A 115,343-nucleotide genomic window follows, 5' to 3' on the forward strand; every position below is an offset into this window, starting at 1 on the left:
ATCAACAGCTTTCCAAATCCTTTCCACAACGAGGTAAACTTGTTGGTATCGTCCCCTAAGTCAGGAAACATGGCGATACGCGTATATGACCTCAGCGGGCGTTTGGTGCACTCGCGCGAAACTTCGGTGGGCGAGGGCAGAACCCTGATTCAGCTATCCGATGGCTGGCGGGGTTTAAGCGCCGGCATGTACGTGCTGCAAGCAAGTATGCACAACGAGCAGCAAAGCGTGCGGATTCAGAAAATGAACTGAAAATACTATTTCGCAGCGCTCGGGGCAGGAAACCCTCCGGGACCGAGTTTCATAAAGGCAAACTTCTCGTAAATGCCTACGTTTTGAGTGCTGAAACCGGCCATAACCATTTCCCCATTGCTGGTGAGCAGTCCGTCATTGAAGCCGAAGGCCATGGTGGATTGGTGTTCTTGCGAACGCCCCTCTCCGTTGATGCGAATGTATCCTCCACTGGTAAATACATACGCTTCATTCACATCCTTCACTACAATACTATGAGCGCTTCCGATGTGGGGTTCTTCGTACACGCCTTCCCAGATTGCGTTTCCTTCGGCATCAATCTTTTGAACCACAGGCACTGCAAATCCCACGGAGCCGGCTGCCCAGATGTTTCCTTCTGCATCGGTGTCAATGTCATTGATAATGCCCGGACCGTACGTTTTGGCCCAAATGGCTTTTCCGTTGGCGTCGGATTTTACCAGTACTGAGGTAGCCTTGCCCATATCCTTTGCTGTGAAGAACCCTCCAAAGAGAAGGTCTCCGTTGGGTAGCTCATGCACCGATCGGTATGAAGACTTGTGCTGGGTGGGCTTGTTGCGGGTCCAAAGCTCATTGCCGTCTGCGTCGAGTTTGGTTACAACCATTCCATCGCCCACAGCTACAAAACCGCCATCCTGTGTTTCAATCACAGATACGTAGGAGTCCTTGCCTTCATTGCCAAAGTGGCTGGTCCAAACGTCCTGGCCTTCGGCATCAATTTTTGAAATCATACGGTGCCTGGCGGAGTTTCCGCAAAATACGTATCCACCATCGCGGGTAGGGATAATATCGAGCGCCAAATCCAATGAAGGCTCTGCTCCGTTGAGCTGTCTGGCCCACTGCGCGGCACCTTCGCCGTTGGTTTTCACTAGAAAGATGTCAGGGTCCACTTCTCCGTTGTTGTTGCCTATACACACAAATCCACCATCATAAGTAGTAGTAATCGCGTAGGCGTTAGAGGTGTTATCGGTGAGTTCGTCGTAAATCCTTACGAAGTCTGACTGGCTTTGGCCGGTGAGGCCTGCAATCACGAACGCAATGGTCAAAGTGTTTTTCACGGAATTCGATTTAGATACGCGTCTTGATACGCATCTTTCCTCCCGAAGGTTACACCCGTGTCAAAAAAAGTTTCGAAAAAGGCTTACTTGGTTTGCTATAGTTTGAAAACCAAGCTTATTCTGGCACCAAGAGCAGAGGCGTTAAAGCGTTCTGCAAGCTCTTCACGCGGCTGATTGCGGTTTACATTGTCATTGTAAGCCTCGTTGTTCGACGTAGCGTTAAGCTCATTCACGTAGTTTACCTGTGTGTCATACGGGTCCTGAAACCCCGGGAGGTTGAAGCCGCCGAGCTGGAAATCACTCACTTCAGATGAAGCAGCAACAAATGTATAGCCCCGGTAGTCCAGTGATAGGTTGAGGTCTATCAGGTCGCTCACTTTCATCCCAAAGCCCACCTGAAACTGAACACCTACACCAAAACGGCCGCGCCAGTCTTCCGTGAATTCGCCACTCAGGTCAATGCCCGGGAGCGGAAAGGGTATGTCGCCCGGTAATTCAAAGTCAAGCGTACCTTTTGTAGTCCTTCTTATGTTGGATATAGGGGTGAAGTCGGCTCCGGCACGTGCAATGAGGTGAAATTTGTCACTCACAGGCATCTGAAAGGAGAGGCGTGGAGCTATGCGCAACCACTGCGAGCGAGATTCGCTCGTGAGGCTCCCAAGGCCGGCCAGACTTCCGCCACCGCTGTTTATCAGGCAGCCAAAGTGATAGTCTGCAGAAAATCCAATGGCCACATGCTCAGTTAGGTAGTAGTCCATAAAAATGCCAGGGCTCATGCCGCGCCCGAAACTGCCCGTTATGGCCGTTTCAGTAATATTGATGCCTGCCCCTGCGCCGCTGATGTCAGATCCCAGATTTTGGGGGTGTACACCCAATAGATATCCGTATTCAACGCCGATTTGAATTTTACTGTCTTGCGCTGAAGCGACAATAGTGGCCAGCAAACATGTAAGTGCGAGGAAGTGTGATTTCATAAAACCGGATTTACCGCCAAATGTAGCAAACAGCCTCCAATCCGTTTCTACTTTGGAAAGCGCTCTTCCAGAACTTTTACGCGATAATCAAAAATCTGCTTCAACTGGCGTTTCACAAACAAGGCATGAGCGATTCGGCCCAGTATGCCCAGCGGAATTTTGTAGTGTACAATGTCTTCCATTTCAATTCCGCCCTCCACGGGCTTAAAGAAATGCTGGTGATGCCACAGAGAATAGGGGCCGAAAACTTGATTGTCGATAAAAAAATGCGGTTCGTTTACCTGCGTAATTTCAGTTACCCATGTAAGCGGTACACCAGGAAATGGTTTCACGGTGTAGGTAATCAGTTGACCGGCGTACATAGTCTTGTCAGCACCCGAGCGAATGACAAAGCCCATGTGAGGAGGCGTGATTTTGGCCAGATTGGACGGATTGGAGAAAAAGGCCCAGGCTTCCTCCATCGAAATGGGCAGAAACTGCTTTCGGTACAAGCGGTAAATTTTCATTTGTGCGGCGTTACTGGTTTTTCAGGGCATCGATCTCTTTCAGCACGGCCTCGGCATCGGCCATCTTGGCATCGCCTTTTTTGCGGTCAATGCGCGAGAGCTCGTATGACTCTTCCAACAGTTTACGATAGCGCTCCTCGAGTTTTTCTACCGGTGATTTCTTTTTAAATAGTCCGAACATAGGTTTATTTTTTAGGGTTGAATAACAGATAATCCGCCATCTACATGAAGTACCTGCCCGGTAATCCAGGATGACTCATCGCTTAGTAAAAAACGGACGGAGTTCGCGAGGTCTTCCGCCCGACCTATTCTTTTCAAGGGATGGCGCTCCGCGGCATTTTCGCGCTGCCTGTCACTGCGCAGCAGGCGCTCGGCCAGTGGCGTTTCAGTGAGGGATGGGGCAATGCAGTTTACGCGAATTCCCGGCGATAATTCTGCAGCAAGGGTGCGGGTCATGGCTTCCACTCCGGCTTTTACGGTGGCTACAGATACGTGAAATGGCATGCCTTTTCCCACGGCAACCGTGCTGAATAGTACCACGCTGGCCTGCTGTGATTTCTTCAGTGCGGGCAGGTAGTGCTTCAGCACCCGGAATGCCCCGGAGGTATTGATACGAAAATCGTGTTCAAGGTCTTCGTGGCTAAAGGAGGCTACGGGTTTGAGGTTGATACTACCCGGGCAGTACACAAGCCCGTCGAGCATTTCAATTTCCGGAAGGTCATCCGTGAGCACGTCCACCGTGTGGTGGTCCACATCGAGATGCGCAGCGGGCTCCCTCCGGCTCATGTTGATGCAGCGGTGGTCTTTGCAGTGCTGCTCCAATACAGCAGCTCCGATGCCACTGCTTCCGCCAACAACGAGTATGGTTTTCATTGCAGAATTAGTTTGAGCAATAAACCCGCAGACCTCACGAATGTTCGTAGCAAACAAAAAGCCGGTACGCAGGGTACCGGCTTTTAGGAAAGGATATTGTTTCACCGCTTACTGCATGGCAGGCCGGCCGATGGGCTTGCGCGGCGATGATTTGGCTTCGTATCCAAAAAGTTCTTCGAGTGAAAGTTCTCTGTATTTTCCGAGCTCTTTCAGGACGTCGTGGTCCACCAATTTACGGTTACCAATTACGCAGTAGTTGTAGGCATTGCCTTTGATATTAGCGTCAAAAAACGTCTGAAGGTCATCGAAGCTGATGGTTTGCAATGCATCGTAAAGTGGCTTTCTGCGGTCGTAGTCTAAACCGAGTTTACGCGCAGATTCATAACTCCAGAAAATGTTGCTGCGCGAAATGCGGTTGGTTTCGATTTGCTTCAAAGCTGCATCTCTTGCCGACTCAAACTGCACATCCGAGCGCGGAAGGTCATTCATCAAATCGAGCATGGCATTGCAGGCTTCAGGAAGCTTGTCAACCTGAGCCCCCACGTAGGCGCGAACAAAGTGATGCTCATCGGCGCGTTGCGGCGTAGAGAAAAAGGCGTAGGCAGAGTATGCCAGGGCCTTCGATTCGCGAATTTCCTGAAAAACAATGGAGCTTAGCCCGCTACCAAAGTATTGATTGAACAGGCTGGCTGCCGGAAGAAGCTCCTTGTTGAATACCGATCCGCGGGTTACCAGGCTCATCTCGCTTTGTACCATGTCGAAATCGGTAAAGAAAACCTTGTCGTTTTCAACCGCAAGCGCTGTAAATTCTACCGGCTCCGGGTAAGGAAGCAACTGGTCAGCTATGGGGTGCATTTCGGCAATTAGAGCCTTGGCTTTGTTGGTTTCCATCGGCCCGTAGTAGAATACACGGTGCTCGTAGGACGTGAGTTGCTTGATCTTTTCAGTGAGTGACCCGGCGTCCAGCGAACGCAGTGCCTCTTCGGAGAGGAAATTACGCATCGGGGAGTTCTCGCCGTAGCTTGCGTACTCCACCAGTGCCGACATGACCCTGCCCTTTCTTCGCAGGTTGTCCTGACGGGATTTCAGCACATCCGAAATCATGTTTTCGAGCGCCTCTTCGTCGGGCTGCACATCTGCGAGGATTTCCTCAAAAAGTTCCATTCCTTCGCGCAAGGACTCATTCAATCCGCTGAGGGTCACATACACACGGTCTCTGCTGCTGAACACGTCAAAGTTTAATCCGAGTTTAAAAAACTCTTTTTGAAGGTCTTCTGAGCTGTGCTGCGAGGTGCCCAAATAGGGCAGATAGCTGATGGCCAACGCCATTTCCAAATCGTGGTCGCTACCCATGTCCAGAATGTAATACAGGCTGAAAAGCTCGTTGTTCTTGTTTTGCACGTGGTACATCTCCAGGCCATTGTCGAGCGTTGCACGGTTGATATCGCGCTGGTAATCTACAAACACCGGCTTGATTCTGCGCGATTCAATAGAATCCCACTGCACATAGAAATTCGACTTCGATTCGCGGTCAATCTCAATGGGGGTGATCTGCGGCTTCTCAACTTTCACAGCTGTATTTTCGCCCATTACCTTGTTAATCTGAACATAGTTCTCACCAAACCATTGGTTGGCAAAGGCTACAATATCGTCTTTGGTAATCTGCTCCATGCGGTTGAACTCGTTCACTACATCCTGCCATTCCTGGTGGTACACAAAACTGTTGGTCATTTTGCTTGCGCGTGCCCAGTTCGACTCGCTTGCGCGCAATTCGTTGAGTTTCATGTCGCGAATAACCGCTTCAACCATCCAGTCATCAAAGTCGCCGCTTTTAATCAGTTCCATTTGCTCCAGAAGCAGTTCGGCCACTTCGTCGAGTGTTTGCCCGTCGCGGGGATTTCCACTCAACGTGAAGATGGAGTAATCAGTAAAAGAGGTGGGTGACGAAGAAGCGCGAAGTACCTTCTGGCGCTTTTCGAGGTTGAGGTCAATGAGTCCGGCTTTTCCGTTAGACAGGATGGCATCCATCACGCGCAGCTTCAGTGCTTCTTCGCTGTGAATACCGGGCAAGCGGTAGGCAATGGTCACAAACTCGGGCTCAACGCCACTTACTTCACGCACGATGGGCTCGGTGATAGGAGCTTCTTCTTCAAACGCAAATTCCGGAATTTCACCGGGTTCGTAGTCGCCAAAGTAGCGCTTGATTACATCTACCGCCTCATCGGGGTCAATATCACCGCTCAAAATAATGGCCATGTTGTTGGGCAGGTAGCGCGCAGCGAAATACTCGTGAATCTTCTCCATGGATGGATTCTTGAGGTGCTCGCTGGTACCAATGGTGGTTTGTGTTCCGTATGGGTGATTCTTAAAAAGCTCCTCCATCATGGCGTAGTAGGATAGACGGAAGTCACTGTCGAGTGCACGATTAAACTCTTCGTACACTGCTTCAAGCTCAGTGTGAAACAGGCGCAGAACGAGTTCGCGAAAGCGCTCGCCTTCAACCATGGCCCATTTTTCAAGTTCGTTGCTGGGGATGTCATTGATATAAACCGTTTGCTCATACCAGGTATAAGCATTGGTTCCCTGTGCACCCAAAGATCCAATCATCTTGTCGTACTCGTTGGCAATGGCCAGTTGTGCTGCTGCGCCCGAAATGCTGTCAATTTTGGCGTAAATTGCCTTGCGCTGAGCCGGGTCTGTCGTGTTTCGGTGTTCTTCGTAGAGATCTGAAATCTGGTCGAGCAACACACTTTCGGCCTCCCAGTCTTTGGTGCCGTAGTTCGACGTCCCCTTAAAGAGCATGTGCTCCAGATAGTGGGCCAGCCCCGTTGCGTCGGCGGGATCTTGCTTGCTTCCGGTGCGAACCGCAATCTGCGTAACCACGCGCGGCTCATCGCGATTTACCGACATGTAGATTTTCAGGCCGTTGTCGAGCGTGTAGATTTTGGTGCCAAGGGGGTCACCCTCAACGGTTTTATACTTGTACTTGTAGCGTGTAGTGGTTTCTTTCTCTGTCGGTTCGCAAGACCAAAAGAGCGTCGTAACCAGCAGCATAGCTGCCAGGTGAAAAATGTACTTCATGGTTTTTGTGTTGTGATGATTAAAATATATCCAGGTTCAGGTTTTGAGCCAGTTTGCCAAGGTTGGGATTTTTCTGCACCATGGCTTCAAATTTCTTATCAGTGGTCATTAACTTGGTTGGCTGGTTGTTTTGTGAGAGTTCAAAGTCCAGATCAATGGCGAAATTTCGCAACTCCTTGCGCAGGTATTCCAACATCTCTCCTTTCTCCCGATTCATTTCAATTTCCTGCGCGGCATTGGCGATTTTTAGGGTAATGTGTTTGTTTTCATCCATTACCGGAGCGTGCAGCGTAAGGCTGGCAAAGAGACTTTCGCGTCCGCGGGCTTTCATCATTTCTGCCAGGTTTCTCCATACGCGCTTCAGGTCGTCCTCACTAAACTCTTCGCGCAGTTGAGGTTCCTGACTGGCTTCGTCCTCAGCTTCATCTGCTTCATTCGCATCGGGTTCCTGAAAAAGCGAGCCTCCCAGTCCGGCGGTGATGGACACCGAGGTTGACTGGTAGTTGCGCAGGATCTTCTTGCGACGGCTTACGTTTTCGGGACTTACTTCGGGGGATTGAGCTGCTTCCGGGAGTACGGGTCGTGGTTCTTCCGTTTTTTCGGCAACGGGTACTTCCTCGGTTTTGGAAGGGGCTGACGGTTCTTGTACTGTTTCTTCCGCCGGTGGTTTCGGTGTAGATGCCTGTGGTTCCGGCTGAGGGGCAGGGGGTGCAGGTGAAGCTGGTGATGCGGAAACGGGGGTTGAGGGAGGTGGGGGCTCCGGGGTGGGTGGGTGGGAGGAGACCCCACCGGATAAATGGCCTGGAGCCGCTTTGGACTCAGATCCTATCTCAAGGTTGTTTTTTTTTTCAACCCCGATGGCGCACATTCGGATGAGGGCAAGTTCTACAAGAAGTCGTTGGTTTTTGCTTCCGCGATATTGTACGTCTACCTCGTTCAGAATTTCGAGGCACTTAAGCAGCATTCTCACGCTGAGGCTTTCGCCCTGAGCGCGGTAGCGTTCGCGAATGCGATCGCTGGTTTCAATCAAAATCAGCGTTTTGGGGTTTTTACTCACCATCAGGTTGCGCACGTGCTGCGCCAAACCCTGCACAAAGTTGTGCCCGTCAAAACCTTTACTTAAAATCTGGTTGTACACCAGCAGCGTTTCGGGAATGTTGCGCTCCACGATAAGGTCTGTCAGCGAAAAGTAGTAATCGTAATCCAGCACATTGAGGTGCTCAATCACCGCCTCATAGGTGAGGTTGTTTCCGCTAAAACTTACCAGTTGATCGAACATTGACAGCGCATCGCGCATCGCTCCATCTGCTTTTTCGGCAATCACGCTCAATCCCTCGGGTTCAGCTTTTACCCCTTCTTTTTCGGCAATTTCACCGAGGTGATCGGCGATGTCCAGCACGGTGATTCGCTGAAAATCATAGATCTGACAGCGCGAAAGAATGGTGGGCAGAATTTTGTGCTTCTCTGTAGTGGCCAGAATAAAAATGGCGTGTGCCGGGGGCTCTTCCAGCGTTTTCAGAAAGGCGTTAAAGGCTTGCTGCGACAACATGTGCACCTCGTCGATGATGTAAACCTTGTGGGTACCAACCTGGGGTGGAAAGCGAACCTGGTCGGTAAGCTGGCGAATGTCTTCAACTGAGTTGTTCGAAGCCGCATCGAGCTCTAAGATATTCAGACTGAAATCTTCGTCTTTATTGATGCCTTTTTGACCAGCTGTGTGCTTGTTGATTTCTCTGGCAAGTATTCGCGCGCATGAGGTCTTTCCCACACCTCGCGGACCACAAAATAAAAAAGCCTGCGCCAAATGGTTTTGCTCAATAGCATTGCGGAGGGTATCGGTAATTGCCCGTTGACCAACCACAGTATCAAAAGTTTGGGGCCTGTATTTTCGCGCCGATACTACAAAATTCTCCATGTGAACCTGTTGATTTTTGAGGGGAAACAAATATAGCGTTCCCGATGGCTAAATCGGGAGGTGTTTATCCCAAATTATGCAATTGGCTCCTGCCATTGCATATTTTCGGTTTAAAACTTACGGCAGCATTGTTTGACTCAACCAAAGAGGTAAGCCCCTGCATGCCGATTTATCCCAATCTCCGGATACTTCCAGTGAATTTCCCGATTGTCATCCGCAAACAGCGATTTGAATTTTTCCATGTCCGAAGGGGTCCATTCAACGGGCGTTTCTCCTCCTGAACCAGCCAGAATCCTGCGCTTCATCCGATGATAAATTCCCCTTCCCACGCGACTTTTTTCAGCCAGTGGATACCATCGGTTCAGCGCTCGAAGTTTCTTTGCCTGCCATTCATCCACACCCTGATTCAGGGGCTGCGTGGTCAAAATTTGTTCAAGAACCTTCTCATCCAGCTGATGCTCAAAAATAGCTTCCAATCGCCTCAATACTTCCTGCGGATTGCTTTTAAAGTCCTCGTAGAGAAAAACCTCCACGCTTGGAAAAAGCGATTTGTACAATTTCACCATAGGTAGATAGCGATACCCCGGGGCAAATTCGCAGGCGTGATAGGTGTCGAACTTCGCCCAGTCAAACAAATCAACCGCCGGCTGACTGCTGTAGCTTTCAGGTTGATAAACAGGTGATTCAAATCGAACAAAATCGTGGAGCGAGCACGTCTCCTTGTCTTGAAGCGCAATGAGATACATGGATTTCAGCAACTCCGGCTGGTTGCGCAAGAAGAGCAACACGGTGGAGTCTGGCATTGCCTGCTGAAGTCGAGTGGCAATTCTCGTCCGGTTGCCGTAATGCCAGTAGAGCGCCTGGCCTGCGAAGTTTTCGTTGCTCAAAAGCAAGGGTTGATTGCCATGGCTTTGCACCCAGCTTCGAAGCGCCGAAGGTTGGTAAGTGCTGTCATCCTCATACATCAGGTTTTGAAACAAGGGGTTAATCTGCGTAAAAGGCAATCCGACATAATTCAGCGCCCTGAACTCCGGAAAAACCACCCTCTGAAAAAAGGTAGTGGCCGTGCGCGGCATGCCGATATGAATGAAGTTTTTCGTCACCCCGTGGGATTAGCCGTGTTTCACTTTGCGCACATCATAGGCGCTTTTTTTACTGTTTTCCTCATGAATTTCAAACGATACACGGTCGTTCTTTTTAATGAGGTCAATCAAATCTCCTGCGTGAACATAAAGTTCCTCGCCTTCCCATTCAATAAATCCGAAGCATTTGGCGGTGTCGAAAAACTTTACTTTTCCGGTTGGCATAAGCCTTTTTATTTGGTGTGAAGTGACTACTTTGGTCTGCCAAAAGTAACGAAAATGAAAAGCTGCTTTTACGGGGTGAAAACGGTACTGCTACTTCCTTTGGTACTGCTGTTTGCTTGCACGGCGCCCGAAGAGAAAAAAGCTGATGAACCGGCTGCAACGGCTGTGCATCAGTTTAAAAAACTGGTGGGTGAGTGGGTAGATACCTCCTCACAGAACGCTTTTCATGAGGTTTGGAAACACACCGGTAAGGGCTGGCAAGGTACCGGTGTTGTGCTCGAAGGCCGGGATACCGTGTGGATAGAGCACCTTGAAATCGCCCCGCGGGCCAATCGCTGGTACTACGGAGTGACCCTCGGAGGTGCCAGTTTTAGCCGGCCGGTGTATTTTGAGCTTACTACTTTCTCAAACAATCACTTCCGTTTTGAGAATCCGCAGCATGATTTTCCGCAGCTTATTCATTACGAATTCAGAGGAGACGACTCACTGTACGTGCGCATTGAAGGAGTAGAGGCCGATACAGCCCGCTTCGAAGAGTTCTTTATGCGCCGCGCGGATAGCTGAACGGCCGGGAAGATTGCCTTTGCGCCTTTCATTCACCAAAAGCCGCCCAATCTGCTTCTTTGTACCGGGCCTTGAGCGTGCGGTACAGGGTGTTGTGCTTCCTCTTATTGGCCTCATGATCCGGGCTGTCGGGCCAGTTGGGTCGGTGGTTTACGAACGACAGCAATGGCTGAAAATCCTTGATCCATTCACGGCTTTTTTTACTGAGTACCGACGCTGCAAAAGCCTCCCAAATGTATTGAACAGCGAGTTCGTTGGGGTGGAGCAAGTCGTCTGCGTAAAATCTGTAATCACGCAGGTCGTCCATCATAATCTCGTACGATGGAAAGTAGTGGGCTTGCTCTACTTCCTCCACCACGCGGTGCACTGCGGCAATCAGGTGTGATTTACTTCTGAGATTTCCCATGGCTCCGTCTCTCCAGTGCCTTACCGGACTTACCGATAACAGCACATGCAGGTGTGGGTGGGTTTTTTGAAGCAGCAACAGGCTTTTGGTTAGCTCTTTGGTGATTTCTTGCACCGATAAAAGGATGCGTTCAAACTCGTTTCCGGGAAGCCGGTGGCAATTGTTTACCAACTTTCCGGTTTTCTTGTGTTTCCAGGCATGGGCTGTTCCCAGGGTAATCATCAGCAACTTTCCGGAAATCAGCATCCTGCCCGCTCTTGAGAGACTCCGGTTGATTCCTGCCAGGCATTGGTCCTTGTCGGGATGTGAAAAAACGCTGTAGTGGTCAAAACTGAAAAACAGTCCGCGGTGAAAAGTTAGCTCATGGGGTTTGTAAGGCGTAGGCGATTGCAGCTTTTCAACTTGTTGTGCAATGGAAACGGGGTTGAAGCTGGTTCCAAATGGATTCTCAGCTACCCTGAAAAGATGTTTTCTTAGTTGAGAAGCCATGTGCTGGCTGAAACACGAACCCAGATGCACAATTCCCTCACCGGGCTCAAGGGCAAAAGGATACTTAGGGGCGTCAACAACTGTTCGGAAAATCATAGGTGCACGTTCGGAATGCAATGGGAAATTTGTCTTTTTCGCGTGTTCGCACTTCAGCCGTGTGCGAGGCTGCAAAGGTAGTATCATTTCAGAGCTCTTCCGAAATATCACCTGATCAATGGTGAGGCTTTTGGCTATTTTCGCGGTATGAACTCATCGTCGCTGCCTCAATTGCGAAAAATATGGAAAGACCTCAGTGCTGAGGAATTGCATCAACTGCTCGATAGATTGGGGAGGTTTAGCCGCGACAACAAAGAGCTGCTTCATTACCTGCTGGTTTTTGGTAACAATGAGGATGCCTACATCAGCGCCATTTGCCACCAACTTGACGAGGGGTTCGAAGGTCTGAACAGACAGAACATAACATGGACGCGAAAAGGACTTCGGCGGCTGGTGCGCATGCTCAACCGATATGTTCGTTACTCCGGAAAAACCGATACGGAGATTGTTCTCCGTACGGAATTTTGTAACAGAATGCTTGTTCACGGTATTCCGCTGGAAAAATCTGCGGTGGTAGGAAACATGTTCAATCGCGAATTGGATCGCATAAGCAGAGCGCTGTCAAAGCTGCATCCTGATCAGCAACTCGACTACGATGGATGGGTGCAAACGCTCCACAAACTGGAGCCGGTTGAAATCAATCGTTAGATTTCGTCCGGGTACCTACAATTCCCAGCTTTCCTCTTCGGCCTGCAGGCCACGGTTCAAAAAATCAATCAGGGGCTTCAGCACTTTGAACATGGCAACCGTGTTTTGCACCATGTCGGCCTTGGAGAAGAAATCGTCGCTAAGCGGCGCAACGGCTGTAAAACTCTTGAGTTTGAGTAGCTCTATGTGCGGGTGCGATGCCTCATAGCCTTTAGGAGGGCGAACAAGCACAAAATCCTTGTCGAGTTCACCGTACATCTTCTTGAATGCCGGCTTGTTGACGATGGCAACAAGGTCTTCTCCAAAAGCATCAATCTCGGCACGAATTTTCTGAAGCGCTGCCGGCTCAGGCAGGTAATAGCCACCGCCAATAAACGCTGCGCCCTCTTCCATGTGAAGGTAGTAGTGACCCATGCCCGCCTTTTTTCCCAGGCACGGAAGCACCACCGAAAGATGAGTTTTGTAAGGCGTTTTGTCTTTGCTGAAGCGGGTGTCGCGCGCAATGCGAAACATACATTCTTTCACTTCCACAGAGGCAAGGGTGGGGTCCACAGGCTTCATCGCCTCCAGTATTTCTCCGGCAACTTTGCGGTAGTCTTTTTTAACCTCGTTGTAGCGCTTTGCCTGCGAATGAAACCAGTCGCGGTTGTTGTTTTCTCTGAGATCGCGTAAAAACTGAATGGTAGCGGCTTGAAACATAGTAGTGCAAAGATGGGGATATGGAAGAACAACCGCACCGTCTCAAAGAGGTTTTTCCTCCATTTAGCTATCTTGCCGGGCACTAATCAAAGTGATGTATGGAAGAAAGTATCTTAACCGCTGTTTTTTTGCCACTTGCGCTTGCCTTTATCATGGTTGGCATGGGGCTTTCGCTTACGCCCGGTGATTTCAGGCGCGTGGTGGCTTATCCCAAAGCGGTAACGATTGGCATCATTTGCCAATTGATTTTACTGCCGCTGGTGGGCTTCCTGCTGGTTTCGCTTTTTAAACTGGAGGGTGCTTTGGCCGTTGGGCTGATGATTATTGCGGCATGTCCGGGAGGCGCAACATCCAACCTGATTGCGCACCTCAGCCGGGGAGACACTGCCTTGTCCATATCTCTCACCGCGGTATCTTCCACGCTGGCCGTGGTAACCATCCCGTTGATTGTGAATTTCTCCATAGGCTATTTTGGTGAAGAGGGAAGCGTAATGCTACCGGTGGTAAAAACCATTGCTCAGATTTTTGTCATCACCCTGATTCCTGTTGCCATTGGAATGTATATCCGGAAAAAGCGCCCGGGTTGGGCCGATGCCGCCGATAAACCCGTGCGGTGGATGTCGGCCGTATTTCTTGCCCTCATCATCATCGCTGCCATGGTAAAAGAGCGCGAGAACCTGGTGGCATTCTTCCGGTTAATGGGGCCGGCAACACTTGCGCTGAATCTTGGGATGTTGCTTGTTGGGTATGTGCTGGCTACTGTTTTTATGCTGAGTAAAAAGCAGCGTATTACCATCAGTGTTGAATCGGGCATACAAAACGGTACACTCGGTATTTTTGTGGCTGCTACATTGCTTAAAAATTCAACCATGACCATTCCGAGCGCCATTTACAGCCTGATTATGTTTATGACTGCCGTGCTGGTTATTGTGATCAGTACGCGAAACAAGCCTCAAGAGGGATTGTGAGTTTGCTGCGAAACCTGTGGCGGTTCTTGTTGTTGCTTGAAAGTGCTGTTATTTTTAGACCCAAAATGCAAACTATGTTCGCTAAATACCTTTCCGCTGTTTTGATGTTGCTTTTCATCACGCCTGCTTTTGCCCAGGTAGAGGATGACGACGATGATGATTTTGATTTTTCGGAGTTTGAATTGGCGGCACCTCCGTCAAAGAGTTTTTGCAACAACAAGGTGTTGGGGCAGATTCCAACAACGCTCGTTGGATTTAATTACGACTATCAGTTTCCGCACGATTTATCCGTGATGCCTCCCATCGGAGGAGAAGGTTTTTTTCCCGAGCAAACAGCCGGGATTTCACCCTCGCAGGCTTTCAATTTCCAGGGAAATTTTCCCATCGTTTCCCGAAACAACATCCTTATCAACCTCAACACCATTTTTCATCATCAGTCGTATGCTTTTTCCGGCAACGACAGCCACCCGTTGATGCAAAGCCTTGGCCGCCACGGACTGACCCGATCAGCAGTGATGGGTACGGTGTTTAAGCCGCTGAACGACCGTCATTTTATTCTGGCTCAGGTAGGTGCTGAAGTAAACGGCGATTATGTTTTTAATGATGCCGGCGATGTCTTCGGTTCGGTTCGCATGCCTGCCGCTGTGCTATTCGGATGGAAGCCGCACGACCGTTTGATGTATGCTTTTGGACTGTCTCGCACCTACATCGGTGGATCGCTCAACTACGTACCGGTTGTTTATTACTACCACACTTTCAAGAACCAGAAATGGGGAATAGAGGCGCTTTTGCCCGCGCGGGGTGCCTTGCGCTACAGGTTCAATAGCCTGTCTGTGCTTTTGCTTGGCTTTAACGCAACGGGTGCCAGCTACAGCCTGAACAGTTTTGATGCCTATGCCCAGTCCTTTGGGATACCCCAGCAAGGTGAATTGCCGGGCTTTAACGATTTACTGAGTAGCGCCCGAAATGTAGAACTGCGCCGCTCGGAATTGCGACTCGGCTTAACATTTCAGCGCTCAATCGTGGGCTTTTTCTGGCTGACGCTTGATGCAGGTTACCGCGTAAACTGGAGTTATGGAGTTGACCAGGGAGGAGATTTTCTCCGCTTCTTTGGTGACAATACACCGTACTTTCTGGAAACGGAGCTGCGCAATACGCCATACATCAGCGTAGGCATCAGCTACATGAGCCCGTAACTGCTTACTCGCCTTTTTTCTTGAGACGGGTCCACACGTCGGTGCGGCCAAAAACTGCGGTACCCACATATCCGCGCACCTCAATTTTGTTCTCGTCCACCAGTTCAATCTTGCAGTTGTAGGTGGTGCCGTTTTTGGGGTCGTAAATGGTACCGTCTTTCCAGATTTGGTCTTTCTCATCAAACACAAAATCTTTCAGTACCCGGTATCCTTTAAGTGGAGTTGAACGCAGCGACTTGTCGGGGTTGTTTTCATCCACGCGCGGGTTGCCTTTTTCGTCGAGCGGTTCTTTGAGCCAAACCACTTTTCCGTAGAATTTATTCCCGATTTTCTCAATTTTGATGTAACTGCGCCCGTCGCTGGGCTGCCATACTCCGGTGAGTTGATCTGCCTCAGCCTGAGCCACTGCGGTTCCGGCGAAAAGCGAAAACAAAAAAGTGATTAATGTGATGGGAAGTACAGATTTCATGGGTTTGGGTATTTGTTGTTATTCGTTGTGATGGATACTGAAACGCAATTTTCCTGCCACAGTCATGTCGTCCATGAGGTCTTCACTGATGTTTAAATCCAGCACCCAGGTGGTTCCTTCATCGTTCAGGTAGGGCACCAGGTTCATTTTTTCGGCGAGGCTGAGTTTGAATCGGGTTCCCTCAGGCAAAGGGCTGAGCGTTCCAATGGTCAAAAGACTGTGATTGTTGCTCACCACCTGCAGCAAGAGACTTTCGGTAATGGCCGCATCTTCTGTACCCATCTCCAGCGTAGCTTCCGCAATACCCACTGTTTTGATTTTGCTTTTCTCGATTCCGGTGGCCTTTGCCAACTGGTCGAGGTTCAGATTGGCGGGCATCTGAAGGGTGTTGGAGCCTTCAAACAGCATTTCGCCGGTGAGCTCGAGCAGTTCTTCGTGTTGATCGTACACCGCAGTGGTGGCGCATCCGTATAGTGTTGCCAGCGCAACGGCCAGCAAAGCTGTTTTTCTCATGGTTGATGGCTTGTTAATGGGTCGTAAAAATAACGAATCACGAGGGAGTTGGTTCTTAGTCCTCGAGGAGCATAATGGCCTCCTGCAATTCGCCTAGTGTTTTTGCATCCTGTTTTTTTTGCGCGATGGTCAATCCGCGGTGGTACACCTTCATGGCCTCGTCTGCATCGCCTGACTCTTCGAGCAGTTTGCCGAGTTGGTAATAGCTCCCCAGGTAGTCAGGGTCGTGGGCAACGAGATTTTGGAGGGTCTGGAGCGCCCGTTTCATTTCGCCGGCTTTGCGGTATTCGAGCGCAGCGGCGTAGCGCAGAAAGGAATCATCAGGGTTGGTCTCCAGCATTTCTTCAATCATGCGGAGTCTGTTCCTTGGAATGTCAGAATCGGAGTAAGTGTTTGTCATCGTAAAACAGGTTAACCTCGCTCCCGGGTTGCAGAACTTCCTGCTCCCTGAAGATAAACTCAAAGTTACCTGATTTCAGCAAATAGGCATAACTGGTTCCTTCAAACCGACGATCGAGCACCTGCGCCCTCATTTTTGATTCGCTTCCCCTTACGCTTAGTTTCTCAGGGCGAATCATGATTTTCTTTCCGGCTACCGTGCTTCCGAGTTCAACTACAGGGCCTGTTAATTTGGCAACGTACTCATTCACCGGCTCGTTGTAAATCTTTTCGAAGGGTGCTTTTTGCAGAATCTGTCCGTCTTTCATCACAGCCAGTTCATCACAAAGAGCAACTGCGTCCTGAATGTCGTGGGTAACAAGTACCGCTGCAGTTCTCGTAGTGCGAAGCAAATCGTGCACCTGTTGCCTGAGCTGGCTGCGCAGGGTAACGTCCAGGTTGCTGAAAGGCTCGTCGAGCAACAACAAACGCGGTGAAGTAGCCATGCAGCGCGCAAGTGCCAAACGTTGCTGCTGACCGCCGGACAGTGCACCGGGTTTTCGCGATTCCAACCCCTCCAGATTGGTGAGTGAAATCATCTGGCGGGCAATTTCCCGCCTGCGGGTTTTGTCTTTTTCGCGAACCCCGAACAGAATGTTGTCCATGACCGTGAGGTGAGGAAACAGCGCAAAATCCTGAAATATCATTCCGATATTCCGTTCACCGGGAGGTACCATCACCTCCTCCGAAACTACAGTGGTTCCATCTACCCGAACCACACCTTTTTCGGGTACTTCAAAGCCGGCAATAATCCGCAGCAGCGTGGTTTTGCCGCAGCCGCTTTCTCCAAGCAGACCCAGCACCTTACCCTTGTCCAGGGTGATGTTTGCTCCATGCACTGCCGGCAGCTCCTTGCCTGCAAATGACTTACTAACTCCTGTTACTTCCAGTGCAGGTATCATTTGGACTTGATAAGGTGATGGATGAGCAAGATGGGAACAATTCCCGAAACCACAATCAGCAAAGAGGCAGGTGCCGACTCGCGCAACATCTCGTCGTTGGCATACTCAAAAGCTGTGGTGGCGAGCGTATCGTAGTTAAAGGGTCTTAAAATTAATGTGAGCGGAAGTTCCTTCATCACATCCACAAAAACCAAGAGAAAAGCTGCGAGAATAGCGGGTTTCAATACGGGAATATTCACGCGAAAAAGTGTGTACAAATGTCCTTTTCCGAGCGACCGCGACGCCTCGTCAAGATTGCTGCACTGCTGCTCAAAGTTGCCCTCCAGCGGATTAACTGATACGGCCATAAACCGAATGAGATAAGCATACACCAGCGCGGCAATGGTGCCCGTAAACAGGATTTGTGTGTGCACCGAACCGAGTGCATGGGCAAGAGATTCCAGAAAGTGCTCTGCTCCGGCGGCTGCTACCATTACGCCAACGGCAATCACAGCCCCGGGAATAGCATAGCCCAATGAAACCACTCTTTTCACCAATGTGCCTGCAAGCGTCCGGTTAATCCGGCTGCTGTAGATAAATACCAGCGAAAGCACCACAATCAGCGTAGCAGCCAGTAAGGCGAGGCTCACCGAATGCCACACAATTTCACCGAAGCGGGTGCCCTCCATCCGTGGCCATGTTATCCATGAATCGGAAACAATCTTCAAGAATGGAATAAGAAAACCAAAGGCAAAAGGAACCAAACACGCTAAAGTGAAGAGCCATTTGCGGGGTCCGATTACTTTGAGCGATGCACTTTTTTTGAGTCCGGTATTGCTCGCAAAGCGCGAGCGTTGAATTCGCTTTTCAACCAGAAAAAGCAGACCCACAACCAGCATGAGCACAGCCGACAGTTTGATGGCTGCTTCCAAATCGCCCAATGAAAACCAGGCCTTGAATATGCCGGTGGTAAACGTATTGATTCCAAAATACTTTACGGCTCCGTAATCGTTCAATACTTCCATCATTACCAGAAACAAGCCCCCGGCTATGGCCGGCCTTGCCAATGGCAGGGCAATTTGGTAGAAAATGCGAAAAGGCTTGTTGCACAAGGACGAGGCAGCCTCAAATATGGATGCCGACTGCAACTCGAATGCAGCCTTTGCGGGTAGGTACACGTATGGAAATAACACCAGTCCTAGGGTGATGGAAAGCGTGCCGATGTTCATCGTGTCGAAGTAAAGTGACTGAGCTAGTTCAGGTCCACCCCATAGGTGCAGTGTTCCGTAAATAGGCCCGGTAAACGATAGGATGCCGGCATAGCTGTACGCTACAATATAGGATGGGAGCGAAAGAGGCAGAATGAGGGCCCATGAAAGCCATCCTTTTGCAGGAAAATCATATCTGCTGATAAACCATGCACTTCCTACTCCCAACACCAGCGCAATGGCACCGGTAAACGCACAAAGCAATATGGAATTGGCCGTGTACTGAAAAAGCAGGTTGTTTACAATATGCTGCCAGGCTGGTGTGCCGGGCAGAAACATGCGCAGCAACACAAGCAGAAGAGGAATGGAAAAAATGATCCCCAGCAGCACTGATGTGAGCAGCCAGCCCGGTGCCACAAACAAGCGCGTTATGCGGCGGTAAGAGGAGAGGATGGCGTTACTTCCAGCCGACACGATCAAAAATTTCTACTGCCCGGGAGTTGTGTATGCCCAATAGGCTCAAGTTCATCGTGTCTTGTTTAAACTCACCCCATGATTGAAGCAATTCTGATACAGGAACACCGGGCTTTACAGGGTACTCTGAGTTGGCCTCAGCAAAGAGCTCCTGAATATCGTCTCTGGAGAGGAATTCAAGCAACTTAACGGCATTCTCGCGGTTGGGTGCATGGGCGGTAACACCTGCGCCGCTGATGTTGATGTGCGTGCCGCGGTCGTTCTGATTGGGAAAGAAAATGCCGATATTCTCTACAGCAGCACGCTCTCCGGGTTCATCGCTCTGAATGAGTTTACCGAGGTAATAGCTGTTCACAATGGCAACATCCCCCAGTCCGGACGCAATGGCAATCACCTGATCGCGATCATTTCCTTTGGGTTTACGTGCCAGATTGTTCACAATGCCGCGGGCCCAATTTTCGGCAGCTTCGTCTCCTCCGTGCGCCACCATTGACGAAAGCAGCGATTGATTGTAGATATTATCCGAGCTTCTCACCAGGATGCGGCCTTTCCATTTTTCTGAAGTGAGGGCTTCATAGGTAGAAAGGTCATCGGGTTTCACCCTGTCTTTGGCATATACCAACATTCTGGCGCGCACAGTTTGCCCAAACCAGTAGTTTTCGGAGTCGCGCAGATATGACGGAATGTTTTGTTCCAGTTTGGGCGAGGAAACAGCCTGAAGCAGGTTTTTTGTTTTTGCCAACACCAGGCGGCCGGCATCTACAGTCACCAACAAATCAGCCGGAGATTTTGCACCTTCGTTCTCAAGGCGGGTAATAAGTTCGTCAGCTCCGGCTTTTACTACATTTACCCTGATACCGGTTTCGGACTCGAAACGGTTAAAAATGACCTGATCTACCTCGTAATGGCGATGCGAATACACATTAACCACTTGTTCGGTAGCACTTTGTTCTTGGCTTTCAGATTGGGTTTCGTTGCACGCAGCTATGGAAAATGCCAATAAGGCGATTAGGAATAAACGCATTGTATTGTTTTTTGAGCTGCAAAGATAGGGGTATGTGCAGGTTCTGAAATACCGTAATTGTGGTATGATGTAGTCTGCTATAATCGTCTTGAAATAGGCTTTGATTAGCTTGACCTGATATTTTTGGTGGAACAGTTGTTTTGGATGGCCGATTTTGAATTAAACGCCAATAGATTTCAATACGTGTTTTGCTATATTTGGCCAAAGCAAGAAGCATAAAGCCAACCAAACTCATTTAACCCCTACATGAATACGGAAGCGTTCAAGCAAATTCTGGATTGCGCAAATGAGGTTGTTCACGTTTTCGACGAGTCAGGTAAGTTGCTTTATGTTAATAAGATGGCGGAATTTCGTACTGGTGTTTCTGCACAAAGTGTTGAAAATCATTCGTATTTTGATGTCGAAACCACACTTGAAAAAAGTGAGCAATGGGCCTCGTGGCTGAAAGTCAGTAGAGAAAGAATTAATGAGACTTTCAGTGGTGAATACAGGAACCTGAAGAGTGACGAAACCTTTCCTGTTGAAATAAACATTTGTCTGGTTACCTTTGAAAACAGCTTATGGTATGTTGCTTCCGCACGCGACATTCAGGGGCGCGTTGAAACAGAACGGGCACTTGCCGAAAGCAAAGAAGCCCTGGAGCAGACAAGTAAACTGGCACGGGTAGGTGGATGGGATTTAGACCTTGTGAGAAGCCGGCTTTATTGGACTGACATGACCAAGGAGATTCATGAGGTTCCTCCTGACTACGTTCCGGATTTTCAAACAGCGGTGAATTTTTACAAAGAAGGAGAAAGCCGTGATGCTATTGTGAATGGATTGAAGGGTGCCCTGGAGGAGGGCGGACCCATGGGGGTGAAGGAAGTACAGATTGTTACGGCCAAAGGTAATGATTTGTGGGTGAGGGCGGTAGGGGATATAGAGCGCGACGAAAATGGAATCCCCATGCGAATTTATGGTTCGTTTCAGGACATTGATGACCAAAAAAGGACAGAACTTAAACTCGAAGAAAGCCTCAGGCTGCTATCCGACCTTACCAGCAATATGCCGGGTGCGGTATATCAGTTTGAAATTGAACCTGAAGGTACTGTGAAGTACAATTTCGTAAGCTCAGGAATCTCGCGCTTGTACCCAAATCTGGAGTTGCCCAACCAAGGCCGGCTTGAAGAGTTACTCGGGAAAATTGTTTCTCCGCTTGATTTTAGACGGGTGCAGTTGGCTATTTTGCATTCGGCCAAGAGTTTGGATTCGTTTCACGTAGAGTTCAGACATCCTAACCTCAAAATGCTTCGTTGGTTTGAAAGCTCTGCCCAACCTAAACGAAACGAGAAAGGTACATTGATTTGGCACGGCTACCTGCAGGACATAACAGACAGAAAAAGGCGCAGGGCAGAGTTACAGGAATTTGTGGATGTTACCGCCGAGCAAAACAAGCGGCTGCTCAACTTTACCTACATTATCTCGCACAATATTCGTTCGCATGTTGCCAACCTTCTTGGGATAATCGCCATTCTGGATGATGACAGTGCAGATGTCAAAAACCATTTTCTACCTCTCATGCGCCAGTCAGTTGCCAACCTCGATGAGTCTATCAAAAACCTGAACGAGGTAGTGAGCATTCAAACAAGGGTGGGCTTAAACATGGCTGTGGTCTCACTGCGAGAATGGGTAAACAAAACAATCATGAACCTGAGGGTTGCCATTGAAGATTCGGGCGCAATGGTTCAGAATGAAGTTGCAGAAGAATTCACAATCTACACAAACCCCGCATACATTGAGAGTGTTCTGCTTAATATTATCAGCAATTCCATTAAGTACCGGCATCCGGATCGCACCGCAGAGATCTCTGTTTATGCTTCTAAATCGGATGACCAGGTTATGATTGAGGTCGTTGACAACGGTTTGGGCATAGACATGGAAAAGTACCGTGATGTGGTGTTTGGAATGTACAAAACATTTCACGCTCACCGCGACTCCAAAGGCCTGGGCTTGTACATAACCAAAACCCAGGTGGAGGCATTGGGGGGAAGAATTCAAATGGAGAGCGAAGTGGGCAAGGGAACCCGCGTAACAGTAACATTTAAGAATCGCCATGAACCGAGTTTGGATCATCGATGATGACACAATTGCTTCAGCCATCGCAAAGCACCTTTTGGGCCGTCATCAGGCATTTGAACTGATGGCTGAGTTTACCTGTGGAGCCGACGCGGTGGATGTACTGCAAAATGGAGAAAAACAACATCCCGATGTTATTTTGCTTGACCTCAACATGCCTGTGATGAGCGGTTGGGAATTTCTTGATTTTCTCAGTGAAAACTCAGGCTTGCAATCTATTCCGGTAGTAATTTTTACGAGTTCCATAGATCCCAGAGATCGGCTGAGGGCACGGGATTATCCAGTGGTTATTGGCCACTTTGTGAAGCCTATTGATATGGGTACCCTCAATGAAATCAACAGTTTGCTTAACCGACGCTAAGCATTAGGCCTAGGGTGATTTCATGCAAAGTTCAACGTGTTTCAGGATGTCTGACCAATCGGAGGGATAAAACCACCGTACATCCAGGTTTTTTTTAAACCAGGTCATTTGCCGTTTGGCAAATCGTCGGGTGTTGACTTTTATCTTCTCAATCGCTTCCGTTTCGCTGCAATTTCCTTCAAATGCTTCGAACAACTCCTTGTATCCCACCGTTTGGAGTGCGTTGTAATGACGTAATGGGTAGAGAGCCCGGGCTTCGGCCAAAAGTCCTTGCTCAATCATGTGGTCAACCCGCTGGTCAATTCTTTGAATCAATGCTGCTCGTGGCAGGTTAAGGCCTATGGCAATGGTTTGAAAAGGTCTGGGTTTGGCTTGCCTGGTGAGAAACGAAGAGTAGGGCCTTCCGGAAACCACACAAACCTCCAGGGCGCGTATCATGCGTTGATGATTATAAAGGTCAATGCGCTGATGGGTTTCAGGGTCGAGTCGTTGAAGCTCGTTCTGAAGGTATTCGATTCCGCGGTCGTGAAAATTGGCAATGAGCTGGTTGCGAATATCAATATCCGATGGGTGCTCGTCCAGACCGTGCGTCACAGCCTTCACGTACAGTCCCGACCCTCCGGTAAGCACCGCAACCGGGTTTTGTTGGTGGATTTTATCGATGCAGCGCAAAGCATCAACCTCGTAATCGCCGGCGCTGTAGTCGTCTTTTATGCTCAGCTGAGCCACAAAATGGTGTTTGGCCAATTGCAGCTCCCCGGCAGAGGGAGCAGCCGTTCCAATAGGCATTTCCCTGAAAAACTGGCGTGAATCAGCCGATACAATTTCAGTATGAAAATGTTTGGCAAGATCAATACTCACGCGTGTTTTGCCCACGGCTGTGGGTCCCACCACAACCAATAAATACCGCTTATTTGGTTGGGAGCTCAGAATGAATCGCGGTCGCTTAACGAGTCCAGATCGTCTGAGTCGATATCATCATCGAAATCGTCAAAGTAATCGTCTTCATCTCCTTCATCACCGTCGTAATCGGTTTCAATTTCAAAGTCCATATCCTTGGAGCCCTCCTCAGGGGCGTCACCCAGAGCCATGGCTACGCGAGGGTAGGTCATTTCGTTGAGCTCCGGGCTGATTTCAACCATCTCCACAAAAAAGCCCCACATCCTCAAAAAGTCGTAGATGTAGATTAATTTTTGCCCGGTTTTGCGAATCAGTTCACCAATTTTTACCTGCCCCATGGAGTAGAGCTGGTCATCGTCGCCGTAGTTCATGTCCATGAGCGGCAGCTCTTTGCCTTTTTCCCAGTCGTCGTTGCTGAGGTAAAAAGAAGCCATCTCCTTGGCACTGAAACCAAAGGCTTCCTGAATGGCCAGATGCAGTTGCTCAAAGGTGTTTTCGGGCTTGATTTCAATGTCGCGAAAAACCTCCAGCTCAGTGTCGAGTAGCACGCGAAACTTGTAGATATTGGGCATAATGTCTTGGTAGATGGACGTGTAAAATTAACAAATGGCTTTTATCCTTGATTTTTTTTGGACGGGATTTGCAAATTTAGCTTTTCGGCATAGGCAACCATAAACCGGTATGCAGCATCGTAATCATTGGGAATATCGCCGTCGAGAATGGCATCCTTAATGGCGTTCTTAATCTGGCCGATTTCAGGCCCGGGTTTGAGCTGAAAGGTCTCAATGATCTCTTTGCCATCAATGGGGGGCTGCCAGTTTCGGATGCGGTCTTTTTCTTCAACCTCCACAAGTCGCTTTTTTACACGCTCGTAGTTTTCCAAGTAGCGCTTAACCTTGGCTTCATTTTTTGAGGTGATATCTGCTTTGCATAAAGTCATTAAATCGTCCAGGTCGTCACCGGCTTCAAAGAGCAAACGCCTCAATGCAGAGTCGGTTGCTTCTTCTTTGGTGAGGGCAATGGGCCGGAGATGAAGCAGCACGAGCTTTTGCACATACTTCATTTTGTGGTCGAGAGGTAGTTTGAGCCGTTTAAAAATCTTAGGCACCATCAAAGCTCCACGGTCTTCGTGTCCGTGAAAAGTCCAGCCGGCACCTTCAAAAAATCGTTTTGTTTCAGGCTTGGCAATATCATGGAGTAAGGCAGCCCATCTTAGCCAAAGATTGTTGCTCTCATCCGATACATTGTCAACTACCTGAAGAGTGTGGTAGAAATTGTCTTTGTGCGCTATTCCGTTTTTAACTTCCACACCATGAAGTTTGACAAGCTCCGGTAAGAACTGATCCAGCAAGCGTGTTTCAAAGAGAAGGTTTAAGCCAAGAGAGGGTTTTGGAGATAACAATATCCTGTTAAACTCAGTAGAGATGCGCTCGCCCGAAACGATTTCCAACCTTGGGCTGTTCCTTCGAATGGCTTTCAGCGCTTTGCTGTCAATTCTGAAGCCGAGTTCACTGGCAAAACGCACGCCCCGCATCATGCGCAAGGGGTCGTCTGAGAATGTGATGTCGGGGTTGAGGGGCGTTTTGAGTAGTTTCTTTTCCAGATCCTGGAGTCCGCCAAATGGATCCACCACTTCCCCAAAATCACCAGGATTGAGCGAAATGGCCAAAGCATTAATGGTAAAATCACGTCTTTGTTGATCTTCTTCGAGCGTTCCGTCTTCAACAATGGGTTTGCGGGAATGTGCGCGGTAGGATTCTTTCCGGGCTCCAACAAATTCAATTTCATATCCTTGGTAGCGGAACATGGCGGTTTTAAAATTCTTGAAAACCGTCACCTTTTCAACGCCCAGTGCTGTTGCAACCGCTTCGGCCAGGCTACTGCCGCTTCCTTCGCACACAATGTCAATGTCTTTGTCGCCACGCTCCAATAGAAGGTCGCGCACAAAACCGCCAATAACGTAAGCCTTTTCGTTGAGCTTTACAGCTTGTTCAGAAATGGTTTGGAAAACGGGGTGCCTAAGCTGGTGTGAGAGGTTCATGAATCATCTTATCACTTGAATCTCCCCGTTAAGAGCCACTTTTATGATATCGGAAGGTTGGGGAAGCATGGTTTCCTGACGTCGCAAATTTACGGCATAATCAACGCCGTCCAAAATGACCTGACCGATGTCGGAAAAACTTTTGGGTGCAGGTTGGCCGCTGATATTGGCCGAAGTTGAAACAATGGGCACATTGGCCTGCTGAATGAGCTTTTCGCAAAACACATCTTTGGCCATACGAATGGCTACTGAGCCGTCATCGCCCATCACTTTTGAAGATACTCCTTTACCGCCGGGGTAAACGATGGTGAGAGGTCGTTTGGCAACGTCCATCAAATCCCACGCAATGGCGGGAACTTCATGTACGTGACGATTAATACGGGCGTCGCGCTCAACCAAAAGAATGAGACCCATTTTATTTCCACGGTTCTTGATGTCCAGAATTTTCTGTACAGCCTCGTCATTGGAAGCGTCGCAGCCAAGACCCCAGATGGTGTCGGTAGGGTAAAGGAGTACCCCCCCCGAGCGCATGCACTCAACGGCTTTTTCTATTTCTTCTTTCATGGTGTTGGGAACTGCTTAGCGTTAATCGTTGTGGCACACTTAAAATGACCTTCCGGACATTGTCCGTGGCCGTGAAGCCCACAGGGTCGGCAATCGAGCTTCTCAGTAGTTTCAATAACATGTGATTGATCGGATACCGGCCCGAAACCAAAATTGGGCACAGTAGAGCAGAAAACTGCCGCAACCGGGGCGTTCATGGCAGAGGCCAGGTGCATGGGGGCAGAATCGTTTACGTAGTTCATAGCAGCATATTTCATCAGGGCCGCCGACTGAAGCAACGATAATTTACCCGCAAGATTCACCACATTGTTCCGTTCGCAGTCTTCCGCAATGCGGTTGCACAAATCGCTGTCCGCCGGGCTGCCCAGCAGATAGATCTTAACCTCTCGGTCAATGGTCTGACACAATTTTACCCACCCCTCTGCGGGGAACTGCTTCGTAAACCAAACCGACGCCGGAGCTACACATACAAAGGGCTGGCTTCTATATTGCCAAATTACTTGCTCGTCCTCAGCCGATACCTGTATTTCGGGTCGCGTAAGAGCTAAGTCGTTAGATACCAGTTCGAGGTTTCGTTCAATTTCGTGTTTGCCGTTACCCACTTCGTGGTTCACTTTTCGCGTGTAGCAAAACGAGAATGGATTCTTGTTGAATCCGACCTTATATCCTGCACCCGAAAACCAGGTGATAAACCCCGAAGTGCCAAACCGATGCAGGTTGAACACGGCGTCGAACTTTAATTTGCGAACCTTGGTGGCGACTTTCAACAGGTTGAGGTACTTGCCCTCTGTTTTGTCCCACACCAGTACCTCTTTCACATGGGGGTGGTGGCGCAAAAGCGACTCATTGCCTTTACGCACCAAAAATGAAATGGCAGCATCAGGATAGCGGCTTTTGAGAGCTGAAAGGATGGGCGTGGCCAATATTACATCGCCAATAAAAGCGGTTTGTATGATGAGTATGTTTTTCAATCAGACGGCAACATTGAAATCACGCAGGGCGTCGTTCAACGATGTTTTTTTGTCGGTACTTTCTTTACGCGTTCCGATAATCAATGCGCATGGAACCTGATAAGTGCCGGCAGGAAATTGTTTGGGCAGACTTCCGGGAATGACTACCGAGCGGGGAGGAACTTCGCCGCGAAATTCTTTGGGTTCACTGCTGCTCACGTCAATAATGCGGGTAGAACCTGTGAGCACCACATTGGCACCCAGCACAGCTTCCTTTCCAACTCTTACTCCTTCTACCACAATACAACGCGAGCCGATAAACGCATTGTCTTCAATAATGACCGGCGAAGCCTGCAGGGGCTCCAGTACACCGCCAATACCCACTCCGCCGCTCAGGTGTACATTCTTGCCGATTTGCGCACAAGAACCTACGGTGGCCCAGGTGTCAACCATGGTTCCACCATCCACGTAGGCCCCGATATTGACGTATGAGGGCATCATGACCACGCCCTTCGCAATGAATGCGCCGTAGCGGGCAACTGCGTGCGGAACAACGCGCACACCTGCGTCACTGTAATTGCGTTTAAGCTTCATTTTATCGTGAAACTCAAAAGGCCCCACTTCAATCACCTCCATTTGGCGAATGGGAAAATAGAGCACCACGGCTTTTTTTACCCATTCATTTACCTGCCAGCCTTCTTCAGTGGGTTGTGCACAACGTAACTCCCCGCAGTCTATGCGGGCAATGACCTCCTCAATGGCTTGTTGATATTTGGATTCTTTGAGAAGTTCGCGATTCTCCCAGGCTTCTTCTATGAGTTGACGCATGCGGATGGGTTTTGTGGCAAAGATATCTGAATGACGCTAAAGCCTGACCAGCTTATTTTGGTTACTTTGCGGCATGGGCAGAATTGTGGCCATTGACTACGGAAGAAAACGAACGGGTATTGCCGCTACCGATGATCTTCAGCTTATTGCTAGTGGGGTTACCACTGTCAGCAGTCACGATTTACTTGTGTGGTTGGGAAAATACTTTGAACAACATAAAGTAGATACCCTGGTGGTGGGCGACCCGGTTGATTTGCGTGGTAACCCTGCAGAAGTTTCGCCTCAGGTGAATGCTTTTGTAAGGTCTTTTGAGCGCAGGTTTCCCCATGTGAAGGTGGTGCGTGTTGACGAGCGTTTCACCTCCAAAATGGCATCACAGAGTATGCTGCAAAGCGGATTAAAGAAAAAAGACAGGCAAAACAAGGCGTTGATAGATGAAATCAGCGCCACGCTCATTCTTCAATCCTACCTCGAATCAGTTGGAAGGGTAGGTTAACCCTAGTTACCTGCACACCTCCTTTGTTTTTCAGTGTGGGGGCATAGTTGTAACTTTGCGTCAAATCAACAGAATGATACTTCCCATTGTACCTTACGGAGACCCCGTACTCAAGCGGCGCGCTGTAGATATTGACGAAGGTTATGACGGTTTGAATGAGCTGATTGAGAACATGTACGAAACCATGTATCAGGCTCATGGCGTTGGATTGGCGGCACCTCAGGTGGGTCTGTCTATTCGGCTTTTTGTGGTGGATGGTGCCCCTTTTGCGGAGGATGAGGAAGATGCTGAGGACTTGAAAGACTTTAAAAAGGTATTCATCAACCCCGAAATTATTGAAGAAAGCGGAGATGCCTGGGGCTTTGTAGAGGGGTGTTTGAGTATCCCGAACATCCGCGAAGAAGTGGTGCGAGAAGAGGACATTTTGATTCGGTATCTGGACGAGAACTTTAAACCGCACGAGGAGAAGTTTTCAGGATACCGGGCGCGGATTATTCAGCACGAGTATGATCATCTGGAAGGTGTATTATTTACAGATCGAATTTCGCCTTTGCGCCGCAGAATGTTGCGGGGCAAGCTCAACGACATAACCCGGGGTAAAACAGATGTGAGCTATCGCATGCGTTACCCGGTGAAAGCTTAACCAAACTTAAAATAATAAGAATGAAAACCAACATTGTAGCGTTTCTGCTTGGTGCGATTTTGATTACTGCCTGCGGAGGCTCAGCGAGTGAGCAGGAGCAAGCCAAAAATGAAATGGAGTCGCTGGCCCACAGAATTGATTCCTTGGAACAGGTTCTTTTCAGCCATGAGTCGAGGGTTGATCGGGAGGCAGCAGCTCAGCTTCTTCAGTCGTACATCAAATTTGTGGATACCTATCCGACAGATGAACGCGCACCACATTTCCTCTACAAAGGAGCTGGAATTGCGCGCGGTGTTGGGGTGCACAACCGGGCCATTGAAATGTACTTCCGCATTCTGGATGATTATCCGGATTTTGGTAAAGATCCTGAGATATACTTTTTGATAGCTTTCACGCTCGACAATGACGTAAAGGACATTGAAGGAGCCAAGGGTATGTACAACGAGGTAATTGCGCGTTTCCCGGATCATGAGTTTGCAGTTCAGGCTGAAGAGCGCCTTAAAACCATTGACCTCACCGATGAAGAACTTATTGAGCTCTTTATGCAGCGCAATGCGGAAGCCGAAGCGGGAGCTGCAGGAAGCTAGATGAAATTTAAGGCTCAGACACAGACTGTAGGATAAAATAAACGCCCTCTCAATTTTGAAAGGGCGTTTTTCATTGCTATAAGCAGTTAGTTAGCGGACTATCAGCTTAAAATTGCGCTCAAACTTTTCAGAAGAAAGATTGACCATGTACAACCCGCTGTTGAGTCCATTCAAAGCCAGTGTGTGCAATTCGTTTCCAACAAGAGTCTCGTTTCGAAGTAATTTACCGCTCAGGTCATACATCTGCATGTGCACTTCGTTTTCCAGGCCATTCAGGTTGACTTGAAAATGGGTTGTGGCGGGATTCGGGAAAATCGAAACGTTGTGAAGCAGGTGCCCGGCAGTAGAAGTAGGGTCTTCCGTTTCGAATTCTGCAACCACATCATCAATGTAGTAACGGTTGTTGTTGTTGATGGAGTAAAAGTTAACACCACCCAAGGTGTTGAAGTACATCGCTGTGGTATAAACAGGAAGGTCGTTAATGTAAACGTCCATCAGAGCAGCATCCAAATCAATATCATGAAGGACTGAAAACCACTCTCCTTCGGGATAGCTGAAAGTGCCCAAAACGGTGTTTCCGAGTTTTATGGCAGCAATTCCCGGACTGTTTCCATTTTCATTGAAGTACACATTAAAATTCCAACCAACGCCCGGCGTTTCGCTTGATTGATGGTTGTAGTAAGCAGTTTTACCGGCAGGAATCAACATGTTCCATCCAATGTTTATTGCACCAGATGAATAGTCATCTCCAAGAAGCAAAATCACATCTTCAACACCGCCCTCCGCAACGCGAAGGGAGTGAGGCGCACTCGCAAATTCCTCTTCCACAACAAAGCATTCCATACCACCTCCCGGGTTCATGTCCCAGGTTATCCATTGGTCGGTTTGTGTGGTGAGAGGACCAGGTTCATAATTGTCAAAATCATCATAGATGTTTTGACCTTGTACATTCATTGAAAAGCACGCAGCCAATGCCACGCTCAAAACAGATAATTGATTTTTCATGGGTGATAGATTTTAGGTTAATGTTCACCCAATATTAAGAAAATCAAATGATTGCGAGGGGTGTTTTGCTAGTACCGTTTGACGAACGGCATTTTTTCAGTATGATTCGATAGCAAAACCGTAGGTAACGGAATTTATAAAAGTGCTAATAACAATAGAATTACAGCCACTTCAAAGCAATCATCTTCACAGCGGCAACAGCGCATTCTACGCCTTTGTTTCCGTGCTTACCACCTGATCTTGCCCGGGCCTGGTCTATGTTGTTGTCGGTGAGTACGCCAAATATAACTGGCGCGCTGTGCTTGATTCCCACTTGCATAATGCCCTGAGCAGTGGCGTTGCACACAAACTCAAAATGGCGGGTTTCTCCCTGAATCACGCTACCCAGCGCAACCACGCCGTCTGCTCCGGCACCTTCAATAAGCCACTCGGCAACAAGGGGCAACTCAAAGCTGCCAGGTGCATAGCGAACAATGATGTTCTCTTCAAGCACACCCATTTTGAGCAAAGCCTCTTGTGCTCCTTGCAAGAGGTTGCTGGTGATTTCGATGTTCCACTCCGATACGGCAATCCCCACACGCATGCGCTCTGTGCCTTCAACGGGACTCAGGTCGTAATCCGACAGGTTTTGGTTGGAAGTAGCCACGTGGTTTATTTCATAAAAAAGGCCCGTTAAACAGGGCCTTTTGGGTATCTCGATTATCCGGCAAATGCCTCAGCACGCGCAATGTATTTGTCTATGCTGCGGGCTTCGGTAGAGTCGGGGTATTTCTTTTTGATATCCTTGTAAAGCGACAGCGCCTTGCTGAAGTTGCCAAGTTCCTCGTAAACCAGGGCAGCCTTCATCATGTAAATAGGTGCGGTAAACTGATTGGCCGAGTGGCTGGCAGCTTTCTTAAACTGGCTCAGGGCTTTTTCATAATCGCCCAACTCAACGTAGCAATCGCCGATGGCACCAATAGCAACTGCTCCGGCCACTGCATCGTCTAATTGACCTTTTCTTAAATGATCGATGGCAAGCTCGTACTCACCTTGCTGCAAATAAATCAAACCTATGTAGTAGTTGGCTACTGTTGCATAGTTGGTCAGTCGGTAATTGTCAGCGATTTCCAAAAAGCCGAAGTGGTTACCATCTCCATATAAAGCCAAATCCAGAGAATCTTGCTCAAAGTAGAACTCAGCTTTCCATATCAGCTCGGAAGCTTCCTGTTCCAATGGAAAAAGGTAGAGACGCGTAAACCCGAAATAACCGGCAAACAATACAAAAATTGCACTGGCAATGATGGTCAGTGTTTTGCGGTTCTTCTCAATATAGGCCTCTGTTTTGTCGTATGCTTCCTGCACATCCAGAATGGGTTCGTCAGAGGGCTTGTTTTTCTTGGCCATGGTTGCAAATTTGAGCGGCGAAGATAGTTAATTTTTGAAAGCGGAAAATATCATGGCCTCAAATGGAAAAAGTCATACCGGTCAATCAAGGGAGGTCATGTTTCTAGCGCAGCACGGTTACGGTACCAACAAACTCACGCACCTCTTGCGTTGAAGCTGATTGCGCGATAACCTTCACCACATAGACTTCATCGTGAACAAAGTGTGAACTTGTTCCAAGATGACTCCCATTCCATTTTTCAAAAAGATTGTCCGTAGAAAAAACCAATTGCCCCCAACGATTGAAAATTCTCATGCTGAAGTGGTCGGGATCTATGTCCTCTCCCTGAACAAAAAACAGGTCATTGATGCCGTCTCCGTTGGGTGAGAATGCATTGGGGATATACACCACAAATTCCTCTCTTACCTCGAACTCGGCACAGCCTATATCGCTGCAGCCCCATTCATTCCAGGTGTACAGACAAACAGGATAAAAGCCGGGCTTGTCGGCAAATTCAATGACCGGATCGTTTTCTGTACTTGTTCCAAATTCGTGGAAATCCCACACAAAGGATGTATGCCCGATACTCTCATTGAAAAACTGCACAGGTCCATCATAAATACTGGCAACGCGTGGGCTTGCAGTAAATCTTGATTTGGGTGAAGGCAGTACAGTAATTTCAAAGTAGTAGATGCTGTCGCAGCCACTGGGGGTTTGAAAAACATCAGCGTAGGTGCCTGATTGGGTGATAATCTGCCCTTTGAAGGTAACGTATTGCTCGCCGGAGCAAATACTATCAATAACTGTAGCAGAAAAAGTTGGTGCGATGGAAATGGTGAGATTGATAATCGAGTCACATCCATGCACGCTGGTAAATTCAAGCACGTAAAACCCATCTTGCGATATGGCGCTTCCATCCGGGCCTATGTATGTCTGATTGTCGCAAACGATGATGGTCTGATCAATGTTGTACTCCGGAAAAATGGCGAGGTTATACAAAACAGTGCTATCGCAGCCAAAAATGTTGCTGTACATCTGCGGGTAGCTACCCGCTTCCGAAATTTCTGTGCCGTCGGGCAACGTGTAGGACTCTCCCGGGCAAATTCCTACCGGAATGTTCACCTCAGAAGTGGGGTGCACGGTGAGGGTCACCTGTACGGTGCTGTCGCAACCATGAACTGATGTGAAGTTAAAGGTGTAGTTTCCGCTTTGACTCACCAGACTGCCGTCGGGCATGGTATACTGCTCTCCGGCGCAAATTACCGGATTGAGGTTGGTTACGAACGTGGGAAATACGATAAGTTCAATCGTATAAAGGGTGTCGCAAAGTCCGCTTCCGGCGGCCGCTGTATAAGTTCCAGTTTGATTCACCACCTCACCATCAGGAAGTGTATAGTTCTGATTATCGCAAATGCTGGCTTCGATGCTTACAGCAATGGTTTCGATTACATCGAGGTTCACCGTTACCGTGCTGTCGCAACCAAACTGCGTAAAGAGGTCAAATACGAATTGGCCGGAAACCTCCGTCGCACTGCCATCGGGCAGGGTGTAGGTCTCACCTTCACAAATTACAGCTTCAATGAGCGTAGATTCCAGAGGATGTACAGTTACAGTTGTGGTAATAACACTGTCGCACTCCAGCACAGTCTGTAATTCTGAAATATAATTACCGGCTTGACTCACAGTGTTTCCATTGGGCAGTGTGTAGCTTTCTCCCTCACAGATGGAAACCGCTTCATTCAAGTCGTAAACCAGTCCTACTGTGAGGTTGGTTATCACGAGCGAGTCACAACCCAAAACGGATGTGAACATGGTTTCATAGGCACCTTCCTGGCTCGTGGTGGTGCCATCGGGCAGGGTATACGATTCACCTTCGCAGATCACGGCCTCGGTAATGGTTTCAAAGTTTTGATCAATCACAGAGATGGTCACCTCATCCGAAGCCGTACACCCGTTTTCATCGGTTACTGTCAGGGTGTAAGTAGTGGTCTGCCCAGGACTGGCTATAGGTGTTGGAGAAGTCGGGTCATCAAGACTGTCTTCGGGTGTCCAGCTAAAAAGTTCTGCCGTTTGGCTGCTTCCATTGAGTGCGATGCCTGTGTTGGGGCAAATTTCAAGGTCTGTGCCGGCATCTACGTCAGGATCGGGAAGCACCGTTGCCGTTAACTCTGCGGTTTCGCTGCAGCCATTTTCGTCGGTCACAGTAACTGAGTAGGTGGTACTTTGAGCGGGTGATGCAATCACCGTGGCCTCGTTGTTCACGTTAAGCCCTGTTGCCGGCGACCACTCATAAGCCACTCCTCCAGAGGCAGTGATTTCCACAGAACCATCGATACACAGCTTGGGGTCTTCCGGCTCAAAAGTAACGACGGGTACGTCATTCAAGCTAACTGTTACTTCCGTCTCGTTTTCGCATGTACCTATCGCCCCAACCACCGAATAGGTCTGGGTGGCGGCCGGTGAGGCCTCTACGCTGGCACCCTCAGTGGCAGAAAGACCTGTTGCCGGCGACCATGTGTAGGTTTCTGCACCGCTTGCCGTGAGGGTGATACTTTCGCCGGGGCATATACCGGGTTCGGTCGGGATCACGCTAATTTCCGGTAAGCTGATGACAGTAACTGTAACAGAAACGGTGTCGCTGCATTCCTCATTTTCACCTGTAAGAAGATAGGTTTGGGTTTCTTCGGGAGAGGCAACCACAACAGGCCCGGTGGTAGTATCAAGTCCAATGGCCGGCTCCCATGTGTACTCGTCGGCACCGCTTGCTGTGATGGTGATGGACTCACCTTCACAAATGATGGCAGATGCGGGTTCAACCACCAGTTCGAGCCCAAGGCCCACAGGTGTAATCGTAACGTATCCGTGTCCGGAATTGGTTCCTTGCGAACAACCTCCTCCGGCGGGAATCAGGCTCGAACCTCCTCCACCTGCACCACCGCCAAGTGTTCCGGATGCAAAGCAGTCGCTACCGCCGCCGCCGCCGCCATATAAGCCGCCACCACCGCCACCACCGGGTCCAACATTGTGGCAAGGGTCGGTGCCGCCTGCACCGCCATTGCCCAGCGATCCTGCCTGCCCGGCGTTACCACTGGCAATCCAGGGAGGACCCCCGTTTCCGCCGGCATTTACGCTTGCGCCAAAACCACCCTGACCAAACGGGCTGTTTCCATTTGTTCCGTTGGGACACCCACCTACACCGGCCACAGCGTTGGTGTTACCTCCACCCATGCCGCCTCCGCCGCCAGCAACAATTACCCGGTTGCCCAGCGCATAAGGTTCAATTCTCACGTCCGATGCTCCGCCACCACCACAGGCAATATTGCCCGCACCATTGGCATTCGCCCCAAAACCGCCACCATTCCAGCCTGAGGCCGGACAGGCTCCCTGACCTCCCACATACACCTGAAGCACTTGCCCGGGAGTTACGGCGATGGTGGCTGTTACCACTGCACCATTACCGCCATTACCGCCACCACCCTGCGCGCCGGCTGCCACCACCTCAATCTCATTCACACACGGAGGCACAGTGTAGGTCTGCACGCTGCCGGTAAAGTTGAAGGTTGTGGTATTTTGAGCCAACAGCAGGTTCACTGCCAAAATCAATGGCAGTAAAAACAGGAAACGAAGATGCTGATTCATTTGGTTATGTGCAGGTTAGCCGCTTTTGGCTTGAGGTTCCAAGAGGCGCATGCGTTTCATCTCGTCAAACAAGGCAGTTTTACCCCCGCTTCACAAGGATGATGTTCGCACCTCTAAGACTCTTTAACCATATAAGCGTTGCCTCTGCAAGGATACTAAAATAATTTGTAGCGGTATGACGGCTTGTTAACGTGAACGCTACATTTTGGAATTAAATTTTTGAGAGCAAGGTGCCGTTTGGTGGGTGAACCTTGGTCATTTTTTCCGAGCTTTGTGGGGTGTATCTCCAAAGCCTGCAACTTGTAAACTTTAAGAACTGTCCGTCTGGAACTTTCAGCTTTGAGCCGGGTGTGAACTGCTTTGTGGGCGAGAATGGTGCCGGAAAGACCAACCTGCTGGATGCCATCTATTACCTGTCACACTGTAAGAGCTACTTCAATCCTGTTGATTCTCAAAACATTTACCACGATGCGCCTTTCTTTGTGGTGGAGGGTAGTTTTGTACTGAATAACGTAGAAGACACGGTGTATTGCGGTGTAAAGCGAGGGCAGAAAAAAGTTTTCAAGCGGGGAGGTAAGGAATATTCGCGACTGAGTGAGCACATTGGCAGGTATCCTGTGGTTATCGTATCCCCTTATGACAAGGATCTGGTATATGAAGGAAGCGATGTGCGAAGAAAGTTTATGGACGGAATTCTGGCTCAGTTTAACAGCCTTTACCTCGATTCATTGATTCAGTACAACAAAGCCTTACAGCAGCGAAATGCCCTGCTTAAGTATTTCTGGGAGAACCGTCGCTTTGACTTGGAAAGTCTGGAGGTTTGGGATCAACAGTTGATTGAAACCGGGACTGTTCTTTACGAAGCTCGTCGTGCTTTTATGGAAGCCTTTACGCCTGTTTTCAACCAAATTCATGAAAGAATCAGTGGTGGAAAAGAAGATGTTACGCTGGAGTATGATTCACAACTTCATGATGATTCATTTGAAGACTTGCTCGAATTACACAGGGATCAGGACAAGCAGCGGCAGCATTCTACTGCCGGGTTGCACAAAGACGATTTGCGCCTGAATATTGACGGTCATCCGCTCAAGAAATTTGGTTCTCAAGGACAGCAGAAAACCTTTTTAATTGCGTTAAAGCTGGCCCAATTTGCGTTTATCGCTGAAAAGAAAGATTGTAAGCCCATTTTGTTGCTGGATGATGTGTTCGATAAGATTGACGATCACCGCGTGCGCCACCTGATGGAGCTTGTGTCTGAAAACAATTTCGGGCAGATTTTCGTGACAGATACGGATTTGAAGAGGGTCCCGGGCATTTTTGAGGCCATTGGCGCACCTGGAAAAGTGTTTGAACTTCAAAAAGAATCGAAGCATGTCGAAGTTCAGTAGTAACGAGCACACTCTGAAGGATGCCATTCAACGGCTGCTGAAAACCTATGAACTGGAGCAGGGGCTTGATGAAGCGGGTATCGTAGCCTCCTGGGAAGAAGTGGTTGGAGCCCCCATCGCACGCAAAACAAACGAGCTGTTTTTCAGAGGGAGAACCCTCGTAATACGTTTGGATTCCTCCGCGCTACGACATGAACTGAGTATGCAGAAAGAGCAACTACGCACCCTGCTCAATGAGCACGCAGGCAAAGAAGTGGTGAAAGCCATTGATATTCGATAGTTGCTGCCGCTTACGTACCTATTTTTCCGGTGATGTAGCCTTCATCAAATTATAAACGCCATTTTGTACCTTGCGGCGAACCAAAACCTCAGGATTAGTTATGAGAATACCATTACTCATGGGGCTTGCAGTGATGACTCTTTCGGTCACTACATCCGCCCAGCAAGACCAAAACTACACACCGTGTGCGCACGATCACTGGCTGCATCACATACGCCAGCACAAACCCGAAAAGGCCGCTGCCATTGATGAGTTTTACCGCTATGCAGTTCAAAAAAGTCAAACATCTCAGAGGGATGATGAGGTATATACCGTGCCGGTGGTGTTTCACGTGGTGTACAACAATGCCGAACAGAATTTACACGATTCGGTGATTCATTCTCAAATAGAGGTGCTCAATGAAGACTACCGCCGCATGAATGCAGACGCAGATCTTACCCGCGATATTTTTCTGCCTGTTGCCGGAGATGTGGGCATTGAATTTCAACTCGCGGAAGTCGATCCCAGCGGAAATCCAACCGATGGAATTGTTAGGGTAGAGACCAATCGGGCTGGTTTTTCGCTCGACCTGTTTGGAGCTGAAAACACCCTCGATGAGGTGAAGTTTGCCGCAACGGGTGGTAGCGATGCATGGGATACCGAGCATTACCTTAATATATGGGTGTGCAACATTGAAGGTGGTTTGTTTGGGCAGATATTCGGTCTTGCCTATCCGCCCGATGGCGTTCCCAATTGGCCGGATGGAGCAGCGGAGCCCTCGCCCGACGTATCGGGTGTTATAGTGCACTTCACCACAGTGGGTCGAAACAATCCCAGTGCAGATCTGGATGGAGTTCCCTACAACAACCTGGGGCGTACTTGCACCCATGAGGTGGGCCATTACTTTGGTTTGCGTCATACGTGGGGCGATGCACTTCCTCTGTTTGGAGATGGCTGTGCTGAAGATGACGGACTTGACGATACGCCAAATTGTTTTGGACCCGATAATCAGGCATGTAACTACAGCGCGAACACATGTCCAGAAGATCCGCTGCCAGACATGATTGAGAATTACATGGATTACAGCCGGGATAATTGCATGAACATATTTACCCAGCAGCAAGTAGAAATCATGCGTTTGGCACTCACCGAATTTCGACCAGGATTGATTGCTTCACCTGCTTTGAGTGTGCGGGAGAACCCACTTGACCATACTTTGAAAATGTATCCCAATCCGGCCAAAGAGTGGTTGGTAATAGAACAAATTGGCGATATCCCCGTGCAAAGGGTTGAGGTGTACGATGCGCTCGGGAGGTTGATCAACGACCACGACCGAATCAATCTCACACGTGTAGAGTTGCCACTGGGGGCTCTGGCGCCCGGCAATTATTTAGTGCGCATCCATGCAGGTGAGCACTTTACAACGCGAAGTCTGATGAAATACTAGGGGCTGAGTTTAACCTGCAAGTGCCCCGGGCGACCTCTTGGTCGCCTTTTTTTTGCGTGGAAGCTCTGCGGATATCAAATTGCTCAGGTTTCTTTACCTTGTTGCACCAAACTTCAAAGCATGCACCAATCAATTGCTCCTCACTGGGAGAAGCTTACCCTTCTTAAAAACGAATGGATTGCTCAATTGGAAACCCTGCCTCAGGAGACTTGCTCGGCCCGGCTGGCTCAGGGGTGGAATATTCTGCAGGTTGTTGAGCACGTTATCACTTCCGAAACAGGTACATTGGGCTACATGAAAAAGAAAACAGCCGCCCCGTGGAGTGAAATACCATTGGCAAACGAAAATCATGTATCGAAAGGCAGGCAACTGAATGAAGCACTTAAATCTGAAAAACGCTGGAAGGCCCCGGATGTGCTTCCGGATCCTACCGGGTCACAATCATTTGATAATATGGCGAAGTATTGGGATGGATTGCGTGGAGAGTATCAAGGATTCCTAAGCGACCTCGATCCTGCCTATTTCGAAAGAACCATCTTCAGACACCCCTATTCAGGCCCACTCGATTTGTACCATACACTGGATTTTCTGTGTAACCACATTCTTCACCATCAGTATCAGGTAGAGAGGATTAAGGTGATGCTTTGAGCGGGTGCGCCGAACCTCACCACACTTATGAACTATTGTTGACAACATATGTTCAAACAATGTGAAAAACATCCATACGAAAAGTTTGCCTGGCCGAGGTTTTATACTGTCCTTTGACACGCAAGTCAACGGATTTGTTGTCGGTTTTTCAAACCAGTTGAGTGTTTTGACATCGTGCCTTCTCAAGGGAAGGAACACCACGGAGGCAACTCCTGAAGTGAAGATGCTGCCCGGTGTAAGTCGGGTGAGTTGCAAGTTCGGTTCGCCGAAAAAGCAAAGTAACATTTGCGATTGCAGCGAAAGGAGCAGGGTTCGCAAGAACCTGTTCGCATACATGTCTTCGGACATTGGCGAAAGGCTTCAAAACACAACGCCAGATACGTAGAACTTCGGTTGGACGTTGAAGACAGTAGAAAAGATGATTTGTTCACTTTGCAAACTACGGTTTGCATGAGTGATGCGGGAGTCCGTTTCTTACGATTCGGACTCCCGTTTTTTTTTGTCCGTTTTCGTCCATTACAAGAGTATAGTTGCTTGTTTTTAGCAGGCGGGAACAGGACCATTGAGTTGTTGACAATTGTTCATAACTCATGTGAAAACGAAGTGCAAAAACTCCAAAAGAAAAGTTTGGTAACTGGGCAGTAATTTCCCCACCTTTGACATGTCAAACGAGAGATAGAAGCCGGTCGAACGAGATCGGAAACTCTGAAAAGGCAGGTGCAAACGGAAAGTCCTCCTCGCGGTTGCGGTTTTCTGTGCAAGGTTGAGTTCGGCAACGACTCAATGTCCTGTGGGAATGAGTAGCGAAACACAAGACTCACTTACTTCGGTGGCTGAGTTGAAAGGGAGTTAAATCCCCGTTGCGTTGCGAAGTTTCGTTCGTGAAAGCGACGAAGCATGTTCCCGGCGAAGCACACCAAGTTGAATATCCTCAGGGATGCTCATTGTGTGGTGTGTGTACCACGATGCAAATCGTCGCCGGTTTCAGAGTAGAATGGAAAGAGGCTTCCGGGCCGAATTCCGGGCTTCGAACGGTAGTTTGAAATCAGGTTGCGCTACGGTGCAGCCACGATTAACGGGAGCTATTTCGCAAGAAGTGGCTCCCGTTACTGTTTTATGGAGTTAGCGAATAGGAAGAAAATTCAATCTGGTGGATGGCTGTGGGGCTATCGCAACACTGTAATGCTGCCCCTGAACTCATAGGTTTCAAGCGTAGCTGTGGAACCCACTTGCAGGTGATACACGTACACTTCGTCCTGAGCATAGTATTTCCCAGATGTATCGCTCCCGTTCCATTTCAGTTCAGGATCGCTCGATTCAAAAACCAATTGCCCCCAGCGGTTGAAAATGCGCAACCTGAAGTTACCAGGGTCAATACCCAATCCTTCAATGGAAAACAGGTCGTTGATCCCGTCTTCATTGGGTGTAAATGCGTTGGGGATATAGACGCTAAAATCATCGCGAACCACATAGTTGATGCATCGCTGATCGCTGCATCCCTCTTCCGACCACACCGTCAGGCAAACAGGATACACTCCGGGTTGCTGATCAAAGGTGAGTACAGGATTGTTGATGCCAAAAGTACCCCACTCGCCAAAGTCCCACTCAAGTGAGTCGGCATTTAGACTTTGATTAAAAAACTGCACCTGTTCGTTGTAAATGGTAGATTCTTGAGGAGATGCTCTGAAATCGGCAATTACAGGCGGAAGTACTTCAAGGTGATGATTCACAATGCTGTCGCAGCCATTGCTGGCAGGAAATATCTGAATGTAGGTGCCGGAGCTGGTGTAGTTGTTCAATCCAATGGTGTAAACGTCACCGTCGCAAATCTCGGCAAAAACATCCGTCAATACATTGGGCGTGATAGTGAGCGTAAGTGTAGCACTCACCTCACAACCCCAAACGTTGAAACCTTCGTGCTGATACACCCCACTTTCCGTGTAGGCAGTTCCAAACCATGTATAGCTGCCGCACGCGCTTATCTCCGAAGTGATGTCTTCTGAGAAGTTAATGGTCAGGTCGAGAATAATGGTGCTGTCGCAGCCTGCTTCATTGCTCAATACAACCGAATGCACGCCACTTTGCACATAGGTTTCTCCGTTCAGCGGCCAGGTATAACCATCGCACTCTGAAATTTCCAGCACTGTTTCGCTGGCCTGTAAAACTTCCAAAGTGAGTGTTGCAGGCTCACTACAACCTTCGCCCGAAGGTGTGAACGTGTAAGTTGTTGTTTGCAGATTATTGATGGCCGGAGACCAGGAGCCAGCTACACCATTTATTGAAGTCACAGGCAGGGCAGGAATATCATCACCTGCACAAAAAGGCCCTTGCACATCGAAAAGAGGTATTACGGTTTCTTCTATTTCTATGGTCAATGTTGTGGCAGTAGCACATTCACTCCCGGTAGGGGTAAAAGTGTAGGTGGTTGTTTCTGCATTGTTTAGGGCAGGAGACCAACTGCCGGAAAATCCGTTCAGGGATGTGGTTGGCAGAGCCGGTATATTCGCACCCTGACAGAAGGGACCCACATCAGCAAATTCAGGTTCTGTTGGTGCAGCAATCTCGATGGTAAGCGAAGTTTGAGATGCACATTGCCCCGCGCCGGGGGTAAAGGTGTAGCTGGTAGTTGCTGTGTTGTTCACTGCCGGCGACCAGGTTCCTGTAATTCCATTGTTGGAAGTGGTAGGCAAAGCAGGAATGTCAGCACCCTCGCACCAGGTGTCGGGTTCGTCAAAAAGTGGAGTGGTTTCGGGGCTAATTATTATATCAACCGTAGTTGACTCTGCGCATTGCCCCGGGTCGGGAGTGAAGGTGTAGGTAGTGGTTGCGGTATTGTTAACGGCAGGAGCCCATGAGCCGGTAATGCCATCGTTGCTAATAGCGGGCAGAGGGGGAATATCAGAACCCACACAATACGCCGGCGGTGGTGTAAAGGAAGGAGTAGTTTCGGGCTCAATTTCAATGACAAGCGTTGTATTCACAGCGCACTGATCCGGGTCAGGCGTAAAAGTATAGGTGGTGGTTGCCGTGTTGTTGATGACTGGTGCCCAGTTGCCGGTAATGCCATTGTTGGAGCTTGTGGGCAAGTCCGGAATATCCGAACCCGTGCAAAAAGGGCCTGCCTCATCGAATACGGGTTCTATTTCGGTGTCGATTACAACCTCCAAAGTAGTGGTGGTTGCACATTGACCCGCGTTGGGGGTGAAGGTATAGGTAGTGGTTGTTGTGTTGTTCATCGCGGGCGCCCAGGTTCCGGTAACACCGTTATTAGAGGTGGTTGGCAGCGCAGGGATGTCCGAGCCAAGACAATAAGGCCCTGCAGCACTGAATGCAGGCTCCTGTGCCTCTACAATGGTTACAGTGGTCTGGGCAGTCACTTCTTCGCAACTACCAAAAGCCGGTATGGTATAGGTGATGGTGTATGTGCCTCCTGAGCTTTGGTCGGGAGTAATTTGACCGTTGCCGGGGTTGATGGCAAGGCCGCCCGGTTCGGCTGTGAAGGTGCCGCCTGTAAAGTTTTCAGTGCCTTCCAGAACTACGTCCTGAGGAGGTGCTTCTGACGCACAGAGTTCGGTGTCGGGATAACTAATAGTGGCGGTAGGGCAGGGATCTACGGTTGCCCCCACAAAATAGGGGCAGTGCAGGCTGTGCGTGCAGCCAAATGGAACGTTAAAGGTGTAGCAGAAAACATATGAGTTTCCCGGTACTACCGGCGAAAAGGTCAGGCTCGTCAGTGAACCGGTTTGAATCGGTGCCCCGCACGTGATGTCGTATAGCGCCCAGGAAAAGTTCGTAACATTTCCCGCGCCGCAATCTGAGGTGATGATGACGTTGAAGCTCACGCTGGTTACTGTGGCTGTAAAAGAGTTGCAGAAAGTGTTGAGTGAGCCTGAGGCCAATGGAGGAAAAAACTCAGGAGTTTCACAGTCTTCTACCACTTGTGGAATGGTGGGCTCAGTTGCATAGCCCAATGCATCGCCGCAAGGATCTTCACAAGTTGGGCAGAGCTGATTGTCGCCACCGCCACCTCCACCCGACAGACAGTTAACGCAAGCAGGGTTAGTGGCTGCAATGCCAGCGCAAATAGCATCCCACGTTGTGACGCAACAGAATATGTCAACAGCGCAAACAGCAGTTTGACAAAGTATGTCGGACGGAAAGCCTGCCCCGGTCTGAGCTTGGTCGCAAAAAGGTTGCGCCTGCACATGATTCACGCTAACCGTTGCAATGCTTAATAGCATAGCCGCCAGCACGTTGCGGAGAGAAGCAAAGCTAAGTATTGAAAATTCAAACAGTTGCACGTATTGGTTTTGCGGTGGTTTCTGTCAGGTTCAGGCTGAAAGAGATGCGGGCATCTTTCTCTGCCTTGCAAGATGCAACTTTTTTCTTATGTACCCAATGACGGCGAAAAAAACTCTAAGGTTGCATGGGGTATCAATCATTACATCGTGTCGTCCTCTATGTTATTGGAGTGTAATCAGGGGGTGGTTAAAAGGTGACGCATCGTGCTGAATACATGATAAACACAAAATCCTAAGCCTTTACTTTCAACCTGTCTTTGTGGAAAATTATGGAGCGGCGGTTCAGTAACCCATCCTAAATGAAATACCTTTCACCCAAATCAAGAACGTTCTCTTCATGGTAAGGAAGTCATCCGCGCGGAAGAAAAAAGCTGGCAACGAAGAGCCCGGGAAAATCTTTGTGATAGATACCTCGGTTATTCTGTACGACAGCAATGCAATCAATAATTTTGATGAACACTCCATCGTAATACCTATTCAGGTGTTGGAGGAGGTAGATAACTTCAAAAAAGGCAACGAAACCAAAAACTTTGAGGCACGCGAGTTCATCCGTTTTGTAGATCAGGTTGCTCAAAATCAACTTATCAACGATTGGGTGCCACTAAACGGTGCCGGAAAAGGCAAGTTTAAAGTTGCACTCACCCACGATGTAAAAGGTGTTGATGCTGTGAGAGTCTTGGGCGACAAGAAGTACGACAATCAAATTTTAAATTGCGCGCTTAGTACCCAGGAGGCCAACCCCGATAAAAAGGTGATTTTGGTATCCAAGGATATTTGCCTTCGGCTTAAGGCCAAGGCCCTGAACATTCAGGCTGAAGATTACGAAACGGGCAAGGTGAAGGATGTATCCAAGCTTTATAAAGGCCACCAAAGCATTGATCGCATCTCTGAAACACTCCTCGATAGCCTCTTTAACAAAGGTTTTGGCGACCCTGAACTTTTGCCCAAAAAGGTTAAGCCGGTTGCCAATGAATACTTTGTGCTGCGAAATGCCAAAAAATCTGTTCTGGCGCGATACGATGCCCTGGAGCAAATGCTGGTGCGTGTAAAACCTGAGCCGGCTTTTGGTATCAAGGCCCTCAACGCTGAGCAAAGTTTTGCGCTGGATGCCCTTGCAAACCCCTCTATTAAGCTGATAACCATCCAAGGTAAAGCAGGAACCGGAAAAACCCTCCTCGCACTTGCAAGCGCCATTGAGCAACGCAGAGACTACAGGCAGATTTTTGTGAGCCGTCCCGTAATACCTCTTAGCAACAAGGATATCGGATACCTTCCCGGAGATATCAAAAGCAAACTCGACCCCTACATGCAGTCTATCTGGGATAACCTGAACTACATCAAAAGTCAGTTCAGAAATACCGATAAGAACGTGCAGCGAATCAAAGAAATGGTGGACAACGAAAAGATAGCCATTTCGCCTTTGGCGTACATTCGCGGACGAAGTCTAGTAAAGATTTTCTTCATCGTTGATGAAGCCCAAAACCTCACTCCTCACGAAGTGAAGACCATCATCAGCAGGGCCGGTGACGATACCAAAATTGTGTTTGCCGGAGATATTCACCAAATCGATACACCCTATCTTGATTCTGAGTCAAACGGCCTGTCGTATCTGATTGATAAGGTAAAAGGCAGTCCGCTGTTTGCCCATATTGCCCTTGAGAAAGGTGAGCGGAGCGATTTGGCCAATCTCGCCAATGAGCACCTCTAGAAAATGCTATTTTTGCGAACCTTCAACCCAAAAAACCAAAAAATGAAATCTCTGTTCTTACCCGTAATGCTGGCCGTTTTTCTGATGGCAGCATGCACAGAAACTCCTGAAACCAAAACTGAAGAAAACACTGAAAAACCTGCAACCATGACTGAAAAAGACGCAAAGCCTGAAGGCGAGCAATCCATATCTGTTCCTGCTCAAGAGGGTATGTATGCACAAATCACCACCAACCGAGGGGTGATTCTTATTCGCCTTGAGTACCAACGTACCCCCATGACCGTAGCCAACTTTGTAGCTTTGGCCGAGGGAAAAATGCCCAACAAAGCGAAGCCCGAAGGAGAGCCTTTTTACGACGGGCTTCTTTTCCATCGAGTTATCAGCCGGGCCAATGGTCAGGATCAGGATTTTATGATTCAGGGTGGTGACCCCGAAGGACGCGGAACCGGAGGCCCCGGATACCGTTTTCCCGATGAATTTCATCCGGAGTTGCGCCACGATAAGCCGGGTATTTTATCCATGGCCAATTCAGGACCGGCTACCAATGGGAGCCAGTTCTTCATTACCCACCTGCCTACACCATGGCTCGATAACCGTCACTCCGTGTTTGGGAGTGTAATTGGCGGAATGGATATAGTGATGAACACTTTGCAGGGCGATGTGATGCAAAAAGTTGAAATCATCCGAATCGGTGATGAGGCAAAAGCTTTTGATGCCCTGGCTGTGTTCAATGAAAAGATGGGCGCATAGGCCAAATAACATAAACCCGCTTGAAGCGTTCTGTTTAAAACCTGGTGTCATGAAAATCCTGCTATCCACTTTTTTTACAGGCTTTTTTGCTGTGACTGCCTGGGCCCAAACCGGCAATATGTTTCCTGAATTATCGGGAGAAACCCTCTCGGAGGAGGTACTTACCATTCCGGATGATACCCGCGGCAAGTACACACTTGTTGGATTGGCTTCGAGCGAAAAAGCCGAGGAATTCCTAAGAGGATGGTACGAACCGGTGTACAACAAGTTCATCGCAAAAACCGGAATGTTTGATGACATGTTCGACGTGAATGTGTTTTTTGTGCCCATGTTTTCCGGAAGCAAGAAGATAGGTAAGGGAAAGGTGATGAAGAGCATGAAAGAAAGCAAGAATACAGAGCTTTTTGATCACGTGCTCTTTTACGAAGGACAACTCAAAACCTACCAGGAAGCCTTGAGAATGAGCAAAACGGATTTACCTTATATTTTTCTGCTCGATCCCGATGGGAACATTGCTTATTCAACGTCGGGTTATTACAATGAGCGTAAAATGGATGCCATTGACGATATCCTCATTCAGTAACCGTGTGTACCCTCACTTTTGCTCCCTTAGGTACTAAACAGGTTATCACTATCAATCGTGATGAAGCCCCTGAGCGCCGCGCTGACGATCCCGTTATACGTGAGCGTTCCGGAAAGCAGTTGTGGTTGGCTCCCGAACCCGTTTCCGGCTCAAGTAACGTGGTATTCGATATCATCAACCATCGTCTGGTCGTCCTGCTGAACGGTGCTTTTGAATCACACGAACATAAACCTCCGTATAGGTTGAGCAGGGGATTGGTGATTCTCGACAGCTTCGATTACGATTCTCTGGGTGCCATGAAACGCTTATACGACTTTACAGGTATTGAGCCTTTTACCTTACTTGCTTTTCAAAAAGGAGCAACGGAGGAAATGAGATGGGACGGAGAGAAGGTTCATTACACCGACCCTGCAGCACACCAATTTACCATTTGGTCTTCGGCCAAATTGTACCCGGCCGAAGTCATTCAAAGCCGTGAGGAGGCTTTTGCAGATTGGCTGAAGAAAAATCAACGCATTTACGCACAGCAACTGTTTGATATGCACCAGCGCGAAGGCGACGATAGCCGCGGGCCCGGTTTCAGAATGAACTACGAGGATTTGGTAAAAACAGTGAGTATTACTCAGTTTACTTTAAGTGGAAACAGGGTGGCTTTGCGATACCTTGATTTGATGCGGAGGCCGGCTCAACTCATGGAGCGCGTTTTTTAATCTGATCCATTGAAAAGAGGTTCGGTCGGTTTTTCAACTAACTTTGCGTGAAACCAAAAGTGCAGATCTATGCGTGATGCTTACCTCATTTCGAACTTTGGCGGACTTTTGATGGCCATGCTGTTCATGTTTCCGGCAAATTCGCAGGCACAGTTATTCGATGACATGAAACCCCGGGAAACCATTCTCGACTCGAGATGGATGTATGGGTTCAACATAGCGGCGGTTGCTGCCAGCTACAGTTTCGGTACGAGCACCACTGATGCGGATATCCCTATAGGTGAGCGCTTTGACGAAACTACTATGCCTTTTGGTTACCGCGTGGAGGGCTATCTGTTGTACAACGCCAACTTTTTGTATGTGGGGCCAGTTGTGAGTTACGAACACCTATATGGTCGCAATCGCTCATTGATGGGTAATGATTTTTCCTATAGCATTGGAAGTGCTCGCTTTGGTATTCATGCCGAGTTTCCCTTGCTGACATCCTCGAGCGGTGCGATATACATGTCGGTAGAGGTGGGTGGATTGGCGTTGATTGATGACGGCACCCTGATGGGCACAGGCCAGGCACCCGTGTTGATGTACGGTGGTTACGGCATCGGCTATCAAATCAACCTAGGTGAACACAGCAGCCTTAATATTGGTTTTACACTCGATTACACCAGGTTTAGAAATGATTGGAACGGCCTCCGACTCACACATAGTCTGTTTCCCTTCGGACTTAAAACTGGTCTGAGATTTGGTTAAAGCAGAATTTGAACAACGAAAACTTTAAACATGAAAGCAATTTTGTCTCTTTTCTTTTTGCTCGCTATGGGCGCTATGAATCTGGCTCAGGCGCAAGACACCCAAAAAGTGGATGCCGAACAGATTGTGGTGAGGTTCTATGAAACCGGTGCACTCGCTCCGTCAGAGGCTGTTATTTCCTATAGTGACGGCACCCATGAAGTGGTTGATATGAAAAGCCTCACCGGTCGCACCAAAAACTGGGAGGAAAACGCAAAAATCATCAATGAGGTGCTAAACCGCTTGCGAAAGCAAGGTTACACGCTTATTAGTTCGGTAGGAGGTGGTCCTGATATGATGCTATCCACCTATGTTTTCCTGAGAGATGATCTGGTGAAATAGGACTACACAGCCACCACACTTTGGAGCGTCATTCGCATGGCATCCATTCCGCGTTTTTCAAGAGAATCCTCCACGTAATTAAAAGTTGAAAGAATATCGGGTTGGCCGTTTACCACGGCTACATCGTGCTCAAAATGGGCTGATGGCATGCGATCTAACGTAACAATGGTCCAGCCGTCTTCCAATTGGAGAACATCTTTCGTGCCCAGGTTCACCATGGGTTCAATGGCAATCACAAGGCCTTCCTGAATTTTCTTACCCCGTCCTCTTTTTCCGTAGTTGGGAACCTGAGGGTCTTCGTGCATTGAGGTTCCAAGGCCGTGCCCAACCAGTTCTCTTACAACGCCATAACCTTCTCGTTCTGCATGCTCCTGGATGGCTGCTCCAATGTCTCCCAAGCGTCGTCCTACACGCGCCTCGTGGATGCCGAGATAAAGGCTCTCTTTGGTAATGCGTAACAGTTTTTTCACCTCCGGGCTAATTTCTCCGATGGCAAAAGTGTAAGCGTGATCGCCGTAATAGTCGTTGAGAATCGCTCCGCAGTCAACCGAAACAATATCCCCCTCTTTAAAGGGTGTTTTGCAGGGAATTCCGTGCACCACCTGCTCGTTTACCGACATGCACAAGGTGTTGGGAAATCCGCCAAAGCCCAAAAAAGCTGGCACTGCCCCCTGATCGCGAATATACTCCTCTGCCATTTTATCCAGTTCAAGAGAGGTAACTCCGGGCCCGATGCGCTCTGCCACCAAACCCAATGTGCGTGAAACTACCTGCGCGGCAGCCCGCATAAGTTCAATTTGTTCAGGGGTTTTGTAGTGAATCATTTCTTTTTGAATAGCTTGTCAAAAAATGAGCGATTGGATTTTTTGTAGTTGTGGTGTGCGGCCTGGTTGCGCAACTGAAGGTCAGTACCGCCATCGCCCGGGTGAATCATTTGGTAGATTTCGCCCCAACCTATAAAGCCGCCTACGTTTCTGTCGTCTATAAACAGATCGGCGTTTATTTTTCTGCTCACCCTAGCGTCTTCAAACACTTCTTCGGGGTAACTCTTGTTCACCGCGTAAAATTCCAGTCCGTTTTCGCGGCAGTACTCCACCGCATCGTCGAGGTATCTTCCGGCTCTGAAAGTCCACAAAATGAGTTTGTGCCCCTTGGATTGCAGCTTTTTAAGCGTATCGAAGGCAAACAGCATTTCAGGTCCGATATCGGGGTATTTGTGCTCTACTATGGTGCCGTCGAAATCAACTGCAATGGTGAGCGAATCTTCTCCGATAAGCATGTTTTCTGTTGTTGATGGGTACAATTGAGCGCAAAAGTAAATAGTTTAGGGTCAAGTTGCGGTGAATAGTTGTAACAGCTAGAAAAACATCGGTATGTGATCGTGTTTTGAGGTTTGATTTCAACCTGTTCTGGCTGCGGGTGTGCAACTTTACCGGAATTTGTGAGTCATCAGAACAACCAACCCACATAACATGAAAACCAATCCAGTAATCCTCACTACCGCCCTGCTTTTCAGCTTAGGTACAGCAATGGCTCAATGTCCTGACACCCTTACCGTATGGCAAACCGGTTGCGGACAGGTAGAGGCGAGTATCAATCATTTTGGCTCCACCGGAAATCTCATTTGGACATGGGGCGACGGCGAAAGCAGTTCCGCTGTGAATCCTGCTACACACCAGTACGATGCACTCGGAACCTACGAAATCTGTGCCCAGGCATGGTCGTCTGGCTGCCCGCAAGGTGTGGAACTCTGTGTGCTTTTTGAACTGGAGCAATGCCCCGAAGATTGTGGGCTGAGTATTTCAACCGTTTCACAGGAGAATGGCCTGTTAACCCTCATGGCATCGGATTTTCCGCAGGATGCGATGGTTCATTGGGAGCAGAACGGTGATATTGTAAACATTGGTGATCAGACCACCTTTGAACTTGAGTTTGGGAACAATGAGATTTGCGCCTACTACGAAACTCCTGAATGTCCGCAAGGTGTATTTTGGTGCAACAACTTTTTCTTTCAAAACCCGGACTGTCCAACCGCCATAGAGGCACAACAAGTAGGCTGTGATGTGTTTAATTTATCGCTGGTTGGTGGTTTCAGCGGCGCAAGTGTGCTGTGGAGTGTCGGTTCTGATGTGATTGAGGGCGATACCGAGCTTAACGGTGTACAACTCTCACCTGGAAACAATCAAATCACAGCTTTGTACAACCACCCGGATTATCCCTTATGTGATGACACCCAGCTGAGCTTGAATGTGAGTGCTTTGCTCTGTGACAGTATTTGCGAATTGGAATTGGTTCACACATGGGTGAGCCTGAATCCAATGGTATTCAGTGCTTTGAATTACGACCCTGGTGCTTTGGTTACATGGACCGTTAACGGTAATCCGGCGGGTACAGGACACAACTTTACGCTCTCCAGCCAGGTTCCAGGTGGCACTTATACAGTTTGTGCAAGCTATGACTCTGAGTACTGCGATGAGGTCATAGAAGAATGCGCCACGATTTCGCTTCCCAATTGTCCTACCGGCATTACAGCCGAGCAATTATCCTGTGGAGTGTACGAGCTTACGCTGGAGAATGCGCAGGAAGGTTCTACCATTCAATGGAGCTACCCCGGCAATAGCTTTGAATCTAACGCCACCCCTCAAATTGTGATTCTTGAGGAATGGTTTAACGTGATTACCGCTGTGTACAACAATCCTGACAACCCTGAATGTGATGGCTCTATCTACAGCCAGTTAGTAATTCACACCAGTTGCGACACGGTGTGTAGCTTGGATGTGGACATGATTCAAGGCGTTGAAGGTGATATGTTTATTGCCTCTGCCGGACAGGAGGATGCTGTGATTGAATGGTCTATTGGTGGTGAGCCGGTAGCTTTTGGCGACACGCTCAATCTCGATTCCTTATCGCCCGGTCAATACCTGATTTGTGCGGCGTACGAAACACCGTTCTGTCCGGAGGGTGTGCTCTGGTGCGATACGTATGTGGTGAGCGATGACGATTGTCCTTTTGAACTCATTGTGGAAGAGGGTGATGAATGTGGTTGTTACGATTTTACGATTGGGCCTTCCGGGGCTGGAGGGGCCTACATGTGGAACATGGGTGATACATCATTTGTATCATTAACCCCAGGTGTATCTTACTGCTTTGTGCCCGGTTTTCAAACTGTTTATGTGCAGATCATGGGCAGCAATTTTCCTGACTGTGAAACGAGTCCGCTCGTGCATCAATGGCAGGTTCCCGATTGCGATGAGCCCACATGCCCTGCCGAACTGTTTGTGTTGGAGTTAGAGGATTGTGGCTGTTATATGTTTACTGTGAACCCGCCAAATATTGGAGGAAGCTATATGTGGAATCTTGGTGATACGAGTTTTGTCAGCAGTCTTGCCAGTCATATTCAATGCTACGAACCAGGTTTTCAAACTGTGTACGTTCAGATTTTGGAAAGTGATATAGCGGATTGCGAGATGGCTCCGCTTGTTCATCAGTGGGAACAAATAGATTGTGATGGATGTTCGCTGGGCCTGACTTTTGAACACCTCGGAGGAGGTTTGTTCGAGTTTCAAGCCTCTGTATATGGATCGAACGCGCCGCTGTGGTGGGACTTTGGAGATGGGTTTACAACCGAAACGGGCAATTGGTCAACCCAACACATTTATCTTCCCGGAAACTACACAGTATGTGTAATAACTACGGATACAGTATGTCCCGAGATCCTGGAGGCCTGTGTTGAGTTCACTGTTGAAGATTCTGTTGAATGCTTCTGGTGGGGTGGAATATGGGGTACTACTGCAGCCTCGCCTCCTGTGACCTTTGACTTTCTTTTCTCTAACGAAGCTGGCGATGAAGTCGGTTTTTTTACCTCCTGGCTTGAAGGAGACTCCATTTGGTTTGGCGGAGAATGGTGCCTGCTGCCGGGTTGTTATCATTTGATGGTAAGCAGCGATGTTCCTCTCACCCCTGAAATGATTGAACCCGATTTGTGGATGATATTGCCAGACGTGATTCCCATGAATATTAACTGGCAGGATAACGACAATCCTTTTGAGTGGGAAGCATGGCTGGAGATCCTCGTCGAATGCGAAGATCCTTCGGTGGGTGTGCAGGAAAACCCCCTTGATGTGATCCGCGTCTTTCCCGTGCCAACCCGCGATCTGCTGCAAATTGAATTATCCGGAGTGGACGGGGTAGACTGCATTTTGTTCAACGCGGTAGGTCAACCTGTTTTAACCCGTGTACTCCGCACCAATGATCGAATTTCATTGGCTCATCTCCCTGCTGGTCTGTATATCATGCAGTTCAGACACAATGACCAGGTAAAGACATTCAGTATTCCCGTACTGAATTGATTGATGTTTCATGAGTCAAAAAACTCCGCAGCTTCCCTCTGCGGAGTTTTTTTGTACAAAAGCCGTATTTTCAGACCCAATTAACCAAACAATGGGAGAGAAAAGCGTATCAACCAAAACCTCCGCTGCGAGCCGTAAGCGGTTTCTGAAGTATCTGCTCAATGATGTAGAAGCACTGGATTACATGCTCCGCGAGGGCATGATTGAATCGGGTGTGCAACGCATCGGTGCCGAGCAGGAATTTGCGCTGGTTGATAAATACTTCAAGCCATCCAAAAACGGTCTCGAAATTCTTCAACGCGTGAATGACCCGCATTTCACCACGGAATTGGCTCGGTACAATCTCGAGATCAACCTGGACCCATTTGATTTGCAGGGTAAATGCTTTTCCAAAATGGAGCGGCAGTTGCGAACGTTACTCAACAAGGCCGATGATATTGCTGGCAAGTTCAATGACCACGTAATACTTACCGGAATCTTGCCTTCCATTGATATCAGATCGGTACAGATGGATTTTATGACTCCCAACCCCAGGTATTATGCCTTGGGAGATATCATTAAAGAGCTTCGTGGTCAGGATTTTGAGTTGAATATACTCGGTGTGGATGAGCTTATTCTTGCACATACCAACATTCTGTTTGAGGCTTGTAATACCAGCTTTCAGTGCCATTTGCAGGTAAGTCCCGAAGAATTTGTAGATCGCTACAACTGGGCTCAGATGATTTCGGGTCCGGTGATGGCTATGGCGGCTAACTCACCTTTGCTCTTTGGTCGTCAGCTCTGGAGCGAAACACGTATTGCACTCTTTCAACAGAGCATAGATATGCGAAGTAAGGGTTATCACCTTCGTGAGCGGCAGCAGCGCGTTTCATTTGGTAACGACTGGATATCAAGCGTAACCGATATTTATAAAGACGATATCGCTCGCTTTACGCTGATATTGACCAATATGGCTGAAGAGGACTCGCTTAAAAAGCTGAGAAACGGTGAAATTCCAACCCTGAGCGCCCTGCGATTGCACAACGGAACCATCTGGAAGTGGAACCGCCCCTGTTATGGAGTGGGTGGCGGAGTGCCCCATCTCAGGATTGAAAACAGGTACATTCCTTCCGGCCCCACCGTAATCGATGAAATGGCCAACTTTGCTTTTTGGGTGGGCTTGATGCAAAACATGCCCAATGAGCTGAAAGGAAACTGGCACAATCTGGATTTTGAAGATGCCAAAGAGAATTTCTACAAAGCCTGCACAACCGGAATCCAAAGCGGTATGGTGTGGAATGGGAAAATCGTAGCTACCAAACAGCTTGTACTGGATGAGCTTGTACCAATGGCCCGCGAAGGACTCCGGAAAACGGGTATCGATATGGATGACATTGATCGATATCTTCAGGTAATCAGCGAGAGGGCAGAGGCCGGCCAAAACGGTAGCCGCTGGATGGTAAAGAGCTTTAGAAAGCTGAAAAAAGAATTTGGCCGCGATGAGGCCATGGTAAAACTTACCGCTGCCATGCACAAACAGCGCCTGACCAAAAAGCCGGTGCACACCTGGAAAACCGCCGATGCTGCAGCTGTGCGCAAAATAGACATGCAATACGACTGCGTGCTCAATGTAATGACCACCGACATCATCAGCGTGCAGGAAACCGACCTCGTAGATTTGGTTGCCAGCATCATGGAGTGGAGGAATATTCGCCATATACCGGTAGAAAGCGCCCGGGGTGAACTGAAGGGAATTATTACGCGCAAACATATTGAGCAATACAATAGTGATCCCAAACGGAAAAAGATGGCCATAGCTGCCGATATCATGCAAACCAAAATCACCTCGGTAGAACCTGAAGCTGACGTGAAATACGCCATGCTTCTGATGATAGATGAAAAAATCAGTTCTTTGCCCGTGGTTAGCAATGGCCAGTTGGTTGGGCTGCTTACCGATTCGGATACTGTTGATTTGTGGGACAAACTAAAGAACAGAAAGGGGTAGCGAAGGGTGCCGGAATGACTGGGGAGCGAGTGAATGACCGGCTTATTTTTTCGCGAAACACCTTGCAAACACACCCCACGGTGGTTTTCTTCGCCGGAATTCACGGTAACGAACCCGCTGGTGTGCTGGCGCTGGAGCGAATCGCGAATTGGCTTCCGGATGAGGTACAAGGAAACATTTATGCATTTCGCGGTAACCTGAGAGGACTGGCCCAAAAGCGCCGTTTTGTGCGCTACGACCTGAACCGGATATGGGGGCAGGAGCAGTTCAATATTGTGAGAAATGCCCCGATTGAAGAACTTGAGGATGAGCTTTTAGAACTGCGCGAACTGCTCAATGAAATTGACGCCATTCTGCATAAGCACGGAAAAAGGCCTGTGGTTTTTATGGACTTACACACCACTTCTGCAAAGAGTTGTTCCTTTCTTCCTTTTAATGACGCTTTGATGAACCGGGCTATTGCAGAGCGTTTCCCGGTACCGCTGATTTTGGGTATCGAGGAGTTCTTGGACGGTGCTCTCATGAGTTACATCAACGACCTGAACCATCCGGCCCTTGCTTTTGAAGGCGGTCAGCACGATGACCCCGCGGCCATTGATCAGCATGAGGCATTTGCAAAACTGACGCTTCACCACCTCAAGATATTTCAGCTGGACACAACTGAAAAAGCGAAATGCGAAGCATTGCTTACACCTCCACCCAAGGTTCAAACAGGTTTTTATGAGATTTTGCATAGACACCTGATACCCACCGGTGCAGAGTTCATCATGGAGCCTGGCTATGAGAACTTCGATTTCGTGGAACTCGATGAAGCATTGGCCACGCAGGACGGCCGTGTTGTTTCGGCACCCGTTTCGGGTCAGATTTTCTTACCGCTCTATCAGCCCGTGGGAGAGGATGGCTTTTTTATAGGGAGACCTGTTTCGGCGATTTGGTTGCGCCTTTCAGCCCGACTCAGAAAATGGCGCTTTCAGCGCGTTTTGGCAGCATTGCCGGGAATCTCACCGCACCCCACACGCCCCAGGTGCTACCTCGTAAATCACCGCGTCACCCGAATTTTGAGTAGGGAAATCTTTCACCTGCTGGGATTTCGAATCAAGCAACTGGAGGCAGAAAGATGGTTGTTGATACAGCGGGATTGATGCGGCGTTCAGACAGCTTTGCTCTGCTTTGCGAGTGCCCAAATTTTTGTTTTTTTACGCGGTGTTTGGCGAAACCGCGACACCTCTGAAACATGCTGTTTAACTCTTTTGATTTTGCCGTATTTCTGCCTCTGGTGTTCCTTCTTTACTGGGCCATCAAGCCCTTCGGCATCAGGCTGCAAAACATTTTTCTTGTAAGTGTTAGCTACTTGTTTTACGGCTGGTGGGATTGGCGCTTTTTGGGTCTCATCATTTTCAGTACGCTGATTGATTATGCCGTGGGCCGCGCACTTGCGGGCGAGTTGAAGCAAACCAAACGCACAACTCTTCTCTGGCTGAGCATTATCGTTAACCTCGGGTTTTTGGGCTTTTTCAAATACTTCAACTTCTTTCTGGATAACTTCACTACTGCTTTCACCTTTTTTGGGGGCGAAGTGTCTGTGCGAGCCTTGAATATCGTTTTGCCGGTAGGTATCAGTTTCTACACCTTTCAAACTCTTAGCTACACCATTGACGTGTACAAGCGCAAGCTTGAGCCTACCAAAGATGTGGTTGCTTTTGCAGCTTATGTCAGCTTTTTTCCACAGTTGGTTGCAGGCCCCATCGAACGTGCTACCCAGCTGCTGCCACAGTTCTATAAAAGGCGATCATTCAATTATGGGGCAGCTACCGATGGCATGCGTCAAATTCTGTGGGGCCTTTTTAAGAAAATGGTGATTGCCGATAACTGCGCTGTATTTGCGGATATGGCATTCACCCAAGGTCAGGATCATAGCGGCAGCACTCTGTTTCTTGGCGCCGTTTTCTTTGCTTTTCAGATTTATGGCGATTTCTCGGGCTATTCAGATATTGCCATTGGAACAGCGCGGTTGTTTGGTTTCAACCTCATGCAGAACTTTGCTTTTCCGTATTTCAGCAGAGATATTGCCGAGTTTTGGCGGAGGTGGCACATATCCCTTTCAACCTGGTTTCGGGATTATCTATACATCCCTCTTGGAGGTAGTAAGGGAGGGCGATTGCTCAATATTCGTAATATTTTTATCATATTCATAGTGAGTGGCTTTTGGCACGGTGCCAACTGGACATTTATTGCTTGGGGAGCCCTGAACGCCATGTTTTTTCTGCCTCTATTCATCCTGAACAGGAACAGAAGAAATCTGGAAGCGGTTGCCCCGGGTAAGTGGTTTCCTTCTATCCGTGATGGTTTCAGCATATTGGGGACTTTCTCCCTGACTTGCCTGGCATGGGTTTTCTTTCGGGCGGAGGATGTTTCACATGCAATTGGATACGTTTCAAACGTTTTTTCATGGTCATTTTTCAACCTTCCGGAGTTGTCCCAAAAGGATATTGTGATTCTTGGGTTGATTGCCCTTTTGTTGGGCATAGAATGGAAGGGACGCACTGACCAATACGGGTTTCAAACCATTGGGCGTGCATGGCCGGTACCACTGCGATGGAGCTTGTACCTCGCCCTTTTGTTTGTTGTGGTGATGTTTCATCGCACGGAAGAAACTCCGTTTATTTACTTCCAATTCTAGCCTAATGAAGAGATTTCTTACTCGATTGGCTGTTTTTTCTGCTGTGGCAATTCCAGGATATGTTTTGGCGGTATGTATTTGGGGGCTCATAGCTCCTTTGGTACTCCGCCCAAACTTACCCTATCTTAAAGGGGTAGCTGGTTTCACGCACACCCGCACACATGAAATTCTGGATTATGGAAAAGTAGATGTTTTGGTGTTGGGATCGTCCAGGGCTTTCAGAGGGTTTGACACCCGAATCTTTGAGCAAAGAGGCATACGAATGTTCAATTTGGGAACAACGGGCCAAGCTCCTGTAGGGTCACTGATGCTTGCTAAACAATATATGCACAAGGTGGATCCGGATCTGGTGATTATTGAAATTGGGAATGAAACTTTTACCTCGGATGGTGTTGAATCAGGCCTGGACTTACTTACCAATAACAAAATAGATTGGCATTCGCTGGTTTTGACTTTAGAGGTAAATCATGTGAAACTGTACAATACATTCATATACTCACTATTCAGGCAGATTCTCAACTTGGACAAAGACTACGTTGAACCGAAGAAAAAAGATGGCCGTAAATATGTGTCCGGTGGCTACATAGAGGCGGAGATTGTTCACCATACTCCGTCAAAATACCCCAAAGAAAGAGTTCGAAAACTTTCCAAACTGCAAAAAAGGTCTTTACAGGATCTGGTTCATTGGCTTGAGGACCAAGAGAAAAGTGTTCTGCTTGTTGAAGTGCCTACGGCTTCGGACCGATACAGAACATTCGGTAATCACGATGAATTCACCAATTTTCTGGAGAACACGGCCCCTTTCGTGAGCTTCCTTAAAAACCTGAATTTGAATGATTCTTTGCACTTTAGCGATGCCAGTCACCTCAATCAATATGGGACTGAAGTTTTCAACAAGGCATTGATTAATTGGCTGACGGATCATGGTTGGCTTTCTGAAACGGAAGGGGAGTTACCTGTATCTGATTAAGTATCTCCCAAACAAAAACCCGTCACCAAACGGCAACGGGTTTTAAAATCGTTTCGAATATGTTGATTAGTGAGCAGCCAGGTACTCAGCCACTCCTTGGTGGTCTGCCTTCATACCTTCGGCGCCTTCTGACCAGTTAGCCGGGCAAACCTCTCCTTTGGCTTCAAAGAACTGCAGTGCGTCAACCATACGCATGGCTTCATCTACATTGCGTCCAAGCGGAAAGTTGTTTACAATCTGATGCTGAACCACACCTTCTTTGTCAATAAGGAAGAGGCCGCGGTAGGCAATCATCGGGCCGGTAGCCACCAATTCGCCTTCAACGCCATAATCGTACTGGCCTGCCAGTACACCAAATGCGTCGCTAATGGTTTTTGAAGTGTCGGCAACAATCGGGTAGGTTACACCCTGAATACCACCATCTGCCTTAGGCATTTGAAGCCATCCCCAGTGTGATTCTTCGGTGTCGGTAGAGCAGGCTACAACAGCTACACCCTTGCTTTCAAATTCAGCCAATCGCGACTGAAAAGCGTGCAATTCGGTAGGGCACACAAAAGTAAAATCCTTGGGGTAGAAGAAGAAGATTACGTGTCGCTTTCCAATAAACTGATCGAGTGAAAAATCACTGACAATCTCCTCACCATTGATAACGGCTGAAGCCTTGAATGATGGCGCTTTTTTTCCTACAAGTACTGACATGGTGTTTTATGTTTTGGGTTTTAAAATTTTCTTGTTGAGCGGCAAAAGTAGCTATTCAACGCAAGCGTGCACTCGCTTTTTCATGGTAATTAATGATGGCTTCATAGCTTGTTATTATGAAGGCCGCGGCCGTAGGAAACAAACTTCTAGGACGCAAGCAGAGCCAACCCGAATCCTGCGAGAATCACCACCATTTTATACAGGTTGAAGCGGTGGTTTTCGCCGGTTTCAAAGAGGATGGTTGTAGATAAATGAAGGATGATACCTCCGGCGAGCGCAAGAATTCTGGAAAAAACAACCATATCCTGGCCGTTGTTGCTGATTAGCGGGCTTACCAAAATACCAATTGGCGCGGAAGCCGCAAAAATGAAAAGAAACAATATGGTTTTAGCCCTGGACATTTTCAACCCCAACATCATCCCTACCAATGCTATGGTAATAGGAATATTGTGAATCACAATACCCCAAAGGTAGCCCTGATGACTGTGGTGGTGATGGTGATGACCGTGGTTGTGCATGTGATCGTGCGCATGATGGAGTTGCTCATCAAAGCCTAGCGGCAGACTTTCCGTAAAGGCGTGAATACACAGGCTCAATAGCATGGTCCAAGTGATGGCCTTTCCGTGCTCATGTTCGTGATGCTGGGCCGGGTGGTGCACATGTCCGTGCTCTATTCCTCCACTGAAATAGTCAAGAATAATCTGAAGTAAAAAACCGGCAATTACGAACACTCCAACCTGCGCACCGCCCAATTCGTAAGCTTCCGGAAGAATATGCATCACGGTAATTCCCAAGAGCAGTGCCCCGCTAAACGCAAGCAGCATTTTCAGGTAGGGCTTCATCAATTTAGGGAAGGCAATTACCAATAGCCCGACAGTCATCGCCGAGAAAAACAGAATGAGAATACGTTCGAGGCTTTCGGTCATTTTTTACGTGTTGTAATGATCAGTCGGTCTGAATGATGCGTGTCAAATGGCTCAAACTGATAGGAGCCATAGACTGATTCCGGAATGAGATTGGATTCTTCAAACATGCTGAAAAGCATTTCCTTAGAGAATGCCTGTACCCGCTCCTCAAATTGAAGTTCGGGGTTGTTGTTGATACGGATACGTTTCACTATTTCACCGTTCTCTACACTTCGGCTTATGTCAAAGTGGTTGTTGTCAACAATTTTTGTTTCGTTGGGGGTGAGCTCGTTCATCACCTTTTCAGCATTCATGAAATCCAGTACAAAAATACCCTCCGGCAAAAGCATGGAATGTACAGCTTGCAGCACCTGGAGGTTGTCATTCAGTTCTTTAAAGTATCCGAAGCTCGTAAATAAGTTGAGAATCAAATCAAATTGTAAACCACGCAGCGGTTCGCGCATATCGTGTTGAATAAATTGTAAATCGGCTCGGCCGTACTCACTGGCTGCAGCAATATTGGCCGCGCTCAGGTCAATCCCCACCACATCGTATCCAAGTTCGTTAAGCATAATACAATGGCGGCCTTTACCACAACCCAGGTCCAACACTTTTTTGCCCTGAGGTAGTTTCAATACGTCCATCAGGTGGTGCACAAAGCGGCCTGCCTCCGACCGGTCACGATTCCGGTAAAGGATGTGGTAGTAGGGCGAGTCAAACCAATGCTTGAACCAGGAAGTCTGAGAAGTTGACATGAAATTGCGATGGGGTCGCAAATATACGGCAATGCCATCACAATGCTTACCTCGCTATTAACACGGAGCCATGAAAATGTTTTTTCCGCGTGTAGGTCGCAATTGCTGTGCCTTGTTATCTTTGTGAGAAACCAACCCATGAGCGGACACCTGGAGATATACGACCTGTACGAGAAGCTTGAAAGGAAAAACATTATGATCTCTTTCAAGGGAGAGCTGACCAGCCAATTGATGGAGTCTATTCTTACGGTGGTTGAGCGAAAACTTGAGGGCTTTAGTGAAAGTGCTTCTACGCGAAAAAAGGTGTTCAACGTATTGGTTGAGTTGCTTCAGAACCTTTATCACCATCGCGGAGTTTCTCCGCTTGCAAGGGCATCGGGTTTTAGCGATGGCGATTCGGTAATCATTATGATTGCTCGTAATGCTACAGGTTATTCCATTATTACCGGCAATTTCATCAACAATCATGATGTAGAACGTCTCAAACTTCGTTTGGAAGAGATCAACTCAATGGGGGCAGAAGAGCTCAAGAATTTTTACAAGCAGGTTCTGAGCAATGGTACTATCAGTCAAAAAGGAGGTGCCGGCCTCGGAATGATTGATGTCGCCCGAAAATCGAAGGATAAGCTGGAATACGGCTTTATCCCCTTTGATGAAAACCATTCATTTTTCAGCTTGAACGTTAAAGTCGCATAATCAGTTAGCCATGGAAAACATCACCTTAGAAGGATCTACCAAAACTCCGTCGGTTCAGTTTGACGCAACAAAAGGCTCGCTCGCTATTCGCGGCCGTTCCATTCCGGAGAACTCTATTGAATTCTACTCCCCTTTGCTCGATTGGATAGACACTTACGGAACTAATGCCAAGAACCCCACGGTAGTTATTATTCAGCTTGAATATTTTAACACAAGCTCGTCCAAGTGTATTCTGGATATATTCAAAAGGCTTGAGAAAATACGATCTCAAGGAAACGAGGTGCTCGTGAAATGGCACTATGAAGCCGACGATGAGGATATGCTGGAAGCCGGCGAAGACTATCAGGCCATAATTAGCTTGCCTTTTGAAATGATTGAAGTAGAGGAGGCCTAAGCAAGCGCCTCATAGGTTTTACAGCACCGACGGACTCGTGGTTCGGCGCGGTTTGCGAGGAACCAAACTGCTTATAAATTCGCCCGTTTTGCGCAATCCATCCGCGTATAAAAGCAAGCCTAAAAATAGGCTCATGCCCCAAATTACCAATAAATTGGCAGAAAACGTGTCTATACGGTGCTGAAATAAAATTTTGTTGGGTGCATAGAAGTGGCTACCAAAAAACGGGGTCTTAAAGGGCTCGCTATAAACTAAATCTTTCTTCTGAACCAGTCGATTGTTGTACGAAACAATGTAGTTAAGATCGTTTTTGTTGGTAACAAAATTTTCGAGCGCCCGATTGCTGTATCGCTGTTGCATTTTTTGATATTCCTCCCTGAGCTGCTCATTAGCGGTCATCTCCGAGATAATCTCCTCTCTCGCGTCGGCTGCTTTATTGTACACTCTTCTGTAATGGGCCACCAGCTTATCAATGTGTTGCTCGAGTTCATGCAGAACGTCGATGTTTACCCGGTCAGCGTAAAGCATTTCGGTGAAAGCAAAATCCAATCCGCGGATGAATTGATTCTCTTGTGAAATTTCAAAGCGCAGTAAATCAATATGTTGTTGTAGTTCAAGGCCTGTGTAGTTTCTCGCCAAAAGGCGGCGAGCTGCTCCGCTGCGGTTTTTCATTTCTCGCGCCCAGTAATCTTTTTTCCAGTTGGAGTATTTCTTGCGTTTTTCGAGCTCATAGAACTTGCTGTCAAATGAATTGCGTGTGGCCTGAACAACTGCCAGTCCCTCGTAAGCCCATCGGGATGCCATGATATTTCCAATAAAAGGAACACCGGTTTGCGAGCTTATTGACGGGTGTAGCTTGTCAAATTTTACAATCACACCACTGAACAGCAGTTGTGGTATAATTAGCACTGGAACAATGATATAAATGACCTTGGCCGAATTGAAGGAAGCGGAAATGTTGAGTCCGAGCATATTCGCAAAACAGGAAACAGTAAAAAGCATAGCCCAGTAGTACAGACTGAGGCCGTGTACCCCCAGCATAAGGTTCCCCACCCAAACATAGGTGAGGGTTTGAATAGCCGAAATGATGAACATCACCGAGATTTTGGAAAGCAGGTAGCTCCCACGGCTCAGATTCAGAAACTGCTCGCGTTTGCTCACTTTTTTGTCGCGGATGATTTCCTCCGAACTTACGGTAAGGCCAAAGAATAGGGCCACAATCACCGAAATGAAAATGTACTGCGGAATGTTTTCGTTCTCACTGAAAATGTACTGCCCTCCTGCAATAGGGTCTTTCACAAAATAGCGCATAAAGAAGGTGAGAATGGCGGCCAATACAGGGGCTTCCAAAAAGGTAATGAGCAGGTATTGTAAATTGGTGGATTTGGAGAGTATATCTCTCCTGAGAAAAACGCTGAATTGTTTCAGGTAGCCGGGAATACTGTATTGTCCCGATCGAACAGTTTTTGTCTCTTGCGGGGTTTCATTTTTTGGCTCGCAGTGCTCGAGGTAGTGTTGATGCCACTCTTCCGGCGCTATTTTTCGTTTTGATGTGAGGTGCCCGTACTCATCCACAACCTTTGCTTCGAGCATCTGAAATACCTGTTCAGGGTTTACATTTCCGCAAACAGGGCATTCACTTTCTTCGCAGTCAGCATGATTAATGATGCGCTTAAAATAGGTTACGCTGTCAATGGGGTTACCGTTAAACACAGGGTACCCCCCCTGGTCGAGAATGAGAAGCCGGTCAAACATTTTAAAAATGTCGGATGACGGCTGGTGAATAACCACAAAAATCAGCTTACCTTTTAAGCTAAGTTCTTTCAGAAGATCCATGATGTTTTCTGAATCTCTGCTTGATAAGCCTGATGTAGGCTCATCTACAAAAAGCACCATGGGCTCGCGCACCAATTCCAGGGCTATATTCAAACGCTTTCGCTGGCCACCGCTAATGGTCTTATCCAAAGGCGAGCCCACGCGCAAGTGACTGATTTCAGACAGCCCGAGGTCGCTCAGGGTCTGCTGCACCATACTGTGAATTTGCTCGTTATTGTGATTCCCGAAACATAGTTTGGTGTTGTAGTAGAGGTTTTGGTATACGCTTAACTCTTCAATCAGCAGGTCGTCCTGGGCTATGTACCCGATGATTCCCTCCAACTTTTTTCGGTCGTGGTGTACATCTATACCGTTGATGGTTACTGCGCCATTGCTGGGCTTGAGGTTTCCATTGAGCACGTTGAGCAGGGTAGATTTACCGGACCCACTACCTCCCATAATCCCAACCAACTTGCCTGTTTCCTCGCAGAAATTCAAGGGTTGAAGGCCTTGATTTCCGAATGGAAAGTGGTAGGTGAGTTGGTGTGTGCAGAGTTTCACCTGTTCAAAATCCGCTCCGCTCAGGTATGAACTAAGAATATCGGTGTAGTAAATAGAGTGGTGTAGCTTGGGACTTCTGATGCTGGCCCCGGAATTAAGCACGTGGATAAACGAAGGCATCATGTGTTGCCCGTTTAGCATAAGCGGCATTTCTCCGCGATAACTCACAAAGAACAGGTTCAGGCTTTCAATTCGAAGCACCACCACCGGATCTTCAAGACCTTCGAACGGTGCTTGCAGGCAATGGCTAAGGTCTTCACGTTCCTTTTGCCATAACATCAAAAACCCGGGTTCATCCACTGCATCAAGATTGCTCCGTGTAATGAGTTTCTGAACTTGTTGGTATTCTTCCTTTTCAACGTTGAAGGTTTCTGCTACAGTGGTGAGAAACTCAAGTTCCTGCTCACTCACGTTTTGGTGGCTGTGTACAAACTCGAGCAATCGCAACAGCACCACAAATTTTTGTTTTTGAGTAAGTTCGGTGTTGATGGCTGTGCAAATCCTGAGTACTTTTACGGAAGCAACAGATGTTTTCTTGCGCACTTTTTGTTGCGATCCTTTGGGCTGGTATTGATCCACAAAGTCGTCGAACAGCTTCAGGTAGCCATTTACGAGCTTCTGACTCAGTTGCTGTTTCAGGAAGAGACGCACAATTTTGCGCCCTTCATCCTCATGGCTATCGTGCTGGGCATCTACCCGCGCGATAATCGCGAAGAGTTGCATAAGGGCTTTGAGTATATTTTCGCTCATTTCAGTGCGTTAGGCAAAATAAAAAAGGCATCGGGCCGAAGCCGGATGCCTTTTCTACGCAAAAGAGCGCGTAGGGTTATTTTTCGAAGTTGATGAGCATTACTGCACAGCCTGAGTCTAGTTTACTTTGGTCGAGGTGGGCTTCAATAATCACTTGCATGGTTGACTCCACTTTAAAATCCCAATAAGGGGCATTGTCATAGTCGCTATTGGTAAAGAGGAGGTTGCGTTTCTCATCAAAAACAGAATAGATGAGGTTGCCGCTCTCAAACCCGCTGCATCCCACAAGACGGTAGGTGGAGCCTCCATAAAAGGTTGCATTGAACTCTGCCACCTGATCTTCGTAAAGCAGAGCCCGGTATAATTGGCCGTCGGAAATGAAACCATCCCCGATATTTTTGCTGCACACGCTCGCAATGGTGTCGCATTGCCCAAAGGCCGCACCAAGTATGAATGTCAGTAAGAAGGTGAGAAATAAGTTACGCATGGTGGTTCGGTTTTTTTAGCTAACAATTGAGTTTCGGATGGATTCGAGTTCTTCTATGATTTGCGCAAACAACTCGTCGGTAATGCTGTAGCTTGTTTCGCTCTTGAGATGAGTTATTTTACCGGCAGCATCTACATCAGGCCGCTTGTATTCGTAGGTCGTTTTCACGCCGTCGAATAAAGCCTGCAAATCTTTAAGGCTAGTTATCAAAGAGGCAATGTCGTCAGACCCATGACGCTCTAAAATGGAAACGATGCCGTTCAGTGCGTGCTTTTGCTCTGCGATACGCTGACGAATCTCACCTTTACCATTGGTTGAGTTTAATGCCATAAACATGCCCTCAACCCAACCACCCGCGATGATAAGGGCAGCTGTCAGGTCGCGCTCATTTTCTTTCAGATAGCCGTCACTGTGCCTGAAAAAGTGCGATGATAACACCAACAAAGAATCCTGGTTTCCGAGGTTTTCACTAAAACGGCGAATCAGCCCGCGATCAATGGCACCGGCAAGGTCGAGCTCATTGGCCAGCTGCTCCAATACCGTCATGCAACTAAGGGCTTCCTGGTTTTGGTCGAATATGGCATAGTAGGCCAGGTTGGCGCCATAAACGCCCATTGCCAAGCTTTTATCGGTGGCACTGATGTAATTTCCTGCGTTGGCTGTGGCGTTGGGCAGGCTGGCATCATAATCTGCTCCCGACCGCTCAATCAATAGTGCGGTTTGGACTGGGCTGGGGATGCTGAAAACGGCTTCCCCAACGCGCAAAACAGATGACTTATCAGCTTCAGTTGCCGTAGTCAGGTCGTCGTCAGAAGATCTTTGGGAGTCGCTGCTTTCCACACAGCCCTGAAGTATGAGTAATGATGCTGCAAAGCAAGCTATACTCCATTTCATCCTTATCATGGGTTTTTGTTTTTAAGGTTGGGTTTCAAAGAGGCACCAAGTACCGAAAAAATCCTGAATTGTCAAAATCAGATAATTATCGACGAATGAATGGAAAATGCCGATGAACTGAATTTAGTTTGCGCTGCGAAAAATTCCGCTTTTCTGCAATGCCTTGAGCATCGCCAAAAATCCGCCCAAAGCCAACGAAAAAGCCAGCCAACCGCTGCTGTATTCTGCAAGTATAAATTTGCCGGTAGCAAATAACAATCCGTAGGTCATCAGTATAGAAGTTAACCAGGCCACAAAAAGATACCGGTATACGGCTCGGCGAGGCGCGTCGGACTTATGAAAATCTTTGGGCCACCACCCCCCGGGCTCAACCTGACTGTAGTATTTGAGGAGTGTTTCGGTGGGGGTGGGTTGCGTTACGAACGTCACAACAATCCAGCAAAGAGTAGTAAATGTCACCGTAAAGAAAAAGCTGTTGGGAAATACCCAATCCAGTAAACCGTGCGAAATGGCATAGCCCGCAAAAGGGGCAAAAGTGGCGGCAATTTCGCTCCACGCATTGATTCTCCACCAAAACCAGCGCAAAATGAGCACCATTCCCAGTCCGGCGCCACATTCCACAATAAACACCCATACTCCTGATATAGATTCCATTTGTGTGGTTATGGCAAGGCCCAACACCATCACTACAATTGTAGTGAGCCTGCTTATCCAAACCAGGTGTGAATCTCCGGCATTGGTATTCACGAATCGTTTGTAAACATCATTTACGAGATAGCCGGCACCCCAGTTTAATTGGGTGCTGATGGTACTCAAATAGGCCGCAAAAAATGCCACGAGCAGCAGGCCGCGCAATCCGTTTGGTAGAAAGTCGCGCATGGCCCACACATAGCCATTTCGCACTTCCTCTTCAGGCAGGTCGGGGTAGAGTACGATACAGGCCAAACCCACCAGGATCCATGGCCATGGCCGCAAACAGTAATGTGCTACCTGAAAAAACAACGTGGCATAAAGGGCGTCCCGCTCTGTTCGGGTGCTCATCATGCGCTGTGCAATGTAACCACCCCCGCCGGGCTCAGCACCGGGGTACCAACTGCTCCACCACTGAATACCGATGTAGGCCAGAAATGACCCTAGCCCTAGTGTGAGGGTAGTGGCATCGGCTGCATTGGAACCAATAACCGGCAAAAAGCGTAAAGCTTCTTCGGGTAGCTGGCTTTTTAGCCCCTGGATGCCGCCAATTTGCTCGCTGTTCATCACAAGCCAGGCCAGTGCAATGGTTCCGCCCATGGCAATCACAAACTGAAATGCATCGGTTACCGCCACGCCTTTCAATCCCGATAAGGCTGCATATGCCCCCGCCACCAGCATGGCAGCACCAGTGAGCCAAAACACACGTTCAGGCTCAAGGTCAAAAAACACCTGCAAAATAGACATCAATGCCAGGTTCACCCATCCTATGATCAGCACATTCATGAACAATCCCAGGTACACCGCCTTGAACCCTCGCAGCCACCTGGCAGGAGCTCCAGCATAGCGCAGTTCAATAAATTCTACTTCCGTAAGTACTTCAGCTTTTCGCCACAATCGCGCAAAGAAAAAAGTGGTGAACATTCCACCGGCCAAAAAGCACCACCACAGCCAATTGCCAGAAATACCATTGTTTGCAACCAATTCTGTAACTGCCAGTGGAGTGTCGGCGGCGAATGTTGTGGCAACCATAGAGATACCAGCAATGTACCAGGGCAGGTTGCGACCTCCAAGAAAAAAGCTGCCAAGGTCTTTACCCGCCTCCCTCCTGTAATACAAGGCTATGCCCATCGACAGTGCAAAGAATGAAACAATGATAATCCAGTCGAAAAAGTTGAGCACAGAGCGGTTTGTTAGCGAACCGGACAAAGTTGTTCAAAAAAAGCACAGCTTACCTTTGGGCCGTTTTACAAAGCGCACGAATTCCTGTTAACTTCGCTCCGCACTTCGAGAATCCCGCAACAGCATGGCAGAAAACACCTTGTTTGTAGATATGATATTGCCCCTATCCGTAGGGCAGTTCTACACGTACAGGGTGCCGCGTGAGTTTGCACATCTGGTAAAGCCCGGTGTGCGCGCAGTGGTGCAATTCGGTAAGAAAAGAAGATATGCGGCCTTGATTCGAAACGTTCACAATCAGCCACCCAAGGGCTACGAAGCCAAGTATATCGACGAGGTGCTGGATGAAATACCTGTAGTAAATCAGTTGCAGTTCAGGCTTTGGGACTGGGTGGTTGACTATTACATTTGTACTCCCGGGGACGTGTTTAATGCGGCCGTTCCCGGTTCGTTAAGACTGGCGAGCGAAACGCGCATTATTCTGAACCATTCATTTCAGGAAGAAGAGCGTTTGGATGACAAAGAGTTTCTGGTATTTCAGGCGCTGCAGGTAAGTAACCACTTATCGGTGTCTGATATCTCCTCAGTGCTCAACCAAAAAACCGTAGAACCCATCGTAAAAGCATTGCTCGAGAAAGGTGTGGTGATGGTAGAGGAGGAGATCAAGGAAAAATTCAAGCCCAAAACCACCGATTATGTAAGACTCCATCCGCAGCTTCGCACCGAGGATGACATTCGGCAGGCTTTTGATGCCTTGAGCAATGCTCCCAAACAGCTTGAACTGCTGATGGGCTTCATCCATCTGAGCAAACATCCCGAGGAAATACCGCTTGTCAAGAAATCCACCTTGCTCGATTTCACCAAAACCACAACCGCCATTCTCAACACATTGGTGCAAAAGGAAATGCTTGAGGTGGTAGCCATTGAAACGGGACGACTTAAAGAGTTTACAGGAAAAACAGATGCGCCCAAAATTCTCAGCGATGAACAGCGAACTTGCCTGGAGTCGGTTCAAAAGGTTTTTGTAGAAAAGGATGTTTGCCTGCTGAACGGCGTAACCGGAAGCGGAAAAACAGAGGTGTACATCGCCCTCATTGAGCAGCACATGGCTCAGGGAAAGCAGGTGTTGTATCTCCTGCCCGAAATCGCCCTTACCGCACAAATTATTCAGCGTCTGCAAAAGCATTTTGGCGATTCGGTAGCTGTGTATCACTCACGCTTCAACCAGCAGGAGCGGGCCGAGATCTGGCGGGAACTTCAATGCGATACAGGGCGCTTCAAACTAATTCTGGGTGCGCGCTCGGCCATGTGGCTGCCGTTTACGCGATTGGGTCTGGTAGTGGTGGACGAAGAACACGATTCGTCGTACAAGCAATTCAATCCTTCACCTCGCTACCACGCGCGCGATACCGCTATTGTTCTTTCCCGATTGCACAAGGCTAAGGTACTCCTTGGTTCTGCTACGCCCTCGCTTGAAAGTTACGCCAACGCTCAAAACGGTAAGTATGGCTATGTTGAATTGCTGACGCGCTTCGGTGGAATTAAAATGCCGGAAATTCTCGTGGCAGACCTAAAGAAGGAAGCCAAAGACCGCACCCTGAAGTCGCATTTCAGTTCCTTTCTACTCACAGAGATGGAAACCGTGCTGAAGGATAAACAACAAGTCATCCTTTTTCAGAACCGCAGGGGCTATTCGTCGCTGTGGGATTGCGATTCGTGTGGATGGACCCCCGACTGTGAGCAGTGCGATGTAAGTCTTACCTATCACAAGCACATCCACATGCTTGTATGTCACTATTGCGGAAACCGCTACAAGCCGCCCACCGAATGCCCGCGTTGCTCCAGTACCAAGTTATCTATGCACGGTTTCGGCACCGAAAAAATAGAAGACATTTTGCCTGACTTTTTACCGGGAGTCCGGATTGGAAGGCTTGATCACGATACTACACGCTCAAAAAACGCTCACCATGAGATCATCGGCAGGTTCGAATCGGGTGAAATTGATGTGCTGGTAGGAACACAAATGGTTACCAAAGGCCTTGATTTTGACCATGTGGGTTTGGTGGGTGTGATGAACGCCGATCAAATGCTGAACTTTCCTGATTTTCGCTCTTTTGAACGCTCCTTTCAATTGCTGATGCAGGTGGCGGGACGGGCCGGGCGGAAAGGCAAACGCGGCAAAGTGATTATCCAAACCTGGCAACCGTACCACTGGATTGTGCAGAAAGTCATCGAGAACGATTTTGAGGGCATGGCGCGGCAGGAACTCAGCGATCGCCGGCAATTCAAATACCCGCCGTATTACAGAATGGTAACTTTTGTACTGCGTCATCGCGATCGGAATGTTTTGGATGCCGGATGTGAGCGCTTTTCCAACATGATGAGGATGCAATTTTCGGATGGTGTGCTTGGTCCTGAATATCTACCGGTTCCACGCGTCAGAAACCGATACCAGAAGCAGCTCATCCTCAAACTCGACAAAAAGTACGCCTTTAAAGTGGCCCGTGAACGGATTCGCAACGTAATGGGCGACTTCTACCGGGACAAGCTCAATCGCTCCATTCAGATAGCGGTTGATGTGGATCCTTTCTGACGCGTCCAACTTATTCGATTATCTTTGATTTTGGAATTTCGTTTCTCGAGGTTCCGCGCAGAGAGCATCCGCTATGTTGAGGAAAAACGTGTTTGGGCATTATCTTGCGCTTCGCAGAATGTTGATGGCGATGATAGGTGTGTTCACTTATCCGATGTACAACGTTTTCAATAAAACGCGGGTCAATGGTCTTGATATTCTGGATGATCTACCCGAGAGCGGCGTGCTTTTCGTGTCGAACCATCAGACCTACTTTTCGGACGTAATTCTCATGTACCATGCGTTTGCTGCCCGCAGAATGGGCAAACGTCAATTGGGCTTTCCGTGGTACCTCATGCGGCCCCGCCTGAATACCTATTATATAGCTGCGCGGGAAACCATGCGCTCAGGGCTTATTCCCAGAATATTCGCTTACACGGGGGCGATACAGATCAGGCGTACCTGGCGGGAGTCTGGAAAATCTATTGAACGACCGGTTGATCCTGAGGATGTTCAGAAAATAAATATGGCCCTGGGTTCGGGCTGGGTCATTACCTTTCCTCAGGGTACTACCACGCCTTTTGAAAAGGGTAGAAAAGGTACCGCACATCTAATCAAGCAAACTCAACCCATTGTGGTGCCGGTTACCGTAAAGGGGCTGCGACGCGCTTTCGACAAAAAAGGCCTCCGCCTCAAAAAAACGGGAATGGAACTGTCGCTCACCTTTAAGACACCTATTCAAATAGATTATGAGGCAGATGCGGAAAAAATCCTCAACAGCATCATGGATGCCATTGAGCAAAGTGAGCAATTCAATAAAGTGCCTCCCTTGCGCGAGGATTATCAGTCTGAATTGAAGTAGCAAAAAGGCGTAGCCAATTCACCAAAAGCTTTGCTACCTTCGTGGCCCGTCTTTTGAAGAGTTAGAACCAATAAAAAATCAGTAGAATGAAATTGAAGCTATTTGCATTGTTGTGCCTTGTTTTTTCTTCCGTTCAAATGGCAACGGCCCAGGAACGTCGTACAGAACTGAAGTCAGATGTTGTGCTCAGTAAATCCGATGCAACCAAAGAGGTGGTTTACCCCAAAATTTCGGTAAATGAAAACCGATGTCGGTTTGATAGGCTTTTGCTAGGTACCGACGAGAACGGCAGACATCAGCTTACTTTTCATTTCGGGAATATTTGCGATGGTCACCGGAACGTAGCGCTTTCGTTCAATTCACTGCAGGATGCGGTAATGGTAAAAGACCTTGTGATGAACAATACGGACTACGACATCTTCAATATGAAGGTAGATAAAGTGGTGCCTCCACGATACGAGTTTGTATACGTGAAAGAGCGTTGAGACTACCTGAGTCCAGAAATTAAGGAGATACCGTCAATGATGTTTCATAACCCAAAAGTAAGGTGGCCTTGTCGGCCACCTTTTTTTATTAGCTTTGGGGCGTCTAACTTAAAACCTACACAATCATGAAGAAAATTTTACTTAGCCTTGTGTCGGTTATGTTCATTGCAGGCGCTTCTGCGCAGGTAGAGTGTAACATAGCCAACATCCAGGGCGGATTTGCAGGCGGATACCTGAATTGGGGTCTCGGCGAATCCGGTCTTTACACATTTATCGACCCCGCAGGTGACTACCCTATCGGGTCGGGGTGTGAAGCGAGTTATCCTTACACCATCGAAACCGTTTCTTTTGCACTGGCAGCTGGACCGGCTTTTGGACCTGGTGGTGGAGACGGAATCGGAACGTTTGCTTACCAACTTAACATCTATGCTGTAGATGGTGACGCTTGCAATGAGCCAGGTGCTCTTATTGGAGGAAGCGGCACCATTACTGTTGAACTCACGGGTGTTGCCCTCAACCCACAGAGTGTTGAAATGGACATTGATGTGAATGATGCTTTTTTCATTAGCTATGAACCCATTTCATGGACGGGCGCTTCCAATCAGGTGCCTACCATTCTTTGGGATGCAGCACCGCTTCCTGCATGTTTGCAGTTTATAACTGATGACGATGGAGCTACTTTCGAGGATTTCATTGATTACTTTGACACAGACGGCACAGGTCGGGCTGATTTTAACATCTTCGGTTCCTCTGAAACCGGAAGCGGTGGCGGTTGTGAAGTGGGAGACCTGACCAATGCCAGCACCGAAGAGCTTTGCCCGGATGATTCAACAGAATTAGCCTCTGTTATACCTGTTTCAGTGCCTGTTGGAGGTGCTGCAGGTGTTCTTCTAACCCCCGGTGTGGACGGTCAAGGAGGTCTTGATGACGAATTCATACTTACGGGAGCTTCTTTCCCGTACAACCTTAATGCTGGTTTGAATGGAGTTTTGGCCGCAAACTCGCTGCCAAACCTCTCAGGAACCTGGGAAGTGCAAATTGTAGTTTACTCTAGTACTGCAGCTCCTTTGGATAATATCTGTGCCGAATCTGATGTGAAAACTGTTGTGTTTCTTGCTGCCTCTGATCCTGCTTGTGACAGTGGCGTAGAGCCAGGTGACGAATGTTTAACTTGGGTAGAACCAACCCCAACTACCGGTTGGACTGATTTCAATGCTGTGGGCGGTGCGCCTTGTAACGATGGCGAAGGATGTCCTTTCGTAGAAGTTGATGATTTTGAAGTTTGGCAAAGTGAGGCCTACCAGATGATCAACGTACAAGAGGGTGGTGTTTACACCTTTAGCCACTGCAATGGTCCTGGTGCGGGAAGCTGGGTTCCTGAATACACCATCATCGCACCGAGTGGTGCCGTTGATGCCTTTGGAGAAGGAAACGGCGATGGATGCTCCATCACCTGGACAGCTTCTGAATCGGGTACCTACCTCGTGGTTATTAATGAAGAAGGAGCATGTGGTGTAGCAGGAAATACAGACAATGGTTTCCCCGCCATCACTTGTGAAGGCACCCCGGATTGTGATCCCTCTGAAGGTTGTGAAGCCGACATTCCTTATGACGAGGATGACGAGTGTGTGCAAATTGTTATTGCCCTGGATCCATTTTGCTGCGAAACAGAATGGGATGAGCAGTGTGAGGATGCTTATCAAGCTTGTCTGGACGCTGACTGCCTGACCTGGGTGAACCCTAATCCTGCAGGAGGATGGAGTGATTTTAACACCGAATTTGGTGGTGCACCCACACCCGATGCTGATGGTGTGTGTGACTTCTTCGAAGTTCAGGATTTTGAAGTATGGCAGAGCGAAGCTTACGCCATGGACAATATTCAGGAGGGTGTGGAATATACCTTTAGCCACTGCAACGGAGCCGGTGCAGGAAGCTGGACTCCCACCTATGTAATTGTAGCACCAAGTGGTGCCATCGATGCCGAAGGACTTGGTAACGGTGATGGATGCTCCATTAGCTGGGTGGCCTCTGAATCCGGAACTTACCTGATAGGTATCAACGACGTGGATAATTGTGGTATTGCCGGAAACACTGATAATGGTTTCCCAGCTATTACCTGTAGCGGCGTTTCAAGTGTTGAGGAACTCAGCGCTGTTTCTTTCAACGTGTTCCCTAACCCCAACAATGGTGCGTTTACCATTAACTACACCGGCCAGGCCGGCCTGGTTCAGGTTGATGTACTTGACATCAGTGGTAAATCCGTGTACGGAGAGCAGGTTCAGCTCAACACCAACACTGTAATGGGTATCGATCTTGGCGATGATGCCAAAGGAATGTACTTTGTACGTATGCTCATGAATGATGAAGTGAGTGTACTGAAAGTGGTGGTGCAGTAATCGCCAACCAACTTTAAGATTAAAAAGTCCCGGTGCGCAAGTGCCGGGACTTTTTTATTCTGCGAACTTCAATCAGTTTTCAATAGCTATGATGGGCCGTTATTGAATGAATGCAGTTCTACAAATTAGGTAATTGATGGTACAACGGTGCTGAACGAAATTTCAATGCGCCGCGGGAATCAGCCTTGCGTTTTGGCAGTGCTATAAATGACCCAACAAAAAAGGCCGGGGTATAAACCCTGGCCTTTTCATTCTTTCAAACAATTACCCCTAAATCCCTTCCTGCTGAAGCTTAATCAGGTTAAGCGCAGATCCGGCGCGGAACCAGCCAATTTGCTGCTTGTTATAAGTGTGATTGGTGGTAATTACATCCTTGGTGCCGTCGCTGTGCACAAACTCAATGTTGATGGGTTTGCCTTCCCCAAATTGGTCTAAATCGAGGAAGTTAATGACATCATCCTCGCGGATTTTGTCGTAATCCGCTTCGTTGGTAAAGGTGAGGGCCAACATTCCTTGCTTTTTCAGATTGGTTTCGTGAATCCGCGCAAACGACTTCACCAACACAGCGCGCACCCCGAGATGGCGTGGTTGCATGGCCGCGTGCTCACGCGATGAGCCCTCGCCGTAGTTACTGTCTCCTACCACAATGGTCGGTACGCCTGCTGCTTTGTACTGCCGCTGGATGGCAGGAACATCGCCTTCTTCGCCGGTATTCATATTCCGAACCACACCTGCCACATCGGTAAATGCATTGATGGCTCCGGTAAGGGTGTTGTTAGCGATGTTGTCGAGGTGTCCGCGGTAACGCAGCCATGGCCCCGCCATTGAAATGTGGTCGGTGGTGCATTTTCCTTTTGCTTTGATGAGCAATCGGGCGTTGGTGATGTTTTTCCCATCCCAGGGCTCAAAAGCTGTCAAGAGCTGAAGGCGCTCCGAGTCGGGTTTCACAACCACTTCAACTCCGCTACCGTCTTCGGCAGGAGCCTGGTAGCCCGCATCCTCCACGTCAAACCCTTTTTCCGGAAGTTCAATTCCCGTAGGAGCCTCAAGCGTTACCTCTTCCCCGTTTTCATTAACGAGTTTGTCGGTAACGGGGTTAAAGCCCAAATCACCGGCAATGGCAATGGCAGTTACTACTTCGGGCGAGCCTACAAAAGCATGCGTGTTGGGGTTGCCGTCGGCCCGCTTCGAGAAGTTGCGGTTAAAGGAGTGTACAATGGTGTTTTTTTCCTGTTTGCTGGCGCCTGCGCGATCCCACTGACCGATGCACGGTCCGCAGGCATTGGCCAGAACCACTCCACCGATTTCATCAAAAACATCCAGCAAACCATCGCGCTGAGCAGTATAGCGAACCTGTTCAGAGCCCGGAGTAATGGTAAACTCCGATTTTACTTTCAGGTTTTTCTGGCCGGCTTGTTTTGCAATCGAGGCAGCCCTGGTAAGGTCTTCGTATGAAGAGTTGGTACAAGAGCCAATCAAACCAACCTCAACTTTGGTGGGCCAGCCGTTTTTCTCAGCTTCTTCTCTTACTTTGGAGAGCGGTGTGGCGAGATCGGGAGTAAACGGCCCATTCAAATGGGGCTCAAGTTCTGACAGGTTGATCTCAATAATTTGGTCGAAGTAATTTTCCGGATTGGTATATACTTCGGCATCTGCCGTGAGGTGCTCGCGAATATGGTTGGCAAGGTCGGCAACTTGTGCCCGGCCGGTAGCTCGAAGGTAGCGCTCCATGGAGTCGTCGTAACCAAAGGTAGAGGTGGTTGCTCCGATTTCTGCCCCCATGTTGCAAATGGTTCCTTTTCCGGTGCAGGAAAGTGATTCTGCGCCTTCGCCAAAGTATTCAACAATACAGCCTGTACCTCCTTTTACGGTGAGGATTCCGGCTACCTTCAGTATAACATCTTTTGCAGAAGTCCAGCCGTTGAGCTTACCGGTGAGTTTCACGCCAATCAGCTTAGGGAATTTGAGCTCCCAGGGCATGCCGGCCATTACATCCACAGCATCGGCACCACCTACACCGATGGCCACCATTCCCAATCCACCGGCATTTACGGTGTGTGAGTCGGTGCCAATCATCATTCCGCCGGGAAAGGCGTAGTTTTCGAGCACCACCTGGTGAATAATTCCGGCGCCAGGCTTCCAAAAACCGATGCCGTATTTGTTTGATACGGAAGAGAGGAAGTTGAATACCTCGTTGTTTTTATTGATCGAATCCTGAAGGTCTTTGTCAGCCCCTACGCGTGCAAGAATCAGGTGATCACAGTGCACCGTAGAGGGAACTGCTGCTTGCTTGCGACCGGCTTGCATAAACTGCAACAAGGCCATTTGAGCCGTGGCGTCTTGCATGGCCACACGGTCGGGAGCAAAGTCAACGTATGAGTTCCCCCGTTCATATACTTCTGCAGCATTACCTTGCCACAGATGGGTGTACAATATTTTTTCTGTTGCAGTAAGGGGGCGCCCCAGTAATTTTCGTGCTGCCTCAATTTTGCCGGGGTAGGCGGCATACACCTTCTGAATCATATCAAGATCAAATACCATCGCTTGTTTTTTGGTTGCGTAAAATCGTGCTTTTTCTGGGTCGCGAAGGTAAAAATTCCTATCGAAATTTTGGGCTTTATGCCTACCTTGGAGCCATAATTTTGCGGTATGCTCGGAATTGAGAAAGAGAACCTGAAAATTGCTTTTCGCGCCGTGCGGAGTCAAGCTTTGCGCACCACCCTAACTGTTTTAATTATCGCTGTGGGTATTACAGCTTTGGTTGGTATCCTCACCTCTATTGATGCCATCAAAGACAAACTTTCGAGCGAATTTGCGCAAATGGGCTCCAATTCCTTTAACATCCGCTATCGTTCAATGATGGGGCGCTCATCCGAAGGCGGACGGGCACAGCGCCAGAATCCCCCCATTACCTACGACGAGGCACTTCGGTTTAAGCAGGATTTTCACTATCCCTCAACCATTGCCATTTCAGCCATGGCATCACAAATAGCTACTGTAAAGTACCAGTCAACCAAGTCCGATCCCAATATTTCCGTGATGGGCGGTGATGAAAACTACCTGGTTACCTCCGGTTATAAACTAGAAAGGGGGCGGAATTTTTCTCAGTTTGAGATGGAATCAGGGGCCAACGTTGTCATCATCGGGGGCAATGTGGTGCGCAAAGTATTTAACCCAACCGACGACCCCGTTGGTAAGTATATTTCCATAGGCAGTGCGCGTTACCAGGTGATTGGTGTGCTGGCTACCAAGGGTAGCAGTGTTGGTTTTAGCGGCGACAATATGTGTCTGGTGCCCGTTACGCATGTGAAACTCAACTACGCCACCCAGCGTACGAGCTACGTAGTGACTGTGCAGGTAGAGCGACCCGAACAGGTTGCGCCTGCGTTCGCTGAAGCCGAGGGGGTTTTCAGAATCATTCGCGGTGACCGCCTCGGCACACCCAACACTTTCGCAGTGGTGAAGAGCGACAGTATTTCGAATTTCGTGATAGAGAAAACTGCAGAAATACAGATTATTGCCACAGTTATCGGGTTAATTACGTTGCTAGGTGCAGCCATTGGCCTGATGAATATCATGCTGGTTTCGGTTACGGAGCGAACACGTGAAATTGGTGTGCGAAAAGCCATAGGGGCAAGCAGTCAACTCATTCGCAGGCAGTTTTTGGCCGAATCGGTGGTCATTGGGCAGCTCGGCGGGCTGGTGGGCATTGGGCTGGGTATAGCTATCGGAAACCTGGTGGGGGCCGCCATCGGTAGTGGGTTCATCATTCCCTGGGCTTGGATAGCGCTGGGTGTGGTGTTATGTTTTATTGTGGGGGTTGTGTCGGGTTATTACCCCGCGAGCAAGGCCGCGCAACTCGACCCAATAGAATCCCTGCGATACGAATGAGCAATCCATAAAAAAACCCGCTAACCTGAATGGCAGCGGGTTTTGATGGAACGAAAATCGTTCTTATTCTTCAATCACTTCAAAAGTGAGCGTTTGTGTCACATCGCGGTGCAGTTTCACCTCGGCGGTGTATTTACCCAGCGACTTGATAGGCTCTTCTTTGATGGTGATGTTCTTGCGGTCAATTTCAAAACCTGCCTTCTGAAGGCCTTCAGCAACCTGAATGGTGTTTACAGAACCGAAGATTTTGCCGTTTTCACCGGCTTTGGCGCCAATCTGAATGGTGGTGCCTGCCAGTTTCTCAGCCATCGCTTCAGCTTCAGCTTTGATTTTCTCAAGCTTGTGTGCACGTTGCTTCAGGGTTTCATTCAGCATTTTTTCGGCCGACGCAGTTGCAACAATGGCAAGTCCTTTTGGAATCAGGTAGTTTCTTGCGTAACCATCTTTCACCGTTACGAGGTCATTGGCTTCGCCAAGGTTCTCAACGTCCTGTTTGAGTATAATTTTCATCTTTTCGGAGTATTACGGGTGAAAAATTACTTGAGCATATCGGCAACGTAAGGCATCAGGGCGAGGTGACGGGCACGCTTCACAGCCTGAGATACTTTGCGTTGGTATTTGAGTGAAGTTCCTGTTAAGCGACGGGGAAGAATTTTTCCTTGCTCGTTTACCAGTTTCAACAGGAAGTCGGCATCCTTGTAGTCAATGTACTTGATGCGGTTTTTCTTGAACCGGCAGTATTTGGCTTTTTGCGTGTCAATACTGATCGGGGTGAGATATCTGATATCTGAATCTGCCATGATAAGTGATGTTAAAAGGTTTGTACAAAAAGATTAGGCGTTGGCCGGTGCTTCTTCCGGTTTGCGGTTCCTGCGGCTCTCGGCAAAGGCGATATGATCTTTCTCCATACGCACAGTGAGAAAACGCATGATGCGCTCGTCACGACGGTAGGTAATTTCAAGATCGTTGATCAATGACCCTTCAGCCTCAAATTCAATCAGGTGGTAAAACCCGGTTGACTTTTTCTGAATAGGGTAGGCCAGCTTGCGCAGACCCCAGTGTTCTTCATGTACAATCTTCGCACCCTTCTTGGTGAGAAATTCCTTGTACTTAACAACTGCTTCCTTTGCCTGATCCTCAGACAAAACGGGAGTTAAAATGAAAACAGTTTCGTAGCGGTTCATAAATGAATGATTTAGTTTTAAAAAATGGAGTGCAAAGGTAAGAAAGTATGCGGGTTTTACCAATACCCAGGATATCTTTTTGAATGAGATGGTTCAAAGGACTTTAGCGATTCCAGATTCCTTTGGCCTTTCCTTTTATAATCAGTTGATATTGAATGGGTTGAATAATAGCTCGGGGGATGATCCCAATAACTGAAGCCAGAATAACACCCGTGCTTCCAAGCCCGAGTGGACCCGCCAGCCAGATGGAAAGCGGAATATTGATGATGCTTACAAAGATGGCGTGGTAAACACTGAGTTGAATTTTTCCCACTCCGCTCAGAAAATTACCATAGATGGCAAGACCAGCGGAGAGCGCCACCCAAAGCGCAAATACAGCGCTAAGCATGGAGGGTATTTGCAACTCCGGACCAACCCACAAGTTGTATACAACGGGTGCTGCCATGAACATCATCACTACCACCACCAGCGAAACTACCCAAATTCGCATCAAACTGCGCACCGTGCTGCGAATCCACGCATGGTCATTTTTCTGAAAAGCCTCTGTGTAGGCCGACCAATAAGGAACAGTGATGAGCGTAAAGAAAACCATCACCAGGTTGAAATACTTGAATGCAATTTGATAAGCCGGCACTTCCTCTGGGCCAATCATCTGCGTGATAATCATGTTGTCGGTAGCAAATACAACCAGCGCGGCCCCTTGGAGTATAAAAAAACGCAGACCCAGATTGGTAAGCCCGCGCATTTCATTCCAACTGGCCAGTTTCAAGGCAGGACGGTAGGCTTTGTATCTGCCCCGAAAGCCCGTGAAGTTTGCGATTAACAGCAATAATAAATTTCCGCCTCCGACAATCCACGCAACAATTTCTAGATTGGCGGGAAGCAGTTTGGATGCGAGAAACACTGCCACCAGTGAAATAAGTGTTCCGAGTGCGTTTACAAGCGTGGTAAGCGCCGGGCGTTGGTCGGCAAGCCAAATCATTTTAATGAGCTGAAAAACAAATTGAATGCAAAAGAACAGAAAGACCAGGTTCATGGTGCGCCGCAGTTCGGATTCATTGATTTCAGGCGCGTTGAACACGGCTTTCCAGTCAATAAAAAGCTGAGCGATGCCATACAATACTAGCATGGCCAATGAAATACCTGTGATGATGACGTACGCAGAGCTGACATATCTGCGCGCCAATTGCGGGTTGTTGGCAGCGAGTGCCTCCGCCAGTTTGTTTCGCAAACCATTGCCCAGCCCCAAGTCAAAAATCAGGAACCAGCCAATTACAGCTTGCATGGTTAGCCACACTCCGTATTCTGCCTGACCGAGCCAGTGCAGCAAAATCGGTACGGTTACAAAAGAAGCGCCCATCGAAACGGCCCGATAAATGGCCGATTCCAAAATGTTCTTCCCGATTTTAAGCGTTCGGGGATGCAGCTTTTGAAGCCAGTCTGAGAGTGCGTCGGGTATCACCGGCTGAACAATCTCCTCAGTTTTGAAAATACACCAGCATGGGAGGCTGCATCTTCGTAGTAGCCATAACCTTTACCTGAGCCGTAGCCATAGCCGTACCCATAACCGTATCCTCCTTTCGCTCCAGAGAAATTTACCGCATTAAACAGAATGGCGATTCTCCCAAGACGGTCCTGTTTGTAGAGCTGTTCTAAGTGGCGCAGGTGGTGTTTACTGGTTGAAGCAAAACGAACCACAAAAATGGAAAGGTTGGCAAACTTCATGAGTATCAAGGCGTCGGTTACCAATCCGAGCGGAGGTGAGTCAATGATGATGTAATCATAGCGAGATTTGAGTTCATCCAGCATTTGGCTCATCGCCTTACCCATAATCAGTTCAGATGGGTTGGGAGGAATGGGGCCTGACGGGATAATGTCGAAAGTTTCGATGACTCCACTTTGTTGAATAATTTCATCCAATTTGTGCTGACCGCTCAAACAGGTACTCATTCCCTTGTCGTTATTGAGCTTGAAGTCGTCAATGATTCTGGGTTTTCGAAGATCCAGACCTAGCAGCACAACACGGCCACCGCCTATAGCGAGAGCACTGGCAAGGTTCATGGCAGAAAAGGTCTTGCCTTCTGTTCCTACGGAAGATGTAATAAGTATCACCTTTTGTTCTGCGCTCACACCAAAAAAATTGAGATTGGTGCGTATGGATCGGTATGCTTCCGAAATGGCGCTTTGAGGCTTTGAAACAAGCACCAGGTTGGAGTCCGATTTGTTTACGCCCACTGCACCGATAACCGGTATGGTGGTTAAGGACTCAATTGTTTCGAGGCTGCGCACTTTGTCGTCTAATTGATGAATTCCATAAACCAGTACAATGGGTAACAGCAGTCCCAATATCATGGCGATGCTATATGTTTTGCTGGTAACTGGGCGAACGGGGCCCAGGCTTGCTCTGGCGCTATCAACAATTCGATTATCACTGCTCGAAGCGGCCAGCGAAATAGAAACTTCAGCCTTTTTTTCGAGCAAGTACAGGTACAGACTTTCCTGAATTCGGTATTCTCTCTCAATACCAATCAGCTCACGTTCTGTTTTGGGTATGCCCGCTATGCGGCTTTTAACATTGGCTAAATCGCGCTCCAGTTCCTGATTGTTGGCTTCAATGCTTTTTTCAATGTTTTGGATATTTTCGAGCAATAAAGCCCGCGTAACCCGTATTTCCGCATCCAACGGCACGAGCTGAGGGTTTCCTGCTTTGAGTTCCACGGTGACCCTTTCGCGATCGGTCTCGAGGTTAATGAGCTTTTCTATCAGGCTTACAAGAAGCGGGTCATAGATATTGAGCGAGCTGGGGGCAAGTTCAGAAAGGTCGTTGTTGCTGCGCACATATTCTTTCAGAAAGCCAACCATGCTTTTTCGAGCCCTGTTACCTGCAATTTCCTGGTCAATGCGTCGGGCAGTTTCCAGAATCATTTGCGATTCGGTACTCAAATTCACAATGCCTTTGTCCGTCATATAACTTTCGCGCGAGCTTTCAATGAACTCAAGGTCAAGACTGATTTTGTCTAATTGGTCCTCAATAAAAACAGCAGTGCTTGCGGCATTTCTGTTCTTTTCGTTGATGTCGTGCTGCAGATAAGTTTGAACCAGCGCATTCAGAAAGTCCATGCCTTTTTGCGGAACTTCATCAAGCATAGATACTTCTACAATGGTGCTCTGTGTACTAATGGGAGAGATATTCAGGCGTTGCGTGTAGTAATTCCGAAGGCGCTCTCTTCCGTGCAGCTGAAGCTTGTAGTTGCGAATTTCATACTTGGGGTCATTCAGCAATGCGTGGTTAAAATGCGAACGACGTTCAATAACAAAAGTGCCCAGAGGGGTGTCGAGGGGTTGGCCGAAGTACCCGCGCGAACTAAAGGGTGCGGCGCCTTCCAGTTCGTACCTAAAATCAAACTCATCACTATTTATAATGTTAACATACAGCGGAATAAAGTAGGCGTAATGGTGAACGCTATCGTAAGTGAGCTTAAATGGGCAATCGGTGTAAACCTCGCTGGTTTTGATGTTGCCAATGAGAAAGTAGGTTGTGCCGAACTCAAGTTGATCCAGCGCTCCGTCAACAATACGGTGGGAGCGAAGAATCTCCATTTCGTTCTCCATGTTTTTGTTTGCTCCTGAAACATCCAGTTCTTTCAGCAGCGACCGCGTTCCGGCCGCGGCATCGTCTTTAATCAATACTTTACAGGCTACACGGTAAACAGGCGCTGTATACCAGTTGTAGAACCACGCAACGCCCAGCGAAAGAGCCATTGAAACCACAAACAAATACCAATACCTCAGGTATTTGCTCAGAAGTAGCTTGAGGTCAAATTCTTTTTCTTCTAAGATGGGTTGTTGCTCCATAACTTGAATGTGCGAAGTTAAGGAGCTACCGTGATTTCCACGCGCATATTTCGCATGTGGTCCTGGGGAGTATTGGGATTTTCTATGATCTTCTGATCATCAGCGTGCCCCTCGGTCTTAATGCGTTTAGAATCAACGCCTCGCTTTACGAGGTGTTTTTTCACAGCCTCTGCCCGTTTTTTGGAAAGCTGGCGTGAATTCCCTTTAAAATTCCATCCCTCACCAAGATGAACAGTATTGGGGTCGGGTTTAATTTTGCGGGTATTGCCTGAGGTATGACCGTGAACAACAATCTCAAGGTCGGGCTTGCTTTGCATGAGCTCATACAAGTCGTTCAGCTGATTGCCCGATTGCTTGGTAAATGCGTAGGTGTTGTTGTGGAAGTAGATTTCGCGAAGTTCAATTTTATTGGCTGCCTCGAGCTCAAATGCCAGGGCAGAAGCTTGTGCAGGCTCCGAAGATTTTACTTCTGGGACATTGTTTTTTTCGGCTTTGCGTGACGCCATAGGCATCGGTCTTTCCAGGGGTTCGGCGGCAATGACTTCCGGCTCAGGATCGGGTTGTTCCACAGGCAAAACCAGATCTGTGTCCTCTTCGATAAGCACTTCAGGCTCGTGGGCAATCCACTCCTGAATGGGTGCAAAACTAAAACAGGGTTGATGGATGGCATTCACCTCTCGCCTTTCTTCTCCTACCTCGTACACCAAACGGTGTCCGCACCCCCCGTCTGTCATGTTTAGCACAGCCAGATAATAGGAGCTATTTGCGGGCATCACAAAAGTGGAACTGATGCCCATCACCTGGTTGGTTCCCGAAGACCCCGTTTCAAATGAAGCTTGCACATCAAGTTGCTGAATGGCTCCTCCTACCAGATTCTCGCAAAAATGGGGGCCGCTTTCTTCATAGAGTAAAAAATGGTAGGTGTCGTCGGCTTGTGTGGGCCACAGTTCAACAGACAGTACAGTTTCTTTCTCTGCGATGAATCGATACCAGAAAGTATAGTGGTCTTCGCTGCGGTAATATACATTGATGCCTTCGCCAGCCTTATTTTTCAATTGGAGAACTGAGGTTTTGGTTTCTCCGGAAACATGAAGTACAATAGCCTCAAAACAAGACGAGGTATCAGCTTCCTGGGCGCGAAGAGCAGGAGCCAACATCAACATACTTAGCAGAATGATACTGATGGAAAAGGGGGGGCTCATAAAGCAAGCAAAGTAACTATTTTTTGAGCAGGTATCGTCGATTTTTTGCGCCCAGCCTTGCTTTTGAATTGCTGAAACACATCGGGAAAAGGATGCATATAACCCCAGGCAGTTGATTGTAACATCAGAAAAAGTCTAAGTCGGGTTATCAAGGGGTTTTCCACACAGCAATCGGTAAAATTAGGGTGGCATGCTCTGCGTAACAGGCACGCACCTTGCTTATTTTGCTCCTTAAAATAAAGGAGTATGTTCAGCAAGAAGATTTACTGGGTTGGAATAACGTGGTTGGCCATGACCATCACTTCTTATGCGCAAGGCTTGCTTCAGCAGGTTCGCGAGGAGACCTATAACTACGTTCCTAATCCGGGGTTTGAAGAAACATTGGGAGAGCCCTGCAGGTGGAACCAAAAAGGCATTTCATTTATGGAGGAGTATTTTCGTGAGTGGACCAGCCCTACTGAAACGACTCCCGACCTATTCAGCACCCGTGTAGAGCAAGACTGTTGGGCGCATCCGCGAAAGCACAGCCCCATCAGGCAAATGCCCAAGAGTGGTGATAATATGGTGGGAATAAAAATTCAGGGCACGGGGGGCACGCCCACTTTTTGGCACGAGTACCTAATGGTTAAGCTGGATAGCACATTGTATGCGGGGCAGCGCTATTACGCCGAAATGTGGGTGCTGAGGTCTGAGCGTTCAGCCCGGGCAAGCAATAACCTGGGATTGTTGTTTTCGGATACCCTCATTCAAACCAATAACCGCTTGCCGCTGTACTACACTCCGCAAATCAATGCAGAAAAACCTGTGCAAACAAAGGGTAATCGCTGGGTAAAGGTGAGCGGTGTTTTTGATGCTCCAACTGATTTGCACTACTTGATTATCGGCAATTTCTACGGCGATGAGCAAACAGAAATCATCAAATACCCCGAGGGTGAACGCGGAGCCTATTACTATATTGATGATGTGTTGGTGCGTGATGCCAAACCGGGCGAGAAACTGAGTCCGGCTCCGAAAAAATCCATTCCACCTCCGCCGAAAAGAAAAATTGAGCAGGTAGCCTCTACCGACGATGAACCCATAACAGCATTTCAATTTGAAGTGGGCGACATCATGGAACTTCGAAATATTTTCTTTGAGTTCGACAAGGCCGAATTACTGCCCGAGTCCAAGGATGAACTTGATATGCTCGCTGATTTACTCTACGATTTCCCGCACATGGAAATTGAAATCAGCGGTCATACAGATAATATAGGTAGCGCAGAATACAACCAAAAGTTGTCCGAGGCTCGCTCAAAGGCTGTGGTTGATTACCTGGTGAAGAACAAAGCAGATAAATCGCGTCTCAGCTACAAGGGCTACGGAATGTCAAAACCTGTGGCGAGCAACGAAACTGATGAAGGTCGCCAGCGAAACCGACGTGTAGAGTTTAAAGTGATTCGCAACTAGTCTTTGCGCCATATCCACTGACGGCGACTCAGGTTGTAATAGTGTGTTTTCCCGTTGCTTTCAAGGCGGAGAATATCATCGTCAATTCGTTGATATTTGTCGTGTTCAAAGGTAATGAGGGTGTCGCCGGCAAAGGTGAGCAAACCCCAGTAATCTTCTGATTTAGCGGCATACAGCACTGTATCAAAAACATCAATTAAACGGAAGGTTGGTTCTACAACATATGCTCCGGTGGTATCAATTACTCCGTAATTCTGCTTGAATTTCACAACGGCCATATGATCTTTAAAAGCTGACGCAAACTCGTAGCGAAAGGGAATAACGGTTTTATTATCAATGTTTACGTAGCCCCAATTGCGCTGTTTCAATACAGGTATCCACCGCGGATTGTTCCAATCTCCAATGGCATCGTAGTTTGCCGGAAGTATTCGATTGCCGCGTGCATCAATCAGGCAATACTTTCCTTTCAGAAGCACCGAAACATATCCGTATTGAAATCCAACTTCCTTGATGTTTCTGCCATCTGCCTGGTAAACAAAGTCTATGGCTACGGCTCCGGTGTCGTTCAAAAATCCGAGTTTTTGACCGCGTACAGCAGCAATCAAGCTTTGGTAGGGCAGGCCAATGTTGTCGTATTCAAAGGGAATGAATAACTTACCCTTTTGATCGTAAAGCCCATAGAGGTCTTGTTCCCTGGCACGGGTAACACCCCTTTCAAACTCTTCGATATATGTGTGCCGGATTGGAATGACTTCCTCGCCCCGGATATTAATTATTCCGTACAGGTCATCCACACCTACTTTGGCAAAACCGTCTCTGAAGGATGTTCCAAAGTCGTATTGGAAAGGCACAATTGTTTTGCCTTTCTTGTCAATGTATCCCACTTTTTCGTCGAGCACCGCGTAAGTGAGTTTGTCCGTGAAATCACCCAGTTCATCATATTTAAAGGGAATAACCACGGCTCCTTGCCGGTTAACTGCACCGTACAAATCTTCTTTTTCTACTACAGCCAGTCCACCCAAGAACAATTCGGCCGATTCGTATCGAATGGGAACTACCACGTTGCCCGATTTATCAATGAATCCCATTTTCCCTCCTTTGCCCACCAGAGCCAATCCTTCGTTAAACGGTTCTACCCAGTCGTAGATGGCAGGTACGGCTACCTTCCCTTTTTCGTTTACAAAGCCCCAGAGCCCGCGAATTTCAATAGGGAAAAACCTTGTTACAGCAAGGTTGAATTTTTCTTTCAGCTCATCCATTCTGGGGTAATCGGGATATTTTAAGGTGAAGCTGGCGAGCGTTTCTGCGGTGAGGCTTCTTACCTCTTTATTGTAAATCAGTTGCCATGCTTCAGGCACGTTGGGGTTGTCAGGGAAACTCCGGATAAACTGATGCAGCTCCGCCGGGGTTTTGTCAGGCGTACTCAATTCATACACTTTATCGAGGGCAGCTCTTCGGTATGGGCTGTGGGGGTATGATTCGGAAAAAGCCAGAAATGAACCCAGCTTACCATCGCGGGTCATGTAGGTGTAGAAGGTTTCTTCGTACAAAGCACGCGCTTCAGGTATCTGGCGGGCGTCAGGATATTGCTCAATAAAAGCGAGGTAACCTTCGTGGGTGTGGTTGATTTTGACCTGGTCAAAAGCAAGTTGATTTCGAAGCTGAATGGCTTCCTCCCATTGCAGCGCGTCGGGGTGCTTGTCAATAAACCGCTGGTATGCAGTTACGGTATGAAGCTCTTTGCTTCTTACAAATGCAAAGGAATCTATGTACAAAATTTGCGACTGAATGCTGCTGTCGGTAACCCCGTAAAGGAGCATAAACTCCACGCGTTTCGGGTCATCAGCAGGAAACATTTCTCGCGCCATTTCTGCATAGTGCAGGGCGGAATCCAGGTTGTGGAAAGGATTGTCGTTGCGGCCGAAGATAATGCTGAGACCGTATGCCGATGCACCAGGCCATTTTTTTAGCCCGCGTTCAAATTGACTTTTCGCTTCAAAATAGTTGTACACCGAGAGGGCTTCAAAACCCTTTCGGACGCGGCCTTTTGAAAAAGACAGACAAAGAATCAGCAGCGGAAGTGCAAAAACCAGCCAGCGCTTCATGGTGTGTTAGCCAGATTGGGTTGACACAAAAAAGGGGATCGCTGATCCCCTTTGGTAATGATTCAAACCAGTGTTAACGCTGAACCTGATCATACACAATTTTAAATTCGTTGTCGTCTTTGAAAAACGGATAGCCTATGGCCATGGTGGCCCGAGCAGAGTCCGAACGTCCATCGTCCTTCAGATATTCTGCGTAGAACATCAAACCGAATTTGAACATCTCTTTCTGATCATCATCCATGCGGTCAACAGAAACAGAGCCGAGCTTGGGGCTCCATTCTCTCATAAGCATGTCAGCTTCTCCGCGGCGATTGATGGTGTAGAGCGTAGCTCCGTACATTAAGGCTGCACCGGCATCGTCAGGGTCAATATCAACAAGGCTCTTGTATATACGGGCAGCCTGGCTGAGACCTCTTGGATCGCGGTCTTCAAGGTGTATATCAGCTTCGCGCATTGCTTCAGACCTTAGTTCCACAAAGAAATCCTTGTGAAGATCCCAATACTCAAGTTCTTTGTCTTTTCGACGGTACTTGGAGGCATACTTCAGGGCATCGCGAAATGCCTTAGGGTACTCATCGCGGAATTCTTCAAGTCGGCTCATTTCAAAATAAGCCTTTGAGAGGTAGAGAAATGGTTCAGCATCCCTTCGGGTGTCAGATTTTTCGGTGTACTTTTCTGCTTTTCGAATGAGTTTTTCATAATCGCCATCCACGTAAAGTATCAAAAGGTCGTTGTACTTGTCTTCCTGTTGCGCAAAAAGGCCGAATGAAAGGCAGAAAATGAAGATGATAGATGTAGAAAATGTGCGTAACATGCAACTTTGTTTTTTGGGTTCAGAGGCGGTAGGTGCAAAACCCATGCCTATCCGAGAATCAAAGATAGAAGGAATTTAATCATTAGACTCATATCGGTACTACTTTCCTACTTTTGCGGGGTATGAGAATTGACATTATCACTGCACTTCCGGGGCTTTTGGAAAGCTGGCTTAACGACAGTATCATGAAGCGGGCGCAGTCCAAGGGTGTAGTAGAACTCGTTGTGCATAACCTTCGCGACTACAGCACCAACAAGCACAAACAAATTGATGATTACGCCTTTGGTGGTGGTGCCGGTATGGTGTTGGGGATTGAGCCTATTGCACGGTGTCTGGATGGGCTGAAGGAAAAGCGGAATTACGACGACGTAATCTATATGGCTCCCGACGGGGAAGTACTCAGGCAGCCTCTGGCAAACAAACTTTCCGTGAAGCAGAATCTCATTATCCTTTGTGGGCATTATAAAGGTGTTGATGAGCGTGTGCGAGAGCATTTGGTGACCCGCGAAATATCCATTGGTGATTTTGTGCTTTCGGGAGGGGAACTAGCCGCCGCTGTGCTGGTAGATGCCGTTGTTCGTTTGGTGCCGGGAGTGCTGAATGACGAAACCTCGGCTTTGAGCGACTCCTTTCAGGATAATTTGCTGGCTCCACCGGTGTACACAAGGCCGGCGGATTTCAACGGCTGGAAGGTTCCTGAAATTCTGATGTCAGGAAATACACCGGCCATCGAAAAATGGCGACACGAGCAGGCTTTGAAGCGTACGGCAGAGCGGCGCCCTGATTTACTCTCTGCCGACGAAAAATAAATTCGTCCGCGTGGTAGATTGTTGCTGTTATTATTCGTAATATTGCAGCCCGAAAATTACAGGTGGTTACAAGCCACAGATAAAGCATATCCCGATGGAAAAAATCAAAGCAATTGCGCAGGAGTTGGTACAGGTAGGCGAGCACCCAAAGTTCAAAGCCGGTGACACTGTTACTGTTCACTATAAAATTCGCGAGGGCGCAAAGGAGCGTATCCAGCAGTTTCAGGGCGTTGTGCTACAGCGCCGTGGCAACGGAATAACCGAAACTTTCACCGTGCGTAAGATTTCAGGTGGAATCGGAGTAGAGCGTATTTTTCCCATCAGCTCTCCGTTTATCGAGAAAATTGAACTGAACAAGAGCGGTATTGTTCGTCGTGCACGAATCTTCTACATGCGTGAGCGAACCGGTAAAGCCACCCGTATTAAAGAGCGTCGCTCAAACACTTCGGGCAACTAAGCTTCCGAGATTAATCGAATTGAAAAGCCGCACGATTGGAGCGGCTTTTTTTATTTATGGTAGAGCAACACTTTTCTCAATCAATGGCTAAGCTTAGCATTATCATTCCAGTCTTTAACGAATCAAAAACTATTGTTGAGGTTTTGTGGAAGATTACGGATTTAGAGCTTTGTCATGGCTTCGAGAAAGAAATAATTCTCGTGGATGATTGCTCATCCGATGGCTCAGACCAATTGATTGAGGACTACATACAAAAGTTGCCATCGGGCGATTCGAATATCCGCCTCATCCGGCAGGTTGTGAATCGAGGTAAAGGTGCTGCTGTTAGAAAGGGTATCGAAGCGGCCACCGGCGAATTTTTGATACCTCAGGATGCCGATCTTGAGTTGGATCCGAATGATATCAATGTTTTGCTGCATTTTGCAGTGACCAACAATGCCACCGTCGTTTACGGGTCGCGGTTTTTAGGCAGAACAGCCATCAATGATATGGGGGTGTTGCAAAGAGTAGCCAACCTGTTCCTAACCCGATTGTCTAATGCACTTTCCGGTCAACAGGTTACTGATATGGAAACGTGTTACAAGTTGATAAAGACGTCGGTAGCGAAAAGTTTAAAACTGCGTGAGAATCGCTTTGGCTTTGAGCCGGAAATCACAGCCCGACTCAGCAAAATCAAAGGCCTTAGGATAGCTGAGGTGCCCATCTCGTATTTTCCGCGAAACAAGGCGGCGGGAAAGAAAATCAATTGGAAAGACGGGGTAAAGGCCATGTACTGTATTTTTCGTTACAATTTGTTTTAGCACACTGTACCCCAATTTGCTCATTACTCTGCGGAAAGGTGGCGATAAGGTCCTTTCGGAAGACTGAAAAATCTGGAATTCAGAAAATCATTTTTTTCAATCTCGAACCGACGCACTACGAAGGTGCCGTCATCGAGACGTTCAAAGTTCTGGTTGTATTCCAAATCTTCTCGCTCTAAAATGCTCATAGTTTCATTTGGGCCAGCAAATGAAGAAAGTATGAGGAGCTCCATAGGTGTACTCCAGCCAAACCAATAATATTCAGGTTGCCAATCGTCCTTGTCAATGAAAAACTTTTGGCCATCCACATTCCGGGCCTTTTCAATAATTGCCTCGTGCATTGCGGTTCGTCTGCTTAAGTCTTCACCGAAGCCCCATATTCTATGGGCTTCATAAAGAGTGAACGCCGCAATCGCCAAGATCAAAATAGATTTTTGTATTTGATGCAGACGCGGAATGACTTCTGCCAGCAGAAACACCAAAACGATAGCAACAAAAGGACTGTACATGGATTGAATGTACCGGGTGTAATTCGTTGCCTCCTTCGCTGAGTTAACCAGTACAATCAAAGCCACCACTCCTGCAAAAATTTGCAGCGTGCGGAAATAATCTTTTTGCTTTAGGAAGTAGGCAGTACAAAACATAAAAGTAAGAATAGCAAACGTATATTCTGACAGCAGCATCAACAGCAATTCCTTGATATATTGCGGATGCCATAGCTGGCTAATGTGGTGATTATGGTCGGTGTAGGCAGAAACCTTCCCCGCCTCATACTCACTGAATGTACTGATCTTAATAACGAATATGACAATGATGATGAATACAATCCATGCGGCAACAGGCAACCAGTTCTTGTCGGTCTTGCGAATTGAAGGGGTTAGAACCGCTACCGAAATAAAGTGCTCAGGGTGACTTGTTAAAATCAGAATCACGCAAATGGTTAAAAGAACTATTCTTTGAAACCCCGATTCACCGTTTGTCAGCAAGACATAATAAAGCATAAGCAAAGCACCACCATAGGTAATCTCCATCATTGGGCTGAAATGTAAAAAGTGTTGATTCACAACAGGAATGAGGAGTGCCCCTAAAGCCAGATAACTATTGGAGTAGCGAAATCTAATGAACAGAGCGAGGAGGACGTAGAACAGGGCGTTACCAAGCGATGCTAAAATGGCAAGCTGTTTAAGCTCGAGTCCCAGATACAAACCACCCAGCGGAACTAATTGAGAAATGGCCAAAACCAGTCTTCCATGCTCAATATGAAAGGACTGAGCATTTATAGCGTGAAAAAAGTAATAAGCTGCATCTGCATACAGTCGTTCACGGAAGAAAACCAGTGCAATTAAGATAGTAAAGCCTGCCAATACCAGGCTGAAAAGATCGGCAGGCTTACTAAGCTTTTTACTGTTTGAGCTCATCCATCCGAGCTAATAAAGGGAGAAAACAGGGCGAAAAGATTGTGTCGGAACTTAGAATCGTGTCCAACGTATGTTGTTCAGCTGCACCACTTCACTTTCGGGAGCGTGGCTGTCGGTTTGAACGCCAAACATGATACGAATGTCTGCCAGCATCAAATCGGTAAAGTCGAGGAAAGGGATGGAAATGGTGTGCCACTCTTCAGAGGGCAATGCGAGCAATGAAATTTCAACCACATGGCTGCGGTTAAACGCAGCGCATTGGCTACTTTGCTGCGGACGTTTGCCGTGGGTATATATCTCCAGTGTTTCCACGTCGGTACCCTCTGGTTTCAAGACGTCAAAGTGGACGTAGCCTGTGTTGTAATTTCGGGCGGTACGCGGGTTGAGCAACCTGAAATGAAGATGCACCTCGCCGCTGGCATCTGCGAAAATTCGCATCGGCTGCTCCGTAAAAGATGTGTCTGTGAGTACAGTAATGGAGCCTTTACAGACTTCAGGTACAACGCCATAGGTGGTGAGGTTTCCGTTCCAGCCACCGGGCTGACCATCGCGCCATATCAGTTGACTGTCGTTAGAAAAAGTGCAAGAGCCATCATCTACCGTTGCTCTGGGGTCATGATTTTCAGCAAGATGGTCAGTGCAGCCTGTGATTTCTTCTTCGCGGTCGCACGAAATCAATACCATAGCAACAAGCAGCAGCAGAAACAATCGAATGGATTTCATAGGGCTGGTTCGTTTCACGGCACCAAATTAAGTATTATGTCCGGCTTGTTGTAAAAGAGTTTTAAACACAGGGCCTTTAACAAAGACAACATGAATCACTGTTGACAGAATTTGGTGAACCTCTATAGCGATTCATTGCAATTATCAATGTAGAAATACCATCATCATGGATTATATTTGGGCCAAAATTAAAATATGACCTATACACAACTTCTCTATCTCACGGCTATCGATACCCATCGGCATTTCGGAAAAGCTGCAGATCAATGCTTTGTAACCCAGCCTACCTTGAGTATGCAAATTCAAAAGCTCGAAGAAGAGTTGGATGTACTGGTCTTTGACCGTTCAAAGAAACCCGTAGAACCTACCGAAATCGGCAAGCGCATTATAGCCCAGGCCCGTGTGGCACTCCGTGAGATGGATAAAATCACGGAACTGGTGCACCACTCGCGGGGCGTAGTTGCAGGAGAGTTTAAAGTGGGGGTCATTCCCACGGTTGCATCTACACTCATTCCGCGGATTTTGCCCGTGTTTTTGCGGTTATTTCCTGATGTTGAACTTATTGTGGAGGAACTGCAAACGGAGGTTATCATTGATAGGCTTCGAAAGGATTTACTCGACGTAGCCATTGCAGCTACACCTTTGGGTTTACAGGGCATCATTGAGCAGCCTTTGTATTACGAGCCTTTTGTGGCATTCATCCCCGAAAATCATCGCCTGGCCTCAGAGAGTTTTGTGCTTAACTCGGAGTTGCGTCTTGATGATATTCTGCTCCTTAACCAGGGACATTGCTTCAGAAACAGCGTGATAAACCTTTGCGAAAGCGCATTCCGCGACCACAGTACCGAGAATAGTCGCCATATCAAGCTGGAGAGCGGTAGCTTTGAAACACTTATAAAGCTTGTGAAAAAAGGTATGGGAATGACCTTGATTCCTTACTTAACCGCCGAAGAGCTTTCTGCCGAGGACAAAAAGCTTGTGAAGCCTTTTGACTACCCCAAACCCACGCGCGAAATTAGCTTGCTGTACAGCAGGGCGCAACTCAAAATCAATCTGGTAAACGCGCTGGCAGAAGTGATTACAGACGCAGTACCCGATAAAATGCAAAAACCGGAATCAAACCACATACTCAGTCCTGTTCGCAATGAGCGGTGAACTTTTCATGCCTGAGCTTTCGTACCTTTGCGCATCTTAAATTTATGAGTGCCACGAGTGAAATAAAATGCAGATCGTGCGGTAAATGGACCCCCGGAGGGCAGCTTCATTGCATACATTGTGGCGCATTGGTAGATCCTGGAGAAATTGACCGCAAAGCGCGAAAAAAGCGCGCAGAGGCCCAGCGTGCACGTGAAAAAGCCGCTGAAACCCGACTCGAGAAATTTATTAAGCGGCTGAAGAAGTCTGAGAACCCGTTTCACCGTTTTGTCTATCACGTGCTCAATATTATCTGGATGATTTACATGGGTATTGTGTCATTTGTAATTTGGTTTACTGCCATTTTTTCCGGATGACAACCGGTCGTGTATTGTTTGCGGTAATGATGGTGCTTTATGCCATGCTTTACCTGCTGCGGGTCCTTGATGTATATATTCCTGTGGTAAGTGATTATCTTGCTGATTTGCTTGCCTTGCCTGTGATACTCACCATTTCGCGCTTTCTGATGATTAAGTTTAAAGTGGTGAATCCGAGTTTCGAAATCAACCTTTGGATGGTGCTTCTCACTGCGACGTACGTATCTTTGGTATTTGAGTGGTGGCTGCCACCTCGCTCGGAGCGCTATACTTCCGATTTAGTTGATGTTATGGCCTATTTTTTGGGAGCTATTGCTTACTATCTTTACCGACGAAGTTCCAAATCAACCCCATATGCCGACAAGAATTCCTGAGTTCTTCCTTATTAGTTTCCTGATGATGATTGCCAGCCTCCTGCATGCACAGGAGCGCGATTTCAAGAAAATGTCAGCACGAGAGCGTACGGAGATGGCCGGGCGCGAAATGCTTGAAGCTGCTCAGGATGGAGCATTTCTCAATTTCATGGATCAGGGCCACGCACTCTTTGTTCAAAAACACTACCTGAAGGCCATTCGCAAATACGAGGAAGCCGCACAACAACGGCCTAACAACGTCTATCCACCTGTCATTATCCGCGATATTGAGCTCTCGATGAAGGACACATTGAAAATTTTGCGCGAACGCGAGGAAGAGCAGATGGCGGAACAAAGAACCAGAAAACAGCCTGAATTACCCGACCGGGAACAGCGGATGGAGGAATTCCGAGAGCAGGAAAAAGTCAGGCAGCAACAGGTGGCCAATTGGGAGGATGCGGAGCGCGAACGTTTGGCGCGTGCGCGGGTGTTGAAAGAGGAAGAGGAAGAGCGCCAACGCCGATTGGGTGATACGCGCGGTAGAGATGTGCCGGATGCGACTTTGGAAGATTTTCAGCGAGACCTCGCGCAGCAATATAGCGAGGGTGTAACGCAACGCACCTACATGGATGGAAGCAGAACCGTTACCGAACGTATTGTAGTGAAAGGGCAACTGGGCAACGAGTACAAACGTGTAGAACACCCTTGGGGAGGCAAGTTCTTTTTTAAGAATGGAAAATCCATCTCCGAGGAAACCTGGAACCAGGAAACCCGCTGAATTTTACTTCTTCGTTTCCATGAGCTTTATTCCTGCACAGACCTCTACGGGTAAATGATTTTCGCGCGGGGGAATGGGGCAACTGTAGCGCGGGTTATACGCACAATACGGGTGGTAGCTCTGATTAAAGTCCAGTATCCAGACAGAGTCACCAGATGGTTGAACATCCATGTATCGACCTCCCCCATAGGTGCTCTCACCATTGCTCAAATCTGTAAAGGGTAGAAAAAGAGGGATGTCCGAGCGTTTTTGAAGCGCCGGGGCAATTGACATATTTCTATACACCTTCAGGGAGCAAGGTTCGCCTTTTAACTCAAAATGCAGTATTCCCTCTACGCGATAACGGGCAATGCGCTCGGTTGTAGTAGGCATTTCAACTATTTCGGTTGAATCTGAGGGCTCAAACCGGGCATTTACAACGAAGGCAGTGTCGGGCTCAAAGTAGGGCAGACCCGAAAATTCTGCGAGGCTTTCTTCGCTGAGCGGAGAAGTTTCAGGGTTAAAAAAAACACTGTCTTTCAGCGCCCTGAATGCCAATTGCCGCTCTTCGAAATCCGATGGTTGAGCATTGGTTGTTGAGGCAAGGAGCACCCCTGAAAAGCAGCTAATCAAGCAGATATTTGAAAATAAACGGTAGGTCATGATGAAGGCAAGTTTAACATTTTCAGACGTTCGATGGGCGGGAATTTTCCGGCCGTTTTGCGGAATTCGTCTATCTTGCACACAGAAATCGAGCCATGGAGATTGCACGCGAATTAAAAGACACCAGTAACGCTTTGCGCGAATTCGTTGCCTCTGTGCTCGACCGTAATCTCGGGGTGGACTGGCTCATAGAATGCGGATTGCCCGAAGAGCGAATCGAGGCATGGCGAAGAAAAAAAGCGGGAGCTGAGGCCCAGGTAATGCCTATGGCCGGTGCGGAACATCCCATTTTCTTTGCACCACTTGAGGATATTGCAGAGCTGCTTAAAATTCACTGGGATACCGAATTTTATGCCGTGTTTGGCGACCTTGAAACCACAGTGGTTTTCATTCGCACGCTCGAGAAATACCTCGATCCGGACATGGCGCGCCGCGAGTTGTTTATTTTTCAGAAACACCTTGTGCTGGGCGTAAGCGGTGAGTTGCGGGCGCGTATTATTGCGTACCGGAGTATGTTGGAAGTGGGAAAGGAGGGCTTCCCCAGGATTGAGAGCGTAAAAGACAGTTTTGGAAATTTGTGGACGGTGGGAAAACCCATGCGCATCAAAACCAACTCCACCCTCAGGGTGGGAGACGTTGTAGAATACATCATCACCGCTTCCGACCCTGAGCAAGAGCCTCTGCAATACCGTATTTTGGGCTACAAGTGGGAGAGCAGTAACATCCTCCGACTTGTAATCGACGAGAAAATGGTTGGCAAAGACGGAAAGGTCAACCTTACCATTCGCAGCAATCGTAAATTTCACGCCTATCCGCTGGGATACGACGACCGGGTGGTCTTTGAGTACCAGATACTGCCACGTGAATTATCCTTCGCCAAAAAAACTTAATTACGCATCAATTACACATTAGTCCAAACAACAAGTAACCTTTTGGCACGTTTCTTCGTCATAGTAGTAGTGCCGAAAGCATCCGAAGTGATGTAGATTGTATCCTGATTCGCAACCAGAAAAACTTGAGTCGGCACCTTAAGCCCACCCCCGCGGTGGGCTTTTGCTTTCTATCATTCGGCGTCTTTACCACTCCTTGGTCAAATAGAACCGCTGCTCGTTTTCGAAGTACCGAAGCCACAATGGTTACACAGCACTTCAAAAAATATTTGCACCTTTGTACCGTTGGTTAATACAATTGGTTGGTTAACGCAAAAGCTTCACGAAATGTGAAAAACGCATAGGATGTGTTTACCTTTTGCAGAATCCGGGTCGCCCATCCCAAAGTGGCGACTCGGATTTTTTGTAGGTGCTCTCTCCCGGTAAATCAGATTTTTTTGGAGAAGTCATATTTTTTTTGTAACTTCAAACCATATCACTAATCACTTACCGCCATGAAAATCTTACGTCAAAAAATCTACGGAAAGCGCAAGCAGCTTATCAAAGTTCACATCGACAAGCCGGCTGTAGTTAAGTTTTTTACCCCGGAAGCTTTTTCAAGGTATAAAAGGGGCTTTACCCACGACTATTGGGGAGGATTTACCGAAGAATCACCGGCAGTTTTTGAAGTCCCGAAAAAAGGAGTGTACATTGCAGTGGTTGAGAAAGGTACTTTTACTAACCCGATTGAAGTAACAGCAAGGGTGGAGTTGACGCCTCCTGAATTTGACTACCTTAATGGAGTTCCGGAGAATGAAACCCACTCCAAACTTGAAGCAGAATACGACGATACACTGGAGTAAATGAATCTGATAACGAAACAAAACTCCCGCCCGAACGGCGGGTTTTTTTTATGGCCTTGGGGGGCAATACAGTTCTTGTCATTGCTAGTGGTGGCTGCTGTGCTCACGGCCTGTGGTGATAGTGATCAGCAACAACCTGAATCCCTCGATAAAGCTACAGAGCAGGATCATTTGCCACCTGAATCGGTAGAAAATGCCAAGACAGCAGAAGAAAAGAGAGCGTTTCCTGTTCTGAAGCAGGCCAACCACGAAAAATTCCTGCGAAAATTTTGGGAAGAAAACCCCGAACGAGTCGTGAGGATTACAACCAACCTCGGCGAAATTGATATTCGGCTTTTTGAGGAAACCCCCATTCACAGCGCCAGTTTTTTGATGTTATCAAAAAGGAATTATTTCAAAGAGACTCTTTTCACCCGCGTAGTACCCGGTTTCATTATCCAGGCAGGAAGCAGCGATCGAGAAGAGCTTTACCTGAAGCGCGTTTTGATAGGATCCTATGCGCCCGATCCCGAATTTAAGCCGCACCTGATCCATCGGCGTGGAGCTTTGTCTGCCGCGAGACCCTACGAAAAGAACCCCGAAAAGCGCTCATCAGAATACGACTTTTTTATCGTGGTGGGCCGAACTTTCGACGAGCCGCAATTGATGGCTTTGGAACGTGATCACGATAAATCGTTTTCAGAAGAGCACCGCAAAATCTATCAAACAGAAGGCGGGGCGCCCCATCTGGACGGTGAGCATACCGTTTTTGGTGAAGTTGTTAGCGGGATGGACGTGGTGGATAAGATAAGCCAGGTGCCGACTGACCAGAGGGAATGGCCACGCGAAGATGTGGAAATCCTGAAAGTTGAAGTGCTCAATGAGCCGTGAAGCGCCGCTTGATTCTGAAAAGTTTAATCATTTCCGAATCCGGGTTGATTTGCTCAAACCCCACGCGAAGCAAAATTCGGATTGATGCCTCGTTTTCACGTTTAACCTGTGCTTCAATGCCTTCAAATCCAAGTTGGGTAAAGCCAAATTGAACAAGGGTTTCCACCGTTTCTGTGCCCAGACCTTTCCGCCAATGCAGTGGAGCAAGACGATAACTCAACTCGGGCAGCACCCTATGCTCGGGTGGATGAAAACCGGCCAAACCAATGAGTGCTCCGGATTCGCGATCCTTGAGAAGCCATTGACCGTAACCAAGATGGTGGTGGTTTTCCAGTTCTTTAAGCAGGTAGCTGGCCGTTTCTGAAGGTGAGCCCCAGCCCGAATAGCACAGGTGCCTGGTAAATGCGTAGTCCTGATGCAACCCAAACAACCATAAGGCCAAATCCGGATCAGGAGGCAAAAAGGAAATGCGCCTACTTGCGGGTAATGATGGATTAGAAACGCTACTCAAAAGCTGTCAATCGCTACAAAATTCATCGGAACTTCAACAATGCTCTGATAATCCTGGCCTGCTTCCAACATGTCGTCATCGTCTTCCTCGTACACCCAGTTGATGGTGAGTTGGGTTTTACCGCTCTGGTGCAAGCGGTTCATTTTTTTGAATACTTCCAGCAGGACTTTGGCGCTACTCGTATTGAAATACTCCAGTGCTACATTCAATTCTGTTTCTTTGGCCGGGTTCTCAATGTATTGATCCAACCAATCGTGCATGGGTTGAAAAAACTTAAACGAGTCTTCAGGAACAGATTTACCTTTTAACTCGAGCTTGCCGCCGACCCCGTCAAAATGGATGGCCGGAGTTTTTTCGGTTTCCTGGGTAGTGTAGGTGCTCATGTAAGGGTATTTTGCGAACGAATGTAATGCATTTAACCCAATTGCCGGTCGGTGAGAATAGCTCTTTGATGCAACCTAAAGTTTGTGGATGGGCCAGAGAAAATTTGATTCTTTACCGAAATATGGTCAAATTCACACCCGATTGTGGTTTTGTGAGATGAGTGCAAAAAGAAAACGGGAAACAGAAGTATGCGAAATCTGGCTCGATGAAAAGGGCTGGATTCATACCTGTTTTAAGTCCGGTGCCGAGGTGGAAGTGAAACACATGCAAGAAATTGATCAACATTTGTCGGTACTTTCTGCCGGAAAACCATTTAAAAATGTGGTTGACCTCCGAAATAAGCATGTGTCGTTTGATCCCGCCGCACGAAAGTATGCTGCAAAGTCGGAAATAACCAGATTCATCAATGGTTCTGCTATTGTGTTCAATACTTTACCTGCTCGGATGGTGGTCAATTTCTTTCTTAAATTCGATAAACCGGCCTATCCGGTAAAGGCTTTCAGTGATATGGCAAAGGCCGAAGAATGGTTAAAAAAGCTTTGACAATGCACGATTTACTGAAGATATACAACAAGGTTAATGCCTTTGGGCGGATGATGGGGATGGAGCTGGAGGTTATCCGTCCAGGAGAGGTGCAGTACACCATGTCCGTTACCGATTTACATTTGTCGAATCCGCTAGCTGCTCATGGTGGAGCTGTTTCAGCTTTAATGGACGGGATATTGGGCGTTTCGGCTTTGTCTTTATCAGTGGAAAGCGGAAGACTTGTTTCTACAGTAGAGTTCAAAATCAATTACTTTAGGCCGGTAAAACCGGGAATGATTCTGGTGGGGAGGGGCAAAGTGGATTTCGAAGGTAAACGACTCATTTCCGCTTCGGGCACTATTCACGACAAAGAATCGGGAGTGCTTCTCTGCACTGGCTCAGGAACGTTTAACCAGTACCCTGCTGATAGTATTGGCTTTGGAACGACGGCTAAACCGTAAAATTCAGCACCCCGAAGAAAACGATTTGCATAAGCAATAAAACCAAGGCTAGTGGATTTGCCTTGTTCTTCACAACGCTCAGGTACACCCCGAAAAAGATGAAGGCGGTTATAAGCCAGCCCAAATAGTTGTGAGTAGGAACCGTGGTTTGGTGCCAGTGCCAGAAATCATAGGCTATTGCCACCGGTTCAATGAGATAATCAATCCCAACCAAAGCCATTGCACCCAACATAGCCTTGATAACAAATGGTGTTTTGATTCGTGAAATCAACGCAGCCACCGCAACCACCAACATCATCCAGTTTACGCCAATTATAGGAGGAGTACCACCTATTTTAGGTCCCAAAGCACGGTCGTAGCTGTATTCTCCAAAAATGACCCCGGTTTGTATGCCGATCAGTTCAATCAAATAACCCGCAGCCATCAACCCAACAACTGCGAACCAAAATGTTTTGTTTTTATCCTCTTGATTGGCCAGCAATAGTCCCGCAGAAAGCAGCAGATGTATTGGGGTGAGGGAAATAAACAACTCCTGCCAGGGCGATACAAATCCAATCATCCCCACCAGATGTGTGACCACAACAATGAGAATGGAAATTTGGAGGAAACTGGGTTTAATATGCTTCATTTAATCAGGTCTGCTACAATCTTTCCGGACAGCAAACATAGCGGAATTCCGCCGCCGGGATGCACACTTCCGCCGCAAAAATACAAGCCTTTTACGCGTTGACTGAAGTTGGGATGCCTGATAAACGAATTGAACAGCCCATTGGAGCTGGCTCCATAAAGCGAACCCTGATAAGAGGAAGTTCTCATTTCAATGCGTCGGGGATCTAGAAAGTCCTCTGCTTCAATCAATGGCTCAATGTCTTCACCCAGTTCTTTACTCAAACGACTGATGACATTTTTGCGCGTGCGGGCTATGATTTCGTCCCAGTTTTGCCCGGTATTGTGCGGTGCGTTCACCAAGATATACCAGTTCATGCAGCCGGGAGGCGCATCATAGGACTCGAGCACAGACGATATGTGGAGATATACGGTTGGATCATCACTGATATTCTTGACCTCGTTCAAAAAGCGGAACTCTTCGCGGTAGTTGTCGGAAAAAAAGATGTTTTGCAACCCGAGATTGTCAAAATTCTTGCGAATACCCCAGTAAAAGATGACGGCGGAGGTGGAGCGGTCTTGCCGAAGAGTGCGCTCCGGAGCCGGCTGGTTGGGCATGAGCCTGCGATAGGTTGGCACTACATCCATGTTGCTCACCACCCGATCAAAAAGCCGGTTTTCACCGTGTACGCGTACGCCCATGGCTGTGTTTTGTTCAATGAGAATTTGTTCTACCGGAGAATTAAATTCAAAAGCTACTCCCAACTCACGGGCGAGTTTTTCAGTGCTGCGGCTAATACTGGCCATGCCGCCCTCAGGAAAAAACGTGCCTATGCTCATTTCCAGGTGGGGAATGATATTAAGCACTCCCGGAGCAATGTATGGATTGGAACCGTTGTAAGTAGCAAACCTGTTGAACAACTGAACCAGCTTGGGGTGCCCCAGCCGATCTTCATTGGCCCTGTTCATGGTTTTGGTGAGCTCTAACTTGTGAATCTGCAGAAACGACCGGAAGGTATCAAAGCTAAGATACGTTCGGAGCTTGTGAAGGGAGTTCTTCATAAACAGATCAGCGGTAAGATTGAACAGGCGTTCGCTGTGGGCCAGGTAGTCGCGCACTTTTTTTTTGGGCACACCGAGTACCTTTTCACACTCCTGTGCAAACCTCTCGGGATTGTCATAAGCGATAAAGTGTGTGCCATCCGGATAGAAATATCGGCACGATTCGCCCACGCGTTTGTACCTGAAGTAATCATCGGGGTTTTTTCCGGCATCGGTAAAGAGATCCGTTACGTTTTCGGGCATGGTAAAGAGCGAAGGCCCCGCGTCAAAGCGATATCCGCCCACGACAATATCCGTAAGCTTTCCACCGGCATAGCTGTTGGCCTCAAAAACGGTTACTTCATGTCCGTTGAGGCGGAGGCGGATTGCTGCTCCAAGTCCTCCAATTCCTGCACCGATTACCGCAATTTTCAACTTTCAGGTAGTTGGGTTGTAATCACAATACAATATTAGAATAGTTTTGTGCGCTCACCTTTGAAAAAATGACTGAATTTTCCTCCGATCAGGTAGTAACTGTATCTTTTTTTCGCTACCGTGGCCTTAACAAGATGTGGGGCATGAAACAGATGTACAGTGCCCGCGCACCCATGCGCAAAATGACAGGTTTGGAGTTTTTCAAGCCTCTCGGAACGGGAAGTGGATACGGATACAGCATCTGGCCCGACTTCAGTGTGTATGGCATGCTTGGCGTATGGTGCGATGAAGAGGCTGCTGAGGCATACATCCAAAGCGCACTTATGGCTGAATTTAAAGCGCACAGTGTGGAACAGTTTACGGTTTTTCTCAGACCCCTCAGTTCGCGCGGATCGTGGAGTGGGTTTAGCCAGTGGCGAATTGCTTCGCCGGACCCAAACAACAGGTTGATAGCTGCCCTGACCCGAGCCACGCTCAAGCCTCATTTCTTGTTCAGGTTCTGGAAAATGGTTCCCAGAGTTAGTCGCGAACACGAAGATTACCTGGGATTGATTTTTACCAAAGGGATAGGAGAGATACCGCTGATGGAGCAGGCTACTTTCAGCATTTGGGAGAACAAAGAGCAAATGGAATCATTCGCCATGCGAACTTTTCATGGAGAGGCTGTTCACGTTACGCGCGAGCGAGACGGATTTAAGGAAGAAATGTTTACCCGTTTACAGCCGTACAAATCGTTGGGAACATGGAAATCCGGTTCACCGCTCAACGAATATCTAAAGCCTCAAAATCATTGATATCATAAATTTCTTGGTCTCGTTCGCGCATCATTCGTTTCATTTATTAGTTTCGTCCCCTAACACAATACTGGCTACACTCAAACTCTGCGGTAGGCATGAAACGGATTATAAAGGACTACAAAAACATCACTCCGGAGCTTCTGGATATTCTCAATGATCGTTATCCTGAAGGAATTGACGAGGACGACCTGATTACTTTTTCCAATCATTTGGGCGAACTGGTCAAAGCAGTTGAAATTCGCTACGAGGACGATATCTACCTCATCAAGGTCAGTAAGCAGCTCGCTGCCAAAATGGATGAGGCCATGGAGGACGACGATTCTGATGACGACGATGATGATATGGATGATTTCGATACAGATGATTCAGACATCGCGGATGATGTAGATGATTTCGACGACGATGATGACGATACCGAAGAATCTCCACGCCGCCGGTCAGAAGAGGATGACGATGATGATGATGAGGACGATCTGTGATTGTTCTATTCGTTGAGGTATTCCTCTAAGTCCTCAATGAACTGCTGATTGCTTTTTGTATCCTTTGACCTGCCCAAAAGGGAATCAAGCATTAAATCTGCCTTGTAGCTGCCAATTCGTGATGCCTTGTTGAGGTCACGTAAAGCGCGTTTGTTCTGGTTAATTTTCAGTAATACCTTGGCCCGAAGAATATACATGTCAGGGTTTCGCTTCGTAGACATGATGCTGGTGTTGAGGTACTTCAAAGCTTCATCATAGCGCTCCTCAGCGTAGGCCTCTTTGGCAAGTTCGTATTGGTGTTCAGCACCTTTAAGAATCTGTACGTCTTGTGCGTTTGTGGATAAAACCAAGCATGTGCCGATTAAAATCAGGAAAATCCTCATGGCATTTAAGTTACAAAATGTTTGCCAACTATGGATTGAATTTCGCGAAAAGCCGCCGGTGAGGCAGCTATAATTTCGCGACCAAATACCGGTTTTCCGTCATTTCTGAAATCGTCCACCATCCCTCCGGCACAGCGCACGATGCACGTACCGGCTGCAACGTCCCAGGGGTTGAGACCTACCTCGTAAAAACCGTCGAAGCGTCCTGCCGCAACATAACACATATCTAAAGCAGCCGATCCCATTCGTCTGATTCCGCGCGTGCGCACCGTAAGCTCACCTATAGTTTTAAGATTGGCTTCCAATGTTTTCACAGAATCGTATGGGAATCCTGTTACAATGAACAACGATTCCAAAGGTGCTTCAGGTGATACGCTGATTACAGAGTCATTACAGAGTGCTTGACCGCCTTTCACCGCATGGTACATTTCATTATGTTCAGGGGCGTAGATGACTCCCAAAATGGGATCTTCGTTTTTTACCAATGCAACGCTCGTACAGTAAAAAGGAATGCTGTGCATGAAATTGGTGGTGCCATCAAGCGGGTCAACCACCCAATTCAGTCCACTTTCAGAGGGTGTGCCGGTTCCTTCTTCGGCGATGAAGCCCGCTTCAGGCAATATCTTTTGCAGCGCTGAAACCAGCATTTGCTCAGCTTGTTGATCAACGTGGCTAACAAGGTCGTTAAAGCCTTTTTGCTGAATCATGTCGCGGTGAAACAGAGATTGCTGCTCTTTCAGAAAGGCACCTGTCTGCCTGCTGATGAAGGCTACCTCAGCTGCCAGTTCTTCCAGTTCATGAGTGGTGAAATTCATCAGAAAAGCGGTTCAGCAATTTTGGTTAAAACCTCACTTTCAACCCAGCCGTCTGCCCGAAGTTTTTGAAGCTCTACCTTTTGCAGGGTGTTTACCAACTCCGGATTGTAGGGTATCCCAACTTTCACGTAATTCTCTGTAAAACCAAACATAACACCTTCCGCAGTGTCTGATTCTACAAGAACCGTAGCGGTTTTTCGCAGTTGCTCCTGGTAAAAACTGCGTTTCTTTTTGTGCGAAAGCGAGCGCAGAGCCTTGCTGCGGGTGGTGCGCACCTCCATCGGAACCACGCCATCCATGCGCACAGCCGTTGTATTGTCTCTTTCAGAATAACTGAAAACATGCAGGTAATGCACATTCAGCGAATGAAGAAAAGAATAGGTGCCGTCAAAGTGCGTGTCGGTTTCACCCGGAAAACCAACAATCACATCCACACCAATACAAGCATCCGGCATTTTCTGAAGAATGTGCTCTACACGGTTGCGGTATAATTCGGTACGGTATCGTCGGCGCATTCGCATAAGAATATCATCGCTTCCTGACTGCAAGGGAATATGAAAATGGGGTACAAATTTGTTCGAAGCGGATACAAAATCAATGATTTCATCGGTCAATAGATTGGGCTCAATGGATGAAATTCTGAAACGCTCTATTCCTTCAATTTTGTCAAGCTCCCTGATCAGGCCTAAAAAGTTTTCGTCTGAGCCATGTCCAAAGTCTCCGATGTTTACGCCGGTGAGCACCACCTCTTTGGCACCGCTTTGAGCCACCTTCCGGGCTTCATGGACGGTCTGCTGAATGCTCGCGCTCCGGCTCACACCTCGAGCCAGCGGAATGGTACAGAAAGCGCAAAAGTAGTTGCACCCGTCCTGCACTTTTAGAAAAGTTCGGGTTCGGTCGCTGCGGCTCCACGCCGGGTGAAAGTCGCGGGTTTCCTTGATGGGAGCATTGAAAATCCTTGCCGCAGATTCTTTTTCGGTTTTCTGTAAATGCTCCAGAACCTTAAACTTTTCTTCGGCCCCCAAAACGAGTGATACTCCCGGAATGGAGGCAATCTCTTGGGGTTTGAGCTGGGCGTAGCAGCCAATCACAATCACCTGCGCATCGGGGTTGTTGCGCAATGCACGTTTCACCTCGTACCGACATTTTTTATCGGCATTGTCGGTCACCGAGCATGTGTTGATGACGTAGTAATTGGCCGGTTCGTCGAAAGATACGCGGGCATAACCGGCCTCGGTAAAGGCGTGGGCAATGGCCGATGTCTCCGAAAAATTCAGCTTACATCCTAGGGTGTGAAATGCAACGGTGCCGAGGTGATTCATAAGGCCCGCAAAGGTACGAAATACTGAATGTGCGCTAAAAGCTTGCCCTTACACTCGTTATAAATCCTTCCCGATTCGGTATCCAAAGAACAACTTCATCTTGAGAGGCGCATAGTCAATACGGGTTTCCTCGCCGGCCCGTACCAGAAAGTTGTCGTATATGAGGTTGAAGATGAGGTAAAACCGCTTTGCGTTATAGCCTACGGCGTTGCGCGTAAACAGACGCATGTTGAAACGCGTATCCTCAATGTCATCAAATTCAGGGTGATTTACCTCTGCCAGCGTGGCATTGAGCATAAGCAGGGGCGCACCGGAAAGCGTAATGAAAAAATTGCGCGGTAATACAAATGTGTGTGCATAGCCAATGCCTGTTCCGGTAGACAGGTTCGCCACTTGGGTGATGTGCGCTTGTCGGTCGAGACCATTGCCAAATTCGTGGCGTACAAGGGCAGAGTCTGCGGATAGACCGTAAAGCCCGGCAAATCCGTGTAGCGTGACGCTCCCTGCGCTTTTGCGTTGAATCACGTCACCTAGAAAAGACGCCTGAAACGAAAACTGATCGTGGTTGAGTACATACAAATACGAAAGGGCGAGGTCAATGGAGGAGATATCCGACCGCATGGAGAGGGCACTTTGCGGTGGATTGCCATCAAAAACAGTGTTTGCGTTTGCAAGGTCGTAGCCCTCGTAGTACTGAAGTGTGAGGTCAAAAACGTGTTTCTTGCCGTAGAGGGTGCTCAGCAAGTCGAATTTGGTGGTGGGGTTATCGCCCCGGTAACGCATGGAGGCGGGTATTACAAAACCAAGGTCGAGCGCCAATATCTTGTATGTAAACCCCAAACCAATACCCAAACCGTTGTTGGGGCGGAAAATCAACGGTTGACCCACATCGCGGTTGCGAACCTGAAGGTCGGTTGTTTTGATGATGTTGTAGGCCCGGATAGAGAGGTACTGACGCATGGGTAACACGTAGGAGCTGTCTTGAGGAGAAGAACTTAAGGGTGTCCATGGTGTGTTGGCCACGCTTTGGTTAACGTCATAAAGCAGGAAGACGCCAATTGCCGCAAGAGCCATTTTCCATCGCAGTGCCGCCCGGATTTTTTCTTTGAAACTCACCACCTTCATCGTGGCGCAAAATTAACACATTGGTGACGTTGGTGCTAAACCCGGTTTTCCGGACAGAATTATAACATATAATCGGCGATGCATATGGAATACCTCCGACCGCATGAGCAAGTGAATAAAAAAAGCCCCAACTTTCGATGAGGCTTTTTGTTGTGATCCCGCTGGGGCTTACCGATATGTGTTTTCAGCCGCTCGTTACTCGCGTGAAAACATCATCGGCATAAACTTCTCGCCCCGCTGTATCATGGATGTATTCACATGTTTGAATAAAAAAAGCCCCAACTTTCGATGAGGCTTTTTGTTGTGATCCCGCTGGGGCTTACCGATATGTGTTTTCAGCCGCTCGTTACTCGCGTGAAAACATCATCGGCATAAACTTCTCGCCCCGCTGTATCATGGATGTATTCACATGTTTGAATAAAAAAAGCCCCAACTTTCGATGAGGCTTTTTGTTGTGATCCCGCTGGGGCTCGAACCCAGGACCCACGCCTTAAAAGGGCGTTGCTCTACCAACTGAGCTACGGAATCAATACTGATTTTTTCGGAGTGCAAATATACAGGCTATTTTGATTTAAAAAATGTTGCCCTTGTAAAACTTTGGTCTAAATTTGTAACCAGCATCAAATCAGTAGTTACTCAACCATTGGTGCCCGCTTAAAAGGTGCGCTGCGGTCAAAAAGATAGCGCATAGTAGCCAGAGTTCTGAAGCGACGTCCGCCGAGATTTTCGCAAACGCGCAACATTTTCGGATTGAAGTCGCCAATCCAGGTGAGTATGGTTTCGCTGTATCTGCGTTTGGCAACCACCACATGGTCTTCGGCCCATTTAATCATAGCCCCTTCAATGCCTTTGCCCTGATATTCGCGCACCACCCCGAAAACAATTCCTACCATCGTTTCAGGCGGATTCAGATTTTGATAGAGCAAAAATTTAATCTTGCCCCATAGGTTGAGGTTTCCGTTTACGTACCTGAAAATTTCGTTGAGCTCGGGTATGTTAATGTAAAACGCAATGGGCTGATTGTCATAATACACAAAGATTACCACGTCGCGATCTACGATGGGCTTGAGGGCTTTGATGGTTTTTCGTGCTGTTTCAATGGCCATGGGTTTAAAGTGCTCATGGCCACCCCATGCGCCGTTGTACACGGTCATAAAATCCTGGGATACCTGCTCCCAGCTTTTTCCTTGAATGTTGGTGATTTTGTACTTCGGATCAAAGGCCATCTGATTGTACTTGCGCACAAAAATGGGCTGGGCCGGAATAAACAAGTCGCGCTTATATACGTACTGCTCAAAGTACAAGCCAAAGCCGTAATTCTCGAAAAGCGTCCTGTAATAAGGCGGGTTGTAGTTCATTCCGTAGCTGCTGGGGTCGGTGAAGTTGTGAATTAGGAGTCCCCAAAACTGGTTGCGCTCTCCGAAATTAATGGGGCCGTCCATGGCTTCAATGCCTCGTTTGGCCAACCAATCTCGCGAGGAATCAAAAAGCATGTTTGCAGCTTCTTGGTTGTCAATACATTCAAAAAAACCAATTCCTCCGGTGGGCTGGTCAAAATTGTTGACTGTTTTGGGGTTAACGAAAGCGGCAATGCGACCAATGGGCAGCCCCTTTTTGTTTTTGAGTAAGAATCGCACGGCTGCTCCTTCCATGAAAAGCTTGTTGCGTTTAGGGTCAAAAATCTTCTCGATATCCTGCTTTAAATGAGGAATCCAGTTGGGGTCGTTGGCGTAAATGTGTTCGGCAACACGGTGAAAATCGCGAACATCAGCGCTGCTCTCAACAACTTGAATCTGCATACAGTCCGTTTTCGTGCGAAAGTAAGGATATTTCAACACCTTTACACCCGTGAACATCTACCTCACAGGCTATATGGCAAGCGGTAAAAGTACCGTAGGAAGAGCCCTCGCGGCCCGGCTCGGAATCGATTTTTGCGATCTTGATGATTTATTCGTGCAACGCACCGGCCAACAGATAGCGGACTACTTTGCGACGGCGGGCGAGGCGTCTTTCAGGGAAAAAGAATCGGAACTGCTTACCGAAGTCTCGGCGCGAACGAATTTCGTTGTTTCTACCGGAGGAGGAACTCCGTGCAGAGAGCAGAATCTTAAAACGATGCTCAACTCAGGAAGGGTATTTTTTCTGGATGTGCCTGCCGATGAGCTGTCTCGAAGACTTCTTCCTGAGAAAATGCTTCGGCCGTTGATTCGGAATGTGAAAAACGAGGAGCTGGAATTATTCGTGCAAAGCCACCTTGAGGAGCGCTGGTATTACTACAACCAAGCACATTTTAAGGTAATGGCAAACCAACCGCCTGATAAAGTTGTGGATGCCATTGTTGAATTGCTCACCAAACGATAGCGGTCTTATTCAATCCAGGCTTGCTCCTTGCCAGGGGTAAGGTCAACGGTGATATGGTCTTGCATGGTGGTGCTGAGTGTCAAACCAACGAAGTCGGCTTTGATGGGGAATTTTCGGTGCCTGCGGTCCACCAGAGCTACTGTGGTGAGTTTGGCAAGCGGTTGTTTCAGTACTTCGCCCACCGCGTATATTAAGGTGCGACCTGAGTTGAGCACGTCATCTGCTATTATGACCGAGCGTTTGGACCAGTCCAACACTTTACCTTCAAAACGGTAATCTCCGTTAAGGGGCTTTTTCTTGTCCATCACAAGTTTTACCAAATGCACTTTGATGTTACTGTTGGCTTCCACCACCTTCCCTATTCTGCCGGCGAGCATCCATCCCTGCGAAGCAATGCCTATCAGCACAACCTCTTTTTCGTTGTAGTTGAACTCAATAATCTGATGAGCGATGCGTTCAATTTTCCGTTGAATTTGCACTGCATCCAAAACCGAAACCTGTTGCTCTTTCATATAGGCAGTTTGGCCAAAGGTAGCAATTAGGGCTTCAATCCTTTTTTTCGAGAAGGATGAAAAGCTCTCTTTCAGCGCGGGGTTGAATGGAGTTGTAACAGCGCTCAAGTACCAACACTTTAAACAGTGGTTCAAAATAGCTGCGGTATTCTTCTTCGTGACCCCCGTAAGGTGGATGCTCAGTGTTCAGGGCATCGTCAAACAGCACACCCATTAATCGGCCACCGGGCTTTAGCACGCGGTGCATGTGTTCGGCGTACTTCTGACGTAAGTCAGGATGAAGCGCACAGAAAAAAGTTTGCTCCACCACCAAATCGTACTGCTCGCGGTGTTCAAAAAAGTTACCTTCTATGAGATGTTCCGGCGGAAAGTCGGGAACGCGCGACAATATATTCTGTAATGCACTGGGAGCTAAGTCAATAACCCAAACATTTGTGAAGCCGTTACGGTGCAGGTATTCAGCTTCGTAGGCGTTACCTGCACCGGGTATAAGAATACGTATGTGCTTATCGGTAAGCTGGTCGAAATAGGCTTTAAGCGGAGTTGAGCAGTATCCAATATCCCAACCTGTTTGATTGTTTTTGTACCGGTCTTCCCAGTACTTCGCATCGAGCAATTCTTCGGGTGTTAGTGCCATATTAATGCAACACCAATAGTGGTATTTTCGTTTTGATGGCTGTTTCAAGGGTAGGTGATTTCCTGAAGACCTTGCTTCCCCATGGATATTCGTGCTTTATCATCACCACCGTATCACACTCTGTTTGATCCAGGTGTTTTAGGAGCGCTTTGGTAACGTCTTCTCTTACAGCGAGAATAAACTGGTGTTTCAATTCGCCCAAAACCGCATTAATGTCTTTGCGTGCCTTGGCTCCTTCCTGTTGCAATTCTTCCATGTATTCAGGATCGGGGGAGAAATGTACCACATCAACCTGAGCGTTGAACACCCTGCTGAGTTGGCACAGTGGTTTGAGAATCTCCGCATAGTTGAGATCACTCAAGTCAGACGCAAAACAAAAACGGGTTAAGGGTGCAAAAGTCCATTTCTCCGGAATCAGCCAAACAGGCACATTGGAGCCTTCAATCGTGTCAACGGCCACGCTGCCAAACAATTTGTTGCTAAATCCAGAGCGACCGGTTTTTCCCATCACAATTAAATCAATGCGCTCCATGCCCACCGTTTTGTGAATCATCTCGGGAACGTCACCTTTAACGGCTTTCAAACTTGTCTGAACTCCCGGACAGTACTCCTTTACTTCCACAAGTTCCTGGTCGAGGTCTTGTAACGCGTGCTGTTCTAGCTGAGAACTTAAATCGCGCAATACACTTTGACCGCTGGACGGCTTGTCATACACATAGAGAAGCAATACCTCACCACCAATTTCCCGCGCTAATTTGAGAGCCGCAATCAGTGCGTTGCGGGCGTTTTCCGAAAAATCGGTAGGAACAAGAATGCGTTTCATGCCTTTGAAAAGTGTTTTGTAAGCCTGAGCCGTAAGAGAGCAGGCGAGCGGTGTGCCTTTAGTCGTTTTATCAATGCTCTGCAGTGGACTTGCTTTCTGACACGAGCACAAAGGCTCCGAGCAGACCGATAACAGTTAGCACAAACATAAATACGTTAAAGGCATCACTGTTATCGCTGTTATTCAGAAACGACCAGCGAAAGGGGCCAAGTAATGTGATGGTGCAAACGATGAGTGCAATGAGTTTGTTTTTCATGTCGGGTAGTGTTTATTCGCCAAAATTCGGCATTCTGATTTTACGTCGATAAGACTTTGGTCAGCAAAAAAACTAATTTTAATCATATTTAGGGCTGAGGAGAGTCAGCATCTGCTTTTTTCCACCGCCTTACTTTTGGGTTTCCCTTAGAACGATGGACTCAACCCGCAAAAAACGACAACAAAAAAATTGCTTTCACTGCGGAGATACCTTTGCGGGAAGAGCTATTGAAATGGATGACAGGCAGTTTTGTTGTCAGGGCTGCGCTACTGTGTATGAGCTGCTCTCCGAAAACGGCATGGATGCCTTTTACACCCTTGAGGATCGCCCCGGGGTAAGGGTGGAGGCTTTGGATAGAGATCGTTACGCTTTTCTTGATTTGCCTGAAGTTGCGCAGAGACTGTTGCAGTTTGAAGAAGGCAAACATGCTCGTGTAACGCTTCGATTGCCAGCCATTCATTGTAGCTCCTGTATTTGGCTGCTTGAGAATCTGCACAGAATCAATCCGGCCGTGATTTCCTCCGGAGTACATTTTACCCGAAAGCAGGCTTCCATTCTGTTTAACAAAGAACAAGTTACGCTTAGGCAGGTTGTGGAATTGCTCGTTAAACTGGGCTATCCTCCTGAAATCAACCTTTCTACATTTGAGCAGAAAGATGCGCGGCCTTCCCGAAAATGGGTCATAAAAATTGGTGTTGCCGGGTTTTGCTTCGGAAACATCATGCTGCTGAGCCTGCCCGAGTATCTCGGAATGGGAGAGGGTTATGAATCCTATGCCATGTTTTTCGGTGCATTGAATATCCTGCTGGCGCTGCCGGTATTTTTTTATGCTGCTACCGATTACTATCGCTCTGCCTGGGCAAGTTTGCGCAGCGGACAGGTAAACATAGACGTGCCCATCACCCTGGGGATTTTCGCGCTTTTCGGGCGTTCGCTGTATGAAATTCTCAGTCAAACCGGTGCAGGTTACATGGATTCGCTTGCAGGCCTTTTGTTTTTCCTGCTCATCGGAAAATGGTTTCAGGAAAAAACCTATCAAAGCCTTGCTTTTGATCGCAACTACGAATCTTATTTTCCGGTGGCAGCCCGGGTGGTTAAAGACAATCGCGAGGAACAGGTGCCTCTGAAAGACCTCAAACCGGGTATGGAAATCATCGTGCGCAACCGCGAATTGATACCTGCAGACTCTTTGCTGGTCTCCGATCGCGCCAGTATTGACTTCAGTTTTGTGACGGGAGAATCTCAGCCTGTTCAGAAAAATTCGGGTGATTTGATTTATGCGGGTGGACGCCAATCAGGAACCGCCATCAGGTTGAGAATAGAAAAACCGGTAGATCAGAGTTACCTCACCGACCTTTGGAACCAACAGGTTTTCCGTAAAGCCGATGCCAACCCAACGGTTGCTCTTATTAACAAAGTAAGCCGCTATTTTACCATGGTTGTGCTGTTGATTGCCGCACTTGGTGGATTGTATTGGATATTAACCGAGCCATCGCGTTGGGCGCAGGTTGTTACGGCCGTATTGATTGTGGCCTGTCCATGCGCACTGGCACTGGCTGCACCGTTCAGTTTTGGTCATACTTTGCGGGCCATGGGCAGAAATGCTCTGTATTTGCGAAATTCCGAAACCGTTGAAACCATGGCCGCTGTAACCGACATCGTGTTTGACAAAACAGGTACACTCACGCGCAATGATCGCTACGAGTTGGAATTCATTGGTGCCGGGCTCACCAAATTTCAAGAACAGCTTATCAGTTCTTTGGTTTCGCAATCATCGCACCCACTGAGCCGCGTCATTGATGAATACCTGGATTGTGACCCGGAGTATGAGCCCATTCGCTACAAGGAAGTGGCAGGTGCCGGTTTGCAGGGTATGTTTGGCGATGAGTGGGTGGTTGTTGGCTCAGAACAATTTGTTACCGGTGATGTGCTCGATAGAGACGGAGCCACCAGGGTGTTCGTGAAAATTGGCGGTAAGCTACTTGGGTACTTTCTATTCGAGGCCGGTTATCGCTCGTCTTTTCAGCATGTGCTCGAAGACCTTTCAAAAAATTACCGCCTTCACCTGCTGTCCGGTGATGGCGACAGAGAGCGATTTAAACTCTCTGCGTGGTTTGATGAAGAGCAACTGCATTTTTCGCAAACCCCTTTCGATAAACTGGCTTATGTAGAAAAGCTGCAGCGCGATGGACGGGTGGTCATGATGTTGGGCGATGGACTGAATGATAGCGGCGCATTGCAAGCCGCCAACGTGGGTATTTCCATTGCTGACAACGTATATGACTTTACGCCGGCATGCGATGCCATTTTCGACGGAAGGGAGTTTGGTAAACTACCCGGCTTGCTGTTTTTGGCGCGGGGCGGAATGAAAACCGTACGCGCCTCCATGGTGCTGTCGTTTTTCTACAATGTGATTGGTTTGAGTTTCGCATTAAGCGGAATGTTGTCACCTTTGGTAGCAGCCATTCTTATGCCCGTGAGCTCAATTTCAGTGGTGGTATTGGCCACATTGTCTGTGAACAACAGAGCGTCGAAGGCCTTGGGCGAGCCGGGAATGTTTAAGGCGATCATCTCAAAACCTGACCAAAATCAGCAAATTCTGTGAGTTCGGTCATGTTTTTTCATCGAAAGCTGCTGCTTTTTTGTACCGTGATTAAAAGTATATGAGCGCCATTTTTCTCCT

113 protein-coding genes and 1 tRNA gene (1 of these 114 running past the window's edge) are annotated in these 115,343 nt (G+C 48.1%); 51 read left to right on the forward strand and 63 right to left on the reverse strand.

Annotated features, from left to right (window positions below; translation table 11 throughout):
- Positions 1-252: a T9SS C-terminal target domain-containing protein gene (locus tag EA392_08715; GenBank protein ID TVR38546.1), complete on the forward strand. Its 252-nt coding sequence runs from the start codon at positions 1-3 to the stop codon at positions 250-252.
- A gap of 5 nt (positions 253-257) precedes the next feature.
- Here EA392_08715 and EA392_08720 read toward each other — a convergent pair whose 3' ends face one another.
- The 9 genes from EA392_08720 to EA392_08760 all read right to left on the reverse strand — a co-directional run bounded on the left by EA392_08720 (position 258) and on the right by EA392_08760 (position 9,984).
- Positions 258-1,328 (reverse strand): hypothetical protein, encoded by a 1,071-nt coding sequence (locus tag EA392_08720; GenBank protein ID TVR38547.1) that lies wholly within the window; start codon positions 1,326-1,328, stop codon positions 258-260.
- A gap of 95 nt (positions 1,329-1,423) precedes the next feature.
- Positions 1,424-2,302 carry a hypothetical protein gene (locus tag EA392_08725; GenBank protein TVR38548.1) on the reverse strand — a complete coding sequence of 293 codons (879 nt, stop codon included), beginning with the start codon at positions 2,300-2,302 and terminating at the stop codon, positions 1,424-1,426.
- 47 nt (positions 2,303-2,349) lie between these two features.
- Entirely contained in the window at positions 2,350-2,808 is a 459-nt protein-coding gene (locus EA392_08730) for a cell division inhibitor (GenBank protein TVR38549.1), read from the reverse strand.
- Between the two features lie 10 nt (positions 2,809-2,818).
- Positions 2,819-2,989: a Lacal_2735 family protein gene (locus EA392_08735; GenBank protein TVR38550.1), complete on the reverse strand. Its 171-nt coding sequence runs from the start codon at positions 2,987-2,989 to the stop codon at positions 2,819-2,821.
- Between the two features lie 11 nt (positions 2,990-3,000).
- Complete coding sequence (locus tag EA392_08740) at positions 3,001-3,681, reverse strand: SDR family oxidoreductase (protein ID TVR38551.1); 681 nt, start codon at positions 3,679-3,681, stop codon at positions 3,001-3,003.
- A gap of 108 nt (positions 3,682-3,789) precedes the next feature.
- Positions 3,790-6,762, reverse strand: a complete 2,973-nt coding sequence (locus EA392_08745; GenBank protein ID TVR38552.1) for an insulinase family protein — start codon at positions 6,760-6,762, stop codon at positions 3,790-3,792.
- Positions 6,763-6,781: 19 nt separating this feature from the next.
- A complete protein-coding gene (locus tag EA392_08750) occupies positions 6,782-8,677 on the reverse strand; it encodes a DNA polymerase III subunit gamma/tau (protein TVR38553.1) in 1,896 nt (631 codons plus the stop codon).
- A gap of 137 nt (positions 8,678-8,814) precedes the next feature.
- The gene (locus EA392_08755) at positions 8,815-9,753 is read right to left on the reverse strand and encodes a hypothetical protein (protein TVR38554.1); all 939 of its coding nucleotides are present in this window, start codon (positions 9,751-9,753) and stop codon (positions 8,815-8,817) included.
- 36 nt (positions 9,754-9,789) lie between these two features.
- The gene (locus EA392_08760; GenBank protein TVR38555.1) at positions 9,790-9,984 is read right to left on the reverse strand and encodes a cold shock domain-containing protein; all 195 of its coding nucleotides are present in this window, start codon (positions 9,982-9,984) and stop codon (positions 9,790-9,792) included.
- Between the two features lie 54 nt (positions 9,985-10,038).
- Between EA392_08760 and EA392_08765 the strand changes: the two genes are divergently transcribed.
- Positions 10,039-10,548, forward strand: coding sequence for a hypothetical protein (locus tag EA392_08765; GenBank protein ID TVR38556.1), 510 nt, complete (start codon positions 10,039-10,041; stop codon positions 10,546-10,548).
- A gap of 28 nt (positions 10,549-10,576) precedes the next feature.
- Here EA392_08765 and EA392_08770 read toward each other — a convergent pair whose 3' ends face one another.
- Positions 10,577-11,626, reverse strand: a complete 1,050-nt coding sequence (locus tag EA392_08770; protein TVR38557.1) for a hypothetical protein — start codon at positions 11,624-11,626, stop codon at positions 10,577-10,579.
- A 60-nt stretch (positions 11,627-11,686) separates the two neighbouring features.
- Between EA392_08770 and EA392_08775 the strand changes: the two genes are divergently transcribed.
- Positions 11,687-12,187 carry a hypothetical protein gene (locus EA392_08775; GenBank protein ID TVR38558.1) on the forward strand — a complete coding sequence of 167 codons (501 nt, stop codon included), beginning with the start codon at positions 11,687-11,689 and terminating at the stop codon, positions 12,185-12,187.
- A gap of 15 nt (positions 12,188-12,202) precedes the next feature.
- Here the strand turns inward: EA392_08775 and EA392_08780 are convergent, their stop codons facing one another.
- On the reverse strand, positions 12,203-12,886 hold the full coding sequence (locus EA392_08780; protein TVR38559.1) for a DUF2461 domain-containing protein: 684 nt from the start codon (positions 12,884-12,886) through the stop codon (positions 12,203-12,205).
- 98 nt (positions 12,887-12,984) lie between these two features.
- Here EA392_08780 and EA392_08785 point away from each other — a divergent pair, with 98 nt between their 5' ends.
- Together EA392_08785 and EA392_08790 are read left to right on the forward strand one after the other, a co-directional pair.
- Positions 12,985-13,854 carry a bile acid:sodium symporter family protein gene (locus tag EA392_08785; protein TVR38560.1) on the forward strand — a complete coding sequence of 290 codons (870 nt, stop codon included), beginning with the start codon at positions 12,985-12,987 and terminating at the stop codon, positions 13,852-13,854.
- The gene (locus EA392_08790; GenBank protein ID TVR38561.1) at positions 13,851-15,050 is read left to right on the forward strand and encodes a hypothetical protein; all 1,200 of its coding nucleotides are present in this window, start codon (positions 13,851-13,853) and stop codon (positions 15,048-15,050) included. The genes EA392_08785 and EA392_08790 overlap by 4 nt, the downstream gene beginning before the upstream one ends.
- 4 nt (positions 15,051-15,054) lie before the next feature.
- Here the strand turns inward: EA392_08790 and EA392_08795 are convergent, their stop codons facing one another.
- Genes EA392_08795 through EA392_08820 form a run of 6 tightly spaced genes read right to left on the reverse strand, consistent with a single transcriptional unit; the run spans position 15,055 to position 20,057 of the window.
- Positions 15,055-15,519: a DUF2147 domain-containing protein gene (locus EA392_08795; GenBank protein ID TVR38562.1), complete on the reverse strand. Its 465-nt coding sequence runs from the start codon at positions 15,517-15,519 to the stop codon at positions 15,055-15,057.
- 18 nt (positions 15,520-15,537) lie between these two features.
- Entirely contained in the window at positions 15,538-16,032 is a 495-nt protein-coding gene (locus EA392_08800) for a hypothetical protein (protein ID TVR38563.1), read from the reverse strand.
- Between the two features lie 55 nt (positions 16,033-16,087).
- Positions 16,088-16,432 (reverse strand): tetratricopeptide repeat protein, encoded by a 345-nt coding sequence (locus tag EA392_08805; protein TVR38564.1) that lies wholly within the window; start codon positions 16,430-16,432, stop codon positions 16,088-16,090.
- The gene (locus EA392_08810; GenBank protein TVR38565.1) at positions 16,407-17,372 is read right to left on the reverse strand and encodes an ABC transporter ATP-binding protein; all 966 of its coding nucleotides are present in this window, start codon (positions 17,370-17,372) and stop codon (positions 16,407-16,409) included. Before EA392_08810 ends, EA392_08805 begins: the two co-directional genes overlap by 26 nt.
- A complete protein-coding gene (locus EA392_08815; GenBank protein TVR38566.1) occupies positions 17,369-19,033 on the reverse strand; it encodes an iron ABC transporter permease in 1,665 nt (554 codons plus the stop codon). Before EA392_08815 ends, EA392_08810 begins: the two co-directional genes overlap by 4 nt.
- Positions 19,017-20,057, reverse strand: coding sequence for a Fe(3+) ABC transporter substrate-binding protein (locus EA392_08820; protein ID TVR38567.1), 1,041 nt, complete (start codon positions 20,055-20,057; stop codon positions 19,017-19,019). Before EA392_08820 ends, EA392_08815 begins: the two co-directional genes overlap by 17 nt.
- Positions 20,058-20,303: 246 nt before the next feature.
- Here EA392_08820 and EA392_08825 point away from each other — a divergent pair, with 246 nt between their 5' ends.
- The gene (locus tag EA392_08825) at positions 20,304-22,175 is read left to right on the forward strand and encodes a PAS domain S-box protein (protein ID TVR38568.1); all 1,872 of its coding nucleotides are present in this window, start codon (positions 20,304-20,306) and stop codon (positions 22,173-22,175) included.
- A complete protein-coding gene (locus EA392_08830; protein TVR38569.1) occupies positions 22,150-22,533 on the forward strand; it encodes a response regulator in 384 nt (127 codons plus the stop codon). The genes EA392_08825 and EA392_08830 overlap by 26 nt, the downstream gene beginning before the upstream one ends.
- A 9-nt stretch (positions 22,534-22,542) precedes the next feature.
- Here the strand turns inward: EA392_08830 and miaA are convergent, their stop codons facing one another.
- The 6 genes from miaA to EA392_08860 are packed head-to-tail and all read right to left on the reverse strand — an operon-like array spanning position 22,543 to position 27,822.
- Entirely contained in the window at positions 22,543-23,463 is a 921-nt protein-coding gene (gene miaA, locus EA392_08835; protein ID TVR38570.1) for a tRNA (adenosine(37)-N6)-dimethylallyltransferase MiaA, read from the reverse strand.
- The gene (locus tag EA392_08840) at positions 23,460-24,005 is read right to left on the reverse strand and encodes a hypothetical protein (protein TVR38571.1); all 546 of its coding nucleotides are present in this window, start codon (positions 24,003-24,005) and stop codon (positions 23,460-23,462) included. The genes miaA and EA392_08840 overlap by 4 nt, the downstream gene beginning before the upstream one ends.
- Before the next feature lie 41 nt (positions 24,006-24,046).
- Positions 24,047-25,474, reverse strand: coding sequence for an HD domain-containing protein (locus tag EA392_08845; protein ID TVR38572.1), 1,428 nt, complete (start codon positions 25,472-25,474; stop codon positions 24,047-24,049).
- A 3-nt stretch (positions 25,475-25,477) separates the two neighbouring features.
- The gene (locus tag EA392_08850; GenBank protein ID TVR38573.1) at positions 25,478-26,038 is read right to left on the reverse strand and encodes a threonylcarbamoyl-AMP synthase; all 561 of its coding nucleotides are present in this window, start codon (positions 26,036-26,038) and stop codon (positions 25,478-25,480) included.
- Positions 26,035-27,009 (reverse strand): glycosyltransferase family 9 protein, encoded by a 975-nt coding sequence (locus tag EA392_08855; protein TVR38574.1) that lies wholly within the window; start codon positions 27,007-27,009, stop codon positions 26,035-26,037. Before EA392_08855 ends, EA392_08850 begins: the two co-directional genes overlap by 4 nt.
- Positions 27,010-27,822, reverse strand: coding sequence for a 2,3,4,5-tetrahydropyridine-2,6-dicarboxylate N-succinyltransferase (locus tag EA392_08860; GenBank protein ID TVR38575.1), 813 nt, complete (start codon positions 27,820-27,822; stop codon positions 27,010-27,012). It abuts the gene before it with no gap.
- A gap of 67 nt (positions 27,823-27,889) precedes the next feature.
- Between EA392_08860 and ruvX the strand changes: the two genes are divergently transcribed.
- From ruvX to EA392_08875, 3 genes are all read left to right on the forward strand, one after another.
- Positions 27,890-28,312 (forward strand): Holliday junction resolvase RuvX, encoded by a 423-nt coding sequence (gene ruvX / locus EA392_08865; protein ID TVR38576.1) that lies wholly within the window; start codon positions 27,890-27,892, stop codon positions 28,310-28,312.
- 73 nt (positions 28,313-28,385) lie between these two features.
- Positions 28,386-28,955, forward strand: coding sequence for a peptide deformylase (locus EA392_08870; protein ID TVR38577.1), 570 nt, complete (start codon positions 28,386-28,388; stop codon positions 28,953-28,955).
- Positions 28,956-28,975: 20 nt separating this feature from the next.
- Positions 28,976-29,542, forward strand: a complete 567-nt coding sequence (locus tag EA392_08875) for a hypothetical protein (GenBank protein TVR38578.1) — start codon at positions 28,976-28,978, stop codon at positions 29,540-29,542.
- A 90-nt stretch (positions 29,543-29,632) separates the two neighbouring features.
- On the opposite strand, the gene EA392_08880 is transcribed toward EA392_08875, so the two are convergent.
- From EA392_08880 to EA392_08895, 4 genes are all read right to left on the reverse strand, one after another.
- Positions 29,633-30,547, reverse strand: coding sequence for a T9SS C-terminal target domain-containing protein (locus EA392_08880; GenBank protein TVR38579.1), 915 nt, complete (start codon positions 30,545-30,547; stop codon positions 29,633-29,635).
- A 160-nt stretch (positions 30,548-30,707) separates the two neighbouring features.
- Complete coding sequence (locus EA392_08885) at positions 30,708-31,193, reverse strand: 6,7-dimethyl-8-ribityllumazine synthase (protein TVR38580.1); 486 nt, start codon at positions 31,191-31,193, stop codon at positions 30,708-30,710.
- A gap of 53 nt (positions 31,194-31,246) precedes the next feature.
- Positions 31,247-31,933: a hypothetical protein gene (locus tag EA392_08890; GenBank protein ID TVR38581.1), complete on the reverse strand. Its 687-nt coding sequence runs from the start codon at positions 31,931-31,933 to the stop codon at positions 31,247-31,249.
- A gap of 103 nt (positions 31,934-32,036) precedes the next feature.
- Positions 32,037-35,552 (reverse strand): gliding motility-associated C-terminal domain-containing protein, encoded by a 3,516-nt coding sequence (locus EA392_08895; GenBank protein ID TVR38582.1) that lies wholly within the window; start codon positions 35,550-35,552, stop codon positions 32,037-32,039.
- Positions 35,553-35,830: 278 nt separating this feature from the next.
- Between EA392_08895 and EA392_08900 the strand changes: the two genes are divergently transcribed.
- From EA392_08900 to EA392_08920, 5 genes are all read left to right on the forward strand, one after another.
- Positions 35,831-36,940, forward strand: a complete 1,110-nt coding sequence (locus tag EA392_08900; protein TVR38583.1) for a DNA replication/repair protein RecF — start codon at positions 35,831-35,833, stop codon at positions 36,938-36,940.
- Positions 36,924-37,220 (forward strand): DUF721 domain-containing protein, encoded by a 297-nt coding sequence (locus EA392_08905; GenBank protein ID TVR38584.1) that lies wholly within the window; start codon positions 36,924-36,926, stop codon positions 37,218-37,220. Before EA392_08900 ends, EA392_08905 begins: the two co-directional genes overlap by 17 nt.
- Positions 37,221-37,320: 100 nt before the next feature.
- A complete protein-coding gene (locus tag EA392_08910; GenBank protein ID TVR38585.1) occupies positions 37,321-38,646 on the forward strand; it encodes a T9SS C-terminal target domain-containing protein in 1,326 nt (441 codons plus the stop codon).
- A 120-nt stretch (positions 38,647-38,766) separates the two neighbouring features.
- Positions 38,767-39,294 carry a DinB family protein gene (locus EA392_08915; protein TVR38586.1) on the forward strand — a complete coding sequence of 176 codons (528 nt, stop codon included), beginning with the start codon at positions 38,767-38,769 and terminating at the stop codon, positions 39,292-39,294.
- 291 nt (positions 39,295-39,585) lie between these two features.
- A complete protein-coding gene (locus tag EA392_08920; GenBank protein TVR38587.1) occupies positions 39,586-39,939 on the forward strand; it encodes a hypothetical protein in 354 nt (117 codons plus the stop codon).
- Between the two features lie 521 nt (positions 39,940-40,460).
- Here the strand turns inward: EA392_08920 and EA392_08925 are convergent.
- Positions 40,461-43,535, reverse strand: coding sequence for a hypothetical protein (locus EA392_08925; protein ID TVR38588.1), 3,075 nt, complete (start codon positions 43,533-43,535; stop codon positions 40,461-40,463).
- 397 nt (positions 43,536-43,932) lie between these two features.
- Here EA392_08925 and EA392_08930 point away from each other — a divergent pair, with 397 nt between their 5' ends.
- The 6 genes from EA392_08930 (at position 43,933) to EA392_08955 (ending at position 48,474) form a co-directional block, all read left to right on the forward strand.
- Complete coding sequence (locus EA392_08930) at positions 43,933-45,303, forward strand: PhoH family protein (GenBank protein TVR38589.1); 1,371 nt, start codon at positions 43,933-43,935, stop codon at positions 45,301-45,303.
- 147 nt (positions 45,304-45,450) lie between these two features.
- On the forward strand, positions 45,451-46,053 hold the full coding sequence (locus tag EA392_08935; protein ID TVR38720.1) for a peptidylprolyl isomerase: 603 nt from the start codon (positions 45,451-45,453) through the stop codon (positions 46,051-46,053).
- Complete coding sequence (locus tag EA392_08940) at positions 45,977-46,636, forward strand: hypothetical protein (GenBank protein TVR38590.1); 660 nt, start codon at positions 45,977-45,979, stop codon at positions 46,634-46,636. The genes EA392_08935 and EA392_08940 overlap by 77 nt, the downstream gene beginning before the upstream one ends.
- Before the next feature lie 2 nt (positions 46,637-46,638).
- A complete protein-coding gene (locus EA392_08945; protein TVR38591.1) occupies positions 46,639-47,346 on the forward strand; it encodes a hypothetical protein in 708 nt (235 codons plus the stop codon).
- 69 nt (positions 47,347-47,415) lie between these two features.
- On the forward strand, positions 47,416-48,093 hold the full coding sequence (locus EA392_08950; protein TVR38592.1) for a hypothetical protein: 678 nt from the start codon (positions 47,416-47,418) through the stop codon (positions 48,091-48,093).
- A 30-nt stretch (positions 48,094-48,123) separates the two neighbouring features.
- Complete coding sequence (locus EA392_08955) at positions 48,124-48,474, forward strand: hypothetical protein (protein ID TVR38593.1); 351 nt, start codon at positions 48,124-48,126, stop codon at positions 48,472-48,474.
- A gap of 2 nt (positions 48,475-48,476) precedes the next feature.
- On the opposite strand, the gene map is transcribed toward EA392_08955, so the two are convergent.
- Positions 48,477-49,298, reverse strand: coding sequence for a type I methionyl aminopeptidase (gene map / locus EA392_08960; protein ID TVR38594.1), 822 nt, complete (start codon positions 49,296-49,298; stop codon positions 48,477-48,479).
- Positions 49,295-49,753, reverse strand: coding sequence for a hydrolase (locus EA392_08965; GenBank protein TVR38595.1), 459 nt, complete (start codon positions 49,751-49,753; stop codon positions 49,295-49,297). Before EA392_08965 ends, map begins: the two co-directional genes overlap by 4 nt.
- Before the next feature lie 193 nt (positions 49,754-49,946).
- Between EA392_08965 and EA392_08970 the strand changes: the two genes are divergently transcribed.
- The 5 genes from EA392_08970 (at position 49,947) to EA392_08990 (ending at position 58,457) form a co-directional block, all read left to right on the forward strand.
- Complete coding sequence (locus EA392_08970; protein TVR38596.1) at positions 49,947-52,823, forward strand: T9SS C-terminal target domain-containing protein; 2,877 nt, start codon at positions 49,947-49,949, stop codon at positions 52,821-52,823.
- Positions 52,824-52,833: 10 nt separating this feature from the next.
- The gene (locus EA392_08975) at positions 52,834-54,807 is read left to right on the forward strand and encodes a CBS domain-containing protein (GenBank protein ID TVR38597.1); all 1,974 of its coding nucleotides are present in this window, start codon (positions 52,834-52,836) and stop codon (positions 54,805-54,807) included.
- Positions 54,808-54,821: 14 nt separating this feature from the next.
- The gene (locus EA392_08980; GenBank protein ID TVR38598.1) at positions 54,822-55,949 is read left to right on the forward strand and encodes an aspartoacylase; all 1,128 of its coding nucleotides are present in this window, start codon (positions 54,822-54,824) and stop codon (positions 55,947-55,949) included.
- 92 nt (positions 55,950-56,041) lie between these two features.
- The gene (locus tag EA392_08985; GenBank protein TVR38599.1) at positions 56,042-57,487 is read left to right on the forward strand and encodes an MBOAT family protein; all 1,446 of its coding nucleotides are present in this window, start codon (positions 56,042-56,044) and stop codon (positions 57,485-57,487) included.
- 4 nt (positions 57,488-57,491) lie between these two features.
- Positions 57,492-58,457, forward strand: a complete 966-nt coding sequence (locus EA392_08990) for a hypothetical protein (protein ID TVR38600.1) — start codon at positions 57,492-57,494, stop codon at positions 58,455-58,457.
- Positions 58,458-58,523: 66 nt separating this feature from the next.
- On the opposite strand, the gene EA392_08995 is transcribed toward EA392_08990, so the two are convergent.
- The 3 genes from EA392_08995 to EA392_09005 all read right to left on the reverse strand — a co-directional run bounded on the left by EA392_08995 (position 58,524) and on the right by EA392_09005 (position 60,816).
- Positions 58,524-59,156, reverse strand: a complete 633-nt coding sequence (locus EA392_08995) for a peroxiredoxin (GenBank protein TVR38601.1) — start codon at positions 59,154-59,156, stop codon at positions 58,524-58,526.
- 146 nt (positions 59,157-59,302) lie between these two features.
- Positions 59,303-60,082 carry a zinc/iron permease gene (locus EA392_09000; GenBank protein TVR38602.1) on the reverse strand — a complete coding sequence of 260 codons (780 nt, stop codon included), beginning with the start codon at positions 60,080-60,082 and terminating at the stop codon, positions 59,303-59,305.
- The gene (locus EA392_09005; protein ID TVR38603.1) at positions 60,079-60,816 is read right to left on the reverse strand and encodes a class I SAM-dependent methyltransferase; all 738 of its coding nucleotides are present in this window, start codon (positions 60,814-60,816) and stop codon (positions 60,079-60,081) included. The genes EA392_09000 and EA392_09005 overlap by 4 nt, the downstream gene beginning before the upstream one ends.
- Positions 60,817-60,954: 138 nt before the next feature.
- On the opposite strand from EA392_09005, the gene EA392_09010 reads away from it, so the two are divergent.
- The gene (locus EA392_09010) at positions 60,955-61,512 is read left to right on the forward strand and encodes a hypothetical protein (protein ID TVR38604.1); all 558 of its coding nucleotides are present in this window, start codon (positions 60,955-60,957) and stop codon (positions 61,510-61,512) included.
- A 10-nt stretch (positions 61,513-61,522) separates the two neighbouring features.
- Complete coding sequence (locus EA392_09015; protein ID TVR38605.1) at positions 61,523-61,906, forward strand: DUF1987 domain-containing protein; 384 nt, start codon at positions 61,523-61,525, stop codon at positions 61,904-61,906.
- Positions 61,907-61,924: 18 nt separating this feature from the next.
- Here EA392_09015 and EA392_09020 read toward each other — a convergent pair whose 3' ends face one another.
- The 4 genes from EA392_09020 to EA392_09035 all read right to left on the reverse strand — a co-directional run bounded on the left by EA392_09020 (position 61,925) and on the right by EA392_09035 (position 68,234).
- Positions 61,925-65,032, reverse strand: a complete 3,108-nt coding sequence (locus tag EA392_09020; GenBank protein TVR38606.1) for an ATP-binding cassette domain-containing protein — start codon at positions 65,030-65,032, stop codon at positions 61,925-61,927.
- Positions 65,033-65,108: 76 nt separating this feature from the next.
- Positions 65,109-65,519, reverse strand: coding sequence for a hypothetical protein (locus EA392_09025; GenBank protein TVR38607.1), 411 nt, complete (start codon positions 65,517-65,519; stop codon positions 65,109-65,111).
- A 15-nt stretch (positions 65,520-65,534) separates the two neighbouring features.
- Positions 65,535-66,359 (reverse strand): hypothetical protein, encoded by an 825-nt coding sequence (locus EA392_09030; protein TVR38608.1) that lies wholly within the window; start codon positions 66,357-66,359, stop codon positions 65,535-65,537.
- A 177-nt stretch (positions 66,360-66,536) separates the two neighbouring features.
- Entirely contained in the window at positions 66,537-68,234 is a 1,698-nt protein-coding gene (locus EA392_09035; GenBank protein ID TVR38721.1) for a sodium:proline symporter, read from the reverse strand.
- A 175-nt stretch (positions 68,235-68,409) separates the two neighbouring features.
- Between EA392_09035 and priA the strand changes: the two genes are divergently transcribed.
- From priA to EA392_09055, 4 genes are all read left to right on the forward strand, one after another.
- Positions 68,410-70,875, forward strand: a complete 2,466-nt coding sequence (gene priA / locus EA392_09040) for a primosomal protein N' (protein ID TVR38609.1) — start codon at positions 68,410-68,412, stop codon at positions 70,873-70,875.
- Between the two features lie 73 nt (positions 70,876-70,948).
- Positions 70,949-71,716 (forward strand): 1-acyl-sn-glycerol-3-phosphate acyltransferase, encoded by a 768-nt coding sequence (locus EA392_09045; protein TVR38610.1) that lies wholly within the window; start codon positions 70,949-70,951, stop codon positions 71,714-71,716.
- 86 nt (positions 71,717-71,802) lie between these two features.
- Complete coding sequence (locus EA392_09050) at positions 71,803-72,201, forward strand: hypothetical protein (protein TVR38611.1); 399 nt, start codon at positions 71,803-71,805, stop codon at positions 72,199-72,201.
- A 125-nt stretch (positions 72,202-72,326) separates the two neighbouring features.
- Positions 72,327-74,597: a T9SS C-terminal target domain-containing protein gene (locus tag EA392_09055; GenBank protein ID TVR38612.1), complete on the forward strand. Its 2,271-nt coding sequence runs from the start codon at positions 72,327-72,329 to the stop codon at positions 74,595-74,597.
- Between the two features lie 270 nt (positions 74,598-74,867).
- On the opposite strand, the gene EA392_09060 is transcribed toward EA392_09055, so the two are convergent.
- Positions 74,868-77,138: an aconitate hydratase gene (locus EA392_09060; GenBank protein TVR38613.1), complete on the reverse strand. Its 2,271-nt coding sequence runs from the start codon at positions 77,136-77,138 to the stop codon at positions 74,868-74,870.
- 108 nt (positions 77,139-77,246) lie between these two features.
- Here EA392_09060 and EA392_09065 point away from each other — a divergent pair, with 108 nt between their 5' ends.
- Positions 77,247-78,488 (forward strand): FtsX-like permease family protein, encoded by a 1,242-nt coding sequence (locus tag EA392_09065; protein ID TVR38614.1) that lies wholly within the window; start codon positions 77,247-77,249, stop codon positions 78,486-78,488.
- Between the two features lie 63 nt (positions 78,489-78,551).
- Here the strand turns inward: EA392_09065 and EA392_09070 are convergent, their stop codons facing one another.
- From EA392_09070 to EA392_09095, 6 genes are all read right to left on the reverse strand, one after another.
- Positions 78,552-78,998, reverse strand: a complete 447-nt coding sequence (locus EA392_09070) for a 50S ribosomal protein L9 (protein ID TVR38615.1) — start codon at positions 78,996-78,998, stop codon at positions 78,552-78,554.
- 26 nt (positions 78,999-79,024) lie between these two features.
- On the reverse strand, positions 79,025-79,288 hold the full coding sequence (gene rpsR / locus EA392_09075) for a 30S ribosomal protein S18 (protein TVR38616.1): 264 nt from the start codon (positions 79,286-79,288) through the stop codon (positions 79,025-79,027).
- A gap of 33 nt (positions 79,289-79,321) precedes the next feature.
- The gene (locus EA392_09080; protein TVR38617.1) at positions 79,322-79,672 is read right to left on the reverse strand and encodes a 30S ribosomal protein S6; all 351 of its coding nucleotides are present in this window, start codon (positions 79,670-79,672) and stop codon (positions 79,322-79,324) included.
- 103 nt (positions 79,673-79,775) lie between these two features.
- Positions 79,776-81,134, reverse strand: coding sequence for an MATE family efflux transporter (locus EA392_09085; protein TVR38618.1), 1,359 nt, complete (start codon positions 81,132-81,134; stop codon positions 79,776-79,778).
- The gene (locus EA392_09090) at positions 81,131-83,527 is read right to left on the reverse strand and encodes a polysaccharide biosynthesis tyrosine autokinase (GenBank protein ID TVR38619.1); all 2,397 of its coding nucleotides are present in this window, start codon (positions 83,525-83,527) and stop codon (positions 81,131-81,133) included. Before EA392_09090 ends, EA392_09085 begins: the two co-directional genes overlap by 4 nt.
- A 17-nt stretch (positions 83,528-83,544) precedes the next feature.
- Positions 83,545-84,729 carry an OmpA family protein gene (locus EA392_09095; protein ID TVR38620.1) on the reverse strand — a complete coding sequence of 395 codons (1,185 nt, stop codon included), beginning with the start codon at positions 84,727-84,729 and terminating at the stop codon, positions 83,545-83,547.
- A 246-nt stretch (positions 84,730-84,975) separates the two neighbouring features.
- Here EA392_09095 and EA392_09100 point away from each other — a divergent pair, with 246 nt between their 5' ends.
- A complete protein-coding gene (locus tag EA392_09100; GenBank protein TVR38621.1) occupies positions 84,976-86,175 on the forward strand; it encodes an OmpA family protein in 1,200 nt (399 codons plus the stop codon).
- Here the strand turns inward: EA392_09100 and EA392_09105 are convergent.
- Positions 86,172-88,280 (reverse strand): hypothetical protein, encoded by a 2,109-nt coding sequence (locus EA392_09105; GenBank protein TVR38622.1) that lies wholly within the window; start codon positions 88,278-88,280, stop codon positions 86,172-86,174. The genes EA392_09100 and EA392_09105 overlap by 4 nt on opposite strands.
- A gap of 73 nt (positions 88,281-88,353) precedes the next feature.
- Complete coding sequence (locus EA392_09110; protein TVR38623.1) at positions 88,354-89,139, reverse strand: hypothetical protein; 786 nt, start codon at positions 89,137-89,139, stop codon at positions 88,354-88,356.
- Positions 89,140-89,216: 77 nt separating this feature from the next.
- Between EA392_09110 and trmD the strand changes: the two genes are divergently transcribed.
- The 3 genes from trmD to EA392_09125 all read left to right on the forward strand — a co-directional run bounded on the left by trmD (position 89,217) and on the right by EA392_09125 (position 91,160).
- Entirely contained in the window at positions 89,217-89,903 is a 687-nt protein-coding gene (gene trmD / locus EA392_09115; protein TVR38624.1) for a tRNA (guanosine(37)-N1)-methyltransferase TrmD, read from the forward strand.
- A 94-nt stretch (positions 89,904-89,997) separates the two neighbouring features.
- On the forward strand, positions 89,998-90,360 hold the full coding sequence (rplS, locus tag EA392_09120) for a 50S ribosomal protein L19 (protein TVR38625.1): 363 nt from the start codon (positions 89,998-90,000) through the stop codon (positions 90,358-90,360).
- A gap of 83 nt (positions 90,361-90,443) precedes the next feature.
- Positions 90,444-91,160, forward strand: coding sequence for a glycosyltransferase family 2 protein (locus EA392_09125; GenBank protein ID TVR38626.1), 717 nt, complete (start codon positions 90,444-90,446; stop codon positions 91,158-91,160).
- A 23-nt stretch (positions 91,161-91,183) separates the two neighbouring features.
- On the opposite strand, the gene EA392_09130 is transcribed toward EA392_09125, so the two are convergent.
- Together EA392_09130 and EA392_09135 are read right to left on the reverse strand one after the other, a co-directional pair.
- Positions 91,184-92,578, reverse strand: coding sequence for a hypothetical protein (locus EA392_09130; GenBank protein TVR38627.1), 1,395 nt, complete (start codon positions 92,576-92,578; stop codon positions 91,184-91,186).
- Between the two features lie 51 nt (positions 92,579-92,629).
- On the reverse strand, positions 92,630-93,301 hold the full coding sequence (locus EA392_09135) for a hypothetical protein (GenBank protein ID TVR38628.1): 672 nt from the start codon (positions 93,299-93,301) through the stop codon (positions 92,630-92,632).
- 195 nt (positions 93,302-93,496) lie between these two features.
- Here EA392_09135 and EA392_09140 point away from each other — a divergent pair, with 195 nt between their 5' ends.
- The 4 genes from EA392_09140 (at position 93,497) to EA392_09155 (ending at position 95,943) form a co-directional block, all read left to right on the forward strand.
- A complete protein-coding gene (locus EA392_09140) occupies positions 93,497-94,456 on the forward strand; it encodes a LysR family transcriptional regulator (protein TVR38629.1) in 960 nt (319 codons plus the stop codon).
- Positions 94,457-94,584: 128 nt separating this feature from the next.
- Entirely contained in the window at positions 94,585-94,812 is a 228-nt protein-coding gene (locus EA392_09145; protein TVR38630.1) for a hypothetical protein, read from the forward strand.
- The gene (locus EA392_09150; GenBank protein ID TVR38631.1) at positions 94,809-95,186 is read left to right on the forward strand and encodes a hypothetical protein; all 378 of its coding nucleotides are present in this window, start codon (positions 94,809-94,811) and stop codon (positions 95,184-95,186) included. Before EA392_09145 ends, EA392_09150 begins: the two co-directional genes overlap by 4 nt.
- On the forward strand, positions 95,167-95,943 hold the full coding sequence (locus EA392_09155) for a hypothetical protein (protein ID TVR38632.1): 777 nt from the start codon (positions 95,167-95,169) through the stop codon (positions 95,941-95,943). The genes EA392_09150 and EA392_09155 overlap by 20 nt, the downstream gene beginning before the upstream one ends.
- Positions 95,944-95,946: 3 nt before the next feature.
- On the opposite strand, the gene EA392_09160 is transcribed toward EA392_09155, so the two are convergent.
- Positions 95,947-96,666, reverse strand: a complete 720-nt coding sequence (locus EA392_09160; GenBank protein TVR38633.1) for a DUF1684 domain-containing protein — start codon at positions 96,664-96,666, stop codon at positions 95,947-95,949.
- A gap of 14 nt (positions 96,667-96,680) precedes the next feature.
- On the opposite strand from EA392_09160, the gene EA392_09165 reads away from it, so the two are divergent.
- From EA392_09165 to EA392_09175, 3 genes are all read left to right on the forward strand, one after another.
- On the forward strand, positions 96,681-97,475 hold the full coding sequence (locus EA392_09165; protein TVR38634.1) for a hypothetical protein: 795 nt from the start codon (positions 96,681-96,683) through the stop codon (positions 97,473-97,475).
- Positions 97,476-97,969: 494 nt separating this feature from the next.
- Positions 97,970-98,317 carry a DUF1883 domain-containing protein gene (locus tag EA392_09170; GenBank protein ID TVR38635.1) on the forward strand — a complete coding sequence of 116 codons (348 nt, stop codon included), beginning with the start codon at positions 97,970-97,972 and terminating at the stop codon, positions 98,315-98,317.
- Positions 98,318-99,187: a peptidylprolyl isomerase gene (locus tag EA392_09175; GenBank protein ID TVR38636.1), complete on the forward strand. Its 870-nt coding sequence runs from the start codon at positions 98,318-98,320 to the stop codon at positions 99,185-99,187.
- On the opposite strand, the gene EA392_09180 is transcribed toward EA392_09175, so the two are convergent.
- Positions 99,174-99,698, reverse strand: coding sequence for an N-acetyltransferase (locus tag EA392_09180; GenBank protein ID TVR38637.1), 525 nt, complete (start codon positions 99,696-99,698; stop codon positions 99,174-99,176). The genes EA392_09175 and EA392_09180 overlap by 14 nt on opposite strands.
- Positions 99,695-100,081 carry a DUF1987 domain-containing protein gene (locus EA392_09185; protein TVR38638.1) on the reverse strand — a complete coding sequence of 129 codons (387 nt, stop codon included), beginning with the start codon at positions 100,079-100,081 and terminating at the stop codon, positions 99,695-99,697. The genes EA392_09180 and EA392_09185 overlap by 4 nt, the downstream gene beginning before the upstream one ends.
- Positions 100,082-100,238: 157 nt before the next feature.
- On the opposite strand from EA392_09185, the gene EA392_09190 reads away from it, so the two are divergent.
- Positions 100,239-100,625 carry a hypothetical protein gene (locus tag EA392_09190; protein ID TVR38639.1) on the forward strand — a complete coding sequence of 129 codons (387 nt, stop codon included), beginning with the start codon at positions 100,239-100,241 and terminating at the stop codon, positions 100,623-100,625.
- A complete protein-coding gene (locus tag EA392_09195; protein TVR38640.1) occupies positions 100,607-101,068 on the forward strand; it encodes a PaaI family thioesterase in 462 nt (153 codons plus the stop codon). The genes EA392_09190 and EA392_09195 overlap by 19 nt, the downstream gene beginning before the upstream one ends.
- Here the strand turns inward: EA392_09195 and EA392_09200 are convergent.
- Positions 101,058-101,696 carry a carotenoid biosynthesis protein gene (locus EA392_09200; GenBank protein ID TVR38641.1) on the reverse strand — a complete coding sequence of 213 codons (639 nt, stop codon included), beginning with the start codon at positions 101,694-101,696 and terminating at the stop codon, positions 101,058-101,060. The two genes, EA392_09195 and EA392_09200, sit on opposite strands and share 11 nt — an antisense overlap.
- On the reverse strand, positions 101,693-103,150 hold the full coding sequence (gene crtI, locus EA392_09205; protein ID TVR38642.1) for a phytoene desaturase: 1,458 nt from the start codon (positions 103,148-103,150) through the stop codon (positions 101,693-101,695). Before crtI ends, EA392_09200 begins: the two co-directional genes overlap by 4 nt.
- Positions 103,151-103,218: 68 nt before the next feature.
- Between crtI and EA392_09210 the strand changes: the two genes are divergently transcribed.
- Positions 103,219-103,944 carry a spheroidene monooxygenase gene (locus EA392_09210; protein ID TVR38643.1) on the forward strand — a complete coding sequence of 242 codons (726 nt, stop codon included), beginning with the start codon at positions 103,219-103,221 and terminating at the stop codon, positions 103,942-103,944.
- Between the two features lie 98 nt (positions 103,945-104,042).
- Positions 104,043-104,426: a DNA primase gene (locus EA392_09215; GenBank protein ID TVR38644.1), complete on the forward strand. Its 384-nt coding sequence runs from the start codon at positions 104,043-104,045 to the stop codon at positions 104,424-104,426.
- A gap of 5 nt (positions 104,427-104,431) precedes the next feature.
- Here the strand turns inward: EA392_09215 and EA392_09220 are convergent, their stop codons facing one another.
- From EA392_09220 to EA392_09245, 6 genes are all read right to left on the reverse strand, one after another.
- Positions 104,432-104,809: a hypothetical protein gene (locus EA392_09220; GenBank protein TVR38645.1), complete on the reverse strand. Its 378-nt coding sequence runs from the start codon at positions 104,807-104,809 to the stop codon at positions 104,432-104,434.
- 5 nt (positions 104,810-104,814) lie between these two features.
- Positions 104,815-105,624, reverse strand: a complete 810-nt coding sequence (locus tag EA392_09225; GenBank protein TVR38646.1) for an inositol monophosphatase — start codon at positions 105,622-105,624, stop codon at positions 104,815-104,817.
- Positions 105,624-106,946 (reverse strand): tRNA (N(6)-L-threonylcarbamoyladenosine(37)-C(2))-methylthiotransferase MtaB, encoded by a 1,323-nt coding sequence (mtaB, locus tag EA392_09230; protein ID TVR38647.1) that lies wholly within the window; start codon positions 106,944-106,946, stop codon positions 105,624-105,626. The genes EA392_09225 and mtaB overlap by 1 nt, the downstream gene beginning before the upstream one ends.
- Before the next feature lie 57 nt (positions 106,947-107,003).
- A complete protein-coding gene (locus tag EA392_09235) occupies positions 107,004-108,071 on the reverse strand; it encodes a DUF4421 domain-containing protein (GenBank protein TVR38648.1) in 1,068 nt (355 codons plus the stop codon).
- A 452-nt stretch (positions 108,072-108,523) separates the two neighbouring features.
- A tRNA-Lys gene (locus tag EA392_09240) sits at positions 108,524-108,599 on the reverse strand.
- A 104-nt stretch (positions 108,600-108,703) separates the two neighbouring features.
- Complete coding sequence (locus EA392_09245; GenBank protein ID TVR38649.1) at positions 108,704-109,927, reverse strand: hypothetical protein; 1,224 nt, start codon at positions 109,925-109,927, stop codon at positions 108,704-108,706.
- 16 nt (positions 109,928-109,943) lie between these two features.
- On the opposite strand from EA392_09245, the gene EA392_09250 reads away from it, so the two are divergent.
- Positions 109,944-110,432, forward strand: a complete 489-nt coding sequence (locus EA392_09250) for a shikimate kinase (protein ID TVR38650.1) — start codon at positions 109,944-109,946, stop codon at positions 110,430-110,432.
- Between the two features lie 5 nt (positions 110,433-110,437).
- Here the strand turns inward: EA392_09250 and EA392_09255 are convergent, their stop codons facing one another.
- The 4 genes from EA392_09255 to EA392_09270 all read right to left on the reverse strand — a co-directional run bounded on the left by EA392_09255 (position 110,438) and on the right by EA392_09270 (position 112,660).
- Positions 110,438-110,944, reverse strand: a complete 507-nt coding sequence (locus EA392_09255; protein ID TVR38651.1) for a phosphoribosyltransferase — start codon at positions 110,942-110,944, stop codon at positions 110,438-110,440.
- Between the two features lie 34 nt (positions 110,945-110,978).
- Positions 110,979-111,581, reverse strand: a complete 603-nt coding sequence (locus EA392_09260; GenBank protein ID TVR38652.1) for a methyltransferase domain-containing protein — start codon at positions 111,579-111,581, stop codon at positions 110,979-110,981.
- A 1-nt stretch (position 111,582) separates the two neighbouring features.
- Complete coding sequence (locus EA392_09265; GenBank protein ID TVR38653.1) at positions 111,583-112,404, reverse strand: universal stress protein; 822 nt, start codon at positions 112,402-112,404, stop codon at positions 111,583-111,585.
- A gap of 70 nt (positions 112,405-112,474) precedes the next feature.
- A complete protein-coding gene (locus EA392_09270; protein ID TVR38654.1) occupies positions 112,475-112,660 on the reverse strand; it encodes a hypothetical protein in 186 nt (61 codons plus the stop codon).
- A 154-nt stretch (positions 112,661-112,814) separates the two neighbouring features.
- Between EA392_09270 and EA392_09275 the strand changes: the two genes are divergently transcribed.
- Together EA392_09275 and ccoS are read left to right on the forward strand one after the other, a co-directional pair.
- Positions 112,815-115,265 (forward strand): HAD family hydrolase, encoded by a 2,451-nt coding sequence (locus tag EA392_09275; GenBank protein ID TVR38655.1) that lies wholly within the window; start codon positions 112,815-112,817, stop codon positions 115,263-115,265.
- A gap of 58 nt (positions 115,266-115,323) precedes the next feature.
- Positions 115,324-115,343: the 5' end (the start) of a cbb3-type cytochrome oxidase assembly protein CcoS gene (ccoS, locus tag EA392_09280; GenBank protein ID TVR38656.1), read on the forward strand. Its footprint extends 172 nt past the window's final position; 20 of the gene's 192 nt are visible here — the first part of the coding sequence; it begins with the start codon at positions 115,324-115,326; its stop codon lies beyond the right edge, outside the window.

It is taken from the genome of Cryomorphaceae bacterium (assembly GCA_007695365.1).
Classification (GTDB): Bacteria; Bacteroidota; Bacteroidia; order Flavobacteriales_D; family SKUL01; genus SKUL01.

Coding starts and splice junctions, on each gene's coding strand:
- EA392_08725 (TVR38548.1), bottom strand. CDS start 2,302: ATGAAATCACACTTCCTCGCACTTACATGTTTGCTGGCCACTATTGTC.
- EA392_08730 (TVR38549.1), bottom strand. CDS start 2,808: ATGAAAATTTACCGCTTGTACCGAAAGCAGTTTCTGCCCATTTCGATG.
- EA392_08735 (TVR38550.1), bottom strand. CDS start 2,989: ATGTTCGGACTATTTAAAAAGAAATCACCGGTAGAAAAACTCGAGGAG.
- EA392_08740 (TVR38551.1), bottom strand. CDS start 3,681: ATGAAAACCATACTCGTTGTTGGCGGAAGCAGTGGCATCGGAGCTGCT.
- EA392_08745 (TVR38552.1), bottom strand. CDS start 6,762: ATGAAGTACATTTTTCACCTGGCAGCTATGCTGCTGGTTACGACGCTC.
- EA392_08750 (TVR38553.1), bottom strand. CDS start 8,677: ATGGAGAATTTTGTAGTATCGGCGCGAAAATACAGGCCCCAAACTTTT.
- EA392_08755 (TVR38554.1), bottom strand. CDS start 9,753: ATGCCGCGCACGGCCACTACCTTTTTTCAGAGGGTGGTTTTTCCGGAG.
- EA392_08760 (TVR38555.1), bottom strand. CDS start 9,984: ATGCCAACCGGAAAAGTAAAGTTTTTCGACACCGCCAAATGCTTCGGA.
- EA392_08765 (TVR38556.1), top strand. CDS start 10,039: ATGAAAAGCTGCTTTTACGGGGTGAAAACGGTACTGCTACTTCCTTTG.
- EA392_08770 (TVR38557.1), bottom strand. CDS start 11,626: ATGATACTACCTTTGCAGCCTCGCACACGGCTGAAGTGCGAACACGCG.
- EA392_08775 (TVR38558.1), top strand. CDS start 11,687: ATGAACTCATCGTCGCTGCCTCAATTGCGAAAAATATGGAAAGACCTC.
- EA392_08780 (TVR38559.1), bottom strand. CDS start 12,886: ATGTTTCAAGCCGCTACCATTCAGTTTTTACGCGATCTCAGAGAAAAC.
- EA392_08785 (TVR38560.1), top strand. CDS start 12,985: ATGGAAGAAAGTATCTTAACCGCTGTTTTTTTGCCACTTGCGCTTGCC.
- EA392_08795 (TVR38562.1), bottom strand. CDS start 15,519: ATGAAATCTGTACTTCCCATCACATTAATCACTTTTTTGTTTTCGCTT.
- EA392_08800 (TVR38563.1), bottom strand. CDS start 16,032: ATGAGAAAAACAGCTTTGCTGGCCGTTGCGCTGGCAACACTATACGGA.
- EA392_08805 (TVR38564.1), bottom strand. CDS start 16,432: ATGACAAACACTTACTCCGATTCTGACATTCCAAGGAACAGACTCCGC.
- EA392_08810 (TVR38565.1), bottom strand. CDS start 17,372: ATGATACCTGCACTGGAAGTAACAGGAGTTAGTAAGTCATTTGCAGGC.
- EA392_08820 (TVR38567.1), bottom strand. CDS start 20,057: ATGCGTTTATTCCTAATCGCCTTATTGGCATTTTCCATAGCTGCGTGC.
- EA392_08825 (TVR38568.1), top strand. CDS start 20,304: ATGAATACGGAAGCGTTCAAGCAAATTCTGGATTGCGCAAATGAGGTT.
- EA392_08830 (TVR38569.1), top strand. CDS start 22,150: ATGAACCGAGTTTGGATCATCGATGATGACACAATTGCTTCAGCCATC.
- EA392_08840 (TVR38571.1), bottom strand. CDS start 24,005: ATGCCCAATATCTACAAGTTTCGCGTGCTACTCGACACTGAGCTGGAG.
- EA392_08845 (TVR38572.1), bottom strand. CDS start 25,474: ATGAACCTCTCACACCAGCTTAGGCACCCCGTTTTCCAAACCATTTCT.
- EA392_08850 (TVR38573.1), bottom strand. CDS start 26,038: ATGAAAGAAGAAATAGAAAAAGCCGTTGAGTGCATGCGCTCGGGGGGG.
- ruvX (TVR38576.1), top strand. CDS start 27,890: ATGGGCAGAATTGTGGCCATTGACTACGGAAGAAAACGAACGGGTATT.
- EA392_08870 (TVR38577.1), top strand. CDS start 28,386: ATGATACTTCCCATTGTACCTTACGGAGACCCCGTACTCAAGCGGCGC.
- EA392_08875 (TVR38578.1), top strand. CDS start 28,976: ATGAAAACCAACATTGTAGCGTTTCTGCTTGGTGCGATTTTGATTACT.
- EA392_08880 (TVR38579.1), bottom strand. CDS start 30,547: ATGAAAAATCAATTATCTGTTTTGAGCGTGGCATTGGCTGCGTGCTTT.
- EA392_08890 (TVR38581.1), bottom strand. CDS start 31,933: ATGGCCAAGAAAAACAAGCCCTCTGACGAACCCATTCTGGATGTGCAG.
- EA392_08895 (TVR38582.1), bottom strand. CDS start 35,552: ATGAATCAGCATCTTCGTTTCCTGTTTTTACTGCCATTGATTTTGGCA.
- EA392_08905 (TVR38584.1), top strand. CDS start 36,924: ATGTCGAAGTTCAGTAGTAACGAGCACACTCTGAAGGATGCCATTCAA.
- EA392_08910 (TVR38585.1), top strand. CDS start 37,321: ATGAGAATACCATTACTCATGGGGCTTGCAGTGATGACTCTTTCGGTC.
- EA392_08915 (TVR38586.1), top strand. CDS start 38,767: ATGCACCAATCAATTGCTCCTCACTGGGAGAAGCTTACCCTTCTTAAA.
- EA392_08925 (TVR38588.1), bottom strand. CDS start 43,535: ATGCTATTAAGCATTGCAACGGTTAGCGTGAATCATGTGCAGGCGCAA.
- EA392_08930 (TVR38589.1), top strand. CDS start 43,933: ATGGTAAGGAAGTCATCCGCGCGGAAGAAAAAAGCTGGCAACGAAGAG.
- EA392_08935 (TVR38720.1), top strand. CDS start 45,451: ATGACTGAAAAAGACGCAAAGCCTGAAGGCGAGCAATCCATATCTGTT.
- EA392_08950 (TVR38592.1), top strand. CDS start 47,416: ATGCGTGATGCTTACCTCATTTCGAACTTTGGCGGACTTTTGATGGCC.
- EA392_08955 (TVR38593.1), top strand. CDS start 48,124: ATGAAAGCAATTTTGTCTCTTTTCTTTTTGCTCGCTATGGGCGCTATG.
- map (TVR38594.1), bottom strand. CDS start 49,298: ATGATTCACTACAAAACCCCTGAACAAATTGAACTTATGCGGGCTGCC.
- EA392_08965 (TVR38595.1), bottom strand. CDS start 49,753: ATGCTTATCGGAGAAGATTCGCTCACCATTGCAGTTGATTTCGACGGC.
- EA392_08970 (TVR38596.1), top strand. CDS start 49,947: ATGAAAACCAATCCAGTAATCCTCACTACCGCCCTGCTTTTCAGCTTA.
- EA392_08975 (TVR38597.1), top strand. CDS start 52,834: ATGAGTCAAAAAACTCCGCAGCTTCCCTCTGCGGAGTTTTTTTGTACA.
- EA392_08980 (TVR38598.1), top strand. CDS start 54,822: ATGACTGGGGAGCGAGTGAATGACCGGCTTATTTTTTCGCGAAACACC.
- EA392_08985 (TVR38599.1), top strand. CDS start 56,042: ATGCTGTTTAACTCTTTTGATTTTGCCGTATTTCTGCCTCTGGTGTTC.
- EA392_08990 (TVR38600.1), top strand. CDS start 57,492: ATGAAGAGATTTCTTACTCGATTGGCTGTTTTTTCTGCTGTGGCAATT.
- EA392_08995 (TVR38601.1), bottom strand. CDS start 59,156: ATGTCAGTACTTGTAGGAAAAAAAGCGCCATCATTCAAGGCTTCAGCC.
- EA392_09000 (TVR38602.1), bottom strand. CDS start 60,082: ATGACCGAAAGCCTCGAACGTATTCTCATTCTGTTTTTCTCGGCGATG.
- EA392_09005 (TVR38603.1), bottom strand. CDS start 60,816: ATGTCAACTTCTCAGACTTCCTGGTTCAAGCATTGGTTTGACTCGCCC.
- EA392_09010 (TVR38604.1), top strand. CDS start 60,955: ATGAGCGGACACCTGGAGATATACGACCTGTACGAGAAGCTTGAAAGG.
- EA392_09015 (TVR38605.1), top strand. CDS start 61,523: ATGGAAAACATCACCTTAGAAGGATCTACCAAAACTCCGTCGGTTCAG.
- EA392_09020 (TVR38606.1), bottom strand. CDS start 65,032: ATGAGCGAAAATATACTCAAAGCCCTTATGCAACTCTTCGCGATTATC.
- EA392_09025 (TVR38607.1), bottom strand. CDS start 65,519: ATGCGTAACTTATTTCTCACCTTCTTACTGACATTCATACTTGGTGCG.
- EA392_09035 (TVR38721.1), bottom strand. CDS start 68,234: ATGGGCATAGCCTTGTATTACAGGAGGGAGGCGGGTAAAGACCTTGGC.
- priA (TVR38609.1), top strand. CDS start 68,410: ATGGCAGAAAACACCTTGTTTGTAGATATGATATTGCCCCTATCCGTA.
- EA392_09045 (TVR38610.1), top strand. CDS start 70,949: ATGTTGAGGAAAAACGTGTTTGGGCATTATCTTGCGCTTCGCAGAATG.
- EA392_09050 (TVR38611.1), top strand. CDS start 71,803: ATGAAATTGAAGCTATTTGCATTGTTGTGCCTTGTTTTTTCTTCCGTT.
- EA392_09055 (TVR38612.1), top strand. CDS start 72,327: ATGAAGAAAATTTTACTTAGCCTTGTGTCGGTTATGTTCATTGCAGGC.
- EA392_09060 (TVR38613.1), bottom strand. CDS start 77,138: ATGGTATTTGATCTTGATATGATTCAGAAGGTGTATGCCGCCTACCCC.
- EA392_09065 (TVR38614.1), top strand. CDS start 77,247: ATGCTCGGAATTGAGAAAGAGAACCTGAAAATTGCTTTTCGCGCCGTG.
- EA392_09070 (TVR38615.1), bottom strand. CDS start 78,998: ATGAAAATTATACTCAAACAGGACGTTGAGAACCTTGGCGAAGCCAAT.
- rpsR (TVR38616.1), bottom strand. CDS start 79,288: ATGGCAGATTCAGATATCAGATATCTCACCCCGATCAGTATTGACACG.
- EA392_09080 (TVR38617.1), bottom strand. CDS start 79,672: ATGAACCGCTACGAAACTGTTTTCATTTTAACTCCCGTTTTGTCTGAG.
- EA392_09090 (TVR38619.1), bottom strand. CDS start 83,527: ATGGAGCAACAACCCATCTTAGAAGAAAAAGAATTTGACCTCAAGCTA.
- EA392_09095 (TVR38620.1), bottom strand. CDS start 84,729: ATGAGCCCCCCCTTTTCCATCAGTATCATTCTGCTAAGTATGTTGATG.
- EA392_09100 (TVR38621.1), top strand. CDS start 84,976: ATGTTCAGCAAGAAGATTTACTGGGTTGGAATAACGTGGTTGGCCATG.
- EA392_09105 (TVR38622.1), bottom strand. CDS start 88,280: ATGAAGCGCTGGCTGGTTTTTGCACTTCCGCTGCTGATTCTTTGTCTG.
- EA392_09110 (TVR38623.1), bottom strand. CDS start 89,139: ATGGGTTTTGCACCTACCGCCTCTGAACCCAAAAAACAAAGTTGCATG.
- trmD (TVR38624.1), top strand. CDS start 89,217: ATGAGAATTGACATTATCACTGCACTTCCGGGGCTTTTGGAAAGCTGG.
- rplS (TVR38625.1), top strand. CDS start 89,998: ATGGAAAAAATCAAAGCAATTGCGCAGGAGTTGGTACAGGTAGGCGAG.
- EA392_09125 (TVR38626.1), top strand. CDS start 90,444: ATGGCTAAGCTTAGCATTATCATTCCAGTCTTTAACGAATCAAAAACT.
- EA392_09130 (TVR38627.1), bottom strand. CDS start 92,578: ATGAGCTCAAACAGTAAAAAGCTTAGTAAGCCTGCCGATCTTTTCAGC.
- EA392_09135 (TVR38628.1), bottom strand. CDS start 93,301: ATGAAATCCATTCGATTGTTTCTGCTGCTGCTTGTTGCTATGGTATTG.
- EA392_09140 (TVR38629.1), top strand. CDS start 93,497: ATGACCTATACACAACTTCTCTATCTCACGGCTATCGATACCCATCGG.
- EA392_09150 (TVR38631.1), top strand. CDS start 94,809: ATGACAACCGGTCGTGTATTGTTTGCGGTAATGATGGTGCTTTATGCC.
- EA392_09155 (TVR38632.1), top strand. CDS start 95,167: ATGCCGACAAGAATTCCTGAGTTCTTCCTTATTAGTTTCCTGATGATG.
- EA392_09165 (TVR38634.1), top strand. CDS start 96,681: ATGGAGATTGCACGCGAATTAAAAGACACCAGTAACGCTTTGCGCGAA.
- EA392_09170 (TVR38635.1), top strand. CDS start 97,970: ATGAAAATCTTACGTCAAAAAATCTACGGAAAGCGCAAGCAGCTTATC.
- EA392_09175 (TVR38636.1), top strand. CDS start 98,318: ATGAATCTGATAACGAAACAAAACTCCCGCCCGAACGGCGGGTTTTTT.
- EA392_09185 (TVR38638.1), bottom strand. CDS start 100,081: ATGAGCACCTACACTACCCAGGAAACCGAAAAAACTCCGGCCATCCAT.
- EA392_09190 (TVR38639.1), top strand. CDS start 100,239: ATGAGTGCAAAAAGAAAACGGGAAACAGAAGTATGCGAAATCTGGCTC.
- EA392_09195 (TVR38640.1), top strand. CDS start 100,607: ATGGTTAAAAAAGCTTTGACAATGCACGATTTACTGAAGATATACAAC.
- EA392_09200 (TVR38641.1), bottom strand. CDS start 101,696: ATGAAGCATATTAAACCCAGTTTCCTCCAAATTTCCATTCTCATTGTT.
- EA392_09210 (TVR38643.1), top strand. CDS start 103,219: ATGACTGAATTTTCCTCCGATCAGGTAGTAACTGTATCTTTTTTTCGC.
- EA392_09215 (TVR38644.1), top strand. CDS start 104,043: ATGAAACGGATTATAAAGGACTACAAAAACATCACTCCGGAGCTTCTG.
- EA392_09220 (TVR38645.1), bottom strand. CDS start 104,809: ATGAGGATTTTCCTGATTTTAATCGGCACATGCTTGGTTTTATCCACA.
- EA392_09225 (TVR38646.1), bottom strand. CDS start 105,624: ATGAATTTCACCACTCATGAACTGGAAGAACTGGCAGCTGAGGTAGCC.
- mtaB (TVR38647.1), bottom strand. CDS start 106,946: ATGAATCACCTCGGCACCGTTGCATTTCACACCCTAGGATGTAAGCTG.
- EA392_09235 (TVR38648.1), bottom strand. CDS start 108,071: ATGAAGGTGGTGAGTTTCAAAGAAAAAATCCGGGCGGCACTGCGATGG.
- EA392_09245 (TVR38649.1), bottom strand. CDS start 109,927: ATGTTCACGGGTGTAAAGGTGTTGAAATATCCTTACTTTCGCACGAAA.
- EA392_09250 (TVR38650.1), top strand. CDS start 109,944: ATGGCAAGCGGTAAAAGTACCGTAGGAAGAGCCCTCGCGGCCCGGCTC.
- EA392_09255 (TVR38651.1), bottom strand. CDS start 110,944: ATGAAAGAGCAACAGGTTTCGGTTTTGGATGCAGTGCAAATTCAACGG.
- EA392_09260 (TVR38652.1), bottom strand. CDS start 111,581: ATGGCACTAACACCCGAAGAATTGCTCGATGCGAAGTACTGGGAAGAC.
- EA392_09265 (TVR38653.1), bottom strand. CDS start 112,404: ATGAAACGCATTCTTGTTCCTACCGATTTTTCGGAAAACGCCCGCAAC.
- EA392_09270 (TVR38654.1), bottom strand. CDS start 112,660: ATGAAAAACAAACTCATTGCACTCATCGTTTGCACCATCACATTACTT.
- EA392_09275 (TVR38655.1), top strand. CDS start 112,815: ATGGACTCAACCCGCAAAAAACGACAACAAAAAAATTGCTTTCACTGC.